The 111601-nt window shown below is 65.6% G+C and carries 114 protein-coding genes, 1 tRNA gene, 1 other RNA gene and 1 riboswitch (1 of these 117 cut by a window edge); of the genes, 69 read left to right on the forward strand and 47 right to left on the reverse strand.

The genetic code is table 11. From position 1 onward, the window contains the following. Positions 1–308, forward strand: a 308-nt coding sequence (locus KO516_RS18635) for a hypothetical protein (RefSeq protein ID WP_216005294.1), incomplete at its 5' end; no start/stop codon positions are given. Here the strand turns inward: KO516_RS18635 and KO516_RS18640 are convergent. Next, positions 296–514, reverse strand: a complete 219-nt coding sequence (locus KO516_RS18640; protein ID WP_216005295.1) for a DUF1127 domain-containing protein — start codon at positions 512–514, stop codon at positions 296–298. The two genes, KO516_RS18635 and KO516_RS18640, sit on opposite strands and share 13 nt — an antisense overlap. Before the next feature lie 234 nt (positions 515–748). Between KO516_RS18640 and KO516_RS18645 the strand changes: the two genes are divergently transcribed. From KO516_RS18645 to KO516_RS18690, 10 genes are all read left to right on the forward strand, one after another. Then, the gene (locus KO516_RS18645; RefSeq protein ID WP_216005296.1) at positions 749–1813 is read left to right on the forward strand and encodes an Mrp/NBP35 family ATP-binding protein; all 1065 of its coding nucleotides are present in this window, start codon (positions 749–751) and stop codon (positions 1811–1813) included. Positions 1814–1983: 170 nt separating this feature from the next. Continuing rightward, the gene (locus KO516_RS18650) at positions 1984–2724 is read left to right on the forward strand and encodes a YebC/PmpR family DNA-binding transcriptional regulator (protein ID WP_216005297.1); all 741 of its coding nucleotides are present in this window, start codon (positions 1984–1986) and stop codon (positions 2722–2724) included. 182 nt (positions 2725–2906) lie between these two features. Then, complete coding sequence (locus KO516_RS18655; protein WP_216005298.1) at positions 2907–3644, forward strand: carboxylesterase; 738 nt, start codon at positions 2907–2909, stop codon at positions 3642–3644. A 5-nt stretch (positions 3645–3649) separates the two neighbouring features. Continuing rightward, the gene (locus KO516_RS18660; protein ID WP_216005406.1) at positions 3650–4087 is read left to right on the forward strand and encodes a VOC family protein; all 438 of its coding nucleotides are present in this window, start codon (positions 3650–3652) and stop codon (positions 4085–4087) included. Between the two features lie 117 nt (positions 4088–4204). Further along, positions 4205–5200: an ester cyclase gene (locus KO516_RS18665; RefSeq protein WP_216005299.1), complete on the forward strand. Its 996-nt coding sequence runs from the start codon at positions 4205–4207 to the stop codon at positions 5198–5200. 115 nt (positions 5201–5315) lie between these two features. Continuing rightward, positions 5316–6026, forward strand: a complete 711-nt coding sequence (locus KO516_RS18670; RefSeq protein ID WP_216005300.1) for an alpha/beta fold hydrolase — start codon at positions 5316–5318, stop codon at positions 6024–6026. A gap of 41 nt (positions 6027–6067) precedes the next feature. Beyond that, positions 6068–6510: RNase P RNA component class A (rnpB, locus tag KO516_RS18675), an RNA gene on the forward strand. A 106-nt stretch (positions 6511–6616) separates the two neighbouring features. Continuing rightward, positions 6617–6784: a 50S ribosomal protein L33 gene (gene rpmG / locus KO516_RS18680; protein ID WP_021098674.1), complete on the forward strand. Its 168-nt coding sequence runs from the start codon at positions 6617–6619 to the stop codon at positions 6782–6784. A gap of 84 nt (positions 6785–6868) precedes the next feature. Next, positions 6869–8002: an aminodeoxychorismate synthase component I gene (locus KO516_RS18685; protein ID WP_216005301.1), complete on the forward strand. Its 1134-nt coding sequence runs from the start codon at positions 6869–6871 to the stop codon at positions 8000–8002. Then, a complete protein-coding gene (locus KO516_RS18690) occupies positions 7999–8601 on the forward strand; it encodes an aminotransferase class IV family protein (protein ID WP_216005302.1) in 603 nt (200 codons plus the stop codon). Before KO516_RS18685 ends, KO516_RS18690 begins: the two co-directional genes overlap by 4 nt. Positions 8602–8690: 89 nt before the next feature. On the opposite strand, the gene KO516_RS18695 is transcribed toward KO516_RS18690, so the two are convergent. Then, a complete protein-coding gene (locus tag KO516_RS18695) occupies positions 8691–9428 on the reverse strand; it encodes a Bax inhibitor-1/YccA family protein (RefSeq protein ID WP_216005303.1) in 738 nt (245 codons plus the stop codon). A 133-nt stretch (positions 9429–9561) separates the two neighbouring features. Beyond that, on the reverse strand, positions 9562–9771 hold the full coding sequence (locus tag KO516_RS18700) for a DUF1127 domain-containing protein (protein WP_216005304.1): 210 nt from the start codon (positions 9769–9771) through the stop codon (positions 9562–9564). A 125-nt stretch (positions 9772–9896) separates the two neighbouring features. Here KO516_RS18700 and KO516_RS18705 point away from each other — a divergent pair, with 125 nt between their 5' ends. Further along, complete coding sequence (locus tag KO516_RS18705) at positions 9897–10769, forward strand: LysR family transcriptional regulator (protein WP_216005305.1); 873 nt, start codon at positions 9897–9899, stop codon at positions 10767–10769. 59 nt (positions 10770–10828) lie between these two features. Further along, complete coding sequence (locus KO516_RS18710) at positions 10829–12163, forward strand: 8-oxoguanine deaminase (RefSeq protein ID WP_216005306.1); 1335 nt, start codon at positions 10829–10831, stop codon at positions 12161–12163. A 40-nt stretch (positions 12164–12203) separates the two neighbouring features. Here the strand turns inward: KO516_RS18710 and guaD are convergent, their stop codons facing one another. After that, positions 12204–13490, reverse strand: coding sequence for a guanine deaminase (gene guaD / locus KO516_RS18715; RefSeq protein ID WP_216005307.1), 1287 nt, complete (start codon positions 13488–13490; stop codon positions 12204–12206). Positions 13491–13609: 119 nt separating this feature from the next. Between guaD and mgtE the strand changes: the two genes are divergently transcribed. From mgtE to KO516_RS18735, 4 genes are all read left to right on the forward strand, one after another. Continuing rightward, positions 13610–15013 carry a magnesium transporter gene (mgtE, locus tag KO516_RS18720; protein WP_216005308.1) on the forward strand — a complete coding sequence of 468 codons (1404 nt, stop codon included), beginning with the start codon at positions 13610–13612 and terminating at the stop codon, positions 15011–15013. Further along, positions 15010–15567 (forward strand): 5-formyltetrahydrofolate cyclo-ligase, encoded by a 558-nt coding sequence (locus KO516_RS18725; RefSeq protein WP_216005309.1) that lies wholly within the window; start codon positions 15010–15012, stop codon positions 15565–15567. The genes mgtE and KO516_RS18725 overlap by 4 nt, the downstream gene beginning before the upstream one ends. A 103-nt stretch (positions 15568–15670) precedes the next feature. Further along, the gene (dps, locus tag KO516_RS18730; RefSeq protein WP_216005310.1) at positions 15671–16156 is read left to right on the forward strand and encodes a DNA starvation/stationary phase protection protein Dps; all 486 of its coding nucleotides are present in this window, start codon (positions 15671–15673) and stop codon (positions 16154–16156) included. A 218-nt stretch (positions 16157–16374) separates the two neighbouring features. Further along, entirely contained in the window at positions 16375–17007 is a 633-nt protein-coding gene (locus KO516_RS18735) for a hypothetical protein (RefSeq protein ID WP_216005311.1), read from the forward strand. Between the two features lie 344 nt (positions 17008–17351). Here the strand turns inward: KO516_RS18735 and purD are convergent, their stop codons facing one another. Continuing rightward, positions 17352–18614 carry a phosphoribosylamine--glycine ligase gene (gene purD / locus KO516_RS18740; protein WP_216005312.1) on the reverse strand — a complete coding sequence of 421 codons (1263 nt, stop codon included), beginning with the start codon at positions 18612–18614 and terminating at the stop codon, positions 17352–17354. 81 nt (positions 18615–18695) lie between these two features. Here purD and xseA point away from each other — a divergent pair, with 81 nt between their 5' ends. Beyond that, entirely contained in the window at positions 18696–20168 is a 1473-nt protein-coding gene (gene xseA / locus KO516_RS18745) for an exodeoxyribonuclease VII large subunit (protein ID WP_216005313.1), read from the forward strand. Positions 20169–20298: 130 nt separating this feature from the next. On the opposite strand, the gene KO516_RS18750 is transcribed toward xseA, so the two are convergent. Next, a complete protein-coding gene (locus KO516_RS18750) occupies positions 20299–20697 on the reverse strand; it encodes a hypothetical protein (RefSeq protein WP_216005314.1) in 399 nt (132 codons plus the stop codon). 246 nt (positions 20698–20943) lie between these two features. Next, complete coding sequence (locus tag KO516_RS18755) at positions 20944–21360, reverse strand: fatty acid desaturase (RefSeq protein ID WP_216005315.1); 417 nt, start codon at positions 21358–21360, stop codon at positions 20944–20946. Positions 21361–21687: 327 nt separating this feature from the next. Between KO516_RS18755 and ftsY the strand changes: the two genes are divergently transcribed. Beyond that, positions 21688–22959: a signal recognition particle-docking protein FtsY gene (gene ftsY / locus KO516_RS18760; protein ID WP_216005316.1), complete on the forward strand. Its 1272-nt coding sequence runs from the start codon at positions 21688–21690 to the stop codon at positions 22957–22959. 42 nt (positions 22960–23001) lie between these two features. Here the strand turns inward: ftsY and KO516_RS18765 are convergent, their stop codons facing one another. The 4 genes from KO516_RS18765 to moaA form a co-directional block, all read right to left on the reverse strand. Next, positions 23002–23169 carry an apolipoprotein acyltransferase gene (locus tag KO516_RS18765; RefSeq protein WP_216005317.1) on the reverse strand — a complete coding sequence of 56 codons (168 nt, stop codon included), beginning with the start codon at positions 23167–23169 and terminating at the stop codon, positions 23002–23004. Positions 23170–23176: 7 nt separating this feature from the next. Further along, positions 23177–24550, reverse strand: a complete 1374-nt coding sequence (locus tag KO516_RS18770) for a DUF2927 domain-containing protein (RefSeq protein WP_216005318.1) — start codon at positions 24548–24550, stop codon at positions 23177–23179. Further along, on the reverse strand, positions 24547–24999 hold the full coding sequence (locus KO516_RS18775; RefSeq protein ID WP_216005319.1) for a GNAT family N-acetyltransferase: 453 nt from the start codon (positions 24997–24999) through the stop codon (positions 24547–24549). Before KO516_RS18775 ends, KO516_RS18770 begins: the two co-directional genes overlap by 4 nt. Before the next feature lie 323 nt (positions 25000–25322). Then, positions 25323–26327, reverse strand: coding sequence for a GTP 3',8-cyclase MoaA (moaA, locus tag KO516_RS18780; protein ID WP_216005320.1), 1005 nt, complete (start codon positions 26325–26327; stop codon positions 25323–25325). An 84-nt stretch (positions 26328–26411) separates the two neighbouring features. Between moaA and KO516_RS18785 the strand changes: the two genes are divergently transcribed. From KO516_RS18785 to KO516_RS18815, 7 genes are all read left to right on the forward strand, one after another. Further along, entirely contained in the window at positions 26412–26909 is a 498-nt protein-coding gene (locus KO516_RS18785; RefSeq protein ID WP_216005321.1) for a hypothetical protein, read from the forward strand. Positions 26910–27050: 141 nt separating this feature from the next. Beyond that, complete coding sequence (locus KO516_RS18790; RefSeq protein ID WP_216005322.1) at positions 27051–27569, forward strand: CoxG family protein; 519 nt, start codon at positions 27051–27053, stop codon at positions 27567–27569. Between the two features lie 54 nt (positions 27570–27623). After that, positions 27624–28109 carry a (2Fe-2S)-binding protein gene (locus tag KO516_RS18795; RefSeq protein WP_216005323.1) on the forward strand — a complete coding sequence of 162 codons (486 nt, stop codon included), beginning with the start codon at positions 27624–27626 and terminating at the stop codon, positions 28107–28109. Positions 28110–28249: 140 nt separating this feature from the next. Then, the gene (locus KO516_RS18800; protein ID WP_216005324.1) at positions 28250–30610 is read left to right on the forward strand and encodes a xanthine dehydrogenase family protein molybdopterin-binding subunit; all 2361 of its coding nucleotides are present in this window, start codon (positions 28250–28252) and stop codon (positions 30608–30610) included. Between the two features lie 88 nt (positions 30611–30698). Further along, complete coding sequence (locus KO516_RS18805) at positions 30699–31484, forward strand: xanthine dehydrogenase family protein subunit M (RefSeq protein WP_216005325.1); 786 nt, start codon at positions 30699–30701, stop codon at positions 31482–31484. Positions 31485–31598: 114 nt separating this feature from the next. Then, positions 31599–32582 (forward strand): LLM class flavin-dependent oxidoreductase, encoded by a 984-nt coding sequence (locus KO516_RS18810; protein WP_216005326.1) that lies wholly within the window; start codon positions 31599–31601, stop codon positions 32580–32582. Between the two features lie 126 nt (positions 32583–32708). Then, positions 32709–33788, forward strand: a complete 1080-nt coding sequence (locus KO516_RS18815; RefSeq protein ID WP_216005327.1) for an ABC transporter ATP-binding protein — start codon at positions 32709–32711, stop codon at positions 33786–33788. On the opposite strand, the gene KO516_RS18820 is transcribed toward KO516_RS18815, so the two are convergent. From KO516_RS18820 to KO516_RS18855, 8 genes are all read right to left on the reverse strand, one after another. Continuing rightward, positions 33785–34687: an AEC family transporter gene (locus tag KO516_RS18820; RefSeq protein ID WP_216005328.1), complete on the reverse strand. Its 903-nt coding sequence runs from the start codon at positions 34685–34687 to the stop codon at positions 33785–33787. The genes KO516_RS18815 and KO516_RS18820 overlap by 4 nt on opposite strands. 52 nt (positions 34688–34739) lie before the next feature. Beyond that, entirely contained in the window at positions 34740–35498 is a 759-nt protein-coding gene (locus tag KO516_RS18825; RefSeq protein ID WP_216005329.1) for an ABC transporter ATP-binding protein, read from the reverse strand. Continuing rightward, positions 35495–36352, reverse strand: a complete 858-nt coding sequence (locus tag KO516_RS18830) for an ABC transporter ATP-binding protein (RefSeq protein WP_216005330.1) — start codon at positions 36350–36352, stop codon at positions 35495–35497. Before KO516_RS18830 ends, KO516_RS18825 begins: the two co-directional genes overlap by 4 nt. A gap of 94 nt (positions 36353–36446) precedes the next feature. Further along, positions 36447–37358, reverse strand: coding sequence for an ABC transporter permease (locus tag KO516_RS18835; protein ID WP_216005331.1), 912 nt, complete (start codon positions 37356–37358; stop codon positions 36447–36449). Further along, complete coding sequence (locus KO516_RS18840) at positions 37355–38368, reverse strand: ABC transporter permease (RefSeq protein ID WP_216005407.1); 1014 nt, start codon at positions 38366–38368, stop codon at positions 37355–37357. The genes KO516_RS18835 and KO516_RS18840 overlap by 4 nt, the downstream gene beginning before the upstream one ends. A gap of 105 nt (positions 38369–38473) precedes the next feature. Beyond that, on the reverse strand, positions 38474–40078 hold the full coding sequence (locus KO516_RS18845; RefSeq protein ID WP_216005332.1) for an ABC transporter substrate-binding protein: 1605 nt from the start codon (positions 40076–40078) through the stop codon (positions 38474–38476). A gap of 52 nt (positions 40079–40130) precedes the next feature. Beyond that, entirely contained in the window at positions 40131–41180 is a 1050-nt protein-coding gene (locus tag KO516_RS18850; RefSeq protein ID WP_252737716.1) for a dipeptidase, read from the reverse strand. Positions 41181–41252: 72 nt separating this feature from the next. Beyond that, entirely contained in the window at positions 41253–42662 is a 1410-nt protein-coding gene (locus KO516_RS18855; protein ID WP_216005334.1) for a hypothetical protein, read from the reverse strand. A 206-nt stretch (positions 42663–42868) separates the two neighbouring features. Here KO516_RS18855 and phnC point away from each other — a divergent pair, with 206 nt between their 5' ends. The 5 genes from phnC to KO516_RS18880 all read left to right on the forward strand — a co-directional run bounded on the left by phnC (position 42869) and on the right by KO516_RS18880 (position 48059). Further along, positions 42869–43693 (forward strand): phosphonate ABC transporter ATP-binding protein, encoded by an 825-nt coding sequence (gene phnC / locus KO516_RS18860; RefSeq protein ID WP_216005335.1) that lies wholly within the window; start codon positions 42869–42871, stop codon positions 43691–43693. Positions 43694–43717: 24 nt separating this feature from the next. Next, positions 43718–44617 (forward strand): phosphonate ABC transporter substrate-binding protein, encoded by a 900-nt coding sequence (gene phnD, locus KO516_RS18865; RefSeq protein ID WP_216005336.1) that lies wholly within the window; start codon positions 43718–43720, stop codon positions 44615–44617. Positions 44618–44680: 63 nt separating this feature from the next. Further along, positions 44681–45547 carry a phosphonate ABC transporter, permease protein PhnE gene (phnE, locus tag KO516_RS18870; protein WP_216005337.1) on the forward strand — a complete coding sequence of 289 codons (867 nt, stop codon included), beginning with the start codon at positions 44681–44683 and terminating at the stop codon, positions 45545–45547. After that, complete coding sequence (gene phnE / locus KO516_RS18875; protein WP_216005338.1) at positions 45544–46842, forward strand: phosphonate ABC transporter, permease protein PhnE; 1299 nt, start codon at positions 45544–45546, stop codon at positions 46840–46842. The genes phnE (KO516_RS18870) and phnE (KO516_RS18875) overlap by 4 nt, the downstream gene beginning before the upstream one ends. Positions 46843–47183: 341 nt before the next feature. After that, a complete protein-coding gene (locus tag KO516_RS18880; RefSeq protein ID WP_216005339.1) occupies positions 47184–48059 on the forward strand; it encodes an SHOCT domain-containing protein in 876 nt (291 codons plus the stop codon). An 87-nt stretch (positions 48060–48146) separates the two neighbouring features. Here the strand turns inward: KO516_RS18880 and KO516_RS18885 are convergent, their stop codons facing one another. Both KO516_RS18885 and phnF read right to left on the reverse strand, forming a co-directional pair. Beyond that, positions 48147–49328 carry an alpha-D-ribose 1-methylphosphonate 5-triphosphate diphosphatase gene (locus tag KO516_RS18885; protein WP_216005340.1) on the reverse strand — a complete coding sequence of 394 codons (1182 nt, stop codon included), beginning with the start codon at positions 49326–49328 and terminating at the stop codon, positions 48147–48149. 62 nt (positions 49329–49390) lie between these two features. Continuing rightward, on the reverse strand, positions 49391–50110 hold the full coding sequence (gene phnF / locus KO516_RS18890; protein ID WP_216005341.1) for a phosphonate metabolism transcriptional regulator PhnF: 720 nt from the start codon (positions 50108–50110) through the stop codon (positions 49391–49393). Positions 50111–50237: 127 nt separating this feature from the next. Here phnF and phnG point away from each other — a divergent pair, with 127 nt between their 5' ends. Genes phnG through KO516_RS18905 form a run of 3 tightly spaced genes read left to right on the forward strand, consistent with a single transcriptional unit; the run spans position 50238 to position 52326 of the window. Continuing rightward, positions 50238–50672 (forward strand): phosphonate C-P lyase system protein PhnG, encoded by a 435-nt coding sequence (gene phnG / locus KO516_RS18895; protein WP_216005342.1) that lies wholly within the window; start codon positions 50238–50240, stop codon positions 50670–50672. Then, on the forward strand, positions 50672–51241 hold the full coding sequence (gene phnH, locus KO516_RS18900; RefSeq protein ID WP_216005343.1) for a phosphonate C-P lyase system protein PhnH: 570 nt from the start codon (positions 50672–50674) through the stop codon (positions 51239–51241). Before phnG ends, phnH begins: the two co-directional genes overlap by 1 nt. Next, on the forward strand, positions 51241–52326 hold the full coding sequence (locus KO516_RS18905; RefSeq protein ID WP_216005344.1) for a carbon-phosphorus lyase complex subunit PhnI: 1086 nt from the start codon (positions 51241–51243) through the stop codon (positions 52324–52326). The genes phnH and KO516_RS18905 overlap by 1 nt, the downstream gene beginning before the upstream one ends. Before the next feature lie 2 nt (positions 52327–52328). Here KO516_RS18905 and KO516_RS18910 read toward each other — a convergent pair whose 3' ends face one another. Continuing rightward, positions 52329–52523: a hypothetical protein gene (locus tag KO516_RS18910; protein WP_216005345.1), complete on the reverse strand. Its 195-nt coding sequence runs from the start codon at positions 52521–52523 to the stop codon at positions 52329–52331. 59 nt (positions 52524–52582) lie between these two features. Between KO516_RS18910 and KO516_RS18915 the strand changes: the two genes are divergently transcribed. The 4 genes from KO516_RS18915 (at position 52583) to phnN (ending at position 55506) form a co-directional block, all read left to right on the forward strand. After that, entirely contained in the window at positions 52583–53455 is an 873-nt protein-coding gene (locus KO516_RS18915) for an alpha-D-ribose 1-methylphosphonate 5-phosphate C-P-lyase PhnJ (RefSeq protein ID WP_216005346.1), read from the forward strand. Then, a complete protein-coding gene (gene phnK, locus KO516_RS18920; RefSeq protein ID WP_216005347.1) occupies positions 53452–54222 on the forward strand; it encodes a phosphonate C-P lyase system protein PhnK in 771 nt (256 codons plus the stop codon). Before KO516_RS18915 ends, phnK begins: the two co-directional genes overlap by 4 nt. Positions 54223–54286: 64 nt before the next feature. After that, positions 54287–54967, forward strand: a complete 681-nt coding sequence (gene phnL / locus KO516_RS18925) for a phosphonate C-P lyase system protein PhnL (RefSeq protein ID WP_216005348.1) — start codon at positions 54287–54289, stop codon at positions 54965–54967. Continuing rightward, on the forward strand, positions 54964–55506 hold the full coding sequence (gene phnN, locus KO516_RS18930) for a phosphonate metabolism protein/1,5-bisphosphokinase (PRPP-forming) PhnN (protein ID WP_216005349.1): 543 nt from the start codon (positions 54964–54966) through the stop codon (positions 55504–55506). Before phnL ends, phnN begins: the two co-directional genes overlap by 4 nt. Here phnN and KO516_RS18935 read toward each other — a convergent pair. Next, positions 55488–56171, reverse strand: a complete 684-nt coding sequence (locus KO516_RS18935) for a DUF1045 domain-containing protein (RefSeq protein WP_252737708.1) — start codon at positions 56169–56171, stop codon at positions 55488–55490. The genes phnN and KO516_RS18935 overlap by 19 nt on opposite strands. A gap of 56 nt (positions 56172–56227) precedes the next feature. On the opposite strand from KO516_RS18935, the gene KO516_RS18940 reads away from it, so the two are divergent. Beyond that, entirely contained in the window at positions 56228–57403 is a 1176-nt protein-coding gene (locus tag KO516_RS18940; RefSeq protein ID WP_216005408.1) for an alpha-D-ribose 1-methylphosphonate 5-triphosphate diphosphatase, read from the forward strand. A gap of 144 nt (positions 57404–57547) precedes the next feature. Here the strand turns inward: KO516_RS18940 and hisH are convergent, their stop codons facing one another. From hisH to fabA, 4 genes are all read right to left on the reverse strand, one after another. Beyond that, a complete protein-coding gene (gene hisH, locus KO516_RS18945) occupies positions 57548–58183 on the reverse strand; it encodes an imidazole glycerol phosphate synthase subunit HisH (protein ID WP_216005351.1) in 636 nt (211 codons plus the stop codon). A gap of 14 nt (positions 58184–58197) precedes the next feature. Next, complete coding sequence (locus KO516_RS18950) at positions 58198–58989, reverse strand: enoyl-ACP reductase (protein WP_216005352.1); 792 nt, start codon at positions 58987–58989, stop codon at positions 58198–58200. A 17-nt stretch (positions 58990–59006) separates the two neighbouring features. After that, a complete protein-coding gene (gene fabB, locus KO516_RS18955) occupies positions 59007–60236 on the reverse strand; it encodes a beta-ketoacyl-ACP synthase I (RefSeq protein ID WP_216005353.1) in 1230 nt (409 codons plus the stop codon). Between the two features lie 190 nt (positions 60237–60426). Beyond that, entirely contained in the window at positions 60427–60936 is a 510-nt protein-coding gene (fabA, locus tag KO516_RS18960; RefSeq protein ID WP_216005354.1) for a bifunctional 3-hydroxydecanoyl-ACP dehydratase/trans-2-decenoyl-ACP isomerase, read from the reverse strand. 191 nt (positions 60937–61127) lie between these two features. On the opposite strand from fabA, the gene irr reads away from it, so the two are divergent. Continuing rightward, complete coding sequence (irr, locus tag KO516_RS18965) at positions 61128–61547, forward strand: Fur family transcriptional regulator Irr (RefSeq protein ID WP_216005355.1); 420 nt, start codon at positions 61128–61130, stop codon at positions 61545–61547. 68 nt (positions 61548–61615) lie between these two features. Further along, complete coding sequence (locus KO516_RS18970) at positions 61616–62302, forward strand: FAD-binding oxidoreductase (RefSeq protein ID WP_216005356.1); 687 nt, start codon at positions 61616–61618, stop codon at positions 62300–62302. A 28-nt stretch (positions 62303–62330) separates the two neighbouring features. Here KO516_RS18970 and KO516_RS18975 read toward each other — a convergent pair whose 3' ends face one another. Further along, entirely contained in the window at positions 62331–63200 is an 870-nt protein-coding gene (locus KO516_RS18975; protein ID WP_216005357.1) for a hypothetical protein, read from the reverse strand. Between the two features lie 134 nt (positions 63201–63334). Here KO516_RS18975 and miaB point away from each other — a divergent pair, with 134 nt between their 5' ends. The 12 genes from miaB (at position 63335) to KO516_RS19035 (ending at position 75440) form a co-directional block, all read left to right on the forward strand. Continuing rightward, positions 63335–64642 carry a tRNA (N6-isopentenyl adenosine(37)-C2)-methylthiotransferase MiaB gene (gene miaB, locus KO516_RS18980; protein ID WP_216005358.1) on the forward strand — a complete coding sequence of 436 codons (1308 nt, stop codon included), beginning with the start codon at positions 63335–63337 and terminating at the stop codon, positions 64640–64642. Positions 64643–64862: 220 nt separating this feature from the next. Beyond that, positions 64863–65474 carry an OmpA family protein gene (locus KO516_RS18985; RefSeq protein ID WP_371742107.1) on the forward strand — a complete coding sequence of 204 codons (612 nt, stop codon included), beginning with the start codon at positions 64863–64865 and terminating at the stop codon, positions 65472–65474. 10 nt (positions 65475–65484) lie between these two features. Further along, complete coding sequence (locus tag KO516_RS18990) at positions 65485–65793, forward strand: hypothetical protein (RefSeq protein WP_216005359.1); 309 nt, start codon at positions 65485–65487, stop codon at positions 65791–65793. 151 nt (positions 65794–65944) lie between these two features. Beyond that, complete coding sequence (locus KO516_RS18995) at positions 65945–66922, forward strand: PhoH family protein (protein ID WP_216005360.1); 978 nt, start codon at positions 65945–65947, stop codon at positions 66920–66922. A 159-nt stretch (positions 66923–67081) separates the two neighbouring features. Next, the gene (gene ybeY / locus KO516_RS19000; protein WP_216005361.1) at positions 67082–67567 is read left to right on the forward strand and encodes an rRNA maturation RNase YbeY; all 486 of its coding nucleotides are present in this window, start codon (positions 67082–67084) and stop codon (positions 67565–67567) included. 59 nt (positions 67568–67626) lie between these two features. Beyond that, positions 67627–68658 carry a hemolysin family protein gene (locus tag KO516_RS19005; protein ID WP_216005362.1) on the forward strand — a complete coding sequence of 344 codons (1032 nt, stop codon included), beginning with the start codon at positions 67627–67629 and terminating at the stop codon, positions 68656–68658. Further along, positions 68651–70171: an apolipoprotein N-acyltransferase gene (gene lnt / locus KO516_RS19010; RefSeq protein ID WP_371742108.1), complete on the forward strand. Its 1521-nt coding sequence runs from the start codon at positions 68651–68653 to the stop codon at positions 70169–70171. The genes KO516_RS19005 and lnt overlap by 8 nt, the downstream gene beginning before the upstream one ends. Before the next feature lie 36 nt (positions 70172–70207). Then, positions 70208–70256: riboswitch (SAM-SAH riboswitch) on the forward strand. Between the two features lie 3 nt (positions 70257–70259). Next, positions 70260–71438: a methionine adenosyltransferase gene (gene metK, locus KO516_RS19015; RefSeq protein WP_216005363.1), complete on the forward strand. Its 1179-nt coding sequence runs from the start codon at positions 70260–70262 to the stop codon at positions 71436–71438. Between the two features lie 107 nt (positions 71439–71545). Beyond that, the gene (locus tag KO516_RS19020) at positions 71546–72262 is read left to right on the forward strand and encodes a tRNA (guanosine(46)-N(7))-methyltransferase TrmB (protein WP_216005364.1); all 717 of its coding nucleotides are present in this window, start codon (positions 71546–71548) and stop codon (positions 72260–72262) included. Positions 72263–72400: 138 nt separating this feature from the next. Then, positions 72401–73747 (forward strand): 3-phosphoshikimate 1-carboxyvinyltransferase, encoded by a 1347-nt coding sequence (gene aroA, locus KO516_RS19025; protein ID WP_216005365.1) that lies wholly within the window; start codon positions 72401–72403, stop codon positions 73745–73747. Positions 73748–73830: 83 nt separating this feature from the next. Then, a complete protein-coding gene (locus KO516_RS19030) occupies positions 73831–74451 on the forward strand; it encodes a d(CMP) kinase (RefSeq protein WP_216005366.1) in 621 nt (206 codons plus the stop codon). Further along, complete coding sequence (locus tag KO516_RS19035; RefSeq protein WP_216005367.1) at positions 74448–75440, forward strand: aldo/keto reductase; 993 nt, start codon at positions 74448–74450, stop codon at positions 75438–75440. The genes KO516_RS19030 and KO516_RS19035 overlap by 4 nt, the downstream gene beginning before the upstream one ends. A gap of 34 nt (positions 75441–75474) precedes the next feature. Here KO516_RS19035 and mdoH read toward each other — a convergent pair whose 3' ends face one another. From mdoH to KO516_RS19050, 3 genes are read right to left on the reverse strand one after another with little or no spacing between them, the layout of a single operon-like run. Continuing rightward, positions 75475–77253: a glucans biosynthesis glucosyltransferase MdoH gene (gene mdoH / locus KO516_RS19040; RefSeq protein WP_216005368.1), complete on the reverse strand. Its 1779-nt coding sequence runs from the start codon at positions 77251–77253 to the stop codon at positions 75475–75477. A gap of 2 nt (positions 77254–77255) precedes the next feature. After that, positions 77256–77426 (reverse strand): hypothetical protein, encoded by a 171-nt coding sequence (locus KO516_RS19045; RefSeq protein ID WP_216005369.1) that lies wholly within the window; start codon positions 77424–77426, stop codon positions 77256–77258. Continuing rightward, positions 77423–79009: a glucan biosynthesis protein gene (locus KO516_RS19050; RefSeq protein ID WP_371742109.1), complete on the reverse strand. Its 1587-nt coding sequence runs from the start codon at positions 79007–79009 to the stop codon at positions 77423–77425. Before KO516_RS19050 ends, KO516_RS19045 begins: the two co-directional genes overlap by 4 nt. 530 nt (positions 79010–79539) lie before the next feature. On the opposite strand from KO516_RS19050, the gene rpsA reads away from it, so the two are divergent. From rpsA to KO516_RS19075, 5 genes are all read left to right on the forward strand, one after another. Continuing rightward, positions 79540–81216, forward strand: a complete 1677-nt coding sequence (gene rpsA / locus KO516_RS19055; RefSeq protein ID WP_216005371.1) for a 30S ribosomal protein S1 — start codon at positions 79540–79542, stop codon at positions 81214–81216. Between the two features lie 335 nt (positions 81217–81551). Further along, entirely contained in the window at positions 81552–81833 is a 282-nt protein-coding gene (gene ihfB / locus KO516_RS19060; RefSeq protein ID WP_216005372.1) for an integration host factor subunit beta, read from the forward strand. An 8-nt stretch (positions 81834–81841) separates the two neighbouring features. Further along, complete coding sequence (locus KO516_RS19065) at positions 81842–82192, forward strand: LapA family protein (RefSeq protein ID WP_216005373.1); 351 nt, start codon at positions 81842–81844, stop codon at positions 82190–82192. Positions 82193–82454: 262 nt separating this feature from the next. Beyond that, entirely contained in the window at positions 82455–83126 is a 672-nt protein-coding gene (locus KO516_RS19070; RefSeq protein WP_216005374.1) for a phosphoribosylanthranilate isomerase, read from the forward strand. A gap of 108 nt (positions 83127–83234) precedes the next feature. Further along, a complete protein-coding gene (locus tag KO516_RS19075; RefSeq protein ID WP_216005375.1) occupies positions 83235–84056 on the forward strand; it encodes a transglutaminase family protein in 822 nt (273 codons plus the stop codon). Positions 84057–84150: 94 nt separating this feature from the next. On the opposite strand, the gene ykgO is transcribed toward KO516_RS19075, so the two are convergent. Together ykgO and KO516_RS19085 are read right to left on the reverse strand one after the other, a co-directional pair. Then, positions 84151–84276, reverse strand: coding sequence for a type B 50S ribosomal protein L36 (ykgO, locus tag KO516_RS19080; RefSeq protein ID WP_007792261.1), 126 nt, complete (start codon positions 84274–84276; stop codon positions 84151–84153). A 111-nt stretch (positions 84277–84387) separates the two neighbouring features. Beyond that, positions 84388–84462, reverse strand: a tRNA-Val gene (locus tag KO516_RS19085). Between the two features lie 213 nt (positions 84463–84675). Between KO516_RS19085 and KO516_RS19090 the strand changes: the two genes are divergently transcribed. Beyond that, positions 84676–85542, forward strand: coding sequence for an N-formylglutamate amidohydrolase (locus KO516_RS19090; RefSeq protein ID WP_216005376.1), 867 nt, complete (start codon positions 84676–84678; stop codon positions 85540–85542). Here KO516_RS19090 and lpxK read toward each other — a convergent pair whose 3' ends face one another. The 7 genes from lpxK to rbfA all read right to left on the reverse strand — a co-directional run bounded on the left by lpxK (position 85543) and on the right by rbfA (position 91412). Beyond that, entirely contained in the window at positions 85543–86529 is a 987-nt protein-coding gene (gene lpxK / locus KO516_RS19095) for a tetraacyldisaccharide 4'-kinase (protein ID WP_216005377.1), read from the reverse strand. Next, complete coding sequence (locus tag KO516_RS19100) at positions 86529–87755, reverse strand: 3-deoxy-D-manno-octulosonic acid transferase (protein WP_216005378.1); 1227 nt, start codon at positions 87753–87755, stop codon at positions 86529–86531. The genes lpxK and KO516_RS19100 overlap by 1 nt, the downstream gene beginning before the upstream one ends. A gap of 5 nt (positions 87756–87760) precedes the next feature. After that, positions 87761–88003, reverse strand: coding sequence for a DUF4170 domain-containing protein (locus tag KO516_RS19105; protein WP_216005379.1), 243 nt, complete (start codon positions 88001–88003; stop codon positions 87761–87763). Between the two features lie 86 nt (positions 88004–88089). Continuing rightward, positions 88090–88866 (reverse strand): 3'(2'),5'-bisphosphate nucleotidase CysQ, encoded by a 777-nt coding sequence (locus KO516_RS19110; protein ID WP_216005380.1) that lies wholly within the window; start codon positions 88864–88866, stop codon positions 88090–88092. Continuing rightward, entirely contained in the window at positions 88853–90208 is a 1356-nt protein-coding gene (locus tag KO516_RS19115; RefSeq protein ID WP_216005381.1) for a TldD/PmbA family protein, read from the reverse strand. The genes KO516_RS19110 and KO516_RS19115 overlap by 14 nt, the downstream gene beginning before the upstream one ends. Positions 90209–90273: 65 nt before the next feature. Next, entirely contained in the window at positions 90274–91008 is a 735-nt protein-coding gene (locus KO516_RS19120; RefSeq protein WP_371742113.1) for a phosphodiester glycosidase family protein, read from the reverse strand. Positions 91009–91010: 2 nt separating this feature from the next. Then, on the reverse strand, positions 91011–91412 hold the full coding sequence (rbfA, locus tag KO516_RS19125) for a 30S ribosome-binding factor RbfA (RefSeq protein WP_216005382.1): 402 nt from the start codon (positions 91410–91412) through the stop codon (positions 91011–91013). A gap of 86 nt (positions 91413–91498) precedes the next feature. On the opposite strand from rbfA, the gene dapB reads away from it, so the two are divergent. Continuing rightward, positions 91499–92314: a 4-hydroxy-tetrahydrodipicolinate reductase gene (gene dapB / locus KO516_RS19130; protein ID WP_216005383.1), complete on the forward strand. Its 816-nt coding sequence runs from the start codon at positions 91499–91501 to the stop codon at positions 92312–92314. A gap of 179 nt (positions 92315–92493) precedes the next feature. On the opposite strand, the gene KO516_RS19135 is transcribed toward dapB, so the two are convergent. After that, positions 92494–92691 carry a DUF1674 domain-containing protein gene (locus KO516_RS19135; protein ID WP_216005384.1) on the reverse strand — a complete coding sequence of 66 codons (198 nt, stop codon included), beginning with the start codon at positions 92689–92691 and terminating at the stop codon, positions 92494–92496. A gap of 71 nt (positions 92692–92762) precedes the next feature. Between KO516_RS19135 and KO516_RS19140 the strand changes: the two genes are divergently transcribed. The 3 genes from KO516_RS19140 (at position 92763) to purH (ending at position 97509) form a co-directional block, all read left to right on the forward strand. Beyond that, the gene (locus KO516_RS19140; protein WP_216005385.1) at positions 92763–94025 is read left to right on the forward strand and encodes an RsmB/NOP family class I SAM-dependent RNA methyltransferase; all 1263 of its coding nucleotides are present in this window, start codon (positions 92763–92765) and stop codon (positions 94023–94025) included. A gap of 123 nt (positions 94026–94148) precedes the next feature. Beyond that, entirely contained in the window at positions 94149–95900 is a 1752-nt protein-coding gene (locus KO516_RS19145; protein WP_216005386.1) for a heparinase II/III family protein, read from the forward strand. A 19-nt stretch (positions 95901–95919) separates the two neighbouring features. Next, complete coding sequence (gene purH / locus KO516_RS19150) at positions 95920–97509, forward strand: bifunctional phosphoribosylaminoimidazolecarboxamide formyltransferase/IMP cyclohydrolase (protein ID WP_216005387.1); 1590 nt, start codon at positions 95920–95922, stop codon at positions 97507–97509. Positions 97510–97603: 94 nt separating this feature from the next. On the opposite strand, the gene KO516_RS19155 is transcribed toward purH, so the two are convergent. From KO516_RS19155 to dapA, 5 genes are all read right to left on the reverse strand, one after another. Next, on the reverse strand, positions 97604–98917 hold the full coding sequence (locus KO516_RS19155) for a pitrilysin family protein (protein ID WP_216005388.1): 1314 nt from the start codon (positions 98915–98917) through the stop codon (positions 97604–97606). After that, the gene (locus KO516_RS19160) at positions 98914–100329 is read right to left on the reverse strand and encodes a pitrilysin family protein (RefSeq protein WP_216005389.1); all 1416 of its coding nucleotides are present in this window, start codon (positions 100327–100329) and stop codon (positions 98914–98916) included. The genes KO516_RS19155 and KO516_RS19160 overlap by 4 nt, the downstream gene beginning before the upstream one ends. 92 nt (positions 100330–100421) lie before the next feature. Next, a complete protein-coding gene (locus tag KO516_RS19165; RefSeq protein WP_216005390.1) occupies positions 100422–100949 on the reverse strand; it encodes a DUF3035 domain-containing protein in 528 nt (175 codons plus the stop codon). Positions 100950–101002: 53 nt separating this feature from the next. Beyond that, positions 101003–101509, reverse strand: a complete 507-nt coding sequence (gene lspA, locus KO516_RS19170) for a signal peptidase II (protein WP_216005391.1) — start codon at positions 101507–101509, stop codon at positions 101003–101005. A gap of 200 nt (positions 101510–101709) precedes the next feature. Continuing rightward, the gene (dapA, locus tag KO516_RS19175; RefSeq protein ID WP_216005392.1) at positions 101710–102585 is read right to left on the reverse strand and encodes a 4-hydroxy-tetrahydrodipicolinate synthase; all 876 of its coding nucleotides are present in this window, start codon (positions 102583–102585) and stop codon (positions 101710–101712) included. A gap of 134 nt (positions 102586–102719) precedes the next feature. On the opposite strand from dapA, the gene KO516_RS19180 reads away from it, so the two are divergent. After that, positions 102720–104669, forward strand: a complete 1950-nt coding sequence (locus KO516_RS19180; protein WP_216005393.1) for a lytic transglycosylase domain-containing protein — start codon at positions 102720–102722, stop codon at positions 104667–104669. Between the two features lie 9 nt (positions 104670–104678). On the opposite strand, the gene KO516_RS19185 is transcribed toward KO516_RS19180, so the two are convergent. Beyond that, the gene (locus KO516_RS19185) at positions 104679–105230 is read right to left on the reverse strand and encodes a TIGR00730 family Rossman fold protein (protein ID WP_216005394.1); all 552 of its coding nucleotides are present in this window, start codon (positions 105228–105230) and stop codon (positions 104679–104681) included. A gap of 103 nt (positions 105231–105333) precedes the next feature. Between KO516_RS19185 and KO516_RS19190 the strand changes: the two genes are divergently transcribed. From KO516_RS19190 to KO516_RS19210, 5 genes are all read left to right on the forward strand, one after another. Continuing rightward, positions 105334–106458 carry a LysM peptidoglycan-binding domain-containing protein gene (locus KO516_RS19190; protein WP_216005395.1) on the forward strand — a complete coding sequence of 375 codons (1125 nt, stop codon included), beginning with the start codon at positions 105334–105336 and terminating at the stop codon, positions 106456–106458. 102 nt (positions 106459–106560) lie between these two features. Continuing rightward, on the forward strand, positions 106561–108369 hold the full coding sequence (locus tag KO516_RS19195) for an ABC transporter ATP-binding protein/permease (protein ID WP_216005396.1): 1809 nt from the start codon (positions 106561–106563) through the stop codon (positions 108367–108369). 123 nt (positions 108370–108492) lie between these two features. After that, complete coding sequence (locus KO516_RS19200) at positions 108493–110631, forward strand: malate synthase G (RefSeq protein ID WP_216005397.1); 2139 nt, start codon at positions 108493–108495, stop codon at positions 110629–110631. A gap of 41 nt (positions 110632–110672) precedes the next feature. Continuing rightward, positions 110673–111101, forward strand: a complete 429-nt coding sequence (locus KO516_RS19205; RefSeq protein ID WP_216005398.1) for a heme-binding protein — start codon at positions 110673–110675, stop codon at positions 111099–111101. A gap of 65 nt (positions 111102–111166) precedes the next feature. Then, positions 111167–111601, forward strand: the 5' portion of a protein-coding gene (locus KO516_RS19210) for a gamma-glutamyl-gamma-aminobutyrate hydrolase family protein (RefSeq protein WP_216005399.1). 342 nt of this gene lie beyond the right edge of the window; only the first 435 of its 777 coding nucleotides appear in the window; the start codon lies at positions 111167–111169; its stop codon lies beyond the right edge, outside the window.

Raw genomic sequence — 111601 nt, forward strand, 5'->3', positions numbered from 1 at the left:
CGGTTCCTAGGGAGGAGGAGGGGAACCGTCGCGCTATCGAAGGCCCCAGGGAGGAGGAGAGGGGGCTTCGAATGCGTTGGGCCGCTGAGGCCCGATGTAAGGTTGCGACGATGCCCGGGAGGAGGAGAGGCAGCGTCGCTTTCTCGAAAGACCCGAGGGAGGAGAAGGTCTTCGATCTACTGGACCATGTGGGTCCGCATCTGGCTGGCGACAACCCCTGGGAGGAGGAGTGGGGTTGTCGCCGAAGTTCGAAGGTCTCAGGGAGGAGGAGAAAGACCTTCAAACGAAAACTGTCTCAGGCCTCGTAGGCGGCCTGATATGCGATGCGACGGATCATCGAGCGGTTCAGCCCGAGGTCGCCCAGTTCGCGGTTGCTCAGCGCGTTCAGTTCGCGCAGTGTCGCGCGGAAAAGCTTGCGGCGCTCCATGTGCTCGCGGAAGCCTGCAAAGAGCGAGGCGATGCTACCTGCGAAACCATCCTGAGCGGCTGTGCGGTTGTCGGTTGCGATTGCCATTGCTGTCTCGTTTCTGTTCATACGTTGCTGTGTTGCCGCTAACTTGGGGCAATTGCTGCAACTGCACAATCCCGCGGAACCTCAATGCCGCTATGCGTGACGCGCATGGAGTTTTGGGCCTTCCGCACAGCGTTTTCAGGGCGTTAAGTATAACAATTGGGCAGACCCCGTGTGAGCCTTGCAACAGTCGCATGGTGACGTGACGTAGGTCTGCAAAAACGGAAGGGAAAATTAATGACCGCGACTGTCGAAGCGGTGAAGGCCGCGCTTGAGCGAGTCGCCCTGCCGGGCGGCGGAGACCCGGTTTCCGCGGATTTGATTCGTGCCCTGACCGTCGATGGCGGCAATGTGCGCTTTGTCATCGACGCGCCAGACCCCGAGTCGGCCCGCGCGCTCGAGCCGGCGCGCGCTGCCAGCGAAGCGGCGGTGCGGGCGCTGCCCGGCGTGACCTCGGTCAGTGCCGTGCTCACCGCGCATGGCCCGGCGCCCAAGGCTCCCTCGCTGAAGATGGGCGGCCACATGAAGCCGCAGGCCGAACGGATGAACCCGCCGGGGGTCAAGAGCATCATCGCCATCGGCTCGGGCAAGGGCGGCGTGGGCAAATCCACCGTGTCGTCGAACCTTGCCGTGGCGCTGGCGCGGGCTGGCAAACGGGTCGGGCTGCTGGACGCCGACATCCACGGCCCGTCGCAGCCGCGCATGTTCGGGCTGACCAAGCGCCCCGCCAGCCCTGACGGCAAGACCATCATCCCGCTGCAGGCCCATGGCGTGACCCTGATGTCCATCGGGCTGATGCTGCCCGAGGACAAGGCGGTGATCTGGCGCGGGCCGATGTTGATGGGGGCGCTTCAGCAGATGATGATGCAGGTCGAATGGGGCGAACTTGACGTGCTGCTGATCGACCTGCCGCCCGGCACCGGCGACGTGCAGTTGACGCTGGGCCAGAAAAGCGATCTTGCCGGTGCCATCGTGGTGTCGACCCCGCAGGACGTGGCGATGATCGACGCCAAGAAGGCGCTGGATGCCTTTGCCTCGCTCAAGGTGCCGGTGCTGGGGCTGATCGAGAACATGTCGCTGTTCCACTGCCCCAACTGCGACCACGAATACCACATCTTCGGAGAGGGCGGCGTGCAGGCCGAAGCGGATCGGCTGGGGCTGCCGCTGCTTGCCGCGCTGCCGATCGATCTGGAAACCCGGCTTGGCGGCGACGCGGGTCGCCCGGTGGCGCTTGGCGACGGGGTGATGTCGCAGGCCTACGCCCGGCTGGCGGATAGAATGATCCAGGGCGGGGTCGTTTAATCGTTAAACAAACTGGTTCACCCTTGAACCAGTTTCTCTGCGTCGAAACGCGCCCCTATATATAATGTGTCTTTGCGCGGGCCCGAGCAGCGGGCTTGCGCGGACCCGCCCGCTTCGGTTATAGCGCGGGGCGAGTTTTCCAACACTGTAATATAAGGCAAGAGGCACTCATGGCCGGCCATTCCAAATGGGCAAACATCCAGCACCGCAAGGGCCGCCAGGACGCGGTTCGCGCCAAGCTGTTCTCGAAATTCTCCAAAGAGATCACCATCGCCGCCAAGATGGGCGATCCGGACCCGGAAAAGAACCCGCGCCTGCGGCTTGCGGTGAAGGAAGCGAAAAGCCAGTCCATGCCCAAGGACAACATCGAGCGCGCCATCAAGAAGGCGATCGGTGGCGACGGCGAGGATTACGAAGAAATCCGCTACGAGGGCTACGGCCCCAATGGCGTGGCGATCATCGTCGAGGCGATGACCGACAACCGCAACCGCACCGCGTCGAACGTGCGCTCGACCTTCACCAAGAACGGTGGCAACCTCGGCGAGACCGGATCGGTGGCCTTTATGTTCGAGCGCAAAGGCGAGGTAATTTATAAAGCCTCCGTTGGGGATGCGGACACGGTGATGATGGCGGCGATCGAGGCTGGCGCCGAGGATGTCGAAAGCGACGACGAGGCACATGTGATCTACTGCGCCGACACCGATCTGAACGAGGTCGCCACCGCGCTCGAGGCCGAACTGGGCGAGTCGGAAACCACCAAGCTGATCTGGAAGCCGACCACCACGACCGAGCTGGATCTCGACTCGATGCAGACGCTGATGAAGCTGGTCGATGCGCTCGAAGATGACGACGACGTGCAGCGCGTCACCACCAATTTCGAAGCCTCCGACGAGGTCATGGCGCAGCTTTAAGCTTGGCGCCCCATGTATCGAAGGCCCCGGAGACCTCGCGCTCCGGGGCCTTCATCTTTCTGTGCCCTGCTGGACGGATCGGTTGTGCTGCTGTCGTCGAGACGTGAAGGTCTGGCGCGGCGGGCAGGGGTTGCCCTTCGCCGGTGCCGCGTCCAGTCTCTGCCGCAAAGACGGAGAGACAGATGAGCGCCATTTCCCATCTCGACGGGCCGACCGCCCGGCTGGCCTATGCTTTCACACCCGGCGCGGGGCCGACCGTGGTGTTCCTGTCGGGCTATAAATCCGACATGGAGGGCACCAAGGCCGTGCATCTGGAAGCCTGGGCCAAGGCGCAGGGCCGCGCCTTCCTGCGGCTGGATTATTCCGGCCACGGCCAATCGGGCGGCAGGTTCGAGGATGGCTGCATCGGCGACTGGGCCGCTGACGCGCAGGCGGTGATCGAGGCGGTGATGCAGGGCCCGCTGGTGCTGGTCGGCTCGTCGATGGGCGGCTGGATCGCCTGTCTCCTGTCGCAGCGTTTGGCGCGGGTCGCGGGCTTTGTCGGCATCGCCGCGGCGCCGGATTTCACCGAAGACGGCTTCTGGGCCGAAATGACCGACGCGCAGAAAGCCGAAATGATGGACAGCGGCGTCTGGTATCGCCCCTCGGACTATGGCGAGCCCTACGCGGTGACCCGGCGGCTGATCGAAGACGGGCGCAGGCAGCTGGTGCTGCGCAAACCGTTGCCGATGCCCTACCCGGTGCGCCTGCTGCAGGGCACGCTGGACGAGGCCGTCAGTCGCGACACCGCGCTGCGCCTGCTCGATCACATCGACGGAGACGATGTGCGGCTGCTGCTGGTAAAAGGGGCCGACCACCGATTTTCAGAGCCAGCGAATTTGGCCTTGATCGAGGCCGCGATCACCGAGGTGGCGGGATGACTGGGATGGAGGCGCGGATCTCACTGATCACGCTGGGGGTGCGCGACATGGCGCGGGCGACGGCGTTTTACGAATCGCTTGGCCTTGCCCGTGCCGAGGGCCCTGATGGCGTGGTGGCCTTTGATCTTCTGGGCCAGACGCTGGGCCTGTTCGACCTTGAAAAGCTGGCCGAAGACATCGGTGTGCCGGTGGACAGCCTTGGGCACGGCGGGCTGACACTGGCCCATAACGTGCCCAGCCGCGCCGAGGTCGATGCGTTGATGCGCCTTGCGGAAGATGCGGGCGCAACGGTGCTCAAACCCCCGCAAGAGGTGTTCTGGGGCGGCTATCACGGCTATTTCGCCGATCCCGAAGGTCATATCTGGGAAATCGCGCATAACCCGTTCTCGCCGCTGCGCAGCACGGATGGCGCGTTTCGCTGGCAAGGCTATCCGGGCGACTGATCCCGGCGGTCGGGAACGATTTATCAAGAATTTTGCGCAACTGTGCGGGGGCGAGGGCTGCTGCGGCCATCGCTTCCGGGGGCAGGCACGCCCTCGGCTCACTGCCAGGAGGGCGCGATGCGCGAACAGGACAGCGACGATCTCGGCTTTGGGGAATTCCTGCGCCGGGTGGCAGAGACGACGTGGAACCGGCGCGGGCTCGAGGCGGCCTTGTCCGGGGTCTGTCATCCGCAGTTGATCCTGCGCAATGCTCAGGGGCTGGGCTATGGCGCGGATGCACTGCGCGCCGATGCACTGGAATTGCTGGCGGCGATGCCGGATCTTGCCTCGCGCTCCGAAGATGTGATCTGGTCGGGCAATGGGCGCGTTGGAATGCTGGGCTCGCAGCGGCTGCTGATGCAGGGCTGTCACGATGGGGCTGGCGTGTTCGGCGCCGCCACGGGCAAGCGCATCCGGTTTCGGGTGCTGACCGACATCTACGCCAAGGACAACCGGATTTCCGAGATATGGGCGGTGCGCGACACCGGCGCGATCCTGCGCCAGCTTGGCATCAATGTGCAGGCCTGGGCGCGGGCGCGGTTGCGGCCGGGCGATCCGGACAGCGGGCCGTTCCACCCCGGCATCGACGAGCCCGGCCCCTATACCGGCAGCGGCAATGGCAACCAGTGGGGCATGGCCTTTGCCGGGGTGCTGGAACGGATCATGGCGCATGATTTCTCGGAGATTGCCGAACAATACGACCCGGCGGCGCGGCTGTGCTATCCCTGCGGCGTCATCGCCGAAGGCGCGGGCGCGGCAGAACGGTTCTGGTTCGGGCTGCGCGCGGCTTTCCCCTCGGCGAAGTTCGAGATCCAGCACCGCGCCGGGCGCGAAGACCGGCTGATGCCGCCCCGCGCCGCGCTGCGCTGGTCGCTGAGCGGGCGGCACGATGGCTGGGGCGCGTTCGGCAAGCCCACCGGGGCGATGGTGCATGTGATGGGCATCAGCCACGCCGAATTCGGCCCGAACGGCATCCGCCGCGAATGGACGCTGTATGACGAGGCGGCGATCTGGATGCAGATCCACGCCTCCGGTCTTGCGCCGATCCAGAGCCGTGCGATGGCGGCGGAATGACGCCGATCATCCTTCGGTAAGCGCGGCGCATTCCGGCTTTCCATCGCCCCCTGCTCTGATAGGTTGCGGTCGGGCAGACTGGGGCAGCGCATGAGTGGCACAACACGAGACAGGCATGGCTGAGGCGCTGGTTCTCTTGCCCGATGTCATGTGCGATGCCCGGCTTTGGGGGCCGCAGATTGCCGATCTGTCGCGCGACATGGCGGTTATGGTGGCGCCGATCTCGGCTGGTGAGCGGGTCGAAGAGGTGGCCTCGGGCCTGCTCGACGTGCTGCCGCGGCGCTTTGCGCTGGCCGGCGTCGGGCTGGGCGCCGCGATCGCGATGGAGCTTCAGCGCCGCGCCCCTGATCGCGTGACGCGGCTGATGCTGATCAACGCCTCACCGATGGGCGAGACCCCGGCGCAGGCGGCGGCGCTCGATCCGCTGCTGATCAAGGCGCGCGCCGGGCGTTTGCTGGATGCGACGCGGGCGCTGATCCCTGCGACTGCGCTGTATAATGGCCCTTACCGCGCCGAGATTCAGGCGCTGCTCGATGACATGGCCCTCGGGCAGGGCATCGACATCCTGACCCGGCAGGTGCGCATGATGCAGCGCCGCCGCGACCAGCAAAGCGCGCTGCGCAAGATCCGGGTGCCAACAACCATCCTGTGCGGTCTCGAAGACGCGCAGCACCCGGTGAAGCGGCAGAGCTTTCTGGCCGATCTGATCCCCGGTGCGCGGCTTGAGGTGCTTGAGGAAGCGGGCCGTCTGCCGATGCTCGAACGCCCCGAGGCGGTGGCCGACGCGATCCGCGACTGGATGGCCGAACCGCTGCTGCTGCGCTGAACGATTGACGCCCCTGCCGCCCGCGCCTATGTGGACGATGCGTGGAGGGCCGGGCGGCCGCCGCCGATCGCAGGATCGGGGGAGGAAAGTCCGGACTCACTGAAGCATCGGTGCCGGGTAACGCCCGGGCAGGGTAACCTGACGGAAAGCGCCACAGAAAACAGACCGCCGTCGCACCGGAGGTGCGCCAAGGGTTCGCCCAAGGCCAAACGAAGGGCACTGCGACGGTAAGGGTGAAACGGTGGGGTAAGAGCCCACCGCGCCCCCGGCAACGGGGGTGGCATGGCAAGCCCCACCGGGAGCAACGCCAAATAGGGACGTCGCGCGGGGCATGATCCTTTCGGGGATATCGCCGCAGGGCAGCTTTGGCCCGAGACGTCCGGGTTGGCAGCTAGAGCGCGCGAGCAATCGTGCGCCTAGAGGAATGGTCGCCGAACGGGGGCAACCCCGGGAACAGAATCCGGCTTACAGGCCCTCCACGCATTATATCCGCCATTCCCGGTTGACTCGGGTGCCCGGATCAGTAAAAGGCGACTTCAAGAGATTTCACGGCCCCTGCAACACTGCGGGACCGCTGCAGGAGAAGAAACATGGCGAAGCCCACCACAATCAAGATCCGCCTGAACTCGTCGGCGGGCACGGGCCACTTCTACGTGACGAAGAAAAACGCACGTACGATGACCGAGAAGATGACCGTGCGCAAGTACGACCCGGTTGTGCGCAAGCACGTCGAGTACAAAGAAGGCAAGATCAAGTAAGATCTGCCTCGTCGCGACAGTGACGAAGGCCGCGCGACGCCCATGGCCGCGCGGCCTTTTGCTTGTGTAAAGGCCGGGCCGGACATGACGCCAGACCTGCAGGACAGGATCCTTGTCGAGGATGGGCCGGGCGGCACCGCCGCGCTGTTCAAGGCCCCGCGCGAGATCATCACCGCGCAGGATGCCAGTTCGGCGCGCGCCGCGCTCAAGCGGCTGGACAGCGCCCGGCGCGACGGCGCGTGGATCGCGGGCATCGCCTTCTACGAGCTGGGCTTCGCGCTGGAGCCGTCGCTGTCAGGGCTGCTTGAACCGGACACACCGCTGCTGTGCTTTGGCATCTTCGATGCACCGATTGCCGCGCCGCAGCCGGAAGGTACGGCGCAGGTGCGCGCGGTCACGCCGCTGTGGGATCGCGCCCGCTATGCGCAAAGCTTTGATCAGATCAAGCAGATGATCGCCCGCGGCGATCTGTATCAGGTCAATCTGACGATGCCGGTCGAGGTGGCATTCGAGGGCACCCCCGAGGCGCTCTGGCAGGCGATGCGCCAGCATCAGCCGGTCGGGCACGGGGCGTTCCTGCGGCTTGGCGGCCACGAGGTGCTGTCGCGCTCGCCCGAGCTGTTCTTTCGCACCGACGCGCAGGGGCGCATCTCCGTCGCCCCGATGAAGGGCACCGCGCCGCGCGGCGACACCGGGCCGGATGATGACGCGCTGCGCGATGCGCTGGCCAGCGACATCAAGAACCGGGCCGAAAACATCATGATCGTCGATCTGATGCGCAACGATCTGTCACGGATCAGCCGCATCGGGTCGGTGCATGTTCCGGATCTGCTGCGGGTCGAAACCTATGCGACGGTGCACCAGATGGTCAGCCGGGTTTCGGCCGAACTTGACGCGCCGTTTGATATATCGCGCGTATTCGAGGCAATCTTTCCTTGCGGCTCGATCACCGGTGCCCCCAAGATTGCCGCGATGAAGGCGATTCACCGGCTGGAGGGCTGGCGCCGGGGCGCGTATTGTGGCGCCATTGGCTGGGCCGCTCCGGATGGGCGCTCTTCGTTCAACGTTGCGATCCGCACCCTGACCCTGACAGCGCCCGGGCGCGCGCTCATGGGGATTGGTGGCGGCATCGTGCATGACAGTCTCTGTGAGGCGGAATACGAGGAAGCACTTTGGAAATCTCGCTTCGTGACAGGACTGATCCCGCGCTCCGCGTGATCGAGACCATGCTGTGGCTGCCGCATTCGGGCATCGTGCGCGAGCGGCTGCATCTTGCGCGCTGCCAGCGCAGCTGCGCGGTGCTGGGGTTCGACTACGATCCTGTGGCGGTGCTGCGGGCGCTCAACAAGATTGGTGGCGATGCGCCGCTGCGGCTGCGCATGAGCGTGGCGCAGGATGGCAGCGTGGCCATGACATCCCAGCCTTTCGAGCTGGGCGCGCTGCCGGTGCTCAGCCGGGTTCTGGTGTCGGCGCAGCGGCTTGACCCGCGCGACCCGTTCCTGCGGCTCAAGACCACGCGGCGCGCGCTGTATGACGATGCCTACGCAAGCCGGCCGGCGGGGATCGACGAGGTGCTGTTCTTCAATACGCAAGACGAGCTGTGCGAGGGCAGCATCAGCAATGTCTTCTTGCAGATCAATGGGCAGAAGCTGACGCCCGCGGTGTCGAGCGGTTTGCTGCCGGGCGTGCTGCGCGAAAGCCTGCTGTGCACCGGCGAGGTCAAGGAAGAGATCCTCACGCGCCATGATCTGGAACGGGCCGAGAAGCTGTGGATCGGCAATTCGCTGCGCGGGCTGATGCCAGCGGTACTGGCCTGACGGTTCGGTCGCGGCGCTAGCGATCAGGCATGAAAAAGCCCGCCGGACCAGATGGCCGGCGGGCGTGTGTCGCGGGGCGTAGCGATTGATTACTCGCGGTTGCCCATCAGTTGCAGCAGGAACATGAACATGTTGATGAAGTTCATGTAGAGGTTCAGCGCGCCCATGATGGCGGCCTTGCCCAGCCATTCGCTGTCGCCATGCGCTGCGTGCTCAAGGTAGGTGTTCTTGATGTTCTGCGTGTCATAGGCGGTCAGACCGGCGAAGATCAGCACACCAAGGATCGAGATGGCGAACATGATCGCCGGCGATCCGAGGAAGATGTTGATGATCGACGCCACCAGCAGACCGATGACACCCATGATCAGGAACGATCCCCAGCCCGAGATGTCTTTCTTGGTGGTGTAGCCAAAGATCGACAGGCCCGCGAAGGCGATCGAGGTCACGAGGAACACCTGCGCGATCGAGAAGCCGGTGAAGGCGACAAAGATCCACGACAGCGACAGGCCCATCACCGAGGCGAAGGCGTAGAAGAACATCTGCGCGGCAGCGGCAGACAGGCGATTGATCATCGCGCCGAAGGCGAAGATCATGATCAGCGGGGCGAACATGACGATGTAGCCAAGGATGTTCGGCGACAGGGTCATCGGGTCGCGGAACACGCTCAGCAGTTCAGGGCTCGTACCTACGGCCCATGCGACCGCGAAGGTGAGGAGCATGCCGATGGACATGGTCCCGTAGACCTTGCTCATATGCGTGCGCAGACCTTCGTCAATCTGGGCCGCGGTCGTCCCGGCAGCGGTCCGGATTGTTCTGTATTGAGCCATCTATGCCTCCAAGCTGTGTGCGGATTAGGGAAGTCCGTAATATTCGTTACCGATATTGGCAGAGCGAGGAGGTATTTCAAGGCTCAAACCCAACGAAACGCGCTGTTTCCGGCGGAATATGCAGGGGATGGCGTCACCGCTTCCAATGCGTCGGGGCGTCCCAGGGCTTGCGACGTAGCTCGTTTGCGACATCGGCGCGGGACAGGCCTATGTCACGCAGGGCGGCGTCATCCAGACGGGCAAGCTGGCGGCGCTGACGGGCAAGGGCAGACCAGCGCAGCAGCGTGGTCAATGCGCTGCGGCGACGGGGCAGGGTGATGGATGGGGCGGCGTCACGAAGCATGATGGTATCCTTCACAATTGGTGATGAGTATTCCGCTGTTCATGTGGTTGTGTGATGGATATGCTGGTTTTAGACCCATCAGTAAAACGACCATTCCTGACGCCCCCCATCACGAAATTCGATCCATGCGCAATCTCGACATCACCACGCTTCGATCCTTTGCCGCCGTCGCCGATGCAGGCGGGGTGACCCGGGCTGCGGGATTTCTCAACCTGACGCAATCGGCGGTGTCGATGCAGCTCAAGCGGCTCGAAGAGCTGCTGGATCTGTCGTTGCTCGACCGATCCGGGCGCGGTGTCAGCCTGACCCCCGCCGGAGAGCAGCTGCTGACCTATGCCCGCCGCATGATCGAGCTGAACGACGAGATCTATTCGCGCCTGACCAACGCCGATCTGGAAGGCGAGATCGTGCTCGGCGTGCCCCATGACATCATCTACCCGGTGATCCCGCGCGTGATGAAGGCGATGCGGCGCGATTTTCCCCGCGTGCGCCTGCAACTGCTCAGCTCTTATTCTGCCGAGCTCAAAGAGCAGTTCGGGCGCGGCGCGGTTGATGTGATCCTGACCACCGAGGCCAGCCCCGGCCCGGGCGCGGAGGCGCTGCTCGAGGTGCCGCTGCGCTGGTACGGCGCGCCGGGCGGCACTGCGTGGAAGGCGCGCCCGCTGCGGGTGGCATTTTCGCGCCGGTGCGGCTTTCGCCCCGTTGCGGCGGCCTTGCTCGACCGCGAGGGCACGGCGTGGGAGCTGGCCGTGGACAGCGAGAGCGACCGCACCATCGAAGTGTCGGTAAGCGCCGATCTGGCGGTCACCCCGGTTCTTGAAGGCCACGCGCCGGCGCATTTCGAGATGATCGCGCCGGGGGTGCTGCCAGAGCTGGGCGCGCAGAAGATCTGCCTCTATGCATCGGGCGCGCGCTCGCGCATCGTTGACCCGCTGGTCGAGATGCTGCGCGCCGAATTCGGCTGTCTGCGCGGGCGCGGCGAAATCACAGCGCAGTAGGGCTTTTCTTTCGGCTGGGCGGCGGGCAGGGTGCGCCATGCGCAACCCCGGAGGCCGCCATGTCCGAGATCCTGATCCGCAACGCCTGGAACATCCTGACCATGGACGACGCGGGCAGCGAGCTCGACGGCGCAGACATGATCCTGCGCGACGGCATCATCGCCGAAATCGGCAGCGATCTTGTATCCGAAGGCGAGGTGGTCGATGCCTCGCGCTGCCTTGTGACGCCGGGGCTGGTGAACACCCATCACCATCTTTACCAGACCCTGACGCGGGCGGTGCCCGGCGCACAGGATGCGCTGTTGTTCGGCTGGTTGCAGACGCTGTACCCGATCTGGGCGCGGTTTGGCCCCGAGGAAATGCGCATCTCGGCGCTGACCGGGCTGGCCGAGCTGGCGCTGTCGGGCTGCACGCTGACCTCGGATCATTTGTACCTATATCCCAACGGCGCGCGGCTTGATGACACCATCGAGGCGGCGCAGGACATCGGCCTGCGCTTTCACGCCACGCGCGGCGCCATGTCGATTGGGCAAAGCGATGGCGGCCTGCCGCCCGACGCGCTGGTTGAAACCGAGGCCGCGATCCTCGAGGATAGCATCCGGGTGATCGACCGCTTCCATGATCCGCGCGAGGGGGCGATGGTGCGCGTCGGCGTTGCGCCTTGTTCGCCGTTTTCGGTCAGCCGCGAGCTGATGCGCGACGCCGCGCTTCTGGCCCGTGACAAGGGCGTCATGCTGCACACCCATCTGGCCGAGAATGACGAGGATATCGCCTATTCGCTGGAGAAATTCGGCTGCCGCCCGGGGCAATATGCCGAAGATCTCGGCTGGACCGGCCCCGATGTCTGGCACGCCCATTGCGTCAAGCTCGACGGGCAGGAGATCGACCTGTTTGCAAGCTCACGCACCGGGGTGGCGCATTGCCCCTGTTCCAATTGCCGCCTTGGCTCTGGCATTGCGCCGGTGCGCGAGATGATCGATGCGGGGGTGAAGGTCGGGCTGGGGGTCGACGGTTCGGCCAGCAACGATAGCTCCAACCTGATGCTCGAGGCACGTCAGGCGATGCTGCTCCAGCGCGTCAGCCGGGGCGCAGATGCGATGAGCGCGCGTGCGGCGCTGCGCCTTGCGACGCGCGGCGGGGCCGAGGTTCTGGGCCGCCATGATTGCGGCCAGATCGCCGTGGGCAAGCGGGCGGATCTGGCGCTGTGGGACATCGGCGGCATCGACAGCGCCGGCAGCTGGGATCGCTCGGCGCTGCTGCTGGCGGGGCCATCGCGGGTGCGGCACCTGTTTGTCGAGGGGCGGCAGGTGGTGCGCGACGGGTGCGTCACCACCATCGACCTTGGCCGGGTCATCGCGCGCCAGAACACGCTGGCCGAGCGGCTGGCGATGTAGCGCCGAAACGCGCTCGCCAGAGGCCTGCCGCGCGGGGATGTCAGAGCTTGCGCCCTGCCACCCATGTGCCCGCCACGGCCCGGTCGTCGCCCATCATGATGGTGGGGAACAGCGCCTCCCAGATGTCATTGGCGCGGGTGCTGCGCTGCGCGATGGCGGGGGTCGAGGCCAGATCGAGCACGGTGAAATCCGCCTCCATCCCCGGCGCAAGGTTGCCGATCAGGTGATCGCAGCGCAGCGCCCGCGCAGAGCCTTGCGTAGCCAGCCACAGCAGTTCCGATCCGTGCAGCGGGCGGTGGCGCAGCTGGGCGATCTCATAGGCGGCCGCCATGGTGCGCAGCATCGAAAACGACGAGCCGCCGCCGGTGTCGGTGGCCAGACCGACGCGCTGGCCCTCGCGCATCAACCCATCCATGTCGAACAGCCCCGAGCCGATGAAGGTGTTCGAGGTCGGGCAATGCACCAGACCGGCGCCGACCTCGCGCAGGCGGTCGCGCTCGCGCGGCTCAAGGTGGATGGCGTGGCCGTAAAGGCCGCCTTCGCCGAGCAGCCCGTGCGCCTCGTAGGTGTCGAGGTAATCGCGGGCCGCCGGGTACAGCGCCTTGACCCATGCGATTTCATCGACCTGTTCCGACAAATGCGTCTGCATCAGGCAATCGGGATGCTCGGCCCAGAGCGCCCCCAGCGCCGACAGCTGTTCCGGGGTCGAGGTGGGCGAGAATCGCGGCGTGATGACATAGGAGGCTCGCCCGCGCCCGTGCCAGCGGTTCAGCAGCGCAAGGCTATCGTCATAGGCCGATTGCGCCGTGTCGCGCAGGCCTTCGGGGGCGGTGTCGCGATCCATGCAGGTCTTGCCGGCAAAGATCCGCATGCTACGATCCTGCGCCGCCGTGAACAGCGCCTCGGCCGAGGCCGGATGGATGGTGCAGAAGCTGCACACCGAGGTGGTGCCATGCGCCAGCAGCAGATCCAGATAGCGCCCCGCGATGTCAGCGGCATAGGCCGGATCGGCAAAGCGCATTTCTTCGGGAAAGGTGTAGTGGTTCAGCCAGTCGATCAGCCGTTTGCCCCAGCTCGCGATCATCGCGGTTTGCGGGTAATGCGCGTGGGCATCGACAAAGCCCGGCACGATCAGCGCCGCGCCATGATCGACCTGCGCCGCCTTCGGATGGGCGGCGCGCAGTGCATCCGCCGGGCCGACGGCGAGGATCTTGCCATGCTCGACGACCAGCGCGCCGTGCGTTTCGTGCCATGCCGCACCGGGGCCGTCTTCGAACGGGTTGCCGTCAAAGCTCAGGATCTGCCCGAGATGCAGGGTCTGTGTCATGTCTGTCTCCTGATCACTGCGCGCGATTTTGTCGGCGCGGGCCGGGTTTCGCAATCCGCCCTGTTGAATTCCGGGCGGTTATCCTACTCTTTGCGGGGAGGACAGGCAGCGAGGCGCAAATGACCGAAGATCAGCAAAAGACTGCCCCCGAGGACGACATCTCCGAGGATGACGACAAGAGCTGGGCGATTTCGCGCAAGGAAGCGTCGGCGATTCTGTTTGCGGTCGATGTCGGCGATCGAGACACGCTGATCGACCTGATGGAGCCGCTGCACGCCGCCGACATCGCCGACATGCTCGAGCAGATGAACGCGTTCGACCGGATGCGGCTCATCAAGCTTTACGACAGGGAATTTGACGGCGAAATCCTGTCGGAACTTGACGAATCGATCCGCGAAGACGTGATCCGCGCCCTGACCCCGCAGGTTCTGGCCGATGCTGTGCGCGAGCTGGATTCCGATGACGTCGTCGACCTGATCGAGGATCTCGACGAGGCGCAGCAGGAAACCATTCTGGATGCGCTGGAAGTCAGCGACCGGGTGGCGGTAGAGCAGTCGCTGGGCTACCCGGAATATTCCGCCGGTCGCCTGATGCAGCGCGAGGTGGTGATGGCCCCCGAGCACTGGAATGTCGGCGAGGCCATCGACTATCTGCGCGCCACCGAGGATCTGCCCGAGCAGTTCTATCACATCGTGATGGTCGACCCCAAGCTGCGCCCGGTGGGCAACGTGGCGCTGGGGCGGTTGATGGCGTCGCGCCGCGAGGTGCTGCTGCGCTCGCTGATCGAAGACACGTGGCATGTCATCCCGGTGACCCGCCCCGAGGCCGAGGTCGCCTATGCGTTCAACCAGTACCACCTGATCTCGGCCCCGGTGGTCGATGAATCCGACCGGCTGGTGGGGGTGATCACCATCGATGACGCCATGGCGGTGCTTGACGAGGAACACGAGGAAGACATCCTGCGCCTTGCCGGTGTCGGCGAGGAAAGCCGACTGTCGGACAACACGTTGGAAACCGTCAAGCAGCGGCTGCCGTGGCTGGCGGTGAACCTGCTGACGGCGGTGCTGGCCAGCCTTGTCATTGCCCAGTACGAGGACGTGATCGGCGCTGTGGTGGCGCTGGCGGTGCTCATGCCGATCGTGGCCTCGATGGGCGGCAATGCGGGCACGCAGGCGCTGACCGTGGCGGTACGGGCGCTTGCCACCAAGGATCTGACCTCGTCGAACGTCTGGCGCATCATCGGGCGCGAGCTGACGGTGGGGCTGTTGAACGGCGTGGTCTTCGCGGTGGTGATGGGGCTGCTGGCGCTGGTCTGGTTTGGCACCCCGACGCTGGGGCTGGTGATCGCGGCGGCAATGGTCATCAACCTCGTGGTGGCGGGGTTGGCGGGGATCGGCGTGCCGGTGGTGCTTGAACGCTTCGGGGTCGACCCGGCGCTGGCCTCGGGCACGTTCGTGACCACCGTGACCGATGTCGTGGGCTTTTTCGCCTTTCTCGGGCTGGCCTCGGCCGTCTTGCTATGAGCCTGAGCGCCGCCAAACAGGCCGCCCGCGAGGCTGCCTTTGCGCGTCGCCGCGCGGCGTTCGACGCCGACATGGGCACCGGGGCAGGGCGCCTGTCGGAACTGCTCGCCGGGCACCGGGGCGTGCCGGTGGCGGGCTACCTGCCGATCCGCAGCGAAATCGACCCGCGCGCTGCCATGGCCGAAGCCTCGGCCCATGGCCCGGTCATGGTGCCGCTGATCGAGGCCAAGGCAACGCCGCTGCGCTTTGCCCTTTGGGAGCCTGACATGGCGCTGGTGCCCGGCCCGTTCGGGGCCGAGGTTCCCGCCGATCCGGTGTTTGCCGTGCCACAGATCGTCATCGTGCCGCTGGTTGCCTTCACCCGCGCTGGCGCGCGGCTGGGCTACGGCGGGGGGTTCTACGACCGCACGCTTCAGGCGCTGCGCGCCAGCGGCCCGGTGCTGGCCGTCGGTTTCGCCTTTGCCGCGCAAGAGGCCGAGGCGCTGCCCCATGACCCGAATGACCAGCCGCTGGACATGATCGTCACCGAGCGTGAAATTCTATCTCCGCGCTGATGGAACCTGCGCTGCGGGTCTGCGTTTCCTATCCGAAGCCGGCACAGCGCCGGGCTGCCGCTGGCAGCACACGAGATTTGACCAGACCAGAGGAGCATACCCAATGCCGCAGAATTTTGTCCCCTTTCTCAAAGAGAACGCCCGCAAGGACATGATCGAGGAGCTGAACGCGCGCCTCGCTGACACCATCGATCTGACCAATGCCGTCAAGCAGGCGCACTGGAATCTCAAGGGCACCGGGTTCATCGGCGTGCACGAATTGCTCGATGACGTGGCGGCGCATCTGCGCGAAGGGTCGGACCTGATGGCCGAACGCGTCGTCATGATGGGCGGGCTGGCACAGGGCACCTCGCAGACCGTTGCCAAGGAAAGCACGCTCAAGGCCTACCCGACCGACAAGGTCGATATTCAGGATCACGTTGCCGCGCTGGTCGAGCGTTTCAACAGCTACACGGTGAACCTGCGCAAGGGCATCGAGGCCGCAGACGAGGCGGGCGATGAAGACACCGCCGATCTGTTCACCGAAGTGAGCCGCACCGCCGAAAAGGATGCATGGTTCATCGGATCGAACAGCGCAAAGGCCGCATGAGACTGCGCTGAAATTGCGCGAAATGACATGCACGACGAGGGCTGGCCGATCGTGGCCAGCCTTTTGCGTGTTTGCACCGGCACGGAAACGATTTTTTAACGCTATGTAGAAAAGGATTTCTATGCGACCCTGCCGGGAAAGCTGGTAATCTGCTCCTGTATCAGGTTGTGCGCGGCATGTGGTGCCGAAGCGATGAGTAACGAGTTTTAGGAGTCTTCATGAAGACGATCGTTTCCCTTTTGGCATTGGCCGTTGCGGCCCCGGCGCAGGCCGCAACCCTGATCACGCTGGGCGATTTCAGCGCCCCGTATACCGAGACCTTCGACAGCGTTGCGACCGGCGTTCTGACCGGAAGCGAAACGTTTCTGGGCGATCTCGGGATTTCGGCGATCGAGGTTTCGGGGGCTGGGCCGGGCGAATTCATCTACCCTGCCAGCCAGACCGGGCAGGGGCTTGGGGCGACCTCGGAGAACGAGGCAACGATCATTGCGCCGGGCAGCGAAGGCAGTCTGATCTCGCTGTTCCTTGCCTTCAGCGCGCCGCAAACCAAGCTGGCCTTCGATCTTTATGCGTCAGAATCCACCGAGACCTTTACGGTGGATTTCCTGTCTGCCTTCAGTATCATCGACAGCTACGATTTCACCACCAGCGGCGCGGGTAATTATTTTGTCGGGCTGGCTGCCGACAGCAGCTTTGATGCGATCAATGTGACGGGCCTCGACAAGGCCGTGCTGCAAAGCCTGACGGTCGAAATCAGCGCCGTTCCGCTGCCCGCCGCGCTGCCGCCGATGCTTGCCCTGCTAAGCGGGATGGGCGCAATCGCCCTGCGCCGCCGCCGCCGTCGCGCCTGACGCTTTAGCGGCTGCAAGCAGGCCGCCCGAGCCTCATGCGCGCCATAAGGCGCAAGGTCGCCATGCCCCGCGCGTGACCCATCGGGCTGAGCGCGGGTTTCGGATCGCGCATGTAGGCCCTGCGCGCCGAACGCTGTATTCGGCAACCGGTCGCCACGTCACAACGATGTAGCGCCAGCCCGTTGGCGATGGGGCGCTGCCGGTGCAAAGCGGCGGAGCGGGCACAGACAGACCGGTTTGCTGCCCTACAGACCGGCCCGCCTGCGCCGCCCCCGGCCAAAGGCAGGGCACGGCGATGGCGCATCAAAGGACCGGCGCACCTGCGCGAACAGGTCCGAACAGGGTCAAAGCGCCCGCCAGCCGATGTCGCGCCGGCAGAAACCTTCGGGCCAATCGACCTCGTCGACCAGCGCATAAGCCCGCTGCGCGGCCTCGGCCAGCGTCGCGCCGCGCGCCGTGGCGTTCAGCACCCGCCCGCCGGTTGCGACCACCTTGCCATCCACTTCGGCGGTGCCCGCGTGGAACATCTGGGTAAAGCTGTCTTCGGTGAGCCCGTTCAGCCCGCCAATCACCGAGCCCTTGGCATAGTCGCCGGGATAGCCCTGTGTCGCCAGCACGACGGTCATGGCGTGATCGTCGGCCCATGTGACCTGCGCACCGGCCAGACGGCCCTCGGCGCAGGCATGGATCAGGTCAAGCGCCTGCGCGCCCAGCCGCATCATCAGCACCTGACATTCGGGATCGCCGAAGCGCGCGTTGTATTCCACCAGCCGCGGCACCCCGTTCTCGATCATCAGCCCGGCGTAAAGCACCCCCGAATAGGGCGTGCCGCGACGGGCCATCTCGGCCATGGTCGGGCGGATGATCTCGTCCAGCGCTTTTTGCGCGATCTCGTCGGTCAGCACCGGGGCGGGGGAATAGGCGCCCATTCCGCCGGTATTAGGGCCGGTGTCGCCCTCGCCGACGCGCTTGTGATCCTGCGCGGTGCCGATAGGAAGGATATCCGTGCCGTCGACCAGCACGAAGAACGACGCTTCCTCGCCGGTCATGAATTCCTCGATCACCACCTCGGCGCCCGCGCCGCCAAAGGCCCCGCCGAACATGTCGTCGATGGCTTCCTCGGCCTCGGCCACGGTTGTCGCGATGATCACGCCCTTGCCCGCCGCCAGCCCGTCGGCCTTGACCACGATCGGCGCGCCCTGCCGGGCGACATAGGCCTTGGCGCTGGCCGCATCGGTGAAATGGCCATAGCCTGCGGTGGGCGCATTCGCCGCCTTGCAGATCTCCTTGGTGAAGCTTTTCGAAACCTCGAGCCGCGCCGCCTCTTTCGACGGGCCGAACACCGGGATGCCCGCATCGCGCAGAGCATCGGCCACGCCCGCCGCCAGCGGCGCCTCGGGCCCGACGATCACCAGCTCGATGGCGTTCTCGCCGGCGAATTCGACCACCACGCCGCCATCCTCGACATCGAGCACGGCACATTCGGCGATCTGCGCAATTCCGGCGTTGCCGGGGGCGACGATCAGCTTGTCGCATTTGGGGTTCTGCATCACCGCCCAGGCCAGCGCATGCTCGCGCCCGCCGCCGCCGAGAATAAGGATGTTCATCTGCCTTCGGTCTCCTGCCTTGGCCTCGCCTGTCGCGCGTTCTAAGGTCAGGCCAAGCGTTAGGCAAGCGAGCAGCCCATAATGGACCTTTTCGAAGACGAGCAGGGCAATACGCCCGAATTCACCGTATCCGAGCTTTCGGGCGCGGTAAAACGCACCATCGAGGGCGAATTCGCCCATGTCCGCGTGCGCGGCGAGGTCGGGCGTGTGTCGACGCCGCGCTCGGGGCACATCTACCTCGATCTCAAGGATGATCGCGCGGTGATCTCGGGCGTGGTCTGGAAAGGCGTGGCCGGGCGCCTTGCCCAGCAGCCCGAGGAAGGCATGGAAGTGATCGCGACGGGGCGGCTGACCACTTTTCCGGGCCAGTCGAAATACCAGATCGTGATTGATGACATCCGCCCGGCGGGGGTCGGCGCGCTGATGGCGATGCTGGAAAAACGTAAGGCGGCGTTGCAGGCCGAGGGCCTGTTCGACGAGACGCGCAAACGCCCGCTGCCCTACCTGCCCGAGATCATCGGCGTGATTACCTCGCCGTCCGGGGCGGTGATCCGCGACATCCTGCACCGGCTGCGCGAGCGCTTTCCGCGCAAGGTGCTGATCTGGCCGGTGGCGGTGCAAGGGCAAAGCTGCGCCCCGGAGGTCGTGCGCGCCATCGAAGGCTTCAACCGCCTGACGCCGGGAGGCTCGCTTCCGCGCCCCGACCTGCTGATCGTCGCGCGCGGCGGCGGCTCGGTCGAGGATCTGTGGGGCTTCAACGAAGAAGCCGTGGCGCGGGCGGCCGCGGCCTCTACGATCCCACTGATCTCGGCCGTCGGGCACGAAACCGACACTACGCTGATCGACTTCGTCTCCGACCGGCGCGCGCCCACGCCGACCGCCGCCGCCGAAATCGCGGTTCCGGTGCGGCTTGACCTGCTGAGCTGGACCGGCGAGCAGGGCAGCCGCATGACCCGTGCCATGCAGCAGCGCATCGAGACCCGGACGCAGCGTTTGCGCGATCTGTCCCGCGCGATGCCCCGCGCCGAAACGCTGCTGGAAAGCCCCCGTCAACGGCTCGACCTGTTGTCGACGCGGCTGCCAGTGGCGCTGAGCCGGGGCACAGAAAAGCGCCGCGTTCAATTGTCTGACCGAGCGGGCGCGCTGCGCCCCTCGCTTCTGGCGCGGGTCATTGCCCATGGGCACGAAAGCCTTGGGCGGCGCACCGACCGCCTGTCGCTGCGCCCGATCCTCCGTGACATCACGCTTGGCCGCGACCGTCTCGGCACATTGGCCGCGCGGCTGGATGCGGCGTGCGCGCGTCGGCTCGAAGACCCGCGCACGCGTCTGGGCAGTCTTGCGCGGCTGCTGGAGACGCTCAGTTACAAAGGAACGCTGGCGCGCGGCTACGCGGTGGTGCGCAGCGGCGAAGGGCGCATTCTGACCGCCAAGGCCGAGGCCGAGGCCGCAGCCGGCCTCGTGATCGAATTTGCCGATGGCCGGCTTGCGCTGGGCGGCGCCGCGCCCCGCCCGAAGCGCAAGGGAGAGCCCCCGGAACAGGGCAATCTGTTCTGACGGACGTCGCGCGAGAGGATGGCTTGGATGCCTCCGGCGGGGATATTTCGGGCCAGAAGAAACAAGGCGCCGTGCCCTGTCTTCTTCTGGCTGGAAATATCCCGGGGGTGCGGGGGCTGGCCCCCGCTTTTCAAACGCCGACCTCGGGGCCGAGGCACATCATCGGCTTGTCATCCTGCCGGGCTTCATAAAGCACGGTGTTTGCGGGATCGTTCTCGAATACCGCGCGTAGTCCGGTTCCTTCTCGATAGAAGCTCCAGCATTGCGCCTCTGGCTCGTCATCGTAGACAAAGCAGATCATGCGCTGATCTTCGTACCAGAAGCCGTCCTTGCATTGCCCATCCAGAAACGACCAGCGCACCTGACGATCAGGGAGATATTCCTCGACGCCGTAGGATGACCCTTCGAGCCCGAAATACAGCGTTTTCCCGGTGACATAGCGTTCGAATTCCGCCCCAGAAAGTGGTTCGGAAGCAAGGCATGGCAGGGCCAGAGGCAAAAACACTAAAAGGGCGGATAGCAATTTCATGCCCATACCCTGACAGAGTGTGTTGGGCAGGTGAAGAGGCGGCCGACCTTTGCGTGCCACATGCAACGAGCGGAATGGTTGATGGTAGTTCCTGAATAAATAAGTCAAGTAATTGAAGTAAAAGACTATTTGACTTGTCTTTCCCGGCGCGGTAGCGCTTTGTGGACGCCAGCGCGCAAGCTGTCGGGGTGACCCGGCGCCAGCCAGCCAGCAGACCCTTCGCGACTTTTCGTGTCAGATGAATGCTCAGGCGCGGCGTCTCATTGCCGGATCGGGGGGCTGTATCGGGCGCTTTGGCTGCCACTGATGCGCTCTTGGGTCCATGATGCAGTGCCACAGCGCCGGGACCGGCGCGATCGCGGTCATGAACGGCAGGGACTGGGGAAGCATCGGCATCGTCGAGTGAGTGAGCGTAAGCCCGGGATGCTGTCGCGTCGGTCTGGCATGGTGATCGGAGTGACGCGGCGCGTTCAGCATCAGCACCGACGACGCCCCCTGCGGGGCGTTCCAGTTGTGCCGCGGCCCGACAGGCTGCACGTAGTCCGACAGCAGACGTTGTCCTTGCGCATAAGCGCAGGCCGCTAGCCAGGCCCCGCCGAGCCAGATCTCTGCGTCCAGCAGCGCGGCCATCCCGATGGTTGCTAGGTTGAAACCGATCAGCACCGACTTCCTGCCGCCCTGAACGGCACCGGCTTGACGCGGCGGGATTAATTTCGAACCGCTCTCGGCGGTTGCGACAAGCCGCGCAGGGGTGGCCCCGCGCCTTGGTGTGGCTGCGGGCGAACGTTTTGTATCCTGTCGGATCACCTTGGTCGCAGAAACCCGGCGGTTGATCGTTTCGCGCGGCACCCGCCCGAAAGTTCAAACCAAGGCAAAGCGCGAGTTGCCTGCGGCAAGTTCTGCGTCTGCGCGCTTCAGGGGCATCTCACACTTTTCTTGAGCGCCCCGGCGTATTAGGTGAAGGAGACGTTTTTCCGGGGGTCTCGCGCCATGTCCTTTTTCGGCAAGCTCAAGAGCAAGCTGTTCAACTCGTCCTCGAAGCTCGAGGAAGGGCTCGATGCCATCGTGCAGGATGGTGGCAACGACGCGCCAGATGTGCCGCCGCCGCCGTCCGAGCAGCCGCAGCCGCTGCCCGAAACGCCGCCCGCGCCGAATGAGGCCCCGCCCGCGCCGCCGCTCGAACATCCCGCGACGCCCGATCCGGTGCCAGCCCCGACACCGTCGGACGATCCTGGCCCGGATGTGACACCCCCCGCCGACCCGATGCCGCAGCCCGCGCCTGAAATCGCGCCGCCGCCGCCGCTTGAAATGCCTGCGCCACTCGATCCGTCTCCGCAGGTGCCGCCGCAGGAGACCCCAACGAAGGCTCCGAAGGGCGGTATCCTCGGGAGGCTGTTCGGCCGCGAGACGCCGCAGGCGCCGACGCTGCGCCGGGTGCTTGACGACGACATGCTGGAAAGCCTCGAAGAGCTGCTGATCGCCTCTGACATGGGGGTCGACACGGCGCTGCGCGTCACCGCCAATATCGCCGAGGGGCGCTATGGCCGCCGGGTATCGACGCAGGAGATCAAGGAGGCGCTTGCAGGCGAGGTGGCCCGCATCCTCGATCCGGTGGCGCGCCCGCTGCCGATCTACCCCAAAAAGCCGCAGGTGGTGCTGGTGGTTGGCGTGAACGGCTCGGGCAAGACCACGACCATCGGCAAGCTGGCCTCACAGTTCCGCGCGGCGGGCAAGACGGTGGTGATCGCGGCGGGCGATACCTTTCGCGCCGCGGCGGTCGAACAGCTTCAGGTCTGGGGCCAACGCGCCGGGGTGCCGGTGCTGACCGCGCCCGAAGGATCGGACCCGGCGAGCCTTGCCTTCGATGCGATGACCCGCGCGCAGACGGACGGCGCCGATCTGCTGATGATCGACACTGCGGGGCGGCTTCAGAATCGGCACGACCTGATGGAAGAGCTGGCCAAGATCGTCCGGGTGATCCGCAAGAAAGACCCCGACGCGCCGCATAACACGCTGTTGGTGCTGGATGCGACTACCGGCCAGAACGCGCTGAATCAGGTCGAGATCTTCCGGCAGGTCGCGGATGTGTCGGGGCTGGTGATGACCAAGCTGGACGGCACGGCCAAGGGCGGCGTGCTGGTGGCGCTGGCAGACCGGTTCGGGTTGCCGATCCATGCCATCGGGGTGGGAGAGCAGATCGACGATCTGCAACCCTTCGATCCCGAGGAATTCGCCGCGGCGCTCACCGGGCTTGACCGGTGAGCCGGGCCCGGAAGCCTTGGCAGCACGTCCGGGCTTTCGCGTTCAGGTCAGAAGTTTTTCGAGGATGATCGTCAGCACAAAGCCCGCCAACCCGCAGGCGATGGCAAAGCCCGTGGCGTATTGGGCGATATCGGCAGCGTTGCCCTTGCGGCGACGGGCGGTCAGCCCGCCGAGTATCGCTCCGATCAGCACTCCGGCAATCACGATCATGGTGTCTTCAGCCCCCCTTGAGCGGGTTGAGCGCTGCAATTTCGCGCATCCTGTCGCGCACGGCCCAATCCGAGCCGAAGCCGTAGCGTGCCCAGCCCAGCGAGTCCAGACGCACCTGCCGCCCCTCTGATGCCCGGCCCGACGCTTCCAGCGCCTCGGCCCGCAGCAGCATCAGCGTCGCCAGCAGCGCCGCGTTCTCGTAGCGTGCGGCGGTGTCGAGATGAGGGCCGATTTGCGCCAGCGCCTGTCCGGGCTGGCCGCCATTCAGGGCGTGGGCCGCAAGCTGGCTTGCAACATAGGCCTGATGCAGCTCGGTGTCGGGCGCACGTTCGAAATAGCGTTTTGCCAGAACGAACTGTTCCTGCGCGGCGGTGGCGCTGCTGCCTTGCAGGATGCGCCCAAGGGCGTAATGCGAAAAGCCGCGACGGTGGTCTGTCCAGCCCAGCGTGGCGGCGATGCTCAGCGCCTCGGTGGCGGCGGCGCGGCGTTCTTCCGCAGAGGCCCCCGGCCCAAGCGCGGCCTGCACCGCGTCGATCCAGACCCGAGGGGTCTCGGGCAGGCGGCGGGCGGGGCGGGTTTCGCCGGCGGGATTGATCCGCGCGAGAATGCCCGGCAACCGCGCGGCCACGTCGCGATGCGACATGCCGCTGCGCAAGTCGGGATCGTAATAGGCGCGCAGCACCGTCATGTCATAGCCGGTCAGCACCGTGTGCACATTGTCGTCGTTGAAAACGCTGTCGGCCAGCCGGTACAGGTCGTTGAGCGGGCCAAGCGCCTGGGCGATTTCCTCGTGCAGGCAATCGCGCAGCTCTTGCGGGGCGGCATCGGTGGGCACAAACACCGCAACCCGCTCGCGCCGGGTGATGGACGACCAGCTGACGGCGCTGGCGCGCCGCGCCGCGCGGTAGTCCTCCAGCGAAGACACGTTGGGCACCACGAAACAGGCGGCACTTGGCATGGTCTTGCGGATCTCGGCGCGCGGCACCGCCTGCACGGTGATATTGGCCACGGGCGCTGCCACGAGGCGAATGTCGATCTGCGCTTCGCTGCGCAGCCGGTGGATCAGCCGATCCAGATCGATGATCATCGCCGGGGGCGGGGTGCCGGTGACGCGCAAGGTGATCGGGCCTTCGAACCGGGTGAAGACGGCCAGCTTCTTTCCGGATTCCAGCGAGAAGGCCAGCCCGAGGATATCGCGCGCCAGATCGGCATTCGACACATGCGTCGCAACCGGGCGCGGGGCCGAGAAGCTTTTCATCGGGGGCAGGCCGCTGTCGGAGCTGGTCATCGACACGGCGGCGCGGCTGGCGGTCTCGGGCGAGCCGACGGGCACGCAGGCGTTTAGCGCAAGGCACAGGGGCAGCAGATAGCGCCGTTTCACGGCCTTGTATATTTGATGAACGGCGTCAGCTTGCCGACCCGGTCATACAGCTGGCGGGCGGTGTCGTTGAATTCCTGCGTCATCCAGTAGACGCCGGGGGCGCCCGCATCATCGGCGGCGGCGTAGACCGCCTCGATCAGCGCCCGCCCGACGCCCTTGCCACGCGCTTCGGGCAGGGCGTAGAGATCCTGAAGATAGCAGACGTTCTCGATCTTCCAGCAATGGCGGTGAAAGACATAATGCGTGATGCCGACGATCTTGCCGTCAAGCTCGGCCACGAGGCCGCTGAAATCCTGCGAATCCTCGCCCAACAGCCGCGCGAAGGTGCTGGCATAGACCTCTTCGGGCACGGTGGTTTCATAAAAGGCAAGATAGGCCGTCCACAGCGACCGCCAGCTGGTTTCATCGCTTGCGGCCAGAGGCCGGACAATCACATCGCAATTGGACATTTGTTTCGAAGCCTGCCTGATCTGGTCTCGGATGCCTTCAGGTCTCCGAGGTCTTTCTGTCATTCATTCGGAAACTATACGGCAATCTCCGGGCTTTCGTAGCAAAGACGGCGTGTCCCGGAATTCTCTGAGCAGGATTTTGGGGCTTTTGTGCAATCTATTGATTTCATTGCAAAGAGCCGGTGCAAACTTGCAACAGACCTGCGGCGGGGCGAGGCCGCACCGGGTCATCAGCGCCTATCTGGCGGCGCCGATATGCCTTGATGGTCAAGGCCAAGAAAACGGCGCGAGGCCTGAAAACCTTGGTAAAAGCAGGCGAAAGGTCAGCCGCCGGTATGGCTCATGTGGCGCGAGACGCGGCCATCCACCGTCTGGCGCGAATAGTCGAAATCATGGCCCTTGGGCTTGTGCCGGATCGCCTCGCGGATCGCCTCCTGAAGCGGGGCGTCGCTGCCCGGATGGTTGCGCAGGGCAGAGCGCAGATCGGCGTTGTCTTCCTGCCCCAGACACATGAACAATTCACCGGTGCAGGTCAGCCGCACCCGGTTGCAGCTTTCGCAGAAATTATGGCTCAGCGGCGTGATGAAGCCGATCTTCTGGCCGGTTTCTTCGATCCGCACGTAGCGGGCCGGGCCGCCGGTGCTTTCGGGCAGGTCGGTCAGGGTGTAATGCTCGGCCAGCCGCGCGCGCAGATCGGTCAGTTTCCAATATTGGCCCAGCCGGTGCTCATTGCCGATGTCGCCCATCGGCATGACTTCGATCCAGGTCAGATCCATATCGCGCGACGCACACCATTCGGTCATGCTCAGCAGCTCGTCCTCGTTGAAATCCTTCAGCGCCACGGCGTTCAGCTTGACCCGCATTCCGGCGTTTTGCGCCGCGTCGATACCGCGCAGCACTTGCGGCAGTCGGCCCCAGCGGGTGATCTGCGCGAACTTGTCGGCATCCAGCGTATCGGCCGATACGTTGACCCGCCGCACCCCTGCATCGAACAGCGGTTGCGCGAATTTCTCAAGCTGCGAGCCATTGGTGGTCAGCGTCAGCTCCTTGAGCGCGCCGCTGTCCAGATGCCGGGTCATGGCACGGAAAAACGTCAGGATGTCGCGGCGCACCAGCGGCTCGCCGCCCGTGATTCGCAGCTTTTCAACCCCCATGTGCACAAAGGCGCTGCACAGGCGATCAAGCTCTTCGAGGGTCAGCAATTCCTTCTTGGGCAGAAAGCTCATGTTTTCCGACATGCAATAGACGCAGCGGAAATCGCAGCGGTCGGTGACCGAGACCCGAAGATAGGAAATCGGGCGGGCGAAGGGATCGATGAGCTTTTCCATGCCTGTACATCTAGACGCAAACCAGCCTTCGGGCAAGCATCACGGCGATTGCCAGCCGCCGGGCAACGCCCTACTCTTGGCCTCATGAAAGCACATCTTCTTGTTCCGATGCTGGCGCTTTGCGCCTGTTCCCAGCTGCCCTCGCTGCCGATGATGCAGCAGGAAGAGCCCGCGCCAAGCGCTTCGGCGAGCCCTGCGATGATTCCGGCCGCCCCCGAGGTCGAGACGGTGACCATCGCCCCCGCCGCGAATGCCCGCACTGCCGAGCAGTTCGACACCACCAGCGCCGCCGAGCGCGCCAAGGCCGCCGCGCCGCAGCCCGGCGGCGAGCGCAGCCTTGGCTCTGTCGTGGTGTCGCTGGGCGATCCGTCGAAACCGGGATTCTGGCTGGAAACCACGCTGGTCTCGGCCCCGACCGAGGGGCGTGTGGTGTTTCCCGCTTCCGGCAAATCGGCGAGGGTCGATCTATTGCCGATCGAGGGCGGCGGCGCGCGGATCTCGCTGGCCGCAATGCGCCTGATCGAGGCGCCGCTGACCGACCTGCCAACGCTCGAAGTCTATGCGGGCGGCGCAAATTCCTGAGACTTCGCACAATTTCGAGTTGGCATCGGCGCGTGGCCGGGCCACTCTCTGGCCGGAATGATCCATTGGTCTAATAGGCGCGTCTGCGGATGCGTGTAGGCTGACCGGGCACAGACAGGGCAAGTCGGAGGAAACCAACCCATGCACATGAGCGACACGCGCGAGATCAAGGCCCCTCGCGAGGTGGTCTGGGCGGCGATTCTCGACCCCGAGGTGCTCAAGGCCTGCGTGCCGGGCTGCACCCAGATGACCGGCTCACCCGAAGACGGGTTCGAGGCAATCGTGGTGCAGAAGGTCGGCCCGGTGAAGGCGACTTTCACCGGCGTTGTCAACCTGTCCAATCGCAACGAGCCGGAAAGCCTGACCCTGTCGGGCGAGGGCAAGGGCGGGGCCGCGGGCTTTGCCAAGGGCGGCGCCGACGTGACGCTGAGCGACAAGGGCGATGGTGTGACCGAGCTGCATTACGAGGTCGAGGCCAAGGTCGGCGGCAAGCTGGCGCAGCTTGGCAGCCGCATCATCGACGGATTCGCCAAGAAGATGGCCGACCAGTTCTTCACCAACCTTCAGGAGGCCGTCGAAGGCCCCAAGGAAGAGGGCGCAGCGGATGACGCCGCCGTCGATGGCAAGAAGAAGGGCTGGTTCAAGCGGATGGTGTCCTAGCGCCCCGCCCACCACGCTGAACCAAAGACAACAGGGATACCCAGGGAGGACTGAATGACCAAGGTAACGATGACGGTGAACGGCAAGGCCGTCTCGAAGGAGGTCGCCGGCAATACGCTGATGACGGAATTCCTGCGCGACGAGCTGCGGCTGACCGGCACCCATGTCGGTTGCGACACCAGCCAGTGCGGTGCCTGCGTGATCCACGTCAACGGCCAGAGCGTTAAGGCCTGCACCATGTTCGCCGCCGAGGCCACCGGCGCCGAGGTGACCACCATCGAGGGCATGGCCAATGCCGATGGCTCGCTCTCGGTGCTGCAGCAGGCGTTTCAGGATCACCACGGGCTGCAATGCGGATTCTGCACGCCGGGCATGGTGATGACGGCGGCCAAGCTGCTGGAGGAAAACCCCAAGCCCACCGAACACGAGGTGCGCGATTACCTCGAGGGCAACATCTGCCGCTGCACCGGCTATCACAACATCGTCAAGGCGATCATGGCCGCATCCGGCCAAGACGTGAGCAGCATCGCGGCGGAATAAGCCGACGCGCGCGCGGCGGTGACGTCAAATCAGATTGAAAGGGCCGGGGTAGGAGGAGACCCACGGCTTTGGATTCAGGGTCGGCGCGTGCCGCCGACAGGGATGATGGCGGCCAGGGCCGCCGACAGGGAGGAGGCACCATGCCCAAGGATCATGGTATCGGCGCAAGCCAGAAACGCCGCGAAGACGTGCGTTTCCTGACCGGAGCCGGACAATACACCGATGACATCAACGTCTACGGTCAGACCTATTGCGTTTTCGTGCGCTCGGACGTGGCGCATGGCAAGATCGTCAGCATCGACGCCAGCGCCGCCGAGGCCATGCCGGGCGTGCTGCGGATCTTTACCGGCAAGGATTTCGAGGGCGTCGGCGGTCTGCCCTGCGGCTGGCTGATCACCGACAAAAACGGCGATCCGATGAAAGAGCCGGGCCACCCGGTTCTGGCAATTGGAAAGGTGCGCCATGTCGGCGATCCCTATGCCGCCGTCGTCGCCGAGACGCTTCAGGAAGCGCGCGACGCCGCCGAGGCCATTGTCGCCGACATCGAAGAACTTGACCCCGCCGTCGACATGAAGGCCGCGCTGGCAAGCGGCGCACCGCTGGTGCATGACGATCTGACCGACAACCTGTGCTATGACTGGCAGTTCGGCACCGACACCGAGACCGTCGATGCCGCCTTTGCCGCCGCGGCGCATGTCACCACGCTGGAATTGGTCAACAACCGCCTTGTCGCCAATCCGATGGAGCCGCGGGTGGCGCTGGGCGATTACGCGCGCGCCAACGACGAATCCACGCTTTATACCACCAGCCAGAACCCGCATGTCATCCGCCTGCTGATGGGGGCCTTTGTGCTGGGCATCCCCGAGCACAAGCTCAAGGTGGTGGCGCCCGACGTGGGCGGCGGCTTTGGCACCAAGATCTTTCACTACGCCGAAGAGGCGTTCGTCACCTTCGCCGCGCGCAAGCTGAACCGCCCGGTGAAATGGACCTCGACCCGCTCCGAGGCCTTCATGTCGGATGCGCATGGCCGCGATCACGTGACCAAGATCGAACTGGCGCTGGATGCCGACAACAACTTCACCGCGATCCGCACCGATACGCTGGCCAATATGGGCGCCTATCTGTCGACCTTCTCGTCGTCGATCCCGACATGGCTGCACGGCACGCTGATGGCGGGCAACTACCGCACGCCCGCCGTGCAGGTGAACGTCAAGGCGGTGTTCACCAACACCGTGCCCGTCGATGCCTATCGCGGCGCGGGCCGCCCCGAAGCGACCTTTCAGCTCGAACGGCTTGTCGACAAGGCGGCGCGGGAACTGGGCGTTGATCCGGTGGCGCTGCGCCGGCAGAACTTCATCACCAGCTTTCCCTACGCGACCCCGGTGGCGGTGGAATACGACACCGGCAACTACGTCGCGACCATGGACAAGCTCGAAGAGATGATCGACCGCAAGGGCTTTGAGGCGCGCCGCGCCGAAAGCAAGGCGCGCGGCAAGCTGCGCGGGCTTGGCGTCAATTGCTACATCGAGGCCTGCGGCATCGCGCCATCCAACCTTGTCGGCCAGCTTGGCGCGCGGGCAGGGCTGTATGATGCGGCAACCGTGCGGGTGAACGCCACCGGCTCGATCAGCGTCATGGTCGGCGCGCATAGCCACGGGCAGGGGCATGAAACCGCCTTTCCGCAGGTGGTCGCCGAAATGCTGGGCATTGACGAGAGCATGATCGACATCGTGCATGGTGATACGTCGAAGATCCCCTTCGGCATGGGCACCTATGGGTCGCGCTCGCTGGCGGTCTGCGGCTCGGCCATGGTGCGCGCCACCGAAAAGATCATCAACAAGGCCAAGAAGATCGCCGGCCACATGCTGGAAGCTTCCGATGCGGATATCGAACTGAAGGACGGCCAGTTCACCGTTGCGGGCACCGACAAGTCGGTGGCGTGGGGCGATGTGACGCTGGCCGCCTATGTGCCGCACAACTACCCGCTCGAAGACATCGAGCCGGGCCTTGAAGAGACGGCCTTTTACGACCCGTCGAACTTCACCTACCCCTCGGGTGCCTATGCCTGCGAGGTCGAGGTCGATCCCGAGACCGGGCGCGTCGAGATCCTCGATTTTGCCGCTGCCGATGATTTCGGCAATGTGGTGAACCCGATGATCGTCGAAGGGCAGGTGCATGGCGGCATCGCGCAGGGTGTCGGGCAGGCGATGCTGGAAAGCTGCATCTACGACGAAAACGGCCAGCTGCTCAGCGCCTCTTACATGGATTACGCCATGCCGCGCGCCGAGGATCTGCCGTTCTTCAAGGTCGATCACAGCTGCGTCACGCCCTGCACCCACAACCCGCTGGGCGTGAAGGGCTGCGGCGAGGCCGGGGCGATCGGCTCGCCCCCGGCGGTGGTGAACGCGGTGCTCGATGCGCTCAACGTCGGCGGCATCAAGGTCGATCATATCGACATGCCGCTGAGCCCGCACCGGGTCTGGGCGGCGATGCAGGGCTGATCTCTCGGCGGCGCTTGACCGCGCCGCCGTTCCATTGCGTAATCAGGGAAAGAAGAAAGAGCCTCGGCTCTTCGACAGGAGAACAACCATGTACAGCTTTGACATCGAGACGCCGAAGACCGTTGCGGATGCGGTGGCGGCGCTCGGCAAGGACGAGGCGCAGGCGCTGGGCGGTGGTCAGACGCTGATCCCCTCGCTCAAGGCGCGGCTGGCGATGCCATCGGTGCTGGTCAGCCTTGCGCAGATCGACGAGATCAAAGGCATCTCGCAAGACGGCGATGTGCTGACCATCGGCGGTGGCACCACCCATGCCGAGGTCGCCAAGGGGGCGGGCAGCTACCCGGCGCTGGCGGCGCTGGCGGCCAACATCGGTGATCCGGCGGTGCGCAACCGGGGCACCATCGGCGGCAGCATCGCCAACAACGACCCGGCCGCCTGCTACCCGGCGGCGGCACTGGCATCGCGCGCGACCATCGTCACCAACAACCGCGAAATCGCCATCGACGATTATTTTCAGGGCATGTTCACCACCGCGCTCGACGAGGGCGAAATCGTCACCGCGGTGAAATTGCCGATCCCGGAAAAGGCGTCGTACCAGAAGTTCGAACAGCCCGCTTCGCGCTTTGCGCTGGTTGGCGTGTTCGTGGCGAAATACGCCGACGGGGTGCGGGTGGCAGTGACCGGCGCCTCCGAAGAAGGCGTCTTCCGCTGGGCCGAAGCCGAAGAGGCGCTGTCGGGCGATTTCTCGGCTGCGGCGCTTGAGGGGCTGACCCTGCCGGGAGATGGCATGATCAACGATCTGCACGGGTCGGGCGCTTACCGGGCCCATCTGATCACAGTGATGACCAAGCGGGCGGTAACCGCCGCTGCCTGATCGCCATTCGCGGATGACCAAAGCCCCCGGCGTCGCAGCGCGCCGGGGGCTTTTTCGTCCTTTCATGTCGGCGCGCCGCACCTATATGTCGGGGATGACACAGATGACCTCCCCATGATCCCCGCCTCCGTCCTTGATCTTGCGCCGGTGCCCGAAGGCGGCACCGTCGGCGATGCGATGGCCAATACCGTCGCGCTGGCCCGCCATGCAGAGGCGCTTGGCTACAATCGCTACTGGCTGGCCGAGCATCACAACATGCGCGGCATTGCCTCTGCCGCGACGGCGGTGGTGATCGGTCAGGTGGCCGCCGCCACCAGCCGCATGCGCGTTGGCGCGGGCGGCATCATGCTGCCCAACCACTCGCCGCTGGTGATTGCCGAACAGTTCGGCACGCTGGAAACGCTGTTTCCGGGGCGCATCGACCTTGGCGTCGGGCGTGCGCCGGGATCGGACCAGCTGACCGCCATGGCGCTGCGGCGCAACCACGCCAGCGCCGAGCGCTTTCCCGAAGACGTGGTCGAACTGCTGGGCCTGCTGGGCAAGCCCGACGAGGCCGCGCAGGTGCGCGCGGTGCCGGGCGAGGGCACGTTTGTGCCGGTCTGGATGCTGGGATCCTCGCTGTTTGGCGCGCAGCTGGCGGCGCATCTGGGTCTGCCCTACGCCTTTGCCTCGCATTTTGCGCCGGATGCGCTGGATCAGGCCGCCGAGATCTACCGCAAGCGGTTCACCCCCGGCATCACCGATGCGCCGCGTTTCATGCTGGCGGTAAATGTCTGGGCGGCGGACAGCGGCGCCGAGGCGCGCCGGCTAATGAGCTCGCAGCAGCAGGCGTTTATCAATCTGCGATCCGGTCAACCGGGACGCCTGCCGCGCCCGGTGGCAGACATCACCCGCGCGGTGGACCCGCGGCATCTGGCGATGGCAGACCGGGCCTTGCGGATCGCGGCGGTGGGGGACCTGCCCGAGGTCACCGCCGGGCTGCGCGATCTTGTGGCGCGCTACGCCCCGGACGAGCTGCTGATTGCCAGCGCCATCCATGATCCGTTGGCGCGGCAGCGCAGCTACGACATCGCGATGCAGGCGATCAAGGCGCTTTGAATCCTGCCCCATGCCCCGGTGCTTGCCGCCGCCTGCCCGCAAAAGGGGGCGGTGGCTTGCAGGGGCGGACCGGGGCTGTTATCCCCCGTCTGAATTCCGATCTTTTCCATCGGGAAAGGCGAGCGCGTGCAGACACCCAGGCTTGAAATCCGCAATCTTGTGCGCCGCTTCGAAGGTCGGCGCGTGGTCGATGACGTCTCGCTGACGATCCAGCCCGGACATGTCACCTGCCTGCTCGGGCCGTCCGGGTGCGGCAAGTCGACCACCTTGCGGATGATCGCCGGCGTCGACATGCAGGACGAGGGCACCATCCATGTCGATGGCGATCTGGTCTGCGACACGGTGTTCCGCGTGCCCCCCGAACGGCGCGCCATTGGGCTGATGTTTCAGGATTTCGCGCTGTTCCCGCATCTGAGCGTCGGTCAGAACGTTGCCTTTGGCCTCACCGGATCAGGGGCCGCCAAGCGCGCCCGCGCCGAAGAGCTGCTGAGCCGCGTCGGCCTGACCCATTTCATCGACGAATATCCCCACCAGTTGTCGGGCGGCGAGCAGCAGCGCGTCGCGCTGGCCCGCGCGCTGGCGCCGCGCCCGCGCATCATGCTGATGGACGAGCCGTTTTCGGGTCTCGACAACCGGCTGCGCGACGGTATCCGCGACGAGACCCTGTCGCTGCTCAAGGAAGAGGGTGCCTCGGTTCTGCTGGTCACGCATGAACCCGAGGAAGCCATGCGCATGGCCGATGAAATCGCGCTGATGCGCGGTGGGCGGATCGTGCAGCGCGGCGCGCCCTACAACATCTACAACGCGCCGCAGGACAAGGCGGCGGTGGCGTTCTTCAGCGATATCAACGTGCTGACTGGCACTGTGCGCGGGGCGCTGACCGATACGCCCTTTGGGCAGTTTCTTGCTCCCGGCGTTCCGGATGGCCAGCAGGTCGAAATCGTGTTCCGCCCGCAGCATGTTGGCATCGATTTTGATCGCAACGGCAACCCGCCGCTGCCGACCGACCGCGCCGGCACGCCCGCCCGCGGCGTGGTGGAGCGTGCGCGCTTCATGGGCTCGGAAAGCCTCGTGGAATTCCGCATGGATTTCCACGGCGAGCTGCTGCGCGCGACGGTGCCAAACGTGTTTCTGCCGCGGCCCGGCACGCCGATGTGGCTGACCATCCGGCGCGACCGCTGCTTTATCTTCCCGGTCAACGACTAGGCCAGCGCCGCAAGCGAAAGCAGCGACAGCACCGAGGTCCAGATGATCACCGGGGCGATGGCGTCGGTGCGGATGCCGTGCAGCATGGCGAGCGAAAACGCCATCGCGCCAGAGGGGCCCGCCGCCGTCAGCACCAGAAGGTCGTGCCATGGCCCCGAAATGCCGGCGCCCCCGAGCGCGACGAACACCATGGCCGGAAACGCCAGTAGTTTGAGCGACGTCACCCCGATCACCACGCCCGACGGGCGTAGGCCTTGCTGCGACAGGATGATGCCAAGCGCGAGCAGGAACAGCGGGGCCGCCGCACCTCCGGCAAAGCTGGCGGCGGTCAGCAGTGGCTCGGGCAGGCGCAGCCCCACGGCATTTGCCAGTATCCCGGCAAGGATGGCGATCAGCACCGGGTTGCGCCAGATGCGGCCAAGCGCGGGGCCAACCCCGGCAGAGGGATGCGCGATCAGCTCGGTGCCGATGATGAACAGCGCAAAGGTCACCGAGGCATCCCATGCCACGATGGCGGTCACCGGCAAGGCGGCCTCTGCGCCATAGATCAGCTGCGAGATTGGCCCGACATACAGCAGCGAATTGACGAAGACGGTGCACATCGCCAGCAGCCATGCTTCGGCCCGCTCGCGGCGGAACACCGTGGTGAGCAGGGCGTAGGCAAGGGCAAAGCACAGCGCTTCGCATCCGGCATAAAGCGCCAGCGCGGCAAGGTCGAAGGCGGGCAGGGGCACGCCAGCGACAAGCTGAAAGATCAGCGCCGGTTGCATCACGAAGAATGCGATGCGGTTCGCGGCGGCGGCTTCGCCGCGCGAGAACAGGCCAGCGCGCCCCAGCGCAAAGCCAAGCGCCAGCAATGCAAAGACCGGCAGGATGTCATGGCTCAGGACGTGCAGCATCGGCGCCTCGGGATGGTATACCAACGCACCGTGGGTGCAGCGGGCCCTGCCGTCAAGCCTGCCGCACCGCGCGCACCGAACTGTCGAGCAGGTGCCGCGTGTAGGGGTGTTCGGCGCTGAGCTTGCGCATCTGCGCCACGTCCAGCAGCTCGACGATGCGGCCCTGCTGCATCACCGCGATGCGCTCGCACATATGGCCGATGACGCCAAGGTCATGGCTGACCATCAGATAGGTCAGGCCACGCTCGGCGCGCAGGTCAGAGAGCAGGTTGAGGATTTCGGCCTGCACCGACACATCCAGCGCTGAGGTCGGCTCGTCCAGCAGTACGATGCGCGGCTCGGGCGCAAGGGCGCGGGCGATGGCGACCCGCTGGCGCTGGCCCCCCGACAGCTGGTGCGGATAGCGAAAGCGGAAGCCCTTGCCGAGGCCGACATCGTCGAGCAGCTTGTCGATGCGCGCGTCGATGTCGGAAAAACCGTGCAGTTTGAGCACTTCGCCCAGCACCCGGTCGACCGTATGGCGCGGGTGCAACGAGGCGTAAGGGTCCTGAAAGACCATCTGCACCGCCTTGTAAAAGCTGCGCTCGCGGCGCCGGCCCAGCGGCTTTCCGTCAAGCTGCATGGTGCCGGCCCAGCTGTCGATCAGCCCGGAGATCGCGCGCAGCACGGTGGATTTCCCCGACCCGGATTCGCCGACCAGACCAAAGCTTTCGCCGGTGTCGACCGAGAAGCTGGCGGATTTGACCGCGTCGCTGCGCTCGGCGCCGTGGCCGAACCAGACGGTGAGATCAGAGAGGTCTATGGCACTCATGTCAGGGCGCTTACCGAAGGGGCCGCGCTCCAGGCCGGATCGCGCTTGAGCACGTCGAGCCGGGGGCGGGGATGTTGCAGGTCGGGAACCGAATTGAGCAGGCCGATGGTGTAGGGATGCTGCGCCTCGTGCAGCTTTCCGGCCTGACAGACCTCGACGATGCGGCCTGCGTACATGATCAGGATGCGGTCGCAGAACTGCGAGACGAGGTTGAGATCGTGGCTGATGAAGATCAGCCCCATGCCACGATCGGTGACGAGCCGGTCCATGATCTCGAGCACCGACAGCTGCACCGAGACATCGAGCGCCGAGGTCGGCTCGTCGGCGATGAGGATTTCCGGGTCGGGGATCAGCATCATGGCGATCATGATGCGCTGGCCCATGCCGCCCGAAACCTCGTGGGGGTACAGGCCCATGACGCGCTCGGGGTCGCGGATGGCGACGGCGTCGAGCATCTGGATGGCGCGCTTGCGGGCATCAAGGCGCGAGATCCTTTCGTGGGTGGTGAGCGCTTCGGTGATTTGCTGGCCGACGCTCATCACCGGGTTGAGCGAGAATTTCGGGTCCTGCATGATCATCGAGGCATGGCGGCCACGGATCTTGCGCATCTGCCGGTCGGAGGCGGTGCGCAGGTCGGTCTTGCCCATCTGCATGCGATCGGCGGTGACCTCGCCGGGTTTGCGGATCAGTTTGAGGATGGCGCGGCCGGTCATCGACTTGCCCGAGCCGGATTCGCCGACGATGCCGAGTCGTTCGCGGCCAAGGCTGAACGAGATGCCGCGCACCGCGTCGAAATGGCCCTGCCGGGTGGGAAAGCGCACGCGCAGGTTTTCGATGTCGAGAAGATTGGTCATGCGTGTTGCCCGTTGCGGGGGAGGAGGGGGGCGCTGCCCCCCGCCTTCGGCTCCCCCCGGGATATTTGCGGCCAGAAGAAGCTGGGGGCGCGGGTCATTTGCCGGCCTCTCTGGGGTCGAGCACGTCGCGCAGCCCGTCACCGAGCAGGTTGAAGGCGAGGGAGATGGTGAAGATGGCGAGGCCGGGGATGGTGGCGACCCACCAGTAATCGAGGATGTATTTGCGCCCTTCGGAGACCATGGCGCCCCATTCCGGGCTGGGTGGCTGCGCCCCGAGGCCGAGGAAGCCGAGCCCGGCGGCGGTGAGGATGATGCCCGCCATGTCGAGGGTGACGCGGATCACGAGCGATGAGATGCACAGCGGCCAGACGTGGCGGGTGATGATGCGCAGGGGGCCAGCGCCTTGCAGCTTGATGGCGTGGATGAAATCGGAATTGCGGATGGTCAGGGTTTCGGCGCGGGCAATGCGCGCGTAGGGCGGCCAGGCGGTCAGTGAGATGGCGAGCACGGCGTTTTCGATGCCCGCGCCAAGGGCGGCGACGAAGGCCAGTGCGAGGATCAGCCGCGGGAAGGCGAGGAAGATATCGGTGAAGCGCATCAGGACCACGTCGAGGATGCCACCCGCGTAGCCCGCGACGGTGCCGATGATCAGCCCCAGCAGCGGTGCCACCACGGCCACCAGCGCGACGATATACAGCGAGATGCGCGCGCCGTAGATGAGGCGGGACCAGATGTCGCGTCCGAGGCTGTCGGTGCCGAAGATGTGGCCGTCGGTGCCCGGCGCCAGAAGCCGGGCCCCCAGATCCTGCACGAACGGGTCTTGCGTCGCCAGCAGAGGGGCGCACAGCGCGCCGAGGATCAGCGCAATGAGCACGATCAGCCCGGCCATCGCCAGCGTGTTGCGCTTGAGTTTCAGCCAACCGGCGTACCACGCGGCGGCGCTGGCCTGACGGCGCGACTGCGGGGTGTCTGTCAGCAGCCAGTCGCGGAGGGTTTGATGGGTCATTTCGCCCTCGGGTCGAAGAAGCGGTAGAGCAGGTCGGAAAAGATGTTCAGACCGACAAAGATGGTGCCGATGACCACGGTGCCGCCGAGCACCGAGTTCATGTCATTGGCCAGCAGCGAGGTGGTGATGTATTGCCCGATGCCGGGCCATGCGAAGATGATCTCTGTCAGCACCGAGCCTTCGAGCAGGTTGGCATAGGCCAGTGCGATCACCGTCACCAGCTGGATGCGGATGTTGCGGAAGGCGTGGCGCCAGACCACGTTCCATTCGGACAGCCCCTTGACCCGCGCGGTGGTGATGTATTCGGCGCTGAGCTGTTCGAGCATGAAGCTGCGGGTCATCCGGCTGATATAGGCGAGGCTGAAATAGCCCAGCAGCCCGGCAGGCAGGATGATGTGGGAAAAGGCGTCCTTGAACACCGTCCAGTCGCGGGCGATAGCGGCATCGAGCAGCAGCAGCCCGCTGCGTTCAGGCACGATGCCTTGATAGAACACCCCAAGCCGCCCCGGCCCTGCGACCCAGCCAAGGATGCCGTAGAACAACAGCAACCCCACGAGCCCCAGCCAGAAGATCGGCATGGAATAGCCCACCAGACCGACCAGCCGGGCCAGCTGGTCGATCCATGTGCCGCGATAGACGGCCGCCAGCACCCCCAGCGGCACGCCGATGAACACCCCGAACAGGGTGCCCAGCGTTGCCAGTTCCAGCGTGGCGGGGAAGACCCGCTTGATGTCATCGGATACCAGCTGCCCGGTGCGGATCGAGCGGCCGAAATCGCCTTGCAGCACGTCGCCGACATAGATGAGAAATTGCGAGATCAGCGGTTTGTCGAGGCCCAGTTCGATGAACACCTTGTCGTATTGCGCCTGCGTGGCGCGCTCGCCAATCACTGCAAGCACCGGGTCGATGGGCATGACGCGCCCGATCATGAAGGTCACGAAGAGCAGGCCCAGCAAGGTGATGGCGATGGTCAGCACCGTGCCAAGCAGCTTGCGCAGCCAGCGCGGCATGATCGGGGCGCGCCGGGCAGGGGGCGCGGAGGTATTATCCTGAGGCAAGGGTTTTCCGGTCTTTGCGCAAGGGCGGGGCGGGCGCAGCGGCCCGCCCCATCCGAGTTACTTGGTGACGACCCAGTAGGACGCCGCCGTGGTGGCGCCGCCAGAGACGAAATTCTGCACGTTTTCGCGCATGCCGTGCTGTTCGATCTGCTGGAACATGATGCCGAAGGGCGAGACCTGCTGGTGCTGTTTTTGAAGCTCGATATACATTTCGGCGCGGGTCTCGGTATCGTTTTCGACAACGGCGGCAAGGGTGTCCTGTGTCATCTCGGGGATGTCCCAGGCGTTGCGCCATGCAAGGTATCCGGTGTTGCCCGACTCGTCGCTGTTGTCGGGGTTGACCGCAAAAGTGCCCGCGTTGGTGTTGGGATCGGGATAATCCGGGCCCCATGCGCCAAGGTAGATGTCATGTTCGCGCGCGCGGTAGCGGTCGAGCGTCTGCGCCCCGGTGCCGACGATCAGCGACACGTCGCAGCCCAGCTGGTTCCAGGTGTTTTGCAGCGACTGGGCGATGTCCATGCGCTCCTGCGCTTCGCGCACCGAAATCTCGATCGGGCCGCAGTCGGGGTAGCCGGATTCCGCCAGCGCGGCCTTGGCCTTGTCCATGTCGTAGGTGAACGGCTTTTCGGTCAGCGCGCCAAGGAAGGTTAGCGGCAGGAAGGCCTGATGCACGGTATATTGCCCGTTGAGGAAGCTGTCGGCCATGCCCTGATAATCGACCGCCCATTTCAGCGCCTCAAGCAGCTTGGGATCGGTGAGCATCTCTTTCTTCTGGTTGGCGGACCAGTACATCAGACGGCCCTTGAGCTCATCGACGACCTTGAGCCCGTCCTGCTCCTTGATCGAGGCCACGTCTTCGGGCGACAGGTTGCGGGCGATGTCGATGTCGCCGCGTTCCAGTTGCAGGCGCTGGGTGGCGGATTCCTGAATATGCTGAACGATCACCCGCTGCATCGCCGGTGTCTCGCCACCATAGCTGGGGTTGAGATCCATCAGCACCGATTCATTGGGCTTCCAGTCGACCACCTTGTAGGGGCCGGACCCCGCGGTGTTGGTGCGCAGCCATGCCGAGCCCATGTCGCCGTCGGTCTCGTTGGCCATCACCGTTTCCATGTCGACGATGCCGCCGATGGTCGCGGTCAGGCAGTTGAGCACGAAGGACACCGCGTATTTCTGATCAAGCGTGACGACCAGCGTCTTGTCATCGGTGGCCTTGATCATTTCGTCGACGTTGTCGGGGGTGAAGCCGAACTGGGTCAGGATGAAGCTCGGCGTCTTGTCGAGCTTGACGGCCCGTTGCAGCGAGAACGCCGCGTCCTTGGCTGTCACCGGGTTGCCGGAGGCAAAGACATGGCCCTCGGCCATGGTGAAGGTGATGACGGTGCCATCCTCGGACACCTCCCAGCTTTCGGCCAGTTCGGGCTGGAAGCCTGCGTCAAGGTCGAGCGGATCGAAATTCACCAGCTTTTCGTAGACGTTGCGCGACACGTCCGCGCCAGCGAATTCAAAGCTTTCGGCCGGATCGAAGGTCTTGATGTCGTCGATGCGGTTGGCGATCACCAGCATGTTCGGCGGGGTTTCCGCCATGGCGGGCAGAGCAACGCCGCCCATCAGGGCGGCGAGCAGCGCGGCGGTGCGCAGGCTGCGGTTTGTCTTTGTCATGTTATACTCCCGGTTGATTATGCGATGCCGGTTTTCCGGCTTTTTGCTTGTCTCAGGCGCCCCAGGTCTTGCGCAGCACGCGCAGCCAGTTGCGATAGCACAGTTTTTCCATCATCTCGTCGCCGATGCCGTGGTCGACCATGGCCTGGCGCAGCGCCGGAAGCCCGGCAACGCTGCCAATGTCCTTCGGCACCAGCGCACCGTCGAAATCCGATCCAAAGCCAACCCGGTCCTCGCCCAGAATTTTTACCAGATGGTCAAGATGACGCATCATCACGTCAAGAGAAAAATCACTGTCCATCTGCCCGTCGGGCCGCAGGAAGGCCGAGGCAAAGTTGATGCCCACCATTCCATCGCTCTGTGCGATCTGGGATAGCTGCCGGTCGGTCAGGTTACGGGAATGCGGGGTAACCGCGTAGGCGTTGGAATGGGTGGCGACCAGCGGCGCGTCTGAAATCGCGGCCACGTCATCCATGCCCTTTTCGTTCAGATGGCTGAGGTCGATCATGATTTTCAGTGCGTTGCACTCTGCCACCAGCCGCTTGCCATGCTCGCTCAGCCCGTCGCCGATGTCGCCGGTCGAGGGGAAGCGGAAGGGCACGCCGTTGCCAAAGATCGTCGGGCGCGACCACACCGGACCAAGCGAGCGCAGGCTGCGGGCGTGCATCTGGTGCAGGATCTCGAACTCGGGGTCGATGGCCTCGGCGCCTTCGATATGCATGATCGCGGCCATCTTCGGAGCGTGGATCGCGGCTTCGAGCTCGGCGACGCTGCGGCAGATGGTCAACGCGCCGGCGGCTTCGAGCGCCTCGAGCGCGTCGGCGCCTTCAAGTGTGATGCGCAGCGCCTCGGGCTGGGGGATCTGCGCGGGCAGGGGCAGGTCGTAGCTCGGGTGCGACATCTCCTCGGCCTTGGCGTCCTTGTCGACGGGCGAGGGCACGTAGATGGCGAAGAAGCCGCCGCCGAACCCGCCCGCCTGCGCCCGCGGCAGGTCGATGTGCCCGTCCTCAAGGCCCGCCGTGACGCCTTCGGGCGTGGCGGTGCCGCGCAGCAGGCGCAGGATCAGATCGTTGTGGCCGTCAAAGATCGGCGGGCTCGTCAGGGGCATCGCGGGCAGTCCTTCGCGTCATTATGCGCGAAGCCTGCGTCCGGGATCGTTCGTCTGCAAGCGGTTTCAGGCGAAAAGGAAAGCGTAGGCCAGCACCCAGACCGGGATCACCGCCAGAAGGGCCAGCATATAGGCACCGTTCCACCCCACGCCCACCTGCCGCGCCGATACACCGCCGAACGCGCCGGTCAGCAGCGTCGTAGCGGTGAAGGGTGAACTGATGCCGCCAAGCGCCCAGCCCGACACGATGGCAAGAACAATCGCGGCGGGGGGAATGCCCAGCACGTCCGGGCTGGGCAGCAGCGGTGCAATCAGCGACACCGCAAGGATCGGGTTCATCGCGAATTGCCCAAGCAAAGGGACGATCCAGACAAGCCCAACCAGCACCAGCCATGTCGGCAGGTCTTCGGGATGAAAGCCGCTGGCCTTGACCAGCGGCGCCAGCAGCGGCGCGCCGACGGTGCCGATATAGCCCGCCATCATCAGCAGCAGCACTTCGGATTTATAGCCCGGCATCTCGCGAAAGGCGTAATCGAACAGGCGGGTGCGCATCGGCAGGCCGCCGCTGCGGGTTTGCATCCACGTCCAGACCAGCGCCATCACCGGCACGATGACCAGCACCAGCGCGATGATGCGCAGCCCGGTGATCCAGCCCAGCACCAGCACCGACACCACCAGCACCCCCAGAAGCCACGCCAGCGGCTTGAGTTTTTCCCAATGATTGTCCGGCGCGCCGCGCGGTGGGGCTGGGCGTTTCAGCTTCGGTTTCATCACCGTGTCCAGCCCCCAGCCGAGCAGCGTCATCAGCGCCGCCGAGATGAAGGCCGGCACAAACACCCCCGCCCATGAGCCGCCCGGAATCAGCGCCGTGGTGATGGCGATGGAAAAGCTCAGCGGCGACCACGGCAGCGAGGTGACAAAGCCGCGCTGGATCGCCAGCAGCATGCGGCGGCGGCGGTGATTGCGGATTTCCTCGTCGGGCTCTTCGCGTGCGGCGGCGGTGGCCAGCGAGCCCAGCAGCGCGATCGAGCCGTAATTGAGCAGCAAGGCAAAGCCCGTGCCACCAAGGGTCAGCGCCAGATAGCGCCGCCCCGGCGGCTGGCGGGCAAGGAAAGACCCTGCCTCGCGAATCTCGGGCGAGGGCTCGGCGGCGCTGCGCAGCGTTGCCAGCGCGGTGAAGAAGGCGGCGATGAAGGTGCCCGACACCAGCGCCCGCACCACCACCGCCTGCCAGTCCGGCACTTGCCACACCAGCAGCCCGGTCAGCACGACGGCGGCCACCACGAAGGCCCTGCGCCCCGGTTTCACCATGACGCACAACGCCGCCACCAGCACCACCCAAAGCGCAAAGGTGATCGGATCCAGTGCCGGGGTATGCACCCATTCGCGGATCGCGACCAACACCGTGACGGCGATCAGCAACGCCCCGGTCAGCATGTGGGTCAGGGGGACAGAGGGCGAGGGGCTGGTCTGCATGACGCTTGGAGCTTTCGGAAGGGGGACCGGCCTCGCGGATCGGTCAGTCTTTGCGACCTTGTACGCGGCGCAGGCGTGGATAGGCAAGCGGGCAGCCGCCGTCATCAAAGCTTCATTGCTGTGTCATGGTTTGGAATCAGCGCTGTCACGCTCTTGGCACGAAGCAGGCGCACACCCCGCCTCGGAACAAGACATCCGGGGGACACATGCTCGTCGTTGACAAGCTGACGAAGCGCTTTGGCGCGAACAATGCCGTGGACAGCGCAAGCTTCAGCGTCGATCGTCCGATGATGATCGGTATCATCGGGGCATCCGGGGCGGGCAAATCGACCTTCCTGCGCATGATGAACCGGCTGACCGACGCTTCCGAGGGCGAGCTGCGCTTTGAAGGGCGCAACGTGCTGGCACTTAGGGGGCGCGAAAAGCGCCAGTGGCAAAGCGACTGCGCGATGATCTTCCAGCAGTTCAACCTCGTGCCGCGCATGGACGTGGTGTCGAACGTGCTGCATGGCACGCTGGCGCGCCGCCCTGTCATCAGCACGATGTTCAACCTGTATCCGCAAGCCGACATTCACCGCGCCATCGACATTCTTGATCGGCTGGGCATCGCGGGCCATGCGGCAAAACGGGCCGAGGCGCTGTCGGGCGGCCAGCAACAGCGCGTCGCCATCGCGCGGGCGCTGATGCAGGACCCCAAGGTCATTCTTGCGGATGAACCCATCGCCAGCCTCGATCCGATGAATGCGCAGATCGTGATGGAGGCGCTGCGCCGCATCCATGACGAAGACGGCCGCATGGTCATCGCCAACCTGCACACGCTTGATACCGCCCGGCGCTATTGCGACCGGGTGATCGGAATGCGCCTTGGGCGGATCGTCTTTGACGGCACGCCCGAGCAGCTGACCACCGGCGTTGCCCGCGACATCTATGGCGCGGGGGCGGATTTCTCCGAAGACGCCACCTCTACCGAAATCCGCGACCCCGTCGCCGTTGCCCGGACAGAGATCCGGCAGGCGGAAGTCGCGGTCTGATACGTCATGACAAAGGGACAACCCATGAAGCACCTCATCGCAGCCGCGCTGGCCACCTCCGCGCTTGTCTCTGCCGCCTCGGCGCAAGAGATCACCGAATTCCGCCTTGGCATCCTTGGCGGCGAAAACGCCCAGGATCGTCTGGCCAACCAGCAGTGCTATGCCGACAAGATCGCCGCGGCGCTGGGCGTCGAGGTCAAGATCTTCACCCCCGCCGATTACAACGGCGTGATGCAGGGCCTGTTGGGCGGAACTATCGACGCGGCCTGGATGGGCGCATCGGCCTATGCCGGGACGTATATCGCCGACCCAGAGGCGGTCGAGCCGGTGCTGGTCAAGCAGAACGAAGACGGCTCCATCGGTTATTATTCGATCGGCTTTGCCCGCAAGGACAGCGGCATCACCTCGGTCGATGACATCAAGGGCAAGACGTTCGGATTCGGCGACCCGAACTCGACCTCGGGCTACCTGATCCCGTCGGTCGAACTGGCCGAGGCCGGTTATTCGATGCAGCCGGGCGAGTTCTTCGGGGATGTCGTGTTCACCGGCGGCCACGAGCAGACCATCGTTGCGGTCTACAATGGCGACGTCGATGCGGGCGTGACATGGGCCGACGGTCTGGGGGCTTGGGAAGATGGCTATAACTCGGGCGCGCTGCGCCGCGCGGTGGATGCTGGTCTCGTCGACATGAACGACATGGTGCAGATCTGGCAATCCAAGGAAATCCCCGAAGGGCCGTTCGTGCTGCGCAAGGCGCTGCCGCAGGCCGTCAAGGACAGCGTGACCGAGCTGACCGCGAACCTGTGGGAAGAAGACCCCGATTGCGCCTATGGCGTGGCCGCGGGCGATGCCAAGGATTTCATCCCGGTGACCCACGAGCAGTACAAGTCGATCGTCGCGGCCCGTCAGTCCGTGTCCAACTGATCGCGATACGCGCTCTGGGGGTCCGCTTGGCGGGCCCCTTTCCGTTGCAGAAAGCCTTCCCACATGACCGATATTTCCGCCGACATCGCCTCGATCCGCGAAGGCTATCTTGAGCAGGCCCGCCGCAAGCGGCTTTACGGCGGCATTCTTTTGCTGGTGTTCGTGGCGCTGATGGCGTCGGGGTTCACGCTGGCCGATGATCGCAACGCTGGCGGGTTCTGGGATGGGCTGCCGAATATCTTTGCCTTTCCGGCGGATGTGATCGCCGACACATGGCCCAAGCTGCACCTGCTGCCCGGCCATATGGCCGATTACTTTCCCGCGCTGTTGGAAACCATCAACATCGCCGCCGTCTCGACTCTGATCGGGGCCGGGTTTGCCATGGGGCTGTCGATGCTCTCGACGCGCGGGCTGGCGCGCTGGCCGCGCCTGATCCCGGTGTTTCGCCGCGCCATGGACATCATGCGCGCTGTGCCTGAAATCGTCATCGCGCTGGTGCTGATATTTGTGCTGGGGGGCGGGCCGGTGCCCGCGGTGATCGCCATCGCCTTTCACACCGCCGGTGCGCTGGGCAAGCTGTTCTCCGAGGTCAACGAGAACGCCGATCTGAAACCCGTCGAGGGGCTGCAATCGGTCGGTGCCACATGGTTGCAACGCATGTGGCTGGGCGTGGTGCCGCAGGTTTCGCCCAACTATTTCAGCTATGCCCTGCTGCGGTTCGAAATCAACATCCGCGCCTCGGCCATCCTTGGCTTTGTCGGCGCCGGCGGCATCGGCTCCGAGCTCAAGAACGCCATGTCCTGGGGCAAGGGCCGGTTCGACGAGGCGGCGGCGATCTTCCTGCTGCTGTTCATCACCATCGTGGTGTTCGACCAGCTGTCCAGCCACGTCCGTAACCTGATGATCGCCAAAAAGGGAGGCCGGGCATGACCGACGCCGCGCTTTACGCCGAGGCGGACCGCCTCTTTGCCCGCAAGAAACTGGCCGCCTTCGGCCTGCCCGCCGTGTTGCTGATCTACCTCGCCTATGTCTTCCTTGCCTTCGACATTCCGGGGCTGGCAGAGCGCGCCCGGCTCGACAATGCCCGCACGCTGATGTCGGACATCTGGAGCTACAAGACCCGCGTTGCGCAGGACAACCGCAATGGCGAGGTCGTGGTCGCGATCGAGGGCGAGCGCAAAGGCGAATACCCCCCCGGCACCGAGCCGGACTGGGTGCAGATGGACCCCGCCGGCACCCGGATCGACCTTGGCGACGGCCATATCGTCAGCTTTTTCCCCGAGGGCGGCTTTACCTATGCCATGCCCGGCCGCGCGCCCATCGAAGCGCGTCTTGACGGGCGCAGCGTCGTATCCAACGTCACCGATGCGCCGGACTGGATTTCCGCCTCGAACACCCGCTTTCAGCTTGAAACTTCGCATGGGCGCGTGTCGCTGACCCGCAACCGCACCGAGCTGTTCCGCTATTTTCCCGGCTGGGAGCTGTTCTTCTTCACCCTCGACAGCCCTTATCACGGCGCCTCGCTGACGCAGCTTTTCGGCGATCGCATCGATCCCACTCGCAGCAACCTGTCGGGCGCGTGGCATGATTTCTGGAACAACGCCATGTGGCGGCATTCCGACGTGGTCTGGGCGCTGTTCGAAACCGTGCTGATGGCCTTCCTTGGCACCTTTGGCGCGGCGATCATCGCGCTGCCGGTTGCGTTCCTCGCGGCCAAGAACTTCACCCCGCTGGGCGCGCTGCGTTTCGGCGCGCGGCGGATCTTTGACTTTCTGCGCGGGGTGGACGGGCTGATCTGGACCATCGTGCTAAGCCGCGCCTTCGGGCCGGGGCCGATGACCGGCGCGCTGGCGATCCTGCTGACCGATACCGGCAGCTTTGGCAAACTGTTCTCCGAAGCGCTGGAAAACGTCGATGGCAAGCAGATCGAAGGGCTAAGCTCGACCGGGGCGCGCCCTGTTCAGCGCTACCGCTTTGGCGTGATCCCGCAGATCACCCCGGTGCTGGTCAGTCAGGTGCTGTATTACCTCGAATCCAACACCCGCAGCGCCACCATCATCGGCGCGATCACCGGCGGCGGCATCGGGTTGCTGCTGACGCAGGCGATGATCACACAGAAGGATTGGGAAGAGGTGAGCTATTACATCATCCTGATCGTGCTGATGGTGATGGCGATGGACAGCCTGTCGGGCTGGCTGCGCCGCAAGCTGATCCGGGGGGCGTGACGGCGCGCCCCGGACCTGATCCGCAAGGTCCGCCGAAGCGCCAACTTGCCGAAGCATGGTATCAGAGGCGGTGCTGGTGGGCCCGGGGGGCCTTGCGCGAGCGCGTCTCGGCCCGATTGCCCAAGGCGTGGGTGGTCGGGCGTATTGCGCGCGGGATCAGGCGTCAGTTTGCGGGCGTCTGCCCGTTTTCAGAGCGCTTGAAATAGACGCTTTCGTTGAAAAATTCGGCTAAAAAACTATCTTCGTGAGAAGGCTGAAACATAGCGCTGCTTTGGTGGTTGCCGTTGTGTCAACGTGTTAGGGCGAGCCTAACTCTACTTTCAGGATAGGAATCAGACGCCATGACAAGGCTCACACAGGACGGGGCCCAGGCAGTCTCGGAGATCGCAGGACGCTACGGGGTGTCGATGGACGCCGCCGAAACGCTGCTCAACGCGCTGGCCAATGGCGGCGGCACGCAGGCGCAGTTCAGCCATAACGAGCTGGGCGGCATGGGCCAATGGTCCTTGGGCGGCATGACCATGGTCGGCGATATGTTCAACAACGGGCTCAAGGCCACGGTCGACGGGCTGTGCACCGAGCTGTCGAACCTGATGAACCGGATGCAGGTGTTCAAGCCCGCGCCCGCGCCCTATCAGCCGCAGATGGGCAGCCAGAGCCAGTCGCAATCCAGCGGCGGCGGATCGAGCCTGTTCATTCAGGGCGGCAGCTTTGGTTCGCAATGGCCGGCCGAGCTTGGATCGCCCTCGTCCACCGGATCGCAGAACAACCTGCGCTACGCGGTGTTCCCACAGAGCCGCCGCCTTGCCATCGACTTCGGCGGTCGGATCGAAGTGTACGATACGGGCGATCACATGATCGGCGGCGTGTCGCAGCAGCAAAGTGGTGACATGTCGCTGACCTTCACCAGCCAGTACGGCACGGTGCGGGTGGCGGATCTGCCGCGCGTGTCGCTGAGCGGTGAGCAGCCCCAGAGCCCGCCCCAGCCGTCCTACGAGGCCCCTCAGCCGCAGTATCAGGAGCCGCAGTATCAAGAGCCGCAGTACCAGCAGCCCGATCCTCAGCCCCAAGCGCAGCCAGCCGCCGCGCCGTCGCAGGGGGGCAATCAGGACGATGTGATCGGGCTGATCCGCAAGCTCGCCGATCTGCGAGACAGCGGCATCCTGTCGCCCGAGGAATTCGAAGCCAAGAAGCAGGATCTGCTGTCGCGGCTTTGACAGACACGCGCCGGTGGCCTGCCCGATGGGGCTAGGGCCACCGGCGCGATGGCGGGCCTGGTCGCGGCAACGCTTGATGGCTGGTGCTTATTCCGCCGCCAGCCGGGGGCCAGCCATCGCGCCGACCAGCCGTGCCCCGGCCTCGCCCGCCAGATAGGCAAGGCGGCCACCGCTGACCGTCGCCTCGATCTCGCGGGTGGCCTCGTTGATCACCACGAAATCAGCCCGCATGCCGTGGTCGAGCCTGCCGCGATCGGCAAGGCCCATGATCTCGGCGGGCACGCGGCTGATCATGTCCCAGGCCTGTGGCAGATCGCGCACCCCCTTGTCGACCAGCACCCACGCCGCCTCGGCAAGGCAGGGGTAATGGTAATCGGACACCAGCGCATCGCACAGTCCGCGCGAGATCAGGTGCAGCGCCGAGACGCCGCCCGACTGCGAGCCGCCGCGCACCACGTTGGGCGCCCCCATCAGCACCGGATCATTGCAGGCCCGCGCCAGTTTCGCCGCCGAGGCCGAGGTCGGAAATTCCGCGATGCGCGCGCCGATGATGCGGTAATATTCGCGGGTTTCGGCATCGGGGTCGTCGTGGCTGCCGTAGCGCACGCCCCATTCGTCAAAGCTTTCGGCCAGCGCGCACAGATGGCGCGGCACCTCGCGGGAGCGGGCCTGTGCGGCGTTCAGCAGCGACAGGAATTCGGACGGGGCGCAATTGTTGGTCGAGGCCCATTGCCCCAGCTTGTGCGGCTGGCTTGTGGCCAGTTCCAGCGCCTCGGGCAGGTGATTGTTGAACACCACGTAATCAATGCCATAACGGCGGATTGCGGTCAGCAGGCGCTGGCGCGTGTCGGGCAGATGGGTTTCGCAGCGGATCTGGATGCGTAGGTCGATCAGCGCGCGGGTGCGCTCGGCGTTCAGCGCCTCCATCACCTGTTCGGCGAACTCGGGCGCGCGTAGCCCGCCTTCCCAGCTCCAGCATTGCGCCAGCCACGCGGTGGTGACGCCATGCGCCGCCGCCTCGCGCGCGGCCCAGCGCAGCCCGGAGCGGATCGGCATTCGCGCCGATGGGCGCGGCGCGATGTGGCGTTCGAAGGCATCGCCATGCAGGTCGATGATACCGGGCAGCAGCAGATAGCCGGACATGTCGACTTCGGGCAGGGGGCCCTTGGTGATCAGGCCGTTCTCGATCACCAGCGAGCGTTTCTGCAACGCGCCATCCCGCAGGATCGCAGCGCCGGTCAGGCGAAGGGGGGGAAGGGTCACGCACATGTCTGGTTGCCTCGGTTTTTCCCGTGGATAGCAGCGTTGTTTGTCACGCGCATGACGGGTGTTCAGCCGTTCGCCCCATCCCCGACGATCAGCGTCACCCGCTCGCCCACGAACCATGTCAGCCCGTATTCGACGGGGCGGCCCTCTGGGTCCTGATTGACGCTTTCGCTGCGCAGCAACGGCGCGCCGTCGCGCAGGCCAAGGTGCAAAGCTTGCGTTGGCGAGGCGAGGGTTGCGCTCAGCCGGGTGCTGAGGCGGGTGTAATCGGATACGCCGTTGCGCCGCAGCGCCTCGGTGATCGAGACGACCTCGGTCAGGGTTTCGGGCAGGCCGGGCAGGGGCGCAGCGGGAAAGCAACTGATGAAATGCGCGATGGGCATGTCTTCGGCCAGCGACAACCCCTCGTAGACGATGACCGCCTCGCCCGGCGCGAGGGACAGCGCGGCGGCCTCTTCGGTGCTGGCGGGGCGGGTTTCGATGCGCAGGCTGCGTCGGCCGGGCAGGCGGCCCGAGGCGCGGATGTTCTGGGCAAAGCGCACCTTGCCGCCGATCGGGTAATCCAGCGGCGCGGCGGTCACGAACACCCCCGCACCGCGCCGCGAATTGACGATGCCACGCGCCGCCAAATCCGCCAGCGCCCGGCGCGCGGTATGCCGGTTGACGCCAAAGCGGCGCGACAGTTCGGCCTCGGTGGGCAGCTTGTCGCCGGGGCGATACAGCCCGCGTGCAATTTCGCCTTCAAGCTCGCTGGTGATGGATTTCCAGACCGGAATGCGGGTCACGGTGGCCCTCCTTGTCACTGAAACTTCATGCGGGGGTGGCTTGTCTGAGCGACAGAATCAGCGCATGATTTGTCTAGTTGTATAGGAAGCTAGACAAGTCGGCAAGGTTGTCCAGATGGGAACAGACATGACGGAAACGGCAGAGCGGCAGAGCTGGATGGGCCTACTGGCCCGCGCCCCGGCAGAGCGGCTGGCGGCGTTGATGCCGCAGGCGCCGGAGTTTGACTGGCTGCGGGTGCCCGAGATCGGCGGAGTGATGATGCGCGGGCGGGCCGGGGGCACCGGCGCCCCCTTCAACCTTGGCGAGATGACCGTCACGCGCTGCGCGCTGCGGCTTGGCAGCGGCGAGGTCGGCCATGCCTGCGTGATGGGGCGCGACAAGGCGCATGCGCAGCGCGCGGCGCTGGTCGATGCGCTGATGCAGGGGGCGACGGCAGCGGCGATCCGCGCGCAGGTTCTGGACCCGCTGGCGCAGGACGAAGACGCCCGCCGCAGCGCCCGCGCGGCACGAGCGGCGGCAACAAAGGTGGATTTCTTCACCATGGTCAGAGGAGAGGCATGATGCGGCAGGACAGCCTGACCGGCGGGTTCACCGACGCACCGCAGCAAGGAGCGCGCGCCTTTCGCGCCGCGCTCGAGGCGATGGCCCGCCCCGGCACAATTCACGAGGTCGCGGGCGCACAGGCCCCCGCGCCGGTCAGCCCTGCCGCCGCCGTGCTGCTGCTGACGCTGTGCGATCGCGAAACCCCGCTGTATCTTGCCCCGGGCCATGACGGGCAGGCGGTGCGCGACTGGATCGGTTTTCACATCGGCGCGCCGCTGACGACGCCCGAAGCGGCGATGTTCGCGCTTGGCGGCTGGGACGCGCTTGGCCCCAAGGATCGCTACCGCATCGGTACGCCGGATTACCCTGACCGCTCGGTGATGCTGATCTGCGAGACAGACACGCTGGCCGCCAGCGGCGCGCGGCTCACTGGCCCCGGCATTCGCGATGTGGCGCATCTGTCGCTGCCCGAGATCGCGGCGTTTCGCGCCAATCACGCGCTGTTCCCGCTGGGCTGGGATTGCTTATTCACCTGCGGCACGCGGCTGGCCGCGCTGCCCCGCACCAGCATCGTGGAGGCATCGTAATGTATGTTGCGGTAAAGGGCGGCGAGCGCGCCATCGACGCAGCCCATGACTGGCTGGCCGAGGAACGCCGGGGCGATCCGGCCATCCCCGAGCTGAGCATCGCGCAGATCCGCGAGCAGATGGCGCTGGCGGTGAACCGTGTGATGGCCGAGGGCTCGCTCTATGATCCAGATCTGGCGGCGCTGGCGATCAAGCAGGCGCGCGGCGACCTGATCGAGGCGATCTTTCTGATCCGCGCCTATCGCACCACGCTGCCGCGCTTTGGCGCCTCAAAGCCGCTCGACACCGCCGCGATGCGCTGCGATCGGCGCATCAGCGCGACCTTCAAGGATGCGCCGGGCGGGCAGGTGCTGGGGCCGACCTTTGACTATACCCACCGGTTGCTGGATTTCGCGCTGGCCGCCGAGGGCGAGGCCCCGGTGGCGCGGCAGGGCGATCCGGTGGCGGGAGACACGCCCCGCATCATGGACTTCCTCAATGCCGACGGGCTGATCCAGCAAGAACCGCCATCAGACGACACCCCGGCCGATCTGACCCGCGAGCCGCTGGAATTCCCGGCGGGCCGCGATCTGCGGCTACAGGCGCTGAGCCGCAGCGACGAGGGCTTCGTGCTTGGCATGGCCTACAGCACCCAGCGCGGTTACGGGCGAAACCACCCTTTTGTGGGCGAGCTGCGCATCGGCGCCGTCGAGGTGGTGATGGACATCCCCGAGCTGGGCTTTGACATCTGCATCGGCGAGGTCACCCTGACCGAATGCGAGACGGTCAACCAGTTCACCGGGTCAAAGAGCGAACCGGCGCAGTTCACCCGCGGCTATGGGCTGGTCTTTGGCCAGAGCGAACGCAAGGCGATTTCCATGGCGCTGGTCGACCGGGCGCTGCGCTGGGATGAGCTGGGCGAGGAAGACGTTGGCGCCCCGGCGCAGGACGCGGAATTCGTGCTGGCGCATGGCGACAACATTCAGGCGACGGGGTTTCTCGAACATATCAAGCTGCCCCATTACGTCGATTTCCAGTCAGAGCTGGAACTGGTGCGCCGGATGCGCCGCGAGGCGATGGGCGAGATGAAGGAGGCGGCGCAATGAGCTCAGTCTCCGTCCTCTCCGCCGTCCTCTCCTCTGTCACAGGCTCGGTCGGGCTCGCTGAGGTCGCCGCCCGTGTCGGGGCCGTCGCCGCGGAAATAGCCAAAGGCGTGGGCGATCAGGAAGCCTACCACCGCAAGGAAGCACAAGGTCTCTACAAGGTTTTCATCGACAAGGTCGAACAGATCGAATGGGGTCATCGGGCGGGCTCTTGCTTGGGGGCGATGGTTGCACCCTTTCACAAAATCGAGGCGGCGCAATGACCCTTCATGATCCGAATTACAACTTTGCCTATCTGGACGAGCAGACCAAGCGGATGATCCGCCGCGCGCTGCTCAAGGCGCTGGCGATCCCCGGCTATCAGGTGCCCTTTGCCAGCCGCGAAATGCCGATGCCTTACGGCTGGGGCACCGGCGGCGTGCAGGTCACGGCGGCTTGCCTGACGCCCGAAGATACGCTCAAGGTCATCGACCAAGGGGCCGACGACACCACCAACGCGGTGTCGATCCGCAAGTTCTTTCAACGCACGGCGGGGGTCGCCGTGACCGAGCAGACCGCGCAGGCGAGCGTGATCCAGACCCGTCACCGCATCCCCGAAACCCCGCTGATCGAGGGGCAGATCCTTGTCTATCAGGTGCCGATCCCGGAACCGCTGCGCTTTCTCGAACCGCGCGAGACAGAAACCCGGCGGATGCACGCGCTGGAGGAATATGGGCTCATGCATGTCAAGCTCTACGAAGACATCGCCCATAATGGCGAGATTTCAACCGCCTATGCCTATCCGGTCAAGGTCGAAGGGCGCTACGTCATGGACCCGTCGCCGATCCCGAAATTCGACAACCCGAAGCTGGAAAGCGCCGCGATCCAGCTGTTCGGTGCCGGGCGCGAACAGCGGATTTACGCGCTGCCGCCCTATTGCCGGGTGACCAGCCTTGATTTTGAGGATCACCCGTTCGAGGCCAGCAAGGCCGACCACGACTGCGATCTGTGCGGCTGCGCCACCAGCTATCTCGACGAGGTGATCGTGGATGATGCGGGCGGGCGGATGTTCGTCTGCTCGGATACCGATTTCTGCACCGGACGGCGCGAGGGTGGCCATCGCGGCAGGCTCTCGCCGGAGGATATGGCATGACCCCGTTGCTACAGGCCCGTGGCCTGACCAAACATTACGGCGCGCGGCTGGGCTGCGGCAATGTCAGCTTTGATCTCTATCCCGGCGAGGTGATGGGCATCGTCGGGGAAAGCGGGTCGGGCAAGTCGACGCTGCTGAGCTGCCTTGCAGGGCATCTGAGCCCGGATGCGGGCGAGGTGATTTTCGATACGCGCGATCATGGCCCGCAGGACGTGCTGCGCATGTCGGAACCGGCGCGGCGGATGCTGGGGCGCACCGACTGGGCGTTCGTGCATCAGAACGCCCGCGACGGGCTGCGCATGGGCGTCAGCGCTGGCGCGAACGTGGGCGAGCGGCTGATGGCCGTGGGGGCGCGCCATTACGGCGACATTCGCGAACAGGCCACCGACTGGCTGGGCCGGGTGGAAATTGCCGCGGATCGCATCGACGATCGCCCGCGCGCCTTTTCCGGCGGCATGCAGCAACGGCTGCAGATCGCGCGCAATCTGGTGACCGGGCCGCGGTTGGTGTTCATGGACGAGCCGACGGGCGGGCTTGATGTCAGCGTGCAGGCGCGGCTGCTCGACCTGCTGCGCGGGCTGGTGCGCGAGATGGGGCTGAGCGCCATCGTGGTGACGCATGACCTTGCCGTGGTGCGCCTGCTGGCCGATCGGCTGATGGTGATGAAGGGCGGCGCGGTGGTCGAGGCGGGGCTGACCGATCAGGTGCTGGACGATCCGCAGCATGGCTATACGCAGCTGCTGGTGTCCAGCGTTTTGCAGGTTTGAGAGGGCAGCGCCGGGGGGCTTTCCGCCCCCCGGACCCCCCGGAGAGTTTAAGGGCAAGATGAAAATGATACGGGTTTCGGACGTCTCGAAGAGTTTCGTGCTGCACAATCAGGGCGGCGCGGTGATCCCGGTGATGGCGGGGGCGGAGCTGTCGGTGGCGCCCGGTGAATGCGTGGCGCTGGTGGGCAATTCGGGGGCGGGCAAGTCGACCCTGATGCGGATGATCTGGGGCAACTACCTGTGCGGTTCCGGCGCGATCACCGTTGGCGATGTCGACGTGGCGCGGGCCGAGCCGCGCGAGGTGCTGCGGATGCGCCGCGAGTTGATGGGGTATGTCAGCCAGTTTCTGCGGGTGGTGCCCCGGGTACCCACGCTTGAGGTGGTGGCTGAGCCGGCGCTGAGGGCAGGGGTTGCGCGCGAGGTGGCGCTGTCGCGGGCACGATCGTTGCTGGCGCGGCTGAACCTGCCAGAACCGCTCTGGGCGCTGTCGCCCACCACGTTTTCGGGCGGTGAACAGCAGCGGGTCAATATCGCGCGCGGCTTTGTTCATGACTTCCCGGCGATGCTTCTGGATGAGCCGACCGCCTCGCTGGATGCGACCAACCGCGCTGTGGTGCTCGATCTGATCCGCGAGGCCAAGGCGCGCGGCGCCGCCATCGTCGGCATCTTTCACGACGAGGCGGCGCGGGCCGAGATCTGCGATCGTGAAATCGACGTCAGCCGGTTCGCCCCGGGGGCGGCATGAGCGGGCGCTTTGTCGCGGTGATCGGCCCGTCTGGCGTGGGCAAGGACACGCTGATGGTGGCGGTGGCTGCGCGCCTGCCGGGGCTCGGCCTTGTGCGCCGGGTCATCACCCGCAAGGCTGACGCCGGGGGGGAGGAGTTCGACGCTGTCAGCGAAGACGGCTTTGCCCGCAGGGTCGCCGAGGGGGCCTTTGCGCTGCATTGGCGGGCGCATGGGCTGGGCTACGGCATTCCCGTATCGGTCCTGTCGCGCGTGGCGCATGGCGAGCAAGTGTTGTGCAACCTGTCGCGCGGCGCGCTGCTGCAGGCGGCAGAGCGGTTTCCCGGCATGGCGGTGCTGCATGTCACCGCGCGCCCCGAGGTGCTGGCGGCGCGATTGGCGGCGCGTGGCCGCGAGGACGACGCGCAGATCGCTGCCCGGCTGGCCCGTGCCGTAAAGCCATTGCCCGAGGGGATAGAGGCTACGCAGATCGATAATTCCGGCCCGCTGGATGCGGCCGTTGCAGCGATGCTGCACGCGCTTCAGCCGGAAAGGGCGTAGCGATGCAGCAGGTGAAAGCTTCCGTCGTGATCCTCGCCGAACAGACACAGCGCATCTACGCGAAAGGGCTCTGGCAGCAGCGACGTGAGCAGCGGGCGAAGTGCGACTTCGGTCTGCGTTGCCTCGCGCGGGGTGAGTTTGCCGGTCAGCGTCAGGTGAAAGCGGAAGTCGCCCATCACATAGGGATAGCCCCAGCGTACAAGGTTGGCATCTTGCGCCGGGCTCAAGCGCGCCTTGCGGCGCCGCTCCAGCTCGGCCTCGGAGGGGGGGGCGCGGTGGATATCCAGCGCGCGCACGGTTTCGGCGGCAAGCTGCGCCAGCGGGGCGGTGTCACCGGTTGGGGTCAGGGCGAGGAACGCGCCGAGGCGCGCAAGCGTGAGGCCCGGCATTTCGGCGGGGCAGAGCCTTGCGGCGAGGGCTTCGAGATCCTGTTCCAGCGCGGCGCGGCTGCCGGTCAGTCGGAAGGGCGGCTTGAGCGTGCCGTGAAAGCCGTATTTGCGCGGCGTGGCGGTGATCTCGGTCACGGGGCGCGGCAGGCCGGCGATCTGCGGATGCGGCGCGGGCATACCGCGCGCTGCATCCCAGCCCAGCCAGCTTGCGCAGAGATCCGCGAACGGGCCGGGCTCGGGAGCGTAGTAGACGGCGAAACGAGTGTATTCAGGCATGGCTGTGGTCATAATGCAGTCATGTCACGGGCAGATGACAACAGGAAGAGCAGATGATGGGCGATATGAGCGTGGGCCACCAGATGGCAGTCGGAGAGATGGCGCTGCGAAACGCGCGACTGGTGCTGGAGGGCGAGGTTGTCTCTGGCTCTGTGCTGGTGCGCGACGGGCGTATCGCAGCGGTGGATGCGGGCCCGGTGGCGCCGCCGGGGGCGCTGGATTGCGAGGGCGATCTGCTGATCCCCGGGCTGATCGAGCTGCATACGGACAATCTTGAACGGCATATCCAGCCGCGCCCCAAGGTGGATTGGCCGCATATGGCGGCGATCCTTGCCCATGACGCTGAGCTGGCTGGAACCGGCATCACCACGGTGTTCGATGCGATGCGGGTGGGATCGGTCATCTCGGACGGAACCGGGGAGTATCGCAAATATGCGCGCGCCGTGGCGTCCGAGGTGATGGCGGCGCGCGGGCGGGGGATGCTGAAGATCTCGCACCTGCTGCATCTGCGGGCCGAAGTCTGTTCGGAAACGCTGCTCGAAGAGCTGGACGAATTCACCGAGGCGGACCGGGTCGGCATATTGTCGATCATGGATCACACCCCCGGACAGCGGCAATTCCGCGATATCTCGAAGCTGAAGGACTATGTCTGCGGCAAGCATGGCATGTCAGAGGCGCAATTTGCCGATCATGTCGCCGGGCTGACAGCGATCCATGCTCGGCTGGGCACAGCGCATGAGGCCGGCGCCGTGGCGGCGGCGCGCCGGCTTGGCGCGGTGCTGGCGAGCCATGACGACACCGAGCGCGGCCATGTGGAAGTCAGCGCCGGGCATGGTGTGCGGCTGGCGGAATTCCCGACCACGCTCGAGGCGGCGCAGGCTTGTCATGACCACGGTATCGCAGTGATGATGGGCGCGCCGAACCTGATCCGGGGCGGTTCGCATTCTGGCAACGTGGCGGCGGCGGAACTGGCCGGGGCGGGGCTGCTGGATATCCTCAGCTCGGACTACGTGCCTTCGGCGCTGATGACGGCGGCGTTCCGGCTTGCCGGGTTGTGGGATGATCTGCCAAGGGCGGTGGCCACGGTCACCGCCGCACCGGCGCGGGCTACGGGGCTGACCGACCGGGGTCGCATCGCGCCCGGCTTGCTGGCGGATATGGTCCGCGTGCGGCTGGTGGACGGGGTGCCGGTGATCCGGGGCGTGTGGAGCCACGGCCGGCAGGTTGGCTGATCTTGAGGGGGCAGAGGGGGGCCAGCCCCCCGCCTGCGGCTCCCCCCGGAGTTTACCGGGCAAGATGAAGCAGGTGCGCGGCGCCTGATCTTCATCTTGCCAAATAAACTCCCGCCGGAGGCAGTCGCAAGTTTGCGGGCAGGCTCAGGGTTTCCAGTTGAGGAAATTGGCAATCATGCGCAGGCCGGTGGCAGCGGATTTTTCCGGGTGGAATTGCAGGCCGATCACGGTGTCTCTGGCGACGATGGCGGTGACATCTCCGGCGTAATCCACATGGGCGACGCGCTGCGACAGGTCGGTCATCGCCATCTGGTAGGAATGCACGAAATAAGCGTGATCGCCGGTTGCAATGCCGTCCAGAACCGGGTGCGCATGGTCGATCACCAGATCGTTCCAGCCCATGTGGGGGATCTTGAAGGCGGGGTCGGAGGGGGCGATGCGGGTGACCTCGCCATCGATCCAGCCGAGGCCGTCGGTCTGTTCGTACTCGTGGCCCTTGCGGGCCAGAAGCTGCATGCCGACGCAGATGCCGAGGAAAGGCACGCCGCGGGTTTCGACCGCCTCTATCATCGCCTGAAAGCAGCCCGACTGGCGCAGGGCCCGGGCGCAGGACGGGAAAGCCCCGTCACCGGGCAGCACGATGCGATCGGCCTTGGCGACCGTTTCGGGATCGGTGGTCACAACGACCTTGCCAGCCTTGGTTTCCGCTGCCATGCGCTGAAACGCCTTTTCGGCGGAATGCAGGTTGCCGCTTTCGTAGTCGATGATGGCGGTCAGCATGGCGCGCTCCTGCGTCAGAGGTTTTCGTATTGCGGCATGCCGAGCACGTGGAAGCCACCGTCGACGTGGATGATCTCGCCGGTGGTGCAGGCGCCATGATCGGACACGAGGTAGACCGCCGTGCCGCCGACCGCGTCGAGCGTGGCGTTGGCGCGCATCGGGGCGTTCATGTCGGTGTGTTTGTAGGTCTTGCGCGCGCCCCCGATGGCGGCCCCGGCGAGGGTCTTCATCGGGCCGGGCGAGATGGCGTTGACCCGGATGCCTTCGGGGCCAAGATCGTTGGCAAGGTAGCGCGTCGCCGATTCCAGCGCTGCCTTGGCCACGCCCATGACGTTGTAATTGGGCACGACGCGCTGCGAGCCCTCATAGGTGAGGGTGATCAGTGTGCCGCCGTTCTCGACCATCAGCGGGTGGGCGCGGCGCGCCACCTCGATGAAACTGTAGCACGAGATGTCGAGCGAGTTGCGGAAGTTGGCGCGCGAGGTGTTCAGGATGCGCCCCGTCAGTTCCGATTTGTCGGAAAACGCGATGGCATGCACCACGAAATCGATCGTGGGCCAGCGCGCCCCAAGCTGTTCGAAGGCCGCATCCAGCGAGGCATCGTCGGTCACATCGACATCGACCATGAAATCGCTGCCGACCGAGGCGGCCAGCGGTTCGAGCCGCTTGCCGAAAGCGTCGCCCTGATAGGTGAAGGCCAGCTCGGCCCCCGCGCCATGCAGGGCCTTTGCGATACCCCACGCGATGGAGCGGTCATTGGCCACCCCCATGACAAGCCCGCGCTTGCCCTTCAAGAGCTCCGACATGTGCTGCTTTCCGCCTGTTAGTCTTTGAACCGGCTCAGCAGCATCGACCCGTTGGTCCCGCCGAAGCCGAAGGAATTGGTCATCACCGTATCGAGCCCGGCATTGTCGACGCGCGCGGTGGCGATTTCGGCCGGCTTGAGCGCGGGGTCGAGCGTTTCGACGTTGATCGAGGGGATGATGAAATCATTGTCGAGCGCCAGCAGGCAGTAGATTGCCTCTTGTGCGCCGGTGGCACCCTGACTGTGGCCGGTCATCGATTTTGTCGAGGAGACGGGCGGGGTCGTTCCTTCGCCAAAGACGCGGCGGACGGCCTCGATCTCGCCGACATCGCCGACCGGGGTCGAGGTGCCATGGGCGTTGATGTAGCTGACCTTGCGGCCCTCAGGGAGCGATTGCAGCGCAAGGCGCATGGCGCGCTCGCCGCCCTCGCCTGAGGGGGCGACCATGTCGTGACCATCGGAGGTGGCGGCAAAGCCGGTGACCTCGGCGTAAATCTTGGCGCCGCGGGCCCGGGCGTGTTCGAGTTCCTCGAGCACGAGGATGCCGCCGCCTGCCGAGATGACGAAGCCGTCGCGCCCGGCGTCGAAGGCGCGCGAGGCTTTTTCCGGGGTGTCGTTGTACTTCGAGGACATCGCGCCCATCGCATCAAACAGGCAGGACAGGGTCCAGTCGAGTTCCTCGCCGCCGCCAGCGAACATCACGTCCTGCTTGCCCATCATGATCTGTTCGGCGGCACTGCCGATGCAATGCAGCGAGGTCGAGCAGGCCGAGGTGATGGAGTAGTTGATGCCTTTGATCTTATGCGCGGTCGACAGGTTCGCGCTAACCGTAGAGCACATCGCCTTGGGCACCGCGAAGGGCCCGACGCGCTTGGTGCTGCCGGTCTTGAGCACGGTCTGCTGCGCGGTCAGCAGCGCCGAGGTTGACGGCCCGCCCGATCCGGCGATGAGCCCGGTGCGCGGGTTGACGATGTCTGACTCTTCAAGCCCGCTGTCGGCGATCGCCTGTTTCATGGAGATATGGGCATAGGCGGCGCCCGGCCCCATGAAGCGCAGCGTGCGCTTGTCGACATGCGCGGCCAGATCGAGGTTGATGGCCCCGGCGATCTGGCTGCGGAAGCCGTGTTCCTGCATTTGCTCGTTGGCGGTGATGCCGGAGCGGCCTGCCTTGAGCGAGGCGAGAACCTCTTCGGCGTTGTTGCCGATGGACGATACGATGCCCAGTCCGGTGACGACGACGCGGCGCATGTGGCCTCCCTTGCGTTGGTTGGGGGCTATGTAGGGCAAGGGGCAGGGGGGACGCAAGCGGGGGATGACGCTGTTTTGCAGCGCGGGGCGCGTTGGTCTGCTGCGGCGGTGCCGGAGGGGGCGCTGCCCCCGCCCTTCGGGCCCCCGGGATATTTGGGGCCAGAAGAAACCGGGGCGGCGCGAGGTCGGGTCAGTTTTCGCTGAGCGCGACCTTCATGTCCTTGACCTGATAGATCACTTCGCCGTCGGCTTCGACGATGCCGTCGGCGACGCCCATGGTCAGGCGGCGGGTCTGGATCGCCTTGGTGAAGTCGATCTTGTAGGTCAGCAGCTTGCGATCGGGGCGGACCATGCCGGTCAGCTTGACCTCGCCGACGCCAAGCGCGTAGCCGCGCCCGAGCCAGCCGCGCCAGCCGAGGTTGAAGCCGGTCAGCTGCCACAGCCCGTCAAGCCCGAGGCAGCCGGGCATGATCGGGTTGCCGGGGAAGTGGCACTCGAAGAACCACAGGTCGGGGGTGATGTCGAATTCCGCCACGACGTGGCCCTTGCCGTGCGCGCCGCCATCGCCCGAGATCTCGGTGATGCGGTCCATCATCAGCATGGGCGGGGCCGGAAGCTGGGCGTTGCCCGGCCCGAACAGCTCGCCGCGCGCACATTTCAGAAGGTCATCCTTGCCGAAGCTGGTGGGGTAGTCGGCCATGGGTGAAGGCCCTCTCGTTCCTTGAATGTCTGGTTGCGCCCCCTCTAGCATCGTGCCCGCGCAGCTTGCAACCCTGCGCCCATGTCCCGCAGTGGTGCGGGCCATGGCGGATTCGAATTGAAATCCGGGGCGCATCTTCCCTATATATACAGAATGTGCGGGATTTCTTGAATCGACGTCAGGCGAGACAGATGACAGCAAATGCAATGACACGGGGCACGCAATGGCTGGGGCAGGCCGGGCTGCGCCCGACGAAACAGCGCCTTGCCTTGGCTGCGCTGCTCATCGGCGACGGTCGAAACCGGCATGTCACCGCGGAAAGCCTGTTTGCCGCCGCGCAGGACAAGGGCGAGAGCGTTTCGCTGGCCACCGTCTACAACACGCTGCGCGCCTTTTGCGAGGCCGGGCTGATGCAGGAAGTCACCGTCGATGGCTCGCGCAGCTATTTCGATACCAACACCCATGAGCATCCGCATTTCTTCTGGGAGGATGACGGGCATCTGACCGATGCCCCGTCCGAACAGCTGGTGATCACACGCCTGCCCGATGCCCCCGAGGGGGCCGAGATTGCCTCGGTCGATGTCGTGATCCGCCTGCGCCGCAAGGACTGAGCGTTTCGGCGGCTGCGCGGAACCTAGGTGCGGCGGCGGTCGTTGTTCCTGCACAAGGAGGCAACGACATGACCACCACGCTTACGATCCGCGCCGTCGAGGCGATCACCCACGACACCCAGCGCGTGACCTTTGACAAGCCAGACGGCTTTCGCCATGTGCCCGGCCAGGCCGCGCATATCGCGCTGGACAAGGACGGCTGGCGGGATGTGTGGAAGTCCTTCACCATGACCTCGCTGCCCGAGGATGAGGCGCTTGAGTTCGTCATCAAGAGTTATCCCGAAGAGGCCGAGGGCCATGACGGGGTCTCGCAGCGGATTGCCCGGTTGCAGCCGGGCGACACGATGGTTCTCAAGGATGTCTGGGGCGCCATCGACGACGAGGGCGACGGCGTGTTCATCGCGGGCGGTGCCGGGGTGACGCCCTTCATCGCGATTCTGCGCGAAAAGCTGGAGAAGACCGGCTCGCTCAAGGGCAACACGCTGATCTTCTCGAACAAGGCCGAGCGCGATATCCTGCTGCGCGACGAGTTCGACAAGATGCCGGGGCTTCAGACGCGCTACATCGTCACCGATGAGCCGGACAGCCCGCTGTATCGTGATCGCATCGACGAAGCGCTGCTGAAAAAGTATGTCGAGCCGTCGCGCGACACCTGCTATGTTTGCGGGCCGCCGCCGATGCTGGACGATATTTCGAAGCAGCTGAAGCAGATCGGCGTGCCAGAACAACGCATCGTCATGGAACAGTTCGACTGATCGGCGAAGGGTCCCTGCCGGGGCTTGCTCAGAACCATTGCCCCGGCTCCATCAGGCCGAGATCCATCAGCTGGCGCGAATGCCACTCGAAGGCCACCGAATTGTGCCAGCGGAATGTCGGGATGTCGAAGGTGCTGCCCGGGTTGCGCTTGAGCGCCTTGGCGGTGCGGAACGACGCCAGCACGGCCGTCAGGTTGTTGTGCCACGGGCAGGCGTAAGTGTTGTATTCCTCGTCATTGAAGCTGTGATCGTCGCGCAGCGTCAGGCCCGGCTTGGCGCGAAACAGCGCCACGCGGTCGATCTTGCGGCGCGGGGCGGGGATGTGTTCCTCGTAGCGCCAGCGCAGACCGCCGAAGAAATCCAGCTGCCGGTCCTTGGGGTGGTTGTGGTTCGACGGGTCGGGCCGCGCCAGCGCGTAATAGCCCGAGCGATCGATGAAGGCCTCGTCCAGCGATACCGCATCGGGAAAACGCTGTAGGTCGCCGGCATAGAGGTCGATGACATAGGCCAGCATGGCGTTGCGTCGCTCTTCGGCGTGAAACCCCAGCATTTCGGTGACCGAGCGGGTCTCGCAGAACGGGTAGAACAGGTATTCGGCGTTGTAGCACCAGAACATCCACAGCCCCGGCCCGGCCTCGTTCACCGCCTTGACGGCGCGCGGCACCGCGCCGTCGCTGGTCAGCGTGTAATCGATCCGGTGCACCCGCGCCGCCACGTCGCGGGCCAGCGGAAAATGCGGCGGCATGAAGGCCAGAACGCAGCGAAAGCCGCATTGCAGATGGTGGCGCAGGGTGGTGTCGATCTCGGTCTCGTCCTCGCAGAACACCATGGCGACGGGGCCGGTGCCAAGGGCAACGCGCGCTTGCGCCAGGAATCTGTCCAGACCGGAATGGTGCATCGCCTGCCTCTATGCGCTTTTCTGGTGAAGACTCCGTCAATTTCGCACAGGGTGCAAGCGCACAGCGGTCTTTCCTCGCGGGCGTATTTGCGCTATGCGCCGCCACTTGAACCGCCCGATGCCGAAGGTGCCCCATGTCCGATGCCAAGAAGCTTTTCATCAAGACCTATGGCTGTCAGATGAACGTCTACGACAGCGAACGCATGGCCGAGGCGATGGGCGGGCAGGGTTATGTCGCGACCGACAGCCCTGCTGATGCCGACATGATCCTGCTGAACACCTGCCACATCCGTGAAAAGGCGGCGGAAAAGGTTTATTCGGAGCTGGGCCGTTACAAAGGCCTCAAAGACGCGCGCCCTGATCTCAAGATCGGCGTGGCGGGCTGCGTTGCACAGGCCGAAGGGCAGGAGATCATGCGTCGCCAGCCGCTGGTCGATCTGGTGGTCGGCCCGCAAAGCTATCATCGCCTGCCGGATCTGCTGGCGCGCACCAACGCGGGCGGCAAGGCGCTCGACACCGATTTCCCTGAAGAAGACAAGTTCGACCATCTGAGCGCGCGCCCCAAGGCTAAGCGCGGCCCGACCGCCTTTCTGACCGTGCAGGAAGGCTGCGACAAGTTCTGCGCCTTCTGCGTGGTGCCCTATACGCGCGGGGCCGAGGTGTCACGCCCTGCCGAGCGTGTGCTGGCCGAGGCGCGCGATCTGGTCGAGCGCGGCGTGCGCGAGATCACCCTGCTGGGACAGAACGTCAACGCCTATCACGGCCATGACGGCGGGCTGGCGGGGCTGATCTTTGCCCTGGCAGAGATCGACGAGCTCAAGCGCATTCGCTTCACCACCTCGCACCCCAATGACATGGACGATGCGCTGATCGACGCGCATGGCAGCTGCGACAAGCTGATGCCTTACCTGCACCTGCCGGTGCAATCGGGCAGCGACCGCATTCTCAAGCGGATGAACCGCGCGCACAGCGCCGAGAAATATCTCAAGCTGATCGAGCGTCTGCGCGCCGCGCGCCCCGATCTGCATATGTCGGGGGATTTCATCGTCGGTTTCCCCGAAGAGACAGAGGCCGATTTTCAGGACACGCTGGCGTTGATCGAGGCGGTTGGCTACGGCTCTGCCTATAGTTTCAAGTATTCCGAACGTCCCGGCACCCCCGCCGCCGAGCGCGCGCAAGTGCCAGAGGCCGAGAAGGATGATCGTCTGCAACGGCTTCAGGCGCTGTTGCTGCGCCAGCAGCGCGACTTGCAGGATGCGATGGTGGGCCGCGAGGTCGGCGTGCTGTTCGAAAAGGCCGGGCGCATGCCGGGCCAGATGAGCGGCAAGTCCGATTACCTGCACGCCGTGCATGTCGCCGCCGAGGGCGTGATTCCGGGCGATCTGCGCCGGGTGCGGATCGTCGAAAGCGGGCCGAATTCGCTGCGCGGCGAGCTTGTGTAAAACGACCCCGAAAAAACAATTTTGACGATTGTGATATTCGGCGGGAACAGTCTCCGGTTTGCCGGGTGTTTGGTGCTGAATGAGCCACAATATATGGTGGTTTTCGCTTCACAGGTTCGAATTCTCTGCTAATCTTTTGGAATATAGTGATTTGCTCCGTGTGGCCGATCAGGTTGGTTTGCGGCGCACACGGGAAAACTTTAAGATAGGAACCAAGGCTGTGGTGAAACGCATTTCCAAGGCCCTCCGAGGGGCCGCGCGCGCGCTTGCGCTTGCCGGCCTCGCTGCCACGGGGCTCATGGCGCCCGCTGCCGCTGCAGGCGATGGCTTCAACGACCCGATCCTTTCCACCCAGAACACCCGCACCATCCGCGGCGAACGCATGATCCCCGGCATCAATATCTCGCCCGATGGTTGCGAGATCTGGGTGATGGACGACGGCGTCGAAGGCTACGCCGTCAGCCGCGTCACCCCCGATGGCCGCCCGGTCTGCCGCAACGTAAATGTCTGCGGCACGCTGAAGACCGATCAGTATTTCGCCACCGACAGCTACAAGATCTCCCCCAAGGGCCGCGCCAACCTCGAGGCGTTCTTCCGCAACGGCACTGCCTTTGGCTACATCATCAGCGGCCATACCGATGCCCGCGCCAGCGTCGAATATAACCGCAAGCTCAGCTACAACCGCGCCAACGCGGTCGCGTCCGTGGCGCAGTCGGTCGGCGCCCGCGTCATCGACGTGCAGGGCTACGGCGAGGATTACCCCGTCGCGACCAACCGCACGGCTTTGGGCATGTCCAAGAACCGCCGCGTCGACATCATGTGCGTGCGCTGAGGAGGCCTCGATGACCATGACCAAGCTTACCCTGCTGGCAGGCGTCGCCCTGTCCCTCGCCGCCTGCGCCCCCGTCGGGCCGGACAAAAGCCGTGATCTGCAGACCTTCGATCGCGGCGACCTCAGCCAGATGCGCTGGGGCGTCTGGGTCGACCCGGATGGCTGCGACAACTGGATCGCGGATGACGGCGTCGAAGGCTACCTTGCGCGCCGTCTCGACAAATACGGCAAGCCGATCTGTTCGGGCGTCGCCCCGCCGACAGTGGCCACCGGCGATTTCAAGCAAGGCTCGACCAGCCTCATCGGCGATCCTCTCTGAGCCATGGCGCTCTCGCAAACAGACAAGGCCGCGCGGTTGCCCACCGCGCGGCTTTTTTACGCTCCGTGTGGCGATCAAAGTCTCACGGGGGCTTGCCGCGCGCCGCCTCGCTTGGCACGATGAAGATGAAATCAATGCGCAGGAGACATGCGTGACCACAGGCACCCTGACCGAAGCGATCCTCGAATTTCCTGACAACCGTCTGCTGATAGAGCTTTGCGGCGAATTCGACCGCAACCTGACAGACATCGAAGCCCGCACCGGCGTGCAGATCCTGCGCCGGGGCAACCAGCTGGCGCTGCACGGCCCCGAAGAGGCGCAGGCCGCCACCCGCGAAGTGCTGAACGCGCTGTATCAACGTCTGGAACAGGGTCGCGCGGTCGGGCGCGGCGACATCGACCGTGAATTCCGCCTGCATCCCGAAGACGAGCCCGCCGAGGGCCAGCTTGAAATGTTCGACGGCGGCAAGGTCGAAATCAAGACCCGCAAAAAGCTGATCGAGCCGCGCACCGATGCGCAAAAGGCCTATGTGCGCTCGCTCTACCGCAACGAGCTTTGCTTCGGCATCGGCCCGGCGGGCACCGGCAAGACCTATCTTGCGGTGGCGGTGGGCGTGAACATGCTGATCACCGGCGCGGTCGACAAGATCATCCTGTGCCGCCCCGCGGTCGAGGCGGGCGAGCGGCTCGGCTTCCTGCCCGGCACGCAGGAGGAAAAGGTCGATCCCTACATGCAGCCGCTCTACGATGCGCTGAACGATTTCATGCCGGGCAAGCAGCTGGCCAACATGCGTCAGGAAAAGGTGGTCGAAATCGCGCCGCTGGCCTTCATGCGCGGGCGCACGCTGTCGAACGCCTTCGTGGTGCTGGACGAAGCGCAGAACGCCACCACCATGCAGATGAAGATGTTCCTCACCCGCCTTGGCGAAGGCTCGCGCATGGTGATCACTGGCGACCGGACGCAGGTGGACCTGCCGCGCGGCGTCTCGTCCGGTCTGTCCGACGCGGAACGCCTGCTCAAGGACATCGAGAAGATCGGCTTCAATTACTTCACCTCGGCCGACGTGGTGCGCCACCCGCTCGTCGCAGAGATCATCCAGGCCTACGAAAAAGACGCCGAATCCAGCTGATCCGATCGGCGGGGCGTCGCCGGCCCCGCCGCTTCGATCTTGCGGCGCGGGCCGAACCACTATACGGCGCTCCTGCCTTCTTCTGGCCCCAAATATCCCGGGGGTGGAGGGGGCTGGCCCCCTCCCGGCGCAGGGCCCGCCACCCTTGGGACGCTGGACATGCTGACCGACACGATCCTCGAGGACCCCAGATGGGAGCCTCTCGGCCTCGAACCGCTGGCGGAAACCGCCTCGCGCGCCGCGCTTGCGCATCTCGGGCTCAACGCTGACGGGTTTGAAATCGCGATTCTGGCCTGCGACGATGCCCGCATCGCGACCCTCAACGGCGATTTTCGCGACAAGCCGCAGCCGACCAATGTGCTGTCCTGGCCCTCCGAAGAGCGCAGCCCCGAGGATCTGCCGCAAGGCGATCCGGACATGCCCGAGGAACTTGGCGACATCGCCATCGCCTATGAAACCTGCGTGCGCGAAGCCACCGACGCTGCCAAAGCGCTTGGCGACCACGTGACGCATCTCGTGGTGCACGCGACCTTGCATCTTCTGGGCTACGATCACATCCGTGACGAGGATGCCACGGTGATGGAAGGGCTCGAAACAGAAATACTTGGCAATCTGGGTATCGCGGACCCATATTTGCAGGACTGACCACCGGGCAATGCCCCAAACAGCAAAACCGGGCAGATCCCGGCAATGGAAAAGGAAAGATGGGCGACAGCGACGCATCGTCTACGGCAGCGCACAGCGCGCAGCCGGATCGACATTCGGAACGGTATTCCGACAAGTACCAGGAGCGGGGCGAAAGCATCTTTCGCCGCATCTTTGGCGGGTTGAAATCTGACGGCGCAGAGCCGGGCGTGTCTGACAGCAGCGGCTCTGCGCTGCCTGCGCTCTCCCGGCCCAGCATGCTCAATCTGCGCGACATGCGGGTCGAGGATGTCTCGATCCCCAAGGCCGACATTGTCGCGGTACCGGACACCATCACCAAGGCAGAGCTGGTGCAGGTCTTTCGCAGCAGCGGCATGACGCGCTTGCCGGTCTATGCCGGTACGCTCGACACCCCCGTCGGCATGGCCCATCTCAAGGATTTTGCCTTGCGCTATGGCTTCAACGGCTCGGGCGATGACTTCGACCTTGCCAAGATGCTGCGCCCGCTGGTCTTTGTGCCCCCCTCGATGCCCATTGGCGTGCTGCTGACCAAGATGCAGACCGAGCGGCGGCACATGGCGCTGGTGATCGATGAATACGGCGGCGTCGACGGTCTGGTGACCATCGAGGATCTGATCGAGCAGGTCATCGGCGAAATCGAAGACGAGCACGACATCGACGAGGGCCGCAACTTCTTCCGCGAAGGCTCGGGCAGCTGGCTGGCTCTGGCCAAGACCCCGATCGAGGAATTCGAGGAAGCGTCCGGCCTTGGCCTGACCGAAGGCGAAGAGATCGACGAAGAAGAGATCGACACGCTCGGCGGTCTGGTCTTCATGCTCGCCGGGCATGTGCCAGCGCGCGGCGAGGTCGTTCCGCATCCCGGCGGCTTCGATTTCGAAGTGGTCGACGCCGATCCGCGCCGCATCAAGCGGCTGCGGGTGCTGCCCCATGCCATGGCGGCAGGCGCGGCGGGCATGTCTGTGCCAAGCGTGCCAGCCAGTCTGCCGGTAAACCCGGTGATCCAGCTGCCGGCGCCCGAATTGCCGCCCGACTCCCCGCCGGTTTCCCAGCCGGAGACCCCGCGTGACTGACATCTCCGTCCGCCGCCGGCTGGAGGTCTTGCCGCGTTGGCTGCGGCTGGCGCTGGCCATTGGCGCGGGCGCGGTGTTTGGTCTCGGGCAGGCGCCGTGGAATCTGCCGTGGCTGGCCTTCGCGGGGCTGATCGTGGCTGTGGCAATGCTGCGCGCCGCCCAAACGCCGCGCGAGGCGGCGGGCATCGGCTGGGGCGTCGGGCTTGGTTATTTCGGGCTGGTGCTAAGCTGGGTGATCGAGCCGTTCCAGATCGACGCGGCCACGACCGGCTGGATGGCGCCCTTTGCGCTGTTCCTGCTGGCCGCGGGCCTTGCGCTGTTCTGGGCGCTGGCGTTCTGGGGCGCGGCCCATGCCACGGCGCGCCGCCGTCTGCTGGCGCTTGCGGTATGCTGGGCCGCGGCGGAATTCGCCCGCGCCTACCTGTTCACCGGTTTTGCTTGGGCGATGCTTGGCTCTTTCTGGCTGGAAACCCCGGTGATCCAGTGGAGCGCGGTGATCGGCCCGCATGGGCTCAACCTCGTGACGGTGCTGCTGGCAGGGCTTATCGTTGCGGCGCGCCATTGGGCGGCTGCTCTGGGCAGCGCCGCGCTGCTGGCGGTGCTGTTGCTGGGGGGGCAAGTGCTGACCCCTCCGCTGCAGGATCTCGAGGGGCGCCCGGTGGTGCGGCTGGTGCAGCCCAACGCGGCGCAGCGCGACAAATGGGATCCGTCCCGAATGCAGGGGTTCTTTGACCGACAGGTCGGCTTTACCGCTGATATGGCGCGCAACGGCTATGAGCGCCCGTCGCTGGTGATCTGGCCCGAAACCGCCGTTCCGACCCTGCTGAACAACGCCGAAGAGCTGCTCGGCGTCGTCAGCGATGCGGCGTTTCCCGGCAAGGTGGCGCTTGGCATCCAGCGCGAGGAAGACGGGCGCTGGTACAACTCGCTGGTCGTCGCGGGGCTTGGCGGCAAGATCGAGGAGGTCTACGACAAGCACCATCTCGTGCCCTTTGGCGAATACATGCCCGCCGCCGCGCTGTTCCGGCACATCGGGGTCGGTGGCTTGGCGCAGCGGGCACAATCTGGCTATTCCGCCGGGCCGGGTCCGCATCTTGTCGATCTGGGCGATGAGCTTGGGCAGGCATTGCCGCTGATCTGCTACGAGGCGGTGTTCCCTCAGGATGTGCGGATGCACCCGATGCGGCCGGATTTCCTGTTGCAGGTCACCAACGACGCATGGTTCGGCGCGTTTTCCGGGCCCTATCAGCATCTGGCACAGGCGCGGATGCGGGCCATCGAACAGGGTCTGCCGCTGGTGCGCGCCGCCAACACCGGCGTATCGGCGGTGATCGACGGGGCAGGGCGGGTGATCGACAGCCTCGGGCTGGGCGAGGCCGGGTTCATCGATGAACACCTGCCCCCGCCGCTGCGCGTTACGCCCTACAGCGTGGCTGGCGATCTGCCGATGCTTCCCGTGCTTTTGCTGCTTGGCCTCGTTGCATTTGTCAAAAGACGCGGCGTTTCACGTTGACGGCCCCCAAGCGACGGCCTAGGTAGCCCCGTCATATCCCCGTCACAACGGCTTCCTGGCGTGACGGCAGGTATCTAATGGAGCAATCATGTCCCGACAGAACTACACCTTTACCTCGGAATCGGTCTCCGAGGGGCATCCTGACAAGGTCTGCGACCGTATCTCTGACGCGGTGCTGGATGCGCTCATCGCCGAGGATCCGCTGGCGCGCGTTGCCTGCGAAACCTTTGCCACCACCAACCGCGTGGTCATTGGCGGCGAGGTCGGGCTGAGCGATCAGGCCAAGCTGCACGAGTACATGCAGCGCATTCCCGACATTGCCCGCGCCTGTATCCGCGACATCGGCTACGAGCAGGACAAGTTTCACTGGGAAACGGTCGAGATCACCAACCTGCTGCACGAGCAATCGGCCCATATCGCCCAAGGCGTCACCGGCGAGCGCGGCGACGAGGGCGCGGGCGATCAGGGTATCATGTTCGGCTACGCCACCAACGAGACGCCCGAGATGATGCCGGCGCCGATCCTTTACGCCCATGCCGCTCTCAAGCGGCTGGCCGAGGCGCGCAAATCCGGCGAACAGCCGGTGCTGGGGCCGGATGCGAAATCGCAGTTCTCGGTGCGCTATGAGGGCGGCAAGCCCGTTGGCGTCAGCTCGGTGGTGCTCTCGCACCAGCATCTGGATGCCTCGCTAAGCTCTGCCGATGTGCGTGCCATCGTCGAGCCCTATATTCGCGAGGTGCTGCCCGATGGCTGGCTGACCAGCGCGACGGAATGGTGGGTGAACCCGACCGGCACCTTCGTGATCGGCGGGCCGGATGGCGACGCCGGCCTGACCGGGCGCAAGATCATCGTCGACACCTATGGCGGCGCTGCGCCCCATGGCGGCGGCGCGTTTTCCGGCAAGGACCCGACCAAGGTCGACCGCTCGGCGGCCTATGCGTCGCGCTACCTGGCCAAGAACATCGTCGCGGCCGGGCTGGCAGAGCGCTGCACGGTGCAGCTGTCCTATGCCATTGGCGTCGCCAAGCCGCTGTCGATCTATGTCGATTCGCATGGCACGGGCGAGCTGGACGAAGCGCTGATCGAAGCGGCGATCCCCAAGGTCATCGACCTGACGCCGCGCGGCATCCGCACGCATCTCGCGCTGAACAAGCCGATCTACGAGCGCACCGCCGCCTATGGGCATTTCGGTCGCGCCCCCGAGGCCGATGGCGCTTTCTCGTGGGAACGCTGCGATCTGGCCGAGGCTTTGAAGCGCGAGCTTTGAGTCGGGCGAAACGGGGGCGGCAGACTTTCTAGCCAGAACGTTTGCCGCCCCTACACCTGTCAGAGATGTCTTGCTCCGCCCCGAGGCTTTCGCTACATGCCGCGCCCATGACCACGTCAAACAAGCATCCCGACGCGCCTTGGCGCAATTTTTATGGCCGCATCAAGGGCAAGTCGCTGAAGGCGTCTCAGGAAGCCTATCTTGACGAGGATCTTGCGGCGCTGTCTCCGGGCGCGGTGGATTGGGATGTCAATCCGGACCGCTTGCCGCTGGATGTCGCAGCGCTGTTCGAGGGCCGCCCCGCCTGGCTGGAGATCGGTTTTGGCGGCGGCGAGCATCTGGTGCATCAGGCCTCGACCCATGGCGATGTCGGCATCATCGGCTGCGAGCCTTACATCAACGGCGTTGCGATGCTGCTGGGCAAGATCCGCCGGGCCGGGGTGACGAACCTGCGGGTGCATCCGGGCGATGTGCGCAACCTGTTCGACGTGCTGCCAGATGCCAGCATCGACCGGGCCTTTCTGCTCTATCCTGATCCCTGGCCGAAAAAGCGCCATCACCGGCGCCGGTTCGTCACGCCCGATCATCTTCAGCCGCTGGCGCGGGTGCTGCGCCCCGGCGCGATCTTTCGCGTGGCGACCGATATTCCCGATTACGTGCGCCAGACCTTGGTCGAGGTGCCCAAGGCCGGGTTCGAGTGGCTGGCCGAGCAGCCGTCTGATTGGCGGCAGCCGTGGGACGACTGGTATTCGACCCGCTACGAGCAGAAGGCGCTGCGTGAGGGCCGGGTGCCGCATTACCTGACGTTCCGACGCAACGGATAGGGCGGCGGGGGGCCAGCCCCCCTCGGCCTTGCGGCCTCACCCCCGGAGTTTGTCGGGCAAGATGAAGACAGGGCGCCGCGATGGACGGGCGCGCGGAGCGCTGCTATGGGCAGTGCGAGCGATAACGAAGAGGGTGTCATGTCGAGCCACGGGGAAGCCATACCGATGATTGCGCGCAGGTCTTCGGGCCTGAGCGGCGAGGCGCATGTGCCGGGAGACAAGTCGATTTCGCACCGCTCGCTGATTCTCGGCGCGATGGCGGTGGGCGAGACGCGGGTGACCGGGCTGCTGGAAGGGCAGGATGTGCTGGACACGGCTAAGGCGATGCAAGCTTTTGGTGCGCAGGTCGAAAAGCGCGGCGAGACATGGCATGTGCATGGCGTCGGCGTTGGCGGGTTTGCCGAGCCGGACGGCGTGATCGATTGCGGCAACTCGGGCACCGGGGTGCGGCTGATCATGGGGGCGATGGCGACAACGCCGATATCCGTGACTTTTACCGGGGATGCGAGTCTGAACAAGCGCCCGATGGCGCGGGTGACCGACCCGCTGGCTTTGTTCGGAGCGCAGGCCCATGGGCGTAGCGGCGGGCGGTTGCCGATGACCATCGTTGGCGCGACGGACCCCTTGCCGGTGCGCTACGCCACGCCGGTGCCCTCGGCGCAGGTCAAATCCGCGGTGCTGCTGGCGGGGCTGAACGCACCGGGCGAGACCGTGGTGATCGAGCGCGAGGCCACGCGGGATCATTCTGAGCGCATGCTCAACGGGTTTGGCGCCTCGGTGACCACCGAAGACACGCCCGAAGGCCGGGTCATCACCCTGCAAGGCCAGCCAGAGCTGAAGCCTCAGGTCATCGTGGTGCCGCGCGATCCGTCGTCGGCGGCGTTTCCGGTCTGTGCGGCGATCATCACCGAAGGCTCTGACGTGCTGGTGCCCAACATCGGGCTGAACCCGACGCGGGCGGGGCTGTTCTTTACCTTGCAGGAGATGGGCGCCGATCTGACCTTCGAGAACCTGCGCGAGGAGGGCGGCGAGCCGGTGGCGGACCTGCGGGCGAGGTTCTCGCCGGATCTGACGGGAATCGAGGTTCCCGCCGAGCGCGCGGCCAGCATGATCGACGAATATCCGGTGCTGTCGGTGGTGGCCGCCTTTGCGACCGGCAAGACCCACATGCCCGGCGTCAAGGAACTGCGCGTCAAGGAGAGCGACCGCATCGATGCCATGGCGGTCGGGCTGCGCGCCAATGGCGTTGCGGTCGACGAGGGCGAAGATTGGTGGACGGTGCACGGGCGCGGCCACGGCGGCGTCAGGGGCGGGGCGGTGACGCAAAGCCATCTTGACCACCGCATCGCCATGTCGTTCCTCGTGATGGGGCTTGCCACGCAGGAGCCGGTGCGGGTCGATGACGGTGGGCCGATTGCCACGTCTTTCCCGATTTTCGAGCCGCTCATGACCGGGCTTGGCGCGGATATCTCGCGCGAGAGCTGAACCACGGGGCGTCCGGCGGGGTTGAAGGGCAGGGCGGCTCTGGTCATAACCGGGGCCGAATGAGCCACAAAGAAAGGTCCGACATGGGCTTTACCATCGCCATCGACGGGCCGGCTGCGGCGGGCAAGGGCACGCTCTCCAAGGCGGTCGCGCAGCATTACGGGTTCGGGCATCTTGATACCGGGCTGCTGTACCGGGCGGTTGGCGCGCGGATGCTGGACGGCATGGACCCGATTGCCGCCGCCAAGGCGCTGCTGGCCGAGGATCTTGCGCGCGAGGGCTTGCGCAGCCCTGACGTGGCGCAGGCGGCCAGCAAGGTCGCGATCATCCCCGAGGTGCGCGCGGCGCTGGTGGATTTCCAGCGCGCCTATGCCCGCCGGGCCGGCGGCGCCGTGCTGGACGGGCGAGACATCGGCACGGTGATCTGCCCCGACGCCGAAGCCAAGCTGTTCGTCACCGCCATCCCCGAAGTGCGCGCCCGCCGCCGCTATGACGAGATGTGCGCAGCGGGTGTGCAAACCGATTACGAGACGGTCCTCAAGGACACGATCGAGCGCGATCACCGCGATTCGACCCGCGTCGATGCGCCTTTGATTGCGGCGGGGGATGCGGTGATCATTGATACGTCGCAGCTGGATATCGACGCGGCTGTCGCGGCTGCAATTTCGGCGGTGGATGCCGCCCATGCAAGGATCACCCCATGAAGACCCGGACAATCGGCACGGCAGAGGTTTCTGCGCTTGGGATCGGCGCGATGTCGTTCTCGGATTTCTACGGCGAGACCAGCGAGGCCGAATCGCACGCGCTGCTGGATCGCGCGCGCGAGGTTGGCGTCAGCCACATCGACACCTCGAACATCTACGGCGCGGGCCGTTCGGAAACCGTGATCGGCAGCTGGCTTGCGGCCCATCCCGGCGCACGCGACGCGGTGCATATTGCGACCAAGGCCGGGATCGGCAGCGATGCCGCTGGCAAGCGGGTGATCAACAACAGCCCCGCCTATATGGAGGCGCAGCTTGACGCTTCGCTCAAGCGGCTGGGCACGGATCATGTCGATCTGTTCTACGCGCATCGCTATCAGGCCGATCTGCCGCCCGAAGAGGTGGCGGGCACGCTTGCCCGTCTGGTCGAAAAGGGCAAGTGCCGGTCGATCGGCTTTTCCGAGATCGCCCCGGCCACCCTGCGCCGGGCGGCGTCGGAATACCCTGTCGCGGCGGTGCAATCGGAATATTCCCTGCAAACCCGCGCGCCCGAGCTGGGGCTGATCCAGACCTGCGCCGAGCTTGGCACCGCGCTGGTGGCGTTCTCGCCGGTGGGGCGCTCGCTTCTGACCGACGCGCCAATCCCGCGCGCCCGGATCGAGACCAATCCGTTCCTGTCGGTGAACCCGCGCTTTACCCTGCCGAACCATGATTTCAACCTGCGCGCGCTGGTGCCGTTCCGGGAACTGGCGGCCGATATGGGTCTGAGCACGGCGGCGCTGGCCATCGCATGGGGGCTGCACAAGGGCGAGCACATTGTGTCGATTCCCGGGACCCGGTCGCTTGCGCATTTCGACGAGCTGGTGGCGGGCGCCAACGCTGTGCTGACGCCCGAAGACATGGTTCGCATCGAAACGGTGTTGCCGGTCGGCTGGTGCCATGGCGACCGTTATGCGCCGGGCCAGTGGGTCGGGCCGCAGAACTACTGCTGATGGCGCACGCCCCCCGCAGAACGGGGGGCAACGATCAAGATGCTGCTTGCATCGCCAGATCGGGCGCATCGCCACCCGGCACCTGCGGGGCCTGCCAGCGGGCGTGGATGGCGCGATACTCGGCGACGACCGGCGGGGCCTTGGCCTCTTCGGGAACGGTGAACATCGTGCGTCCGCCCGAGCGCGAGCTAAGCGCGATCAGCCACGGGGCGGCCAGCATCGGCAGGGCGACCGGCAGCAGCCACAGCGTCAGGCCCGGCGCAAGGAAGTAGACCGAGGCAAGGATGATCGCCCCGGCGGTGACGATCCACCAGCTCGCGGCAAAGCCTTCGCGCAGGGTCAGGCGGCCTTCGCCGCGAGCGTTGGCGGGCCAGCCGCCATCCTGACCCGAGAGCACCTGAAGCACGGCGCGGCTCTGGAACATCAGCATCACCGGCGCGATGGCAGAGGTCAGCAGGATCTCGGTCAGCACCGAGCGCAGCGCGCCGAGCGCGCCGCCAAAACCGCGTGCCCGGCCAGACACCGCCGCCTGCCAGACGATGCCGACCTTGGGCAAAATCAGCAGGCCGACGATGCCGAAGAACAGTGCGGTGATCTCGCGCGAGCGATCAGAGGGGAACACCGGGTAAAGCTGGTGCAGATTCGGGAAATAATCCGGCTCGGGGGCCAGCACGGTGCCCAGCACCGTCGCCACCAGAAACGCCGCCCAGAGCAGCGAGACGAGGTAGGAAAAGATCCCCTGAAGAAACACGTAGCGGCTCCAGAGCGCAAAGCCCGGGGCGCTCAGCAGGCGGATGTGCTGAAGGTTGCCCTGACACCAGCGCCGGTCGCGGCGGGCGTAGGCCAGCAGGTTCTCGGGCCCTTCCTCATAGGATCCGTCGATGGATTGCTCGACCTTCACGGTCCAGCCCGCGCGGGCGAGCAGCGCCGCCTCGACGTAATCATGGCTGAGGATATGCCCGCCGAAAGGCGGCTTGCCGGTCAGCTCGGGCAGGCCGCAGCTTTGCACGAAGGCGCGCACCCGCACGATGGCGTTATGGCCCCAGAACGGGCCGTTCAGCCCCTGAAGCCGCGCAAGGCCGCGGGTGAACACCGGGCCGTGGAACACTGAGGCAAACTGCATCGCCCGGCCGAAAAAGCTCGATGCGCCAACCACCTTGGGCAGGGTTTGCAGCAGCCCCAGCTTGGGGTCGGCCTGCATCCGGGCGATCATCTCGCGGATCGCCGCGCCTTCCATCAGGCTGTCGGCGTCAAGGATCACCGCGAATTCGTAGGCGCCGCCGTTGTTGCGGAAGAATTCCTCGATATTGCCAGCCTTGCGGCCCCGGTTGTCGCTGCGCCGACGGTAGAAGATCTGGCCTTCGCCGCCGGTCTCGCGCAGCAGGCGCGCGAATGTCACGCGCTCAACTGCGGCGAGGGTCTCGTCGCGGGTGTCGGACAGGATGGCGATGTCGGCGCTCACCCCGGCATCGGCGTTCGAGCGGTACATGGCGGCCACGCGGCTGAAGGTGGCCACCGGGTCTTCGTTGCAGATCGGCACCAGCACAACGGTGGGCGGCTGATCGCCAATGATCTGCGGCGCTGGCCCATGCCTGCGGCCCGCGACCAGACCGTTCAGGCCCAGAACCGCCCCCCATGCCAGCCAGCCGGTGGTCACAAAGATCAGCACGGCGCGCACGACATCCCAGACCTGCACGCCATCCTGCACCGACGCAGCGACCGTCAGCCAAGTGGCTACCACGGCGGCCAGCGCGGTGACGGCGAGCGACAGGGCGCGGGCCATGGCGGTTGCGGGATCGACGCGTGCGCCCATGGTCAGGCGCTCTGGCCGGTGAGCAGCAGGCGCAGCATTGCGAGCGGCGACAGGCGCGCCGTGCTGCGTTCCAGCACCTGCTGGGGCATGTCGAGCGGGGCAGGGGCCGGTGCCCAGCTCTCCGGGGCCGGGTTCATGATCTGATCGTGCGAAAGATGGGATTGCAAGGTCATTGTCTCATCCATTGGTAAAGCCATGTCTCGGTCAGGACTTGTCCGAAGCCCTCGATTCTGGCGGTTATCTCCATCGAGCTGCCCGGTGCGGTGGTCGCCTCGACCACCAGCCGCCAGACGCCGTCCTCATCGGTTTTGGACAGCACCACCTGGGTGATCTCCCCGCGGGTGGCGCTCGTTACCGGAACAACTTCCGCGTTCGCCGGAAGTTCCGACAAAGCGCCGCCTGCGAAGTCGATGACGAATTTCTGAGCGTCGGACTTCTGTTCGACCCCGGCCACTCCGGCGGCGCCAACGCGTGAGCGCAGGACGCGGGCGCGGCTTTTGTCGCCGTCGCCGGCGGGGGACATGCCCCAATGCAGACGATAGGCGAATTCCATTTCTCCACCCGCCTCTGCTGGCGCTTCGGGAATCCAGAAGGCAACGATATTGTCGTTGGTTTCGGTCTTGGTGGGGATCTCGAGCAGGCGCACGCTGCCCTTGCCCCAATCGCCCATCGGCTCGACGATCAGCGTCGGGCGCCGTTCGTAATGGGATTCCGCGTCGAGGAACTGACCAAAGTCGCGTTCGCGCTGCACGAGGCCGAACGAGGCGGGCGATTGCATCCCCAGATACGAGCTGGCCAGCCGCGGCGGGTTCGACACCGGGCGGAACCGGGTTTCGCCATCGGGTGCGGTCAGCACCAGCGCGTCGCTGTCGTGCACCGCCGGGCGGAAATCGTGGAACGCGCCGGGATCGGCGCCGCCGAACAGGTACATTGAGGTCAGCGGCGCGATGCCAAGCTGTTCGATGTCGTCGCGAAAGAACAGCCGGGCGGTGACCTCGGCGGTGGTGTCCTGCCCCGGCGTGATGACAAAGCGATAGGCCCCGGTCACCGAATCGCTTTGCAGTGCGGCATAAAGCGTGATCGTGGTGGCACCGGGGGCAGGGCGCTCGATGTAGAATTCGGTAAAGCGGGGGAATTCCTCTTCGCCAGACAGCCCGGTGTTCACTGCAAGCCCGCGCGCCGACAGCCCGTAGCGGTTGCCGCGCCCGAGCAGGCGGAAATAGCTGGCCCCAAGGAAGGAGCCGACCTCGTCATAGAGATCAGCGCGATTGAACGGCGCCATGAGCCGAAAGCCCGCCACGCCGGGCAGCACCAGATCGGGCGGCAGCGCCGTCTTGACGTCGCGGTAATCGAAGTCGGCGGTCGAGAACACCATCGGGCGCGACACACCGTCGACCAGCTCGAACATGTGTACGGGTTCCTTGAACAGCCAGCCAAGATGGAAGGCGTTCAGGCGGAACAGGCGGCTGGGATCGTCGGCCCAGCGTATGTGATCGGCGCGAAAGCGGATGCGGTTGAAATCATCGTAGTCGATCTCGGTCAGCGGGCCACTGATTTCATCGCGCGGGGCAGGGTCGGATTGCGCAAGCTCGCGCATCCGCTCGCTCAGCCCGTCAAAGGAAAACGGCTGGCCTTCTTCTTGCGCATGGGCGGCGCGCAGGCCCAGCAGCGCCGGTGCAGTGGCCGTGCTGAGCAATGCCGCCAGCACACGGCGGCGGGTCGGTCGGATTGCGGGTTGGCAGCACGTGGGCGTCACACAGGTCTCCTGACAGAAATCTTGATAAAATGATGGGCGTATATGGCGGAACATCAAGAAGACGCGCGAGCGGTCCGCGGGGTTCCGCGCAATGCTGCAGATGCATAAGCGGAATTCCGTCAGAGCTGTGCAATCCAGCCCTCGGCGTTAACGGTTTCGGCGGGTAATTGCCTGTTTCTCGGGCGAATCTATTTCCCGATCCGGACGCTGCCGGCAAGCGCATCTGACACCTTCTGCGGTCTCAAGCAAGATCTCGCGCATGCAGAATCGCGTCAATCGTCTTGCGTTGCGACGCAAGACGCGCTATGTCGCGCGCGTCGAGACAGGCAGCATAGCCCGCAGGCATCTCGGAAGGGACGGTTATCCGGCCCCTTTTGTCATATGCACCCGTCGCGGAGAAATCCGCGGCAATGTCCGAACCGACCAAGCCAGCCCGCCCCCGCCTTGGGGACACAGCGGTAGGGAAACCGAAGACCGGCGGAGACAACCGCCCGGCCAGTATAAATCGATGAAAAGGATACGACTGCCACATGGCTGATACGACCATGGAGGAATTCGAGGCCCTCCTTAATGAAAGCCTCGAAATGGACACCCCGGATGAAGGTTCGGTTGTCAAAGGCAAGGTCATCGCGATCGAAGCGGGCCAAGCCATCATCGATGTCGGCTACAAGATGGAAGGCCGCGTCGATCTTAAAGAATTTGCAAATCCCGGTGAGACGCCCGATCTGAGCGTTGGCGACGAAGTCGAGGTCTTCCTCCGCTCCGCCGAAAACGCACGTGGCGAAGCCGTGATCAGCCGTGAGATGGCCCGCCGCGAAGAAGCGTGGGACCGTCTCGAGAAGGCCTATGCCGACGACGCCCGCGTCGAAGGTGCGATCTTCGGTCGCGTCAAGGGTGGCTTCACCGTCGACCTCGGCGGCGCCGTGGCCTTCCTGCCCGGTTCGCAGGTCGATGTGCGCCCCGTGCGCGACGCTGGCCCGCTCATGGGTCTCAAGCAGCCGTTCCAGATCCTCAAGATGGACCGTCGCCGTGGCAACATCGTTGTCTCGCGCCGCGCTATCCTTGAAGAATCGCGGGCCGAGCAGCGCGCGGAAGTCATCGCCAACCTCACCGAAGGCCAGACGGTCGACGGCGTGGTCAAGAACATCACCGAATACGGTGCGTTCGTTGATCTGGGCGGCGTTGATGGCCTGCTGCACGTCACCGACATGGCATGGCGTCGCGTCAACCACCCGTCCGAGATCCTGACCATCGGCGAGACCGTCAAGGTCCAGGTCATCAAGATCAACAAGGACACTCACCGTATCTCCCTGGGCATGAAGCAGCTTCAGGAAGATCCGTGGGATCTGGTGGCTGCCAAGTACCCGCTGGGCTCTGTCCATGCTGGCCGCGTGACCAACATCACCGACTACGGTGCGTTCGTCGAGCTGGAGCCGGGTGTCGAAGGTCTCGTTCACGTCTCGGAAATGTCCTGGACCAAGAAGAACGTGCACCCCGGCAAGATCGTTTCGACCTCGCAGGAAGTCGAAGTCATGGTGCTGGAAATCGACGCTGCCAAGCGTCGCGTTTCGCTTGGCCTCAAGCAGACCATGCGCAACCCGTGGGAGCTCTTCAAGGAGACGCATCCCGAGGGCACGCAGGTTGAAGGTGAAGTCAAGAACATCACCGAATTCGGTCTGTTCATCGGTCTTGACGGCGAGATCGACGGCATGGTGCACCTTTCGGACCTCTCGTGGGACCAGCGTGGCGAAGAAGCCATTCAGGAATACCGCAAGGGAGACGTGGTGCAGGCTGTCGTCACCGAAGTCGACACCGACAAAGAGCGGATCTCGCTCTCGATCAAGGCGCTTGGCGGCGACAAGTTCGCCGAAGCGGCTGGCGGCGTGAAGCGCGGCTCGATCGTGACCGTGACCGTGACCGCGATCGAAGATGGCGGCGTGGAAGTGGAATACGAAGGCATGAAGTCCTTCATCCGCCGCTCCGACCTGTCGCGTGACCGTGCCGAGCAGCGCCCCGAGCGGTTCTCGGTCGGTGACCACATCGATGTGCGCGTCACCAACGTCGATCTCAAGACCCGTCGTCTCGGTCTGTCGATCAAGGCACGCGAGATCGCCGAAGAGAAAGAGGCCGTGGAACAGTTCGGCTCCTCCGACTCGGGTGCATCGCTGGGCGACATCCTTGGCGCAGCGCTGAAGCGCGACAACTGATCCAGTCCGGTTTCGGATTGACGGGAAAGGGGCCTTCGGGCCCCTTTCTTCGTTTTCGCGCCTCGCCTGGCGGGCGCCCCATGGCGCTTGCGGGCTTGCACGGGCCCTCTTCGGAGCGGTCGATTTCCCCGAATCGCGGGCTGCCTCATTCGCAGGCGTTGCCGCTACCGTCTGGTGCAGGCTGCCGCTGCGTGCCGCCGAACCTCACGTGATCCGCATCAAACCGCTGCCCATGCATGCTTTTCTCCGTGAACAGCCGGTTTCCGTTTGGCAGGTTTTGTGTAAGTGTCGTAGAACGGAATGGCGCGGGAAGGCGCCTGGCAGGGGATGGTGAGATGATCAGATCGGAATTGATCCAGAAGATCGCGGAAGAGAATCCGCATCTCTACCAACGGGACGTCGAGAGGATCGTGAATACGATCTTCGAGGAGATCACCGATGCGATGGCCGCGGGCAACCGGGTCGAGCTGCGCGGTTTCGGGGCCTTTTCGGTAAAGAAGCGCGATGCGCGGCTCGGGCGGAACCCGAGGACCGGAGAGGCGGTTGAGGTCGAGGAAAAGCATGTGCCGTTCTTCAAGACCGGCAAGCTGCTTCGTGACCGGCTGAACGGAAAGTAAGAAAGAACATGCGTTACATTCGCTATGCGTTTCTGGCGGTGCTGGCCGTGGTCCTTGTGGCTATCGCAATGGCCAACCGCGAGATGGTTGATCTCAAGCTGCTGACGGCAGAGCTGTCGTCGCTGCTGCAGTTTCAGGCGGGGATCACCGTTCCGGTGTTTCTGGTGTTTTTCGGCGGCATCGTCTTTGGCCTGCTGATCGGGTTTGTCTGGGAATGGCTGCGCGAGCACAAGCACCGCGCCGAAGCGCAACACCGCAAGGCCGAGGTGCGCAAGCTCGAACGCGAGCTGAAAAAGACTCAGGCCCAGCGGGACGAGGGCAAGGACGAGGTTCTGGCGATTCTCGATCGCAGCGCCTGATACTGGCCCCTTCGGGAAGCATTTGAAAACGGCGCGGGGCCACAGGCCTTGCGCCGTTTTTCTGTGTCGGGCCTGCGTTTTGCCGTGATGTCTGCGCAAACCCTGCGCGATAGCAGGCAAACCGGCGGCTGCGGACCCTCGTGGCTGACGAGCTGCGCAAGCGGCAGCGAAAGGCGCGCGCCTTGCCCGCGCGGCCTGCTTTGTGCGACAAGGCCGCGACGGCGGGCGCGGGGGTCTTGCCGGGCATGCAGCGAGGCAGGCGATGACACAGGTTTCGGTCAAGATTTGCGGTCTGAAGACGGCGGCGGATGTGGCGGCGGTCGCTGCCAGCGGCGCACGCTATGCCGGCTTCGTATTCTTTGCCAAAAGCCCGCGCAATGTGTCCATCGACACGGCGCGCCTGCTGGCGCTTGGCGCGCCGGTGGGGCTGGCCAAGGTCGGCCTTGTGGTCAATGCCACCGACGCGGCGCTGGACGAGATCCTTGGCGCGGTGCCGCTGGATATTCTGCAATTGCACGGCAGCGAAACCCCCGAGCGGGTGGCACAGGTGCGCGCGCGCTTTGGCCTGCCGGTGATGAAGGCGGTCGGGGTGCGCAGCGAAGAAGACCTTCCGGCGCTGCTCGAATATGGCCGCGTCGCGGACCAGCTTCTGGTCGATGCCAAGGCGCCAAAGGGGGCGGCGCTCCCGGGGGGCAATGGTCTCGCCTTTGACTGGCGGTTGATCGCCGGGCGGCGCTGGCCTTGCCCGTGGATGCTGGCCGGAGGTCTGACCCCGGACAACGTCGCGCGCGCCATCGAAATGACCGGGGCACGGCAGGTCGATGTGTCCTCCGGGGTCGAATCGGCTCCCGGCGTCAAGCAGGCGGCGCTGATCGAGTGTTTCGTCGCGGCGGCCCGCGCCGGGGCAGAGGCCGAGGCTGTGCCGCGCCTTTGAGCGCCGCGCGCCTGCGCCGGGGCAGGTGCGCCGCATCAGGCTTGCACCGCGCGCATCCGTGTGACGCCATCGGGGCAGGGGCATCCCCTGTGCCTGACAGGAGAGGACATGCGCTTTTCGGTGCTGCACGAGACGATCTACAGCTATGAAACCCCGGTGACGCTGGCCGCGCACCGGCTGCGGATGAGCCCCCGCCGCGATGCCGGGCGGCTATTGAGCCGGGAGCTGGCCGTCGATCCCGGCCCCATCGTCAAGCGCGAGGTTGCCGACAATCAGGGAAACCTGACGCTGCTGCTGGAATTCGAAGGCGAAACCGACCGGCTGCGGCTGGAAAGCCGCTTTGTCATCGACACCGTGCCGCCGCCCATCATCACGCGGGCCTTGCCGCCACTGCCTTGGGCGTTGCGGGCAGAGGAGCACCGGCCCTACCTTGTCAGCGCCGATCCCGGCCCGGCGGTGAGCGATTTCGCCGCCGCCCTGCTGCGCGAGAGCAGGGCAGAGCCGCTGGCCTTTCTGGATGCGCTGACGCACACGCTGTTCCGCCGCACCGATCGGCGCATCCGCGAGACCGGCTTTGCCCAGACCCCCGCCGAAACCCTGACCCGCGCCGAGGGGGCCTGCCGCGATCTTGCGATTCTGTTTCTTGCCTGCTGCCGGGGGTTCGGGCTGCCGGGGCGCTTTGCCAGCGGCTATCAGGCCCATGCCGAAAGCGTCGATGGCAAACGTCATCTGCACGCCTGGCCCGAGGTCTGGCTGCCGGGGGTTGGCTGGCTGGGGTTTGATCCGACCCATGGTCTGCGGGTCGGTGACGGGCATGTCGCGGTTTATGCCGCGCCCACGCAAGAGGAAACCATGCCGGTCGAGGGTGGCTATTATGGCCTGCCCACTGGCGCGCGGCTCGATTACCGGGTCGAGATCACCACAGGCTGAGGCCGACACCGGACCGGGACGAAACAGATACCCAAACAGCAAAAAGGCCACCCAATGGGCGGCCCCTGCAATCTTTATGCGATCAATGCGACGATCAGCCCTGACGGGCTTTGAACCGACGCTGGGTCTTGTTGATCACGTAAACGCGGCCCTTGCGACGCACAACGCGGCAGTCGCGATGGCGCTTTTTGAGCGAGCGGAGCGAGTTTGCGACCTTCATGGGTCTCTCCTCATTTCGCGGCGCGCGAGCGCCTGATGTTGCCGTCTGTCCCGGATGCCATGTGGGCGCGTGCCCGGGTCACAGCACCGCGAAACGGTGAATTGTAGGTCATGGTGGGCGGTACTGGGATCGAACCAGTGGCCACTACGATGTCAACGTAGTGCTCTACCGCTGAGCTAACCGCCCATTCTGACCCTTGCGCTAGCGTGTCTCTTGCCCCGGAAGCGCCGGGGCGCGAGGTGTTTCGCGCCGGTAGCGGGCGTATAAAAGGAGTCGTAAGTCGTGGCAAGGGCTTTTGTCTCCACGATTTCAGGTTTTTTACTTCGCCGTGAAACGACAGAAAAGACGCTTTGGGCCAGAGGCAAAATCGCGCTAGGATGCCGTGAAACGGAGGGTGTATTGCCGAAGGTCCCCTATCATCTCGATTTGCCCGAAGCGATCACCTCGCGCGTGGTTTTTGCCTCTCCGCATTCCGGGCGCGACTATCCCTGGAGCTTTCTGCGCACCACCGTGCTGGACGATCAGTCCATCCGCACCTCTGAAGACGCCTTTGTCGACCGGCTGTTCGACTGTGCGCCGCAATTCGGCGCGCCGCTGTTGCGGGCCAATGCACCGCGCGCCTTTCTGGATCTCAACCGGGCCGCCGATGAGCTTGACCCGGCGCTGATCGAAGGGGTGCGGCGCGGCGGGCACAACCCGCGCGTGGCCAGCGGGCTGGGGGTGGTGCCGCGCGTGGTGTCGAACGGGCGGGCGATCTATCGCGGCAAACTGCCCATGGCCGAGGCCGAGCGGCGCATCGCGCATTTCTGGCACCCTTACCATGACCAGCTGCGCGCGCTGCTGGCGCAGGCCCATGCGCAATTCGGTGAGTCGGTGCTGATCGATTGCCATTCCATGCCGCATGAGGCGGTGGACGCGGTGGCCCGCAATTGTGCCCGTCGGCCCGAGATCGTTATAGGTGATCGTTTCGGCGCTTCGGCCGCGCCTGCCATCGTTTCGCGGATCGAGGCGGCTTTTGTCGCGGCGGGGCTGTCGGTGGTGCGCAACATGCCGTTTGCCGGGGCCTATGTGACGCAGGCTTACGGGCGACCGTCGCGCCGCCAGCACGCGGTGCAGATCGAAATCGACCGCTCGATCTACATGGACGAGGTCGAGATCAGGCCAAACGCCAATTTTCAGGCCTTCCGCCGCCTGCTGCGCGGCGTGGTGGCGGATATTGCCAGCATCGGTCACGAGGGCAAGGCGCTGCCGCTCGCGGCAGAGTGATCACAGGATACGGTCCAGCGCCGCCTCAAGCGGGGCCGGGGCGTCGATCTGCAAGCGCACCGGCAGGCTCAGCACCTTTGGGCGGAAACTTTCCGGCAGGCGCACCGCGTCCTTTTCGGTGGTGACCAGCTGCGCGCCCAGCCGCAGCGCATCCGCTTCCAGCCGGGTCAGCAGGGCGGCGGTAAAGGGCTGGTGATCGTCTAGCGCGTGTGAGGCCAGCAGATCCGCGCCAAGGCTTTTCAGCGTGGCAAAGAATTTTTCGGGGTGACCGATACCGGCAAAGGCCAGCGCGGGCAGACCCTGCCAGTCCATGCCGGTCTGCAACGGGGTCAGCGCCCCAGTCAGGTGCGGCAGGGTGATGTGCTTGCTCCAAAGCGCGGCGAACTGGTCCTGAGCGGGCTGCGGGCCGATCGACAGCAGCAGATCGGCGCGGGCAAGCCCGGTCGCGACCGGCTCGCGCAGCGGCCCGGCGGGCAGGCAGCGCCCGTTGCCAAAGCCTTTGGCGGCATCGACGACGACGAGGCTCAGATCCTTGTGCAGGGCCGGATTCTGGAACCCGTCGTCCATTACAATGACATCGGCGCCTGCGGCCAGCGCGGCGCGCGCACCCGCAGCGCGATCGCGTGCGATCCACGCCGGGGCAAAGGCGGCCAGCAGCAGCGGCTCGTCGCCGACCTCGGCAGCGCCATGGCGCTGCGGGTCGACGCGGGTGGGGCCGGTCAGGCTGCCGCCATGCCCGCGCGACACCACATGCGGGCTGCGCCCACGGGCCAGCAGCCGCTCGACAAGGGCGATCACGGTGGGGGTCTTGCCGGTGCCGCCGGCGTTGATGTTGCCGACGCAGATCACCGGCACGCCGATGCGCGCGCCGGACCGCGCCAGACGCCGGGCCGTGGCACGGGCGCTCAGCGCAGCCAGCGGCGCGAGCAGGCGCGCGGGCAGGGCGGGCGCATCGGGATCGGTGTACCAAAAGGCGGGGGGGCGCATCAGGCAGGCTCCGGCTCGGCATCGACGGTGTCGCAGACCAGCGCGATGATTTCGTCGGTCAGCGCTGCACCCTGGCTCACCACATCCCAGCCCGCATGGGCCATGGCGGCGGCGTGATCGGGGGCCACAAGATGCGACACGGCGGTCGCCAATGTGTCGGAATCGCGCACGATGCGCGCCGCGCCCGCCTCGGCGAGGCGCGAATAGGAGGAAAGGTAGCGCCCGACGTTCGGCCCATAGAGCAGCGCCGTGCCATGGGCGGCGGCCTGCAGCGGGTCTTCGCCGCCGGGGCCGGGGCGCAATGACCCGCCAAGAAAGGTGACCGGTGCCAGCCGATACCACAGCCCGAGTTCCGAGGCATCCTCGGTCAGCAGCACCTGGGTGTTTTCATCGGGCATGTCGCCATCGTCCCAATAAGCCCCCCGCAGCGGCGATTCGCGCAGAAGCGTGGCAATGGCGCGCCCGTCTTCGCGGCTGGCAGGCACCATGAACAGCAGCAGGCGATGCGCAAGGCGGATGGCGCGGGCATGGGCGCGCAGGATGTCGCCCGCCTCGTCGGCGCGCACCCGCGCCGCCAGCCAGCAGGGCCGGCCAGACAGCAGCTGTGCCATCTCTTCGTGCAGGGTGCGGCGGCAATCGAGTGTCGGGGCGGTTTCAATCAGCGGGCCAGAGCGGCGCAGCCGGTCCACGGGCAGCCCAAGGCGGCGCAGGCGGCGCCAGCCGGGCTCATCCCCGGCAAACAGCAGGTCAAACAGATCAAGCGTCGCCGTGGTGCAGTCGGGCATCCAGATCGGGCTGGGCACACGCCACATCTCGGGGGCGATGCAGGCCAGCCGCGTGCCTTTGTCATGCAGTCGTGACAGCAGCGCCGGATGCAGCAGCGCGCCCGTCCACAGCCCGATCTGCGGACGCCAATGCGCGGCAAAGCCTTGCGCTTCGCCAGCGCCATCCGGCCCCAGCGGCTGCCCCAGCAGCCCATCGGGCAGCCGCTGCGGCCCCAGCGTCGCGGGCCATGTCAGCAGGACCGAGATTTCGGGCCTCTGGCAGCGCAGCCGCGCGCCGATGCTTGCAAGGGTGCGCAGCACGGCCTTGTCATGGGCATGCATCCAGACAAGCGCGCCGCCCGGTCGCGCCGCCGTCGGGGGCGTCGCAGAACTTCGGCTCCGAGCGGCGGCGAGATAGGCGCTCAGCGCAAATGGCTTTCGCGCGGGGGGCGAGTCCGGCAAGGGTGTCAGCCGAGTTCTTCGGTGGTCGATGCCTCGGCTTCTTCGTCGCGCAGGCGGTGCAGATGGGCGATGAAATAGCGCATGTGGGCGTTATCGACGGTGCGCTGCGCTTCGGCCTTCCACGCATCATGGGCGCTGGCGTAATCGGGGAAGATCCCGACAACGTGCAGATCGTCGACATTCTTGAAGACGTTCTTTTCCGGGGTGACGAGCTCGCCGCCGAAGACAAGATGAAGTCGCTGAACCATGGGAGGTGTCCTTTCATGCGGGAATGGGTGCACCCTACGAGCCGCAGGGGCGAGGTCAAGCCAGCATCCGGCGCGCCGCAGAGGGCCTAGTGCCGCAGCCGCGCCAGCATGTTGGCGTGCAGCGCGGGGTTGGCGGCAAGGATGCCGTCATGGCGCGGATCGGGCGCATTGAAGCGGATCGGCGCGCCGTGCCGGTCGGTCATTCGCGCGCCCGATTCGGACAGCAGCAGCGCCCCCGCCGCGATATCCCATTCCCACGAGGCGCGCAGCGTCAGCATCGCGTCAAAGCGGCCCTGCGCCACCAGCCCCAGCCGGTAGGCCACCGACGGGCGGTGATGGCGGCTGAGCTGCGGCACCGCGCCATCCCAATGCTCTGGCTCGAGCACCGGGCGAGTCACCAGCACGCGGGCGGTTTCAGCATCGCGCACCGTGCTGGCCCTGAGCGGCGCACCGTTGAGCCGCGCGCCCTCGCCGAGGGCCGCATCGAACATGCGGTCCAGCAGCGGCAGGTACACCACGGCGGCGGTGATCTTGCCGCGCCGCGCCACCGCAAGCGAATGCGCCCAGCTGTCAGAGCCTTCGATAAAGCTGCGCGTGCCGTCGATGGGATCGACGATGAACACGCTGTCGGCCGCCAGCCGGTCCGTCGAATCGATGCTTTCCTCGGAGAGCCAGCCATAGCCGGGCCGCGCCCCGCGCAGGATGTCGCTCAGCGCCGCATCGACGGCCATGTCGGCGTCGGTCACCGGGCTGCCATCGTCTGGCTTCCGGCGCACGTTCAGCGCGCTTTGGGCAAAGCCCGTGGCAATCTCGGCCGCAGCGCGTGCGGCGCGGATCAGCAGCGCAAGATCACTCTCCGGCAAGCGTGAGCCCCTCGACCAGCAGCGAGGGCACCACGCGGCTGAGATAGGCCCGCCCGTCATTGGCCGGGATCACCCGTGGCAGGAAATCGCGCAGGTTTCCGGCGATGGTCACCCCGGAAACGGTGTAGCTTGGCACACCGTTTTCAACCCAGATGCCCGCCGCGCCGCGCGAATAATCGCCGGTGTTGGGGTTGATCGTCGCGCCGATCATCGAGGTCACGATCAGCCCGGTGCCCATCTGCGCGATCAGCTCGTCGCGGCTGGCGCTGCCTTGGGTCAGCGCGATGTTCCAGCTGCTCGGCGACGGGCCGCCGCCGGTGCCGCGCGCGGCATTGCCGGTCGGGTCCATGCCCAGCTTGCGCGCATTGGCCAGATCCAGCGTGAACCCCTTGAGCACGCCGTCCTCGACCAAGGCGCGGCGCTGTACCGGCAGGCCCTCGGCATCGAACGGGCGCGAGCCCATCATGCGCGGGCGGAACGGGTCCTCGATCAGCGACAGACCCTTGGGCAGCACCTGCTCTCCGAGTGCGTCGCGCAGCCACGAGGCGCCGCGCGCCACGGCGCTGCCGTTGATCGCCCCAAGAAGATGCCCGATCAGCGACGACGAAATGCGCTCGTCAAACAGCACCGGCCATGCGCCGGTCTTGGGCTTGCGCGGGTTCAGCCGTTCCAGCGCCCGCTCGGCGGCAATGCGGCCAATGTCTTCGGCAGAACGCAGATCGGATTGGAAGGTGCGGCTGTCACCGTCGTAATCGCGCTCCATCGTCGCGCCTTCACCCGCGATGGCCACGCAGGAGCGCGACCGGCTCGACCGGGTATACCCGCCGGAAAAGCCGTTGCTCGCGGCCATGTGCACCCGTCGACGCCCGTATCCGGCCGAGGCCGATTGTACCTGCCCGATGCCGCTCACCGCCAGCGCGGCGGCCTCGGCGATGCGGGCGTCTTCCTGCAGCTCGGCGGGCGAGGGGTCTTCGGCGGGATCGCACATCTCAAGCGCGCCCACATCCCACGATGCGATCAACTGCGCCGGGTCGGCCAGCCCGGCGTGGGGGTCTTCGGGCGCTTCGCGGGCCATCGCCACGGCGCGCTCGGCCATGCTCGCCAACGTCTCGGGGCGAACATCCGACGACGAGACCACCGCAGAACGCCTGCCCACGAACACCCGCAGCCCGATATCGACGCCTTCGGAGCGTTCGGCATGTTCCAGCGCGCCGCCGCGCACGTCGATGGCGATGGAGCTGCCATCAACGGCAATCGCGTCCGATGCATCGGCGCCCGCCTTCGCGGCGGCGTCCAGCAGATTGCGGGTCAGTATGTCGAGGGTTCGGGTGGTGTCGGTCATGGATGCTCCGCCTTGGCTCGTATCCCGAGGTAGGGTGCGCCGCCCCGCGACGCAAGGAAAACGGCTCAGTCGGGCGTGCCGACCACGCCGACGATCGGGCCCATGGCGCGCCCGACCAGATCGCGCCGCCCGAAACCGGGCGCGTAGAGGCGCGAAACATTGCCATCAAGGAACAGCGCCTGATCCAGCTTCAGCCCGTCGCGGAAAAAACTCGCGAAGTCGTGGAAATTTACCGGGTTGTTCGAGATGGCAAAGATCGCGGTCTTGCCGTTGTCGGATGTGCCGACGCCATTGCGCAGATAGCGCGAGTCGCTGTCCGGGATGAATCGCGGATGCAATTCGCCGTCGATCACCAGCATCGGGCCGGACTGGGTGGCGAAATCGCAGGCGGGGCGGTCGGCAAGGTATTTGCGCGTCTCGATCACGTCGGCGCGGCGGGCGCGGATGCACAGGATGCCATTGGGCAGCAGCCCGAAATTGCCCGGACCAGCGCTCGAGACGGCCTCTTTCAGGGTCTCGCCGTCTTCGATATAAAGCCCAACCGGCGCGCGGTTCGGGTGGTACATGCCAGCGTTCATCGCAAACAGCAGTGCCTTGTCCTCGGCGCCAAGGCTGGCATCCAGCTGCGGAAACTGCCCCCAAGCCCCGCCGTCGGGATTGTAGAGAAACAGGCGCAGATCCTCGCGCGCCGCATCCACCTTGCACCAGGTGTAGCGGTTGCCCATGTAGCTGCTGTCCTGACATTCGAGCGCAGCCACCGGGCCGGCCAGCAGGGCAAGCGCGGCAAGGACGGCGCGCAGGATCACTCTTCTTCCTCGATGTCCCGGCGCACCGCATCCTGCGAGAACAGGCGGCGCGTCTCGTCGAGCCGATCGAAGGTCTCGTCGAGCCGAAACCGCAGCTCGGGCGCGTATTTCAGGGTCAGCCCCTTCGATACGGCGCGGCGCAGCTCGTTCTGGTTGCGTTTGAGCCTTTCGAACATCGCGTCCGAATCGCCGCCGCCAAGTGGCACCACATAGGCGGTCGCGACCTTCAGATCGGGAGACACGGAGACCTCGCCGACGGTGATCGACAAGCGGTTGAGTTCGGGGTCATGGATATCGCCGCGCTGCAGGACTTCGGACAGGGTGCGGCGAATAAGTTCGCCGACCCGAAGCTGTCGCTGGCTGGGCCCTTGCCCGTCGTGGAATCTGTTCTTTGCCATGGGCACTCACTTAGTCTTCTGCCGGGGCTTTGCCAAGCGGCGCACTGCGCGCTAAGCAGGGCGCGATTTATGGACAGGAGATGACGATGACGGACAAGCCGGGCGTGGTGGTGACGGGGGTGTCTGGCCGCATGGGGCAGATGCTGGTGCGCGCACTCGAGAAAAGCGACCGGCTGGCCCTGGTCGGCGCGGTCGAACGAACGGGGCACGACTGGGTCGGACGCGATCTTGGGGCGTGCATGGGCGGGCAGGAAAACGGCGTCGTCGTGACCGATGACGCGCTCGAGGCGTTCTCGAAGGCGCAGGCGGTGATCGATTTCACTGCGCCTGCGGCCACGGTGGCCTTTGCCGAACTGGCAGCGCAGGCCCGGGCGGTACATGTGATCGGCACCACGGGGCTGTCCGATGACGATCTGGCAAAGATCAAGGCAGCGGCGCGCCACGCGGTTGTGGTGCGGGCCGGGAACATGAGCCTGGGCGTGAATCTGCTGACCAAGGTGACGCAGCAGGTGGCGGCGGCGCTGGATGAAGACTGGGATATCGAGATCGTCGAATCGCATCACAATCAGAAAGTCGATGCCCCCTCCGGAACGGCGCTGATGCTCGGCGAAGCCGCCGCCGCCGGACGCGCGGTCGATCTGGCCGAGGTGTCAGACCGTGGCCGCGACGGCATCACCGGCAAGCGCACGCGTGGCCACATCGGCTTTCACGCCCTGCGCGGCGGCGATGTGGTGGGCGAGCATGAGGTGATCTTCGCCGCCGCAGGCGAGCGGATCTTTCTCAAACACGTCGCTTCCGACCGTGGCTTGTTCGCACGCGGTGCCCTGAAGGCAGCGCTCTGGGGACAGGACAAGGCACCCGGCGAGTATGACATGCTGGACGTGCTCGGCCTGAGTGACTGATCGCACCTGACTGTCAGAGCACGGAGGGGGCGCTGCCCCCGCGCTTCGCGCCCCCCGGAGTTTACCCGGCAAGATGAAGACAAGCGCCGCGCCCCACCTTCATCTTGCCGGAGAAACTCCGGGGGTGAGGCCGCAAGGCCGAGGGGGCTGGCCCCCTTTCCGGCGGTCGGCGGGGCGGATCAGAAGTCGATCGCGAGACCTTTTTTCTCCCAATCCCCGTAGCGCGCAGGGTCGAGGCCGTCGCGGCCGCCGTATTCCTTGGGCAGCGGATTGCGGGCGAGGTCTTCTTCGGCGGTGCGGCGGCGCTCTGCGGCTTCGGCAAGGGCGCGCTGCGCAGCGGGGGGCAGGTTTGCGGGGGCTTTGATATCTTCGGTCATGGCGGCTTTCCTCAGGTGTTCCCTGCTGATATAGGCGCGGCCAACCCCACCAGACAACCCGGGAGAGATCCATGGCCGCCATTCCCTCTGCCCGCGCGCAGGCTGTTCAACTGCTTGGGCAGGTCCTGGGGCAGGGGCGGCTGATGTCAGATGCCATGTCCGGCCATGCGTGGGAGGCTCTTGCGCCCGCCGACAAGGCCGCCGCGCAGAGGCTGGCGATGGAGGTGCTGCGCAATCTCGACCGCTGCGACCGGGTGCTGAAGCCGCATCTGCGCAAGAACCCTCCGCTATTCGTGCGCAACGTCTTGCGTCTGGGCGCGCTGGAGCTGTGCAGCGGCGGGGCGGCTCATGGCGTTGTCAACGAAGCGGTGCAGATGGTTGGCGCCGATCGCAAGACCCAGACCATGAAGGGCATGGTCAACGCTGTCTTGCGCAAGGTGGCCGAGGATGGCCCCGCGCACTGGGCGAAGCTGCGGGCGCCGCGTCTGGCGCGCTGGCTGCGCGATCCGCTTGTCGCCGCTTGGGGGCCGCATTCGGTGGCCGCGATGGAGGCGGCGCATCTTGCCGGCGCGCCTCTGGATCTGACTGCCAAGTGCGATCCGCAAGCGCTCGCCGATGCCACAGGCGGCGCGTTGCTGCCCACCGGGTCGGTGCGGCTGGCGCAGGCGGGGCAGGTGTCGGCGCTGCCCGGCTTCGAGGCTGGCGAGTGGTGGGTGCAGGATGCCGCCGCTGCGCTGCCTGCGCGTTTGCTGGGGGATGTCGCCGGTCTGAGCGTGCTTGACATGTGCGCCGCCCCCGGGGGTAAGACCATGCAGCTTGCGGCGGCGGGGGCGCGGGTCACCGCGCTTGACCTGTCCGAACATCGCATGGCGCGGGTTGCCGAGAACCTTGCCCGCACCGGGCTGGCTGCGCAGATCGTGGTTGGCGATGCGTTGGACCATCAGGGCGCCTACGATGCCATCCTGCTCGATGCCCCCTGTTCCGCCACTGGCACCATTCGCCGCCACCCGGATCTGCCGCACGCCAAACAGGGTGAGGGCATTTCCGAGCTGATCGGTATTCAGGGCGCAATGATCGACCATGCGCTGACGCTGCTGGCGCCGGGCGGGCGGCTAGTGTTCTGCACCTGCTCGCTGATCCCTGATGAGGGCGAATGCCAGATCGAAGAGGCGCTGGCCCGCCACGAGGGTCTGCGCGTTCTGCGCCCCGAGGCACCCGGTCTTGACGAGGCATGGCGCAGCGACGAGGGCGGCCTGCGTCTTCGGCCCGATTTCTGGGCGGATCGCGGCGGCATGGATGGGTTCTATATGGCAGTGCTGCACAAACCCGCCTGATCCGGCCCTTTGCGGGATGACTTGATTCTGTGCGCTTGGTAAGCTTGTGCCCGAAAGAACCGCGCCACCAAGAGCCGCGGACAGACCCCTGAGTCGGGGCAGGACTGAGGGCAAAAGAGGCGTATGTCACGGACAGAGGGCTTGTCCGCCGCAATCACGCGGCTTCTCAACCGCTTTCACGCGCGCTTGGCGGCGCGGGCACGGCCGGCGACCGGGTTCGTGTCCAGCCCTGAGCCGCGCAGCACCGGGCGCTTTTCGCGTGGGCGGCAGCTTTGCGCCGGTAACCTTTTGTTCGCAGGTCATCTTATCGAATCCCCCGGTGCAATGATCTGGGATCTGAGCGCCCCCGATCCGGCATGGGACGCAGAGATCCACGGGTTTCGCTGGCTCGACGATCTCGCCGCTGTCGGTGACATGCGCGCGCGCGCGCTGGCGCAGGACTGGCTGTGGGGCTGGATCGACCGCTTTGGCGCGGGGCATGGCGAGGGCTGGTTGCCCGAGGCGGCGGGCCAGCGGCTGATCCGCTGCATTCATCACGCGCTGTTCGTGCTGAGGGGCACCGACGGCGCGCGCTCTGATCTGTTCTTCCAGTCGCTGGCGCGGCAGACGATCTTTCTGGCGCGGCGCTGGAAAGCCTCGCCGCCGGGGCTGCCGCGTTTCGAAGCGCTGACCGGGTTGCTCTATGCCGGGCTGGCGCTAGAGGGCATGGCCGAACATGTTGCCCCGGCGCTTCGGGCTCTGGCGCGCGAATGCGATGCGCAGATCGATGCTCGGGGCGGCATTCCCACGCGCAATCCCGAAGAGCTGCTCGAGGTGTTTACCCTGCTGACATGGGCGCAGGCGGCGCTAGAGGCGAGCGATCGCGAACCAGACCCGGCGCTGACCGCTGCCATTGCCCGCATCGCGCCGACGCTGCGGGCGCTGCGCCATGCCGATGGCGGGCTGGCCCGGTTTCAGGGTGGGGGAAAGGGCATCGACGGGCGGCTCGATCAGGCGCTTGCCGCCTCTGGTGTGCGCCGCAAGCCTGCGGACGGGCTTGCGATGGGCTATGCGCGGCTTGGCTTTGCCCGCACCACGGTGATCATCGACGCCGCGCCGCCGCCGCGCGGCAAGGCCAGCGCCGATGCCCATGCCTCGACCCTTGCCTTCGAGCTGACCTCGGGACGGCGGCCGCTGGTGGTCAGCTGCGGTGCGGGCACCGTCTTTGGCGAGGACTGGCGCCGCGCCGGGCGCGCCACGCCATCGCATTCGACGCTGTGCCTTGATGGCTACAGCTCGGCGCGGCTGGCCGAGCCGACAATGGTTGGCGGGATGCTGCGCGAATATCTCGAAGAGGCGCCCGAAGACGTGCCGGTGCAGATCACGCCCTCGGACGACGGGCTGTGCTTTGAGGGCGGACATGACGGCTATCGCCGCACCCATGGGCTGACCCATGCCCGCAAGCTTGAGCTGTCGCAGGACGGGCGCACCCTGATTGGCGAAGACCTGCTGACCACCCTGACCGACCCCGACAAGCGCCTGTTCGACCGGCGCATGGATCACGCCCAGCTCAGCGGCCTGCCCTGGCAGCTCCGATTCCATCTGCACCCGGATGTCGATGCGGCACTTGATATGGGCGGCTACGCCGTGTCGATGGCGCTGAAATCCGGCGAGATCTGGGTGTTTCGGGCGGAACAGGGGCCGCAACTGACGCTGGAGCCCTCGGTTTACCTTGAAAAGGGCCGTTTGCGGCCCCGCGCGAGCAAACAGGTCGTTTTATCCGGCCGCGCGATGGAGTATGCGAGCCGCATCCGCTGGAGCCTGGCCAAGGCACAGGAGACCGCCATCGCGGTCCGGGACCTGGTCGAGACGAGGGCGGAAGACGAGACGCCTTAACCTTTGGGAACCGATCCGTATGCCTGACCTGCACAAAGTCGCCCGCGCCCTGATTTCCGTATCCGACAAGAAGGGGCTCATCGAGCTGGGCCAGGCGCTGGCCTCGCGCGGGATCGAGATCCTGTCGACCGGCGGCTCCGCCGCTGCCCTGCGTGCCGAGGGCGTGCCGGTGCGCGATGTCGCCGAGGTGACCGAGTTCCCCGAGATGATGGATGGCCGGGTCAAGACCCTGCACCCGCGCATCCATGGTGGTCTGCTGGCGCTGCGCGACAACGACGCCCATGTCGACGCGATGAAGGGCCATGACATCCCGGAAATCGACTTGCTGGTGGTGAACCTCTACCCGTTCGAGGAAACCGTGGCCAAGGGCGCCGATTACGACACCTGCATCGAGAACATCGACATCGGCGGCCCGGCGATGATCCGCGCTGCGGCCAAGAACCATGCCTTTGTCAATGTCGTGGTCGACGTGGCCGATTACGAGCCGCTGCTGGCCGAGCTTGATGCCAATGACGGCGCCACCAGCTATGCCTTCCGCCAGAAGCTGGCGCAGGTCGCCTATGCCCGCACCGGCGCGTATGACGCCGCCGTGTCGACATGGATGGCGGGCGCGCTGGACGATGCCGCACCGCGCCGCCGCGCCTTTGCTGGAAGCCTCGCGCAGACCCTGCGCTATGGCGAGAACCCGCATCAGGCGGCGTCGTTCTACCGCGATGGCTCGGATCGCCCGGGCGTTGCCAGCGCCGTGCAGCATCAGGGCAAGGAACTGAGCTACAACAACATTAACGACACCGACGCGGCCTTTGAACTCGTGTCGGAATTCCTGCCCAGCGATGGCCCGGCGGTGGCGATCATCAAGCACGCAAACCCCAGCGGTGTGGCGCGCGGGGCGACCCTGCTGGAGGCCTATAAAAAGGCCTATGATTGCGATCGCACCTCGGCCTTTGGCGGCATCGTGGCGCTGAACGGCAAGCTGGACGCAGAAACCGCCGAGGCGATCACCGAGATCTTTACCGAGGTGGTCATTGCGCCGGGCGCGGATGACGCGGCCAAGGAGATCTTTGCCAAGAAGAAGAACCTGCGCCTGCTGACCACCAATGGCGTTGCCAACCCGGGCACGCCGGGCCTGACCTATCGGCAGGTGGCGGGCGGTTTCCTTGTGCAGGACAAGGACACCGGGATGATCGGCCTTGATGATCTGCGGGTGGTGACCAAGCGCCAGCCGACCGACGATGAACTGCGCGACCTGCTGTTCGCGTGGAAGGTGGCCAAGCACGTCAAGTCCAACGCCATCGTTTACGTCAGGGACGGCGCCACCGTCGGCGTTGGCGCGGGCCAGATGAGCCGCCTTGATTCGGCGCTGATCGCCGCCAAGAAGGCCGAGCGCATGGCCGAGGCGATGGGCCTGCCCGAACCGCTGACCAAGGGCTCGGCGGTGGCGTCGGATGCGTTCTTCCCCTTTGCCGATGGGCTGCTCGAAGCGGCGGCGGCGGGCGCGAGCACCGTCATCCAGCCGGGCGGCTCGATGCGCGACGACGAGGTGATCGCCGCCGCTGACGAGGCGGGCCTTGCGATGGTCTTTACCGGAATGCGCCATTTCCGGCACTGAGCCAGATTCGCCAGCCAGACAAAGCAAAAGGGCCGGAGCATCGCTCCGGCCCTTTTTTCATGTGCTGCGCAAGTTTCATGTACGGCGCAGGGGCTCAGCCCGGCGTTTCTTCCAGCCCCTCGGGCTGGCCAATCACGACAAAACGCAGCGCCTCTGGCTTGAGGATGCGCGATGCGACGCGGTTGACCTCATCCAGAGTCAGGGCCTCGATCTTGTCGTTGCGGGTCAGCACGTAGTCCGGGGTCAGCCCGTCCATCTGCATCCCCACGAGAATGCGCGCGATCGGCCCGTTGCCATCGAATCGCAGCGGATAGGCACCGGTGAGATAGGTCTGTGCCTGCGTCAGCTCCGCCTGCGTGACGCCGCTTTGCGCCATTTTCGCCCATTCGTCACGGATCACCGAGACCGCCTCGGCGATGCGGTCATTGGCCGAGGCGACGCGGCCGACGTACAGCTCGGCATGGTCCATCGGCATCAGGTAGGAATAAACGCCATAGGTCAGCCCGCGCTTTTCGCGCACTTCATTCATCAGGCGCGCCTCGAATCCGCCGCCGCCAAGGATGGTGTTCAGCACATAGGCGGCAAAGAAATCCGGATCGTCGCGTGTGATGCCCTCATGGCCGAAGATCGCCACCGATTGCGGCGTCTCAAAGGGCACCACGGTCACACCCGCCGTGGTGGAGACCTGCATGTCCGGCGGCAACGCTGCGCCAGACTCCGGCAGATCCGCCAGCAAATTGTCGATCAGCGCCGACAGCTCGTCCGCCGAGATATCGCCCGCCGCCGAGATATACACCCGATCACGGGTCATCGCGGCTTGATGCGCGGCGATCAGATCCGCGCGGGTCAGCGCCGTCACGCTGTCGATGATGCCGTCCGAGGCGCGGGCATAGGGGTGATCGCCGAACACCAGCGAATCAAAGGCGTGCGAGGCGATGGCGTCGGGGTCCTTGGCATCGCTGGCGATGCCCGACAGCACCTGCTGGCGCACCCGCTCGATGGCATCATCATCAAAACGCGGCTCGATCAGGCTCTGGCGCAGCAGGTCCACCGCCTCATCGCGGTTTTCGGTCAGGAACTGCGCAGAAACGGCGATGCTGTCGGTGCTGGCACGGTAGCGATAGCTGGCCGCCAGCGATTCGCTCGCCTCGGCAAAGGCGGCGGAGTCCATCTCGCCCGCGCCTTCCTCAAGCAGGCCGGTCATCAGGTTGATGGCGCCCTCCTTGCCCGGTGCATCCAGCGAGGTGCCGCCCCGAAAGCGGATTTCCAGCGAGGTGAAGGGAATGCTGTCTTCCTGCGCCAGCCATGCGTGAAAACCGCCCGGCGTGTCGACTTGCTGGATCTGCATCTCTGCCAGCGCCGGAGAGGCAACAAACAGCGCGAAAGCGGCGGCGAGAAACGGCTTCATTGGGTCACCTCCTTGCTGGCGGGCAGCGATACCGGCTGCCCTGATGCAGGCGCATCGCGCGCGGGCATCAGATAGCCGGTGACCGCTTGGCTGGGATCGAACAGGCTGCGCGCGGCGGCGACGATCTCCTCCGGGGTGACCTGCTGCAGGATCTGCGGCCAGTCGTGAATGTCGTCAATGGTGAGGCCGGATGTCAGCGCATCGCCATAGCGCCGCGCCAGCGAGCTGACGTTGTCACGCTCATAGATCGCTTCGGCGCGCAGCTGGAACTTGATCCGGTCAAGCTGTTCCTCGTCAACGCCATCGCTGAGGAAACGTGCCAGTACCTCGTCCATCTGCGCCTCGGCCTGCTCCAGCGTCACCCCCGGCGCGGGCACCACCACGAGACCAAAATCGGTGTCGTCATAGCTGGTGCCATTATACCACGCGCTGGTGTAGATCGCCGTCTGGCTATCGAATTGCAGCGCCCGCGTCAGAACCGAGGTCTGCCCGCCCGACAATACCTGCGCCAGCAGCGTCAGCGCGGCGGCGGCGCGTTGATCGCCTGCATCGCGTTCGGGCGCAAGATAACGCCGCATGACATAGGGCTGGGCCACGCGCGGGTCGGACATGCTCAGGCGCCGTTCGGCCAGCTGCGGCGGCTCCTGCGGGCGGATGCGCTCGGCGTCAAGCTCGGGATTCGGGGGCAGGGGGCCGTAATATTGCTCGGCCAGACGGTGCACCTCGTCGGGGGTGACATCGCCCGCCACGATTACGATGGCGTTGTTGGGCGCATAATTGCGGTGGTAGAAATCATAGGCGGCGGCAAGATCGAGCGTTTCCATCTCGGGGCGCCAGCCGATGATCGGCACGCCGTAGCGGCTGTTCATGAACATCGCTGCGCTCATCTGTTCGCGCATCAGCGCCGAGGGGTCGTTTTCGACACGCATGTTGCGCTCTTCGATGATGACCTGCCGTTCGGTGGCGATGTCCCCCTCGTCGAGCCGCAGGTTGACCATGCGGTCGGCTTCCATCTTCATCATCAGGCCAAGGCGGTCGGCGGCGACGTTCTGGAAATAGGCGGTCTGGTCATACGAGGTGAAGGCGTTGTCGTTGCCGCCGTTCGCGGCCACGGTCTTGCTGAATTCGCCGGGGGCAAGCGTATCGGTGCCCTTGAACAGCAGATGTTCCAGAAAATGCGCCACGCCGGAACGCCCCGCCGTTTCATCCGCCGATCCGGCGCGATACCAGACCATATGGGTGACCACCGGCGCGCGATGATCTTCGATCACCACCACCTGCAGCCCGTTGTCCAGCGTGAAGCTCGTCACTTGATCCGGCGCCACGGCGGCGGGTTGTGGCGCGCTGTCCTGCGCGTGCAGGGGTAGGGCGGTAAGCAGGGCGGCAGCAAGGGCCGCGGCGCATTTCAACATCGGCAAGTCACTCCGGTAGGGACGTGGTGCCGATGAGGCTAGACGGGAACGGGGGCCATTCCAAGCCGCGCTTGCGGGATCGTGATGCGCAGTCAGTCGGCGTAATCTGCCGGAGGCGCCGAGGGCGTGCGCGCCCCCGCCCGGCGGAACGCCTCGAGCACCGCGTAGGTATCAAGCCACTGGCTGCGATAGGCGTCGTAATATTCGTCCGTCGGCACGATCTTCCAGCTGAACAGCGACTTGCGCTTGCGGAAGTCAAGATCCTCGGCGGCAAGCTGGGCGCGGATCTGCGGATCACGCCCAAAGCGCGAGGCGGTGCTGATAAGCGCGCCCTCAGACACAGGCGAGCCATCGGCCGTCAGCCGCGCCGGATTCCCGCCCAGCGCCGCAACGGCATCCGCCTTTGGCGTCTGGTCGGCCTGATTGGCCCCGCCCGGAACCGGTGCAGGCAGCGCGGCGAAATTCGGCGGCGTCTGCAACGGCTTGTTGGGCACGATGGCAAACTCTTCGGGCTTGCCGCTGTTGGCCTGCAGGCGATGCAGGCGAATATCCCGCTCACCCGAGGAACAGGCGCCGAGCAGCAACACTCCCGACATCATTGCGATCTGCGCGAGCTTCATTGCCAGCCTCCGGTTCTCGTCTTCATTCGCTTTAACCTATCGGGCAAGCCTCGTCACGGGGCCTTTTTTCCCGCCCCGGTCTTGCCAGTCCCGGCGCGGTCGCGCCTGCCGGGCAACAGCACCAGCCCAAGCGCTCCGGCAAAGATCGCAATGTCGGCAACGTTGAAGGCAAACGGGTTGGCGATGCCACAGCACGACATGTTGAGAAAATCCGCCACCGCGCCGTATAGCAGTCGGTCGACCACGTTGCCCAGCGCGCCGCCGATCAGCAAGCCGCCCGCCACGAGCCCGGGCAGCCCCGGCGGGTCGCGCCGCAGCCAGACCACGACAAACAGCACGATGCCAAGCGCCACCGAGATCAAGATCCATTTTGTCGCCTCAGAGCCGCTTCCCAGCAGCCCGAAGTTGATGCCGTAATTCCATGCCATGCGGAAATTCAGCAGCGGCGGCAGAACGTCGATGGTATGGCGCACGTCCAGCGCCATCACATGCACGACGATCCATTTGCTCAACTGGTCGATGATGAAGGTGAGCAGCGCCACCCAAGCCACGATCCGCACGTTCTGTCTCCACCTCTTGGGGTTCGCCACGCTCTACCCTCCCGACGCGCCGTTGAAAAGGTCCGGGGCAGGGTGACGGCGCTCAGCACCGCTCACAAGTGCAAAAGGGCCGGACGAGCCGGCCCCTGCGGGTTTCTTCTGGCGTCAAATATCCCGGGGGAGCCGCAGGCGGGGGCAGCGCCCCCCTGCAACGCTGGATCTCAGTCCAGCAGCCCGGCGTGGCGCAGCGCCGCATCCAGCCGCGCCGCGACAGGCTCGCTCACCGGCAACAGCGGCAGGCGCACTTCGTTCTCGCACAGGCCAAGCTTCGACATGGCGTATTTCGCCCCCGACACGCCCGGCTCGGCAAAGATCGCCTGATGCAGCGGCATCAGCTTGTCCTGAAGCTCGAGCGCCTTGGCGAAATCGCCCGCAAGCGTGGCTTCCTGCACCTGCGCGCAAAGCGCCGGCGCCACGTTTGCGGTCACGGAAATGCAGCCGATTCCGCCCTGCGCGTTGAACCCGTGCGCGGTGGCATCCTCGCCCGAGATCTGCAGGAAATCGAGGCCACAGGTGATGCGCTGGGCGCTGACCCGGGCCAGATCGCCTGTCGCGTCCTTGACCCCGACGATGCGCGGCAGCTTGGCAAGCGTGCCCATGGTCGCCGGGCTCATGTCCACCACCGAGCGGCCGGGGATGTTGTAGATCACCAGCGGGATCTCGGCGCAGTCATGCAGCGCGGTGAAATGCGCGATCATCCCCGCCTGCGTCGGCTTGTTGTAATACGGCGTCACCACCAGCGCCGCGTCGGCGCCGATGCGCTTGGCGAATTGCACAAAGCGCATTGCCTCGACCGTGCTGTTCGATCCGGCGCCAGCGATTACCGGAATACGGCCCGCCACCGCGTCGACGACGCATTGGATCACGGCTTCATGCTCGGCATGGGTCAGCGTCGGGCTCTCGCCGGTGGTGCCGACGGGAACCAGCCCGTGGCTGCCTTGCGTGACATGCCATTCGACAAGGCGTTTGAGCGTGTCGAAATCCACTGCGCCGTCCTTGAACGGCGTAATCAGGGCGGGCATAGACCCTTTCAACATGACACGCTCCATTTTCTGTTGTCTCCTTGCAGTGAACTGTCCCGTCCTGCCAGAGTTGTGAGTTGGACAGGCAGGGCAGGCAGGGTAGTCTCTGCCGCGCGTCTATTCCTTTTCAAAACGGAAATTGCAAGCTCATGTCTCGCCCCTGGGCCCTGATCCTCTTTCTTCTCGCCGCCGTCCCTGCCTCTGCGCAGCAGGATCGCCCGCTCGCCAAGGCGATGGATGACATGCGCGGCGGCAACTGGGCCGCGGCCCTGATCGATTCGCGCGGGGATGGGCAGGCGGCGCTTGACGTGATCCTGTGGCACTATCTGCGCGCCAGTCGCGGCAATGCCACACAGATCATGGATTTCGTCACCCGCAACCCCGACTGGCCGGGCATGGCCTACCTGCGCGAGAAATCCGAGATCGCCATTTCCGAATCCGGCGACATGGATGTGATCGCGAAATTCTTCGACGGCTATCGCCCGCAAAGCGGCGCGGGGGCCCTGGCGCTGGCGCGATCCTACATGGCGCAGGGCCAGCGCGGCGCCGCCGAGGCCGAGGTGGTTCTGGCCTGGCGCACCCTCGTGATGTCGCCCGACGAGCACCGCGCCTTCGTGGAAGACTGGTCCGACCTGCTGAAGCCGCACCATGAGGCGCGGCTGGATATGGCGCTGTGGAAAGGCTGGGAGTCGAACGCGCGGGCCATGCTGCCGCTGGTATCTGACGGCTGGAAGAAACTGGCCGAGGCGCGGATGGGCCTGCGCGATATGGCGCCCGGCGTCGACGGGCTGATCGAGGCGGTTCCCGAGGCGCTTCGGAACGATCCGGGGCTGGCCTATGAGCGCTTCCTGTGGCGGGTGCGCAAGGGGCGCAGCGAGGATGCCGTCGCGCTGTTGCTGGAGCGGTCGGAAAGCGCCGAGAGCCTTGGCGAGCCCTGGGCCTGGGCGGGCAACCGCGACGATCTTGCCCATACGCTGATGCTCGATGGCAAGGATAAGCTGGCCTATCGGGTCGCCGCGACGCATCGCCTGTCCGAAGGGTCGGATTTTGCCGCGCTGGAATGGTTGGCTGGCTATATTGCACTGCGCCGCCTCGATGATCCGAAAACCGCGCTGAGCCATTTCCGCGGCCATGGCGACGCGGTTGAATCGCCGATCTCGCGGGGCCGGGCCGGGTATTGGCGGGGCCGGGCGCTCGAGGCGCTGGGCGATTCCGCTGGCGCTCAGACCGCCTATGCCGAGGGCGGCCGCTGGCAAACGTCTTTCTACGGTCTGCTGTCGGCGGAAAAGGCGGGGCTGCCCCTTGATCCCGCGCTGTCGGGCAATGAGGATTTTCCGCCGTGGCAGGATGCGCCCTTCACCGAAAGCAGCGTCTACAAGGCGGCGATTCTGCTGCTGGCCTCGGGCGAGAAGGCCCTCGGAGAGCGATTCCTGACCCATCTCGCCGAAAGCCTCGACCGACAGCAGATCGGTCAGATGGGGCGGATGCTCGAAGAGATGCAGCTGCCGCATGTGCAGGTGATGCTTGGCAAACGCGCCGCCCGCTACGGGATGGAACTGCCCGGCCCCTATTATGCGCTGCACCCGCAGATCGTGGCGACGCAGTTTCCGGTGCCCAAGGAGTTGGTGCTGGCCATTGCCCGGCGCGAATCGGAATTCGACCCGGTGGTGGTCAGCCATGCTGGCGCGCGCGGCTTGATGCAGCTGATGCCGGGCACCGCCAAGGACGTGTCGGGCTGGCTCGGCATCGATTATTCGCTGGATCGCCTGACATCGGATCCGGCCTATAACGCGACGCTTGGCTCGACCTATCTTGCCAGCCTTGCAAAGCGGTTCGATGGCAATATCGTGATGATGGCGGCGGGGTACAATGCCGGTCCGGGGCGGCCGATCCGCTGGATGGACGCCTATGGCGATCCGCGCAACGGCGAGATCGACGTTGTCGATTGGATCGAGCTCATCCCCTTCAACGAGACCCGCAATTACGTGATGCGCGTTGCCGAAAGCCTGCCGGTCTACCGTGCCCGGCTGGGCGAAACCGCCTTGCCGGTGCCGTTCAGCAAGGAACTGGTCGGCAGCACCTTGCGCGCCACCAACTGAGCCGCGGCCTCAGCCAACGGCGCGGCGCAGGATCGCCATGGCGTCCTCGGCGCTGGGGGCGCTTTGCACGAAATCGAGCAGCGAGGCCTCGGCGAAGCCCTCGTTGACCACGTGCGAGAGCAGCGCCTTGAGCGGCCCCCAGAAGCCGTCACTGTCGAGCAGCACGATGGGTTTGTCATGCAGGCCCAGCTGCCGCCATGTCAGCACCTCGAAGAACTCGTCGAGGCTTCCGGCACCGCCCGGCAGCAGCACAATGGCGTCGGCATTCATCACCATCACCTTCTTGCGCTCGTGCATGGTCTCGGTGATCACGAACCGGGTGAGATCTGTCTTGCCAACCTCGCGGGCGAGCAGATGGGTGGGAATCACGCCGAAGGTGTCGCCGCCGCCCTGCTGTGCCGCGCGCGCCACAAGCCCCATCAACCCGACGTCGCCAGCGCCATAGACCAAACGCCAGCCTTCACGGGCGATGGCGGCCCCCAACGCCTCTGCGCTATGCGCATGCGTTGCATTTTTGCCATTGCGTGCGCCGCAATAGACACAGATCGACTTGGGGCTCATGACACGGCCTCGGTAAATAGGGGATGATCACAGGTGATAACGAGATCGTCACGACTACTCAAGCGGGCGGCATGCCTGTCTGCCCGGCATGCGGGAAGGATACATGGACAACAAGCTTCTCGGATGGGGAATCCTTGGGGCCGTCGCGCTTGCGGCGGCCATGTCCGTGATGAACCTGACGGAACGTCGCGTTCCGGCAGAGCGGAGCTCGGCCCCTTCGGATACGCCCGCCAAGGTCGCCGCCGTGTCAGAGACGCCCGCCACCGGCGGTGCGCCGGACGCTCCGCCGCCCGCCTCGGAAGTCGTCGCTGAGGCACAGCCGCCGCAATTCGATCTCGTGCGCGCCGACCCCGATGGCACGACGCTGATCGCGGGCAGCGCCGAGCCCGGCGCGCAGGTCTTTGTGCTGCTGGACGGGGTCGCGCTGGGCAGCGCCGAGGCGGATGGGGCGGGCCGCTTTGCCCAGTTTCTCGATCTGCCGCCCAGCGATGCGGCGCGGGTGCTGACGCTTCGCATGTCGCTCGACGGGCGCGAAATCGCCTCGGAGGGCGAAGTGATCCTGTCGGCCACGCCGCCGGGCGATCCCGAAGAGCCGTCCGCGCCGATGCCGGATGCCGCCGCGCCAATGGCGGATGCCGGTGCAGAGCAGCCGCAGGGCGACGCCATCGCCGAGGTCGACGCGACAGACACCGCTCCGGCCCCTGTCGCGCTGCTCTCGACGCGCGAGGGCGTCGAGCTGATGCAGCCGCCCGGGCCGCCGATTGACGCGGGCGCGGTGGCCATCGACGCGATCACCTATGACGCCACGGGCGAGGTTGCCCTGTCGGGGCGCGGCTCTGCCGATGCGCAGCTGAGGATCTATCTCGACAACCGCGCCATCGGCACTGCGACGGTCCCCGGTGATGGTCGCTGGCAGACCGACCTTCCGGCGATCACTGCGGGCACCTATACGCTGCGGGTCGATCAGATCGGGGCAGGCGGCGACGTGACCGCCCGCGCCGAAAGCCCGTTCCTGCGCGAAAGCGCAGAGACCCTGACGGCGGCAACGGGGGACAGCGGCGCGGCGCTCCGCTTGGTGACGGTACAGCCGGGCCACACGCTTTGGGCGCTGGCGCGCGATCGCTATGGTGACGGCGTCGCCTACATCAAGCTGTTCGAGGCCAACAAGGCGCAGATCCGCAACCCTGACCTGATCTACCCCGGACAGGTGTTCGAACTGCCCGACTGACGCGCTGCGCCAGTCCACAGCCACGCCTTCCTTCGCGCGCGCCGGGTCTCTGGCATCCTGCCCTGCGCCGCGTTAAGCCCGAGGTCAGCGAAAGGAGCCGCCATGCCGCCCGAGACCGATACCGAGATCGCCCGCGAGGAACGTGGCTCTGCGTGGCGCACCATTCAGCGGGTCGGTCCCTACCTGTGGCCGAATGGCGAGGGTTGGGTGAAACGGCGCGTGGTCATGGCGCTGCTGCTGTTGCTGGTGGCCAAGCTGATTTCCGTCGGCACGCCGATCCTGTACAAGCGCGCGGTCGACAGCCTGTCGGGCGAGGTGCCCGACCTTGCGCTTGGCGCTGTCGGGCTGACCGTCGCCTATGGGGTTGCGCGGCTGACCACCGTCGGTTTTCAGCAATTGCGCGATGGCGTGTTTGCCCGCGTCGGTCAGCACGCCTTGCGCCGCCTTGCGCTGGAGACCTTTATCCATATCCACCGCCTGTCGATGCGCTATCACATCACCCGCAAGACCGGCGGGCTGAGCCGCATCATCGAGCGCGGCGTCAAGGGCGTGGACTTTCTGCTGCGCTTCATGCTGTTCAGCGTCGGCCCGCTGATCATCGAGCTGCTGCTGGTCGGTGCGGTGCTGTTCTGGCTGTTCGACGTCTGGTATCTTGCGGTCGTTGCGATCACCATCGCGCTGTATGTCTGGTTCACCTTTGCGGTGACCGAATGGCGGGTGCGCCTGCGTCGCATCATGAACGCGCAGGACACCGACGCCAATCAAAAGGCCATCGACAGCCTACTCAACTTCGAGACGGTGAAATATTTCGGCGCCGAAAGCCGCGAGGCGCAGCGCTACGATGCCGCGATGGCGGGTTATGAGGCGGCGGCGGTCAAGACAACCACATCGCTGGCGTTTCTGAACTTTGGGCAAAGCCTGCTGATCACCTGCGGCCTTGTCATCGTCATGGTGATGGCGGCGCTGGGCGTGCAGAACGGCAGCCTGACCGTGGGCGATTTCGTCATGGTGAATGCCTACATGATCCAGATCACCATGCCGCTGAACTTTCTTGGCACGGTCTATCGCGAGATCCGGCAGAGCCTTGTCGACATGGGCCAGATGTTCGATCTGCTCGACCAGCCGCAAGAGGTCACCGACAAGCCCGGCGCGCCGGCCATCGCCGTCGCTGGCGGCGTGGTCGAATTCGACAACATCCGCTTTGGTTATGATTCCGCGCGCCCGATCCTTCAGGGCGTGTCGCTGACCGTGGGCGCGGGGCAGAATGTTGCGCTGGTCGGGCCGTCGGGGTCGGGGAAATCGACTATCGGGCGGCTGCTGTTCCGATTCTATGATGTTGGCGGCGGGGCGATCCGCATCGACGGGCAGGATCTGCGCGATGTCACGCAAGACAGCCTGCATTCGGTGATTGGCGTGGTGCCGCAGGACACGGTGCTGTTCAACGATACCATCCGCTACAACATCGCCTATGGCCGCGCTGATGCCACCGAAGCCGAGATCATCGCCGCCGCCCGCGCCGCGCAGATCCATGAGTTCATCACCAGCCTGCCCGAAGGCTACGACACCGCCGTTGGCGAGCGCGGGCTGAAGCTGTCGGGCGGCGAAAAGCAGCGGGTGGGCATTGCGCGCACGCTGCTCAAGAACCCGCCGATCCTGCTGCTCGACGAGGCGACAAGCGCGCTCGACACCGAAACCGAGGCCGAGATTCAGGGCGCGCTGAAACGCGCCGGGGAAGGCCGCACCGTGATCACCATCGCGCATCGGCTGTCGACCATCGCCGATGCCGACCGGATCGTGGTGCTGGAAAAAGGTCTCGTTGTCGAAGAGGGCACCCATGAGGCGCTTCTGGCGAGGCAGGGGCGCTATGCCCAGCTTTGGGCGCGTCAGCAGGCTGAACGTGATGAGGGCTGATCGCGGCGCTTGGCCTGCGCCAGAGAATTTGCAAGCAATTGGTCAGATAATGTGACCGCACTTGTTTCCGATCGGAAACTTGCCTAGACCTGAGCATAATTGACCCCGTTCGGAGACCTTTACATGAGCACGCGCACCCCTCGTAGCGATCTGTCCGTCGACACGGTCCTTGCGGATTTCATCGAAGCGCAGGCATTGCCCGGCACCGGCATCGACGCCCAGACCTTCTGGGCGAAGCTGTCCGAGCTGGCGCATGTGCTTGGCCCGCGCAACCGGGCGCTGCTCGAAAAGCGCGACGAGATGCAGGGGCTGATTGACGGCTGGCATCTGGAGCGCAAGGGCAAGCCGCATGATGCCGCAGCCTACCGCGCCTTTCTGGAAAAAATCGGCTACATCGTGCCCGAAGGCGGCGACTTCACCATCGACACGCAGGACACCGACCCCGAATTCGCCTCGGTTCCCGGCCCGCAGCTGGTGGTGCCGATCACCAATGCCCGCTACGCGCTGAACGCGGCGAACGCGCGCTGGGGCTCGCTCTACGATGCGCTTTACGGCACCGATGCGCTGGGCACGCTGCCGCAGAAGGGCGGATTCGACATGTCCCGCGCTGGCGATGTGGTGGCGCGCGCCAAGGCGTTCCTTGACGAGAGCTTCCCGGTCGAGGGCGGTCAACATGCTGGCGCGGATGGCTACAGCATCGTCGACGGCGCGCTTCAGGTCGGCGGCAAGCCGCTGCGCGATCCGGCGCAGTTCGCTGGCTATCGCGGCGATGCAGCGGCGCCGAGCGCGGTGCTGCTGCGCAACAATGGCCTGCATGTCGAGCTGGTCATCGACCGCGACCATTTCATCGGCAAGACCGACAGCGCCGGGCTGGCCGATGTGCTGATGGAAGCCGCCGTCTCGGCCATCATGGATTGCGAGGATTCGGTGGCCTGCGTCGATGCGCAGGACAAGACGCAGGCCTATGCCAACTGGCTGGGCCTGATGAAGGGCGATCTCGCCGATACTTTCGAAAAGGGCGGCAAGAGCGTCACCCGCACGCTGGCGGCGGACCGCAGCTATACCGCGCCCGATGGCTCGGAGCTGACGCTCAAGGGCCGCTCGCTGATGCTGGTGCGCAATGTCGGCCACCTGATGACCAACCCCGCGATCCTGCTCAAGGACGGCTCCGAGATTTACGAGGGGCTGATGGATGCGATGATCACCACGCTGATCGCCATGCATGATCTTGCGCGCGAGGGCGGCAATTCGGTCAAGGGCTCGGTCTATGTGGTCAAGCCCAAGATGCACGGCCCCGAAGAGGTGGCCTTTGCCGACGAGATTTTCAGCTTTGTCGAAGAGGCGCTGGGCCTGCCGCAATACACCGTCAAGCTGGGCATCATGGATGAGGAACGGCGCACCAGCGTCAATCTCAAGGAATGCATCCGGGCGGCGAAGCACCGGGTGGCCTTTATCAACACCGGCTTCCTCGACCGCACCGGCGACGAGATGCACACCTCGATGGAAGCGGGGCCGATGCTGCGCAAGGGCGACATGAAGGGCACCGCCTGGATTGCATCCTACGAGGATCGCAACGTCGATATCGGGCTGGCCTGCGGGCTGCGCGGCAAGGCGCAGATCGGCAAGGGCATGTGGGCAATGCCGGACCTGATGGCCGACATGCTCAAGGCCAAGATCGGCCATCCCAAGGCCGGGGCAACCTGCGCATGGGTGCCGTCGCCCACCGCCGCCACGCTGCACGCGCTGCATTACCACATGGTCGATGTCGCCGCCGTTCAGGCCGATCTTGCGGCAGGCGGGCCGCGCGGCACGCTGGACGATCTGCTGACCATTCCGGTGGCGCAGGGCGCCAACTGGTCCGAGGACGAGATCCGCGAAGAGATCGAGAACAACGCACAGGGCATCCTTGGCTATGTGGTGCGCTGGGTCGATCAGGGCGTGGGCTGTTCCAAGGTGCCCGACATTCACGACGTCGGGCTGATGGAAGACCGGGCGACCTGCCGGATTTCCTCGCAGCATCTGGCGAACTGGCTGCATCACGGCGTGGTCTCGGAAGACGAGGTCATGGCGGCGATGAAGAAGATGGCCGAGGTGGTCGACCGCCAGAATGCCGGGGACGCGGCCTATGTGCCGATGGCGCCGGGCTTTGACGGGGTGGCGTTCAAGGCGGCCTGCGATCTGGTCTTTGACGGGCATGTGCAGCCGTCGGGCTATACCGAACCGGTGCTGCACCGTCGCCGGCTTGAGCTGAAGGCGGGATAAGCCCCGCAGTTTATTCTGAAACGTCGAAAAGGAGAACGCTCATGGCGTCGATTTCACTGAGCCGTGCGCGGCAGATGATCCGCAAGACACTGGAAGCAGGCCGGGAAGCAGAGATGAACCCGCTGTCGGTGGTGGTGCTGGACAATGGCGGCCACGTTATCGCATTTGAACGTCAGGACGGGGCAAGCCCGGGCCGCTTTGCCATCGCGCATGGCAAGGCGTATGGTGCGGTGATGCTGGGTATGCCCGGCAGCGCACAGATGGCGCGCGCTGAGGCACAGCCTTATTTCGTTGCCGCCGCCAATGGTGCTTTCGGAGGCGCGATGATTCCGGTGCCGGGCGGCATTTTGATCAAGGATTCCAAGGGCCGGACCCTTGGCGCGCTGGGCGTGACCGGCGATAGCTCTGACAATGACGCGGCTGCTGGAAAAGCGGGCGTCGAGGCAGCCGGACTGGTTGCCGCGATCTGAGCAACCTTTCTTAAATGCTGCTCCTGCATTATATTCCGATGCAGGAGCAGCAAGAAGAGGTTCACATGGCCCGCCCCGTGGTCGGTATCATCGGCAACTTCCACATGATCAACGACAGCTACCCCGCCCATGCGGGGGGCGAGATGAATACCGAGGCCGTGTCTTGCGTGTCCGGTTGCCTGCCGCTGCTTGTCGCGCCCGATCCGCGGTTTGTCTCGGTCGACGAGCTGATGGAGATCTGCGACGGGTTCCTGCTGACCGGCGGGCGCCCCAACGTGCACCCCGAAGAATATGGCGAACAGGCGACCGAGGCGCATGGCACCTTTGATCGTGCCCGCGATGCCATCGTGCTGCCGCTGGTGCGGGCCTGTGTTGAGCGTGGGCAGCCCTTCATGGGCATCTGCCGCGGTTTTCAGGAGGTGAACGTGGCCATGGGTGGCTCGCTTTATCCCGAAATCCGCGATCTGCCGGGGCGGTTGAATCACCGGATGCCCCCCGAC

It is taken from the genome of Citreicella sp. C3M06 (assembly GCF_018860705.1).
Classification (GTDB): domain Bacteria; phylum Pseudomonadota; class Alphaproteobacteria; order Rhodobacterales; family Rhodobacteraceae; genus Salipiger.

What these genes read in the sequence shown, in the direction of transcription:
- phnH (WP_216005343.1), top strand. Translation starts at nt 50,672, where the DNA reads ATGCGGCAGGACAGCCTGACCGGCGGGTTCACCGACGCACCGCAGCAA.
- mdoH (WP_216005368.1), bottom strand. Translation starts at nt 77,253, where the DNA reads ATGGGCGCACGCGTCGATCCCGCAACCGCCATGGCCCGCGCCCTGTCG.
- KO516_RS18940 (WP_216005408.1), top strand. Translation starts at nt 56,228, where the DNA reads ATGGGCGATATGAGCGTGGGCCACCAGATGGCAGTCGGAGAGATGGCG.
- guaD (WP_216005307.1), bottom strand. Translation starts at nt 13,490, where the DNA reads ATGACACAGACCCTGCATCTCGGGCAGATCCTGAGCTTTGACGGCAAC.
- KO516_RS18805 (WP_216005325.1), top strand. Translation starts at nt 30,699, where the DNA reads ATGTACAGCTTTGACATCGAGACGCCGAAGACCGTTGCGGATGCGGTG.
- rpsA (WP_216005371.1), top strand. Translation starts at nt 79,540, where the DNA reads ATGGCTGATACGACCATGGAGGAATTCGAGGCCCTCCTTAATGAAAGC.
- KO516_RS18880 (WP_216005339.1), top strand. Translation starts at nt 47,184, where the DNA reads ATGACAAGGCTCACACAGGACGGGGCCCAGGCAGTCTCGGAGATCGCA.
- KO516_RS18915 (WP_216005346.1), top strand. Translation starts at nt 52,583, where the DNA reads ATGACCCTTCATGATCCGAATTACAACTTTGCCTATCTGGACGAGCAG.
- KO516_RS19160 (WP_216005389.1), bottom strand. Translation starts at nt 100,329, where the DNA reads ATGTTGAAATGCGCCGCGGCCCTTGCTGCCGCCCTGCTTACCGCCCTA.
- KO516_RS19105 (WP_216005379.1), bottom strand. Translation starts at nt 88,003, where the DNA reads ATGGTTCAGCGACTTCATCTTGTCTTCGGCGGCGAGCTCGTCACCCCG.
- ybeY (WP_216005361.1), top strand. Translation starts at nt 67,082, where the DNA reads ATGCTGACCGACACGATCCTCGAGGACCCCAGATGGGAGCCTCTCGGC.
- miaB (WP_216005358.1), top strand. Translation starts at nt 63,335, where the DNA reads ATGTCCGATGCCAAGAAGCTTTTCATCAAGACCTATGGCTGTCAGATG.
- dps (WP_216005310.1), top strand. Translation starts at nt 15,671, where the DNA reads ATGCCGCAGAATTTTGTCCCCTTTCTCAAAGAGAACGCCCGCAAGGAC.
- KO516_RS19005 (WP_216005362.1), top strand. Translation starts at nt 67,627, where the DNA reads ATGGGCGACAGCGACGCATCGTCTACGGCAGCGCACAGCGCGCAGCCG.
- ftsY (WP_216005316.1), top strand. Translation starts at nt 21,688, where the DNA reads ATGTCCTTTTTCGGCAAGCTCAAGAGCAAGCTGTTCAACTCGTCCTCG.
- KO516_RS19185 (WP_216005394.1), bottom strand. Translation starts at nt 105,230, where the DNA reads ATGAGCCCCAAGTCGATCTGTGTCTATTGCGGCGCACGCAATGGCAAA.
- KO516_RS18665 (WP_216005299.1), top strand. Translation starts at nt 4,205, where the DNA reads ATGCGCGAACAGGACAGCGACGATCTCGGCTTTGGGGAATTCCTGCGC.
- KO516_RS18670 (WP_216005300.1), top strand. Translation starts at nt 5,316, where the DNA reads ATGGCTGAGGCGCTGGTTCTCTTGCCCGATGTCATGTGCGATGCCCGG.
- KO516_RS18885 (WP_216005340.1), bottom strand. Translation starts at nt 49,328, where the DNA reads ATGTGCGTGACCCTTCCCCCCCTTCGCCTGACCGGCGCTGCGATCCTG.
- KO516_RS18705 (WP_216005305.1), top strand. Translation starts at nt 9,897, where the DNA reads ATGCGCAATCTCGACATCACCACGCTTCGATCCTTTGCCGCCGTCGCC.
- KO516_RS18845 (WP_216005332.1), bottom strand. Translation starts at nt 40,078, where the DNA reads ATGACAAAGACAAACCGCAGCCTGCGCACCGCCGCGCTGCTCGCCGCC.
- KO516_RS18910 (WP_216005345.1), bottom strand. Translation starts at nt 52,523, where the DNA reads ATGACCCCATTCGATCTGTTCGACCTTGTCGATGAAAACCTTGTAGAG.
- dapA (WP_216005392.1), bottom strand. Translation starts at nt 102,585, where the DNA reads ATGTTGAAAGGGTCTATGCCCGCCCTGATTACGCCGTTCAAGGACGGC.
- KO516_RS18660 (WP_216005406.1), top strand. Translation starts at nt 3,650, where the DNA reads ATGGAGGCGCGGATCTCACTGATCACGCTGGGGGTGCGCGACATGGCG.
- phnC (WP_216005335.1), top strand. Translation starts at nt 42,869, where the DNA reads ATGCTCGTCGTTGACAAGCTGACGAAGCGCTTTGGCGCGAACAATGCC.
- KO516_RS19155 (WP_216005388.1), bottom strand. Translation starts at nt 98,917, where the DNA reads ATGAAGCCGTTTCTCGCCGCCGCTTTCGCGCTGTTTGTTGCCTCTCCG.
- irr (WP_216005355.1), top strand. Translation starts at nt 61,128, where the DNA reads ATGACAGCAAATGCAATGACACGGGGCACGCAATGGCTGGGGCAGGCC.
- phnD (WP_216005336.1), top strand. Translation starts at nt 43,718, where the DNA reads ATGAAGCACCTCATCGCAGCCGCGCTGGCCACCTCCGCGCTTGTCTCT.
- KO516_RS19045 (WP_216005369.1), bottom strand. Translation starts at nt 77,426, where the DNA reads ATGACCTTGCAATCCCATCTTTCGCACGATCAGATCATGAACCCGGCC.
- phnE (WP_216005337.1), top strand. Translation starts at nt 44,681, where the DNA reads ATGACCGATATTTCCGCCGACATCGCCTCGATCCGCGAAGGCTATCTT.
- lpxK (WP_216005377.1), bottom strand. Translation starts at nt 86,529, where the DNA reads ATGCGCCCCCCCGCCTTTTGGTACACCGATCCCGATGCGCCCGCCCTG.
- fabB (WP_216005353.1), bottom strand. Translation starts at nt 60,236, where the DNA reads ATGCGCCGCGTCGTCGTCACCGGACTGGGCATCGTATCGTCCATCGGC.
- KO516_RS19065 (WP_216005373.1), top strand. Translation starts at nt 81,842, where the DNA reads ATGCGTTACATTCGCTATGCGTTTCTGGCGGTGCTGGCCGTGGTCCTT.
- KO516_RS18970 (WP_216005356.1), top strand. Translation starts at nt 61,616, where the DNA reads ATGACCACCACGCTTACGATCCGCGCCGTCGAGGCGATCACCCACGAC.
- KO516_RS18795 (WP_216005323.1), top strand. Translation starts at nt 27,624, where the DNA reads ATGACCAAGGTAACGATGACGGTGAACGGCAAGGCCGTCTCGAAGGAG.
- KO516_RS18785 (WP_216005321.1), top strand. Translation starts at nt 26,412, where the DNA reads ATGAAAGCACATCTTCTTGTTCCGATGCTGGCGCTTTGCGCCTGTTCC.
- KO516_RS18765 (WP_216005317.1), bottom strand. Translation starts at nt 23,169, where the DNA reads ATGATCGTGATTGCCGGAGTGCTGATCGGAGCGATACTCGGCGGGCTG.
- KO516_RS19140 (WP_216005385.1), top strand. Translation starts at nt 92,763, where the DNA reads ATGGCCGCCATTCCCTCTGCCCGCGCGCAGGCTGTTCAACTGCTTGGG.
- KO516_RS19070 (WP_216005374.1), top strand. Translation starts at nt 82,455, where the DNA reads ATGACACAGGTTTCGGTCAAGATTTGCGGTCTGAAGACGGCGGCGGAT.
- phnN (WP_216005349.1), top strand. Translation starts at nt 54,964, where the DNA reads ATGAGCGGGCGCTTTGTCGCGGTGATCGGCCCGTCTGGCGTGGGCAAG.
- phnE (WP_216005338.1), top strand. Translation starts at nt 45,544, where the DNA reads ATGACCGACGCCGCGCTTTACGCCGAGGCGGACCGCCTCTTTGCCCGC.
- ihfB (WP_216005372.1), top strand. Translation starts at nt 81,552, where the DNA reads ATGATCAGATCGGAATTGATCCAGAAGATCGCGGAAGAGAATCCGCAT.
- KO516_RS18725 (WP_216005309.1), top strand. Translation starts at nt 15,010, where the DNA reads ATGAGCCTGAGCGCCGCCAAACAGGCCGCCCGCGAGGCTGCCTTTGCG.
- KO516_RS18735 (WP_216005311.1), top strand. Translation starts at nt 16,375, where the DNA reads ATGAAGACGATCGTTTCCCTTTTGGCATTGGCCGTTGCGGCCCCGGCG.
- KO516_RS19165 (WP_216005390.1), bottom strand. Translation starts at nt 100,949, where the DNA reads ATGAAGCTCGCGCAGATCGCAATGATGTCGGGAGTGTTGCTGCTCGGC.
- KO516_RS18655 (WP_216005298.1), top strand. Translation starts at nt 2,907, where the DNA reads ATGAGCGCCATTTCCCATCTCGACGGGCCGACCGCCCGGCTGGCCTAT.
- KO516_RS19145 (WP_216005386.1), top strand. Translation starts at nt 94,149, where the DNA reads ATGTCACGGACAGAGGGCTTGTCCGCCGCAATCACGCGGCTTCTCAAC.
- KO516_RS18830 (WP_216005330.1), bottom strand. Translation starts at nt 36,352, where the DNA reads ATGACCAATCTTCTCGACATCGAAAACCTGCGCGTGCGCTTTCCCACC.
- KO516_RS19020 (WP_216005364.1), top strand. Translation starts at nt 71,546, where the DNA reads ATGACCACGTCAAACAAGCATCCCGACGCGCCTTGGCGCAATTTTTAT.
- KO516_RS19205 (WP_216005398.1), top strand. Translation starts at nt 110,673, where the DNA reads ATGGCGTCGATTTCACTGAGCCGTGCGCGGCAGATGATCCGCAAGACA.
- KO516_RS18750 (WP_216005314.1), bottom strand. Translation starts at nt 20,697, where the DNA reads ATGAAATTGCTATCCGCCCTTTTAGTGTTTTTGCCTCTGGCCCTGCCA.
- purH (WP_216005387.1), top strand. Translation starts at nt 95,920, where the DNA reads ATGCCTGACCTGCACAAAGTCGCCCGCGCCCTGATTTCCGTATCCGAC.
- KO516_RS19180 (WP_216005393.1), top strand. Translation starts at nt 102,720, where the DNA reads ATGTCTCGCCCCTGGGCCCTGATCCTCTTTCTTCTCGCCGCCGTCCCT.
- phnG (WP_216005342.1), top strand. Translation starts at nt 50,238, where the DNA reads ATGACGGAAACGGCAGAGCGGCAGAGCTGGATGGGCCTACTGGCCCGC.
- KO516_RS18650 (WP_216005297.1), top strand. Translation starts at nt 1,984, where the DNA reads ATGGCCGGCCATTCCAAATGGGCAAACATCCAGCACCGCAAGGGCCGC.
- KO516_RS19035 (WP_216005367.1), top strand. Translation starts at nt 74,448, where the DNA reads ATGAAGACCCGGACAATCGGCACGGCAGAGGTTTCTGCGCTTGGGATC.
- KO516_RS19030 (WP_216005366.1), top strand. Translation starts at nt 73,831, where the DNA reads ATGGGCTTTACCATCGCCATCGACGGGCCGGCTGCGGCGGGCAAGGGC.
- KO516_RS19135 (WP_216005384.1), bottom strand. Translation starts at nt 92,691, where the DNA reads ATGACCGAAGATATCAAAGCCCCCGCAAACCTGCCCCCCGCTGCGCAG.
- KO516_RS19115 (WP_216005381.1), bottom strand. Translation starts at nt 90,208, where the DNA reads ATGACCGACACCACCCGAACCCTCGACATACTGACCCGCAATCTGCTG.
- KO516_RS19190 (WP_216005395.1), top strand. Translation starts at nt 105,334, where the DNA reads ATGGACAACAAGCTTCTCGGATGGGGAATCCTTGGGGCCGTCGCGCTT.
- moaA (WP_216005320.1), bottom strand. Translation starts at nt 26,327, where the DNA reads ATGGAAAAGCTCATCGATCCCTTCGCCCGCCCGATTTCCTATCTTCGG.
- KO516_RS19075 (WP_216005375.1), top strand. Translation starts at nt 83,235, where the DNA reads ATGCGCTTTTCGGTGCTGCACGAGACGATCTACAGCTATGAAACCCCG.
- KO516_RS18775 (WP_216005319.1), bottom strand. Translation starts at nt 24,999, where the DNA reads ATGTCCAATTGCGATGTGATTGTCCGGCCTCTGGCCGCAAGCGATGAA.
- KO516_RS18800 (WP_216005324.1), top strand. Translation starts at nt 28,250, where the DNA reads ATGCCCAAGGATCATGGTATCGGCGCAAGCCAGAAACGCCGCGAAGAC.
- KO516_RS18810 (WP_216005326.1), top strand. Translation starts at nt 31,599, where the DNA reads ATGATCCCCGCCTCCGTCCTTGATCTTGCGCCGGTGCCCGAAGGCGGC.
- rpmG (WP_021098674.1), top strand. Translation starts at nt 6,617, where the DNA reads ATGGCGAAGCCCACCACAATCAAGATCCGCCTGAACTCGTCGGCGGGC.
- KO516_RS18855 (WP_216005334.1), bottom strand. Translation starts at nt 42,662, where the DNA reads ATGCAGACCAGCCCCTCGCCCTCTGTCCCCCTGACCCACATGCTGACC.
- KO516_RS18820 (WP_216005328.1), bottom strand. Translation starts at nt 34,687, where the DNA reads ATGCTGCACGTCCTGAGCCATGACATCCTGCCGGTCTTTGCATTGCTG.
- KO516_RS18935 (WP_252737708.1), bottom strand. Translation starts at nt 56,171, where the DNA reads ATGCCTGAATACACTCGTTTCGCCGTCTACTACGCTCCCGAGCCCGGC.
- KO516_RS18950 (WP_216005352.1), bottom strand. Translation starts at nt 58,989, where the DNA reads ATGTCGGAGCTCTTGAAGGGCAAGCGCGGGCTTGTCATGGGGGTGGCC.
- KO516_RS18835 (WP_216005331.1), bottom strand. Translation starts at nt 37,358, where the DNA reads ATGACCCATCAAACCCTCCGCGACTGGCTGCTGACAGACACCCCGCAG.
- dapB (WP_216005383.1), top strand. Translation starts at nt 91,499, where the DNA reads ATGACGGACAAGCCGGGCGTGGTGGTGACGGGGGTGTCTGGCCGCATG.
- purD (WP_216005312.1), bottom strand. Translation starts at nt 18,614, where the DNA reads ATGAACATCCTTATTCTCGGCGGCGGCGGGCGCGAGCATGCGCTGGCC.
- KO516_RS18825 (WP_216005329.1), bottom strand. Translation starts at nt 35,498, where the DNA reads ATGAGTGCCATAGACCTCTCTGATCTCACCGTCTGGTTCGGCCACGGC.
- phnK (WP_216005347.1), top strand. Translation starts at nt 53,452, where the DNA reads ATGACCCCGTTGCTACAGGCCCGTGGCCTGACCAAACATTACGGCGCG.
- KO516_RS18840 (WP_216005407.1), bottom strand. Translation starts at nt 38,368, where the DNA reads ATGCCGCGCTGGCTGCGCAAGCTGCTTGGCACGGTGCTGACCATCGCC.
- KO516_RS18685 (WP_216005301.1), top strand. Translation starts at nt 6,869, where the DNA reads ATGACGCCAGACCTGCAGGACAGGATCCTTGTCGAGGATGGGCCGGGC.
- KO516_RS18975 (WP_216005357.1), bottom strand. Translation starts at nt 63,200, where the DNA reads ATGCACCATTCCGGTCTGGACAGATTCCTGGCGCAAGCGCGCGTTGCC.
- rbfA (WP_216005382.1), bottom strand. Translation starts at nt 91,412, where the DNA reads ATGGCAAAGAACAGATTCCACGACGGGCAAGGGCCCAGCCAGCGACAG.
- KO516_RS18700 (WP_216005304.1), bottom strand. Translation starts at nt 9,771, where the DNA reads ATGCTTCGTGACGCCGCCCCATCCATCACCCTGCCCCGTCGCCGCAGC.
- ykgO (WP_007792261.1), bottom strand. Translation starts at nt 84,276, where the DNA reads ATGAAGGTCGCAAACTCGCTCCGCTCGCTCAAAAAGCGCCATCGCGAC.
- phnL (WP_216005348.1), top strand. Translation starts at nt 54,287, where the DNA reads ATGATACGGGTTTCGGACGTCTCGAAGAGTTTCGTGCTGCACAATCAG.
- aroA (WP_216005365.1), top strand. Translation starts at nt 72,401, where the DNA reads ATGTCGAGCCACGGGGAAGCCATACCGATGATTGCGCGCAGGTCTTCG.
- KO516_RS18640 (WP_216005295.1), bottom strand. Translation starts at nt 514, where the DNA reads ATGGCAATCGCAACCGACAACCGCACAGCCGCTCAGGATGGTTTCGCA.
- metK (WP_216005363.1), top strand. Translation starts at nt 70,260, where the DNA reads ATGTCCCGACAGAACTACACCTTTACCTCGGAATCGGTCTCCGAGGGG.
- KO516_RS19195 (WP_216005396.1), top strand. Translation starts at nt 106,561, where the DNA reads ATGCCGCCCGAGACCGATACCGAGATCGCCCGCGAGGAACGTGGCTCT.
- mgtE (WP_216005308.1), top strand. Translation starts at nt 13,610, where the DNA reads ATGACCGAAGATCAGCAAAAGACTGCCCCCGAGGACGACATCTCCGAG.
- fabA (WP_216005354.1), bottom strand. Translation starts at nt 60,936, where the DNA reads ATGGCCGACTACCCCACCAGCTTCGGCAAGGATGACCTTCTGAAATGT.
- KO516_RS18645 (WP_216005296.1), top strand. Translation starts at nt 749, where the DNA reads ATGACCGCGACTGTCGAAGCGGTGAAGGCCGCGCTTGAGCGAGTCGCC.
- xseA (WP_216005313.1), top strand. Translation starts at nt 18,696, where the DNA reads ATGGACCTTTTCGAAGACGAGCAGGGCAATACGCCCGAATTCACCGTA.
- KO516_RS18905 (WP_216005344.1), top strand. Translation starts at nt 51,241, where the DNA reads ATGTATGTTGCGGTAAAGGGCGGCGAGCGCGCCATCGACGCAGCCCAT.
- KO516_RS18695 (WP_216005303.1), bottom strand. Translation starts at nt 9,428, where the DNA reads ATGGCTCAATACAGAACAATCCGGACCGCTGCCGGGACGACCGCGGCC.
- KO516_RS18710 (WP_216005306.1), top strand. Translation starts at nt 10,829, where the DNA reads ATGTCCGAGATCCTGATCCGCAACGCCTGGAACATCCTGACCATGGAC.
- hisH (WP_216005351.1), bottom strand. Translation starts at nt 58,183, where the DNA reads ATGCTGACCGCCATCATCGACTACGAAAGCGGCAACCTGCATTCCGCC.
- KO516_RS19200 (WP_216005397.1), top strand. Translation starts at nt 108,493, where the DNA reads ATGAGCACGCGCACCCCTCGTAGCGATCTGTCCGTCGACACGGTCCTT.
- KO516_RS18790 (WP_216005322.1), top strand. Translation starts at nt 27,051, where the DNA reads ATGCACATGAGCGACACGCGCGAGATCAAGGCCCCTCGCGAGGTGGTC.
- KO516_RS18990 (WP_216005359.1), top strand. Translation starts at nt 65,485, where the DNA reads ATGACCATGACCAAGCTTACCCTGCTGGCAGGCGTCGCCCTGTCCCTC.